The organism is Amycolatopsis sp. VC5-11 (genome assembly GCF_037034185.1).
In the GTDB taxonomy this organism is placed as follows: Bacteria; Actinomycetota; Actinomycetes; order Mycobacteriales; family Pseudonocardiaceae; genus Amycolatopsis; species Amycolatopsis nivea.
In genome coordinates this window covers 561,194-674,705 of sequence record NZ_JBAGKF010000001.1, presented here as the reverse complement: position 1 = coordinate 674,705, position 113,512 = coordinate 561,194, and the positions used below count along the sequence as shown (strand labels likewise).

The 113,512-nt window shown below is 68.8% G+C and carries 109 protein-coding genes, 1 tRNA gene and 1 pseudogene (2 of these 111 cut by a window edge); 70 read left to right on the top strand and 41 right to left on the bottom strand.

Annotated features, from left to right (window positions below):
* On the bottom strand, positions 1-873 hold the 5' portion of the coding sequence (gene pdhA, locus WA670_RS03395) for a pyruvate dehydrogenase (acetyl-transferring) E1 component subunit alpha (RefSeq protein ID WP_037808983.1). The gene continues 333 nt to the left of window position 1, outside the view; 873 of the gene's 1,206 nt are visible here — the first part of the coding sequence; its start codon is at positions 871-873; its stop codon lies beyond the left edge, outside the window.
* 360 nt (positions 874-1,233) lie between these two features.
* On the opposite strand from pdhA, the gene WA670_RS03390 reads away from it, so the two are divergent.
* The gene (locus tag WA670_RS03390) at positions 1,234-2,655 is read left to right on the top strand and encodes a M20/M25/M40 family metallo-hydrolase (RefSeq protein WP_238603755.1); all 1,422 of its coding nucleotides are present in this window, start codon (positions 1,234-1,236) and stop codon (positions 2,653-2,655) included.
* Between the two features lie 94 nt (positions 2,656-2,749).
* Here the strand turns inward: WA670_RS03390 and WA670_RS03385 are convergent, their stop codons facing one another.
* Complete coding sequence (locus tag WA670_RS03385) at positions 2,750-3,763, bottom strand: ABC transporter substrate-binding protein (protein ID WP_336156896.1); 1,014 nt, start codon at positions 3,761-3,763, stop codon at positions 2,750-2,752.
* 62 nt (positions 3,764-3,825) lie between these two features.
* On the opposite strand from WA670_RS03385, the gene WA670_RS03380 reads away from it, so the two are divergent.
* Both WA670_RS03380 and WA670_RS03375 read left to right on the top strand, forming a co-directional pair.
* Positions 3,826-4,842 carry a FecCD family ABC transporter permease gene (locus tag WA670_RS03380; protein WP_037809425.1) on the top strand — a complete coding sequence of 339 codons (1,017 nt, stop codon included), beginning with the start codon at positions 3,826-3,828 and terminating at the stop codon, positions 4,840-4,842.
* Entirely contained in the window at positions 4,839-5,819 is a 981-nt protein-coding gene (locus tag WA670_RS03375) for a FecCD family ABC transporter permease (protein WP_051728647.1), read from the top strand. The genes WA670_RS03380 and WA670_RS03375 overlap by 4 nt, the downstream gene beginning before the upstream one ends.
* On the opposite strand, the gene WA670_RS03370 is transcribed toward WA670_RS03375, so the two are convergent.
* From WA670_RS03370 to WA670_RS03360, 3 genes are read right to left on the bottom strand one after another with little or no spacing between them, the layout of a single operon-like run.
* Positions 5,820-6,662, bottom strand: coding sequence for a transglutaminase family protein (locus WA670_RS03370; RefSeq protein WP_037808975.1), 843 nt, complete (start codon positions 6,660-6,662; stop codon positions 5,820-5,822).
* Positions 6,659-7,606: an alpha-E domain-containing protein gene (locus tag WA670_RS03365; RefSeq protein WP_009085091.1), complete on the bottom strand. Its 948-nt coding sequence runs from the start codon at positions 7,604-7,606 to the stop codon at positions 6,659-6,661. Before WA670_RS03365 ends, WA670_RS03370 begins: the two co-directional genes overlap by 4 nt.
* A gap of 14 nt (positions 7,607-7,620) precedes the next feature.
* Positions 7,621-9,282: a circularly permuted type 2 ATP-grasp protein gene (locus WA670_RS03360; RefSeq protein ID WP_336156895.1), complete on the bottom strand. Its 1,662-nt coding sequence runs from the start codon at positions 9,280-9,282 to the stop codon at positions 7,621-7,623.
* Positions 9,283-9,448: 166 nt separating this feature from the next.
* Here WA670_RS03360 and WA670_RS03355 point away from each other — a divergent pair, with 166 nt between their 5' ends.
* From WA670_RS03355 to WA670_RS03345, 3 genes are read left to right on the top strand one after another with little or no spacing between them, the layout of a single operon-like run.
* On the top strand, positions 9,449-10,363 hold the full coding sequence (locus WA670_RS03355) for an ABC transporter substrate-binding protein (protein ID WP_037808971.1): 915 nt from the start codon (positions 9,449-9,451) through the stop codon (positions 10,361-10,363).
* A gap of 23 nt (positions 10,364-10,386) precedes the next feature.
* Positions 10,387-11,346 carry an amino acid ABC transporter permease gene (locus WA670_RS03350; protein WP_037808969.1) on the top strand — a complete coding sequence of 320 codons (960 nt, stop codon included), beginning with the start codon at positions 10,387-10,389 and terminating at the stop codon, positions 11,344-11,346.
* A complete protein-coding gene (locus WA670_RS03345) occupies positions 11,343-12,116 on the top strand; it encodes an amino acid ABC transporter ATP-binding protein (protein ID WP_037808968.1) in 774 nt (257 codons plus the stop codon). The genes WA670_RS03350 and WA670_RS03345 overlap by 4 nt, the downstream gene beginning before the upstream one ends.
* Before the next feature lie 124 nt (positions 12,117-12,240).
* Here the strand turns inward: WA670_RS03345 and WA670_RS03340 are convergent, their stop codons facing one another.
* The 4 genes from WA670_RS03340 to WA670_RS03325 are packed head-to-tail and all read right to left on the bottom strand — an operon-like array spanning position 12,241 to position 15,364.
* Complete coding sequence (locus tag WA670_RS03340) at positions 12,241-12,990, bottom strand: ESX secretion-associated protein EspG (protein WP_037808967.1); 750 nt, start codon at positions 12,988-12,990, stop codon at positions 12,241-12,243.
* 27 nt (positions 12,991-13,017) lie between these two features.
* On the bottom strand, positions 13,018-14,247 hold the full coding sequence (locus WA670_RS03335; protein ID WP_336156894.1) for a hypothetical protein: 1,230 nt from the start codon (positions 14,245-14,247) through the stop codon (positions 13,018-13,020).
* 1 nt (position 14,248) lies between these two features.
* Positions 14,249-14,854 carry a DUF3558 domain-containing protein gene (locus WA670_RS03330; protein ID WP_336156893.1) on the bottom strand — a complete coding sequence of 202 codons (606 nt, stop codon included), beginning with the start codon at positions 14,852-14,854 and terminating at the stop codon, positions 14,249-14,251.
* Positions 14,855-15,364: a hypothetical protein gene (locus WA670_RS03325; protein WP_336156892.1), complete on the bottom strand. Its 510-nt coding sequence runs from the start codon at positions 15,362-15,364 to the stop codon at positions 14,855-14,857.
* A gap of 268 nt (positions 15,365-15,632) precedes the next feature.
* Here WA670_RS03325 and WA670_RS03320 point away from each other — a divergent pair, with 268 nt between their 5' ends.
* A complete protein-coding gene (locus WA670_RS03320; RefSeq protein WP_336156891.1) occupies positions 15,633-17,936 on the top strand; it encodes an oxidoreductase in 2,304 nt (767 codons plus the stop codon).
* Between the two features lie 17 nt (positions 17,937-17,953).
* The gene (locus WA670_RS03315) at positions 17,954-18,409 is read left to right on the top strand and encodes an SRPBCC family protein (protein WP_336156890.1); all 456 of its coding nucleotides are present in this window, start codon (positions 17,954-17,956) and stop codon (positions 18,407-18,409) included.
* A 3-nt stretch (positions 18,410-18,412) separates the two neighbouring features.
* On the opposite strand, the gene WA670_RS03310 is transcribed toward WA670_RS03315, so the two are convergent.
* A complete protein-coding gene (locus tag WA670_RS03310) occupies positions 18,413-18,985 on the bottom strand; it encodes a hypothetical protein (protein ID WP_037809419.1) in 573 nt (190 codons plus the stop codon).
* Positions 18,986-19,154: 169 nt separating this feature from the next.
* Here WA670_RS03310 and WA670_RS03305 point away from each other — a divergent pair, with 169 nt between their 5' ends.
* From WA670_RS03305 to WA670_RS03295, 3 genes are read left to right on the top strand one after another with little or no spacing between them, the layout of a single operon-like run.
* Positions 19,155-20,984, top strand: a complete 1,830-nt coding sequence (locus tag WA670_RS03305) for a thioredoxin-like domain-containing protein (RefSeq protein WP_134727766.1) — start codon at positions 19,155-19,157, stop codon at positions 20,982-20,984.
* Between the two features lies 1 nt (position 20,985).
* A complete protein-coding gene (locus WA670_RS03300; protein ID WP_037808959.1) occupies positions 20,986-21,318 on the top strand; it encodes a GroES family chaperonin in 333 nt (110 codons plus the stop codon).
* Positions 21,319-21,342: 24 nt separating this feature from the next.
* The gene (locus WA670_RS03295; protein ID WP_336156889.1) at positions 21,343-23,181 is read left to right on the top strand and encodes a VanW family protein; all 1,839 of its coding nucleotides are present in this window, start codon (positions 21,343-21,345) and stop codon (positions 23,179-23,181) included.
* Here the strand turns inward: WA670_RS03295 and WA670_RS03290 are convergent.
* On the bottom strand, positions 23,171-23,512 hold the full coding sequence (locus tag WA670_RS03290; RefSeq protein ID WP_374204189.1) for an MmcQ/YjbR family DNA-binding protein: 342 nt from the start codon (positions 23,510-23,512) through the stop codon (positions 23,171-23,173). The two genes, WA670_RS03295 and WA670_RS03290, sit on opposite strands and share 11 nt — an antisense overlap.
* 83 nt (positions 23,513-23,595) lie before the next feature.
* Positions 23,596-25,284, bottom strand: coding sequence for a bifunctional metallophosphatase/5'-nucleotidase (locus WA670_RS03285; RefSeq protein ID WP_336156888.1), 1,689 nt, complete (start codon positions 25,282-25,284; stop codon positions 23,596-23,598).
* 104 nt (positions 25,285-25,388) lie between these two features.
* Here WA670_RS03285 and WA670_RS03280 point away from each other — a divergent pair, with 104 nt between their 5' ends.
* Positions 25,389-25,580 carry a hypothetical protein gene (locus WA670_RS03280; RefSeq protein WP_037808952.1) on the top strand — a complete coding sequence of 64 codons (192 nt, stop codon included), beginning with the start codon at positions 25,389-25,391 and terminating at the stop codon, positions 25,578-25,580.
* Between the two features lie 103 nt (positions 25,581-25,683).
* A complete protein-coding gene (locus WA670_RS03275; RefSeq protein WP_037808951.1) occupies positions 25,684-26,325 on the top strand; it encodes a VanZ family protein in 642 nt (213 codons plus the stop codon).
* A 183-nt stretch (positions 26,326-26,508) separates the two neighbouring features.
* Here WA670_RS03275 and WA670_RS03270 read toward each other — a convergent pair whose 3' ends face one another.
* Positions 26,509-27,147, bottom strand: a complete 639-nt coding sequence (locus tag WA670_RS03270) for a class I SAM-dependent methyltransferase (protein ID WP_336156887.1) — start codon at positions 27,145-27,147, stop codon at positions 26,509-26,511.
* A 29-nt stretch (positions 27,148-27,176) separates the two neighbouring features.
* Between WA670_RS03270 and mug the strand changes: the two genes are divergently transcribed.
* From mug to WA670_RS03250, 4 genes are all read left to right on the top strand, one after another.
* Positions 27,177-27,755: a G/U mismatch-specific DNA glycosylase gene (mug, locus tag WA670_RS03265; RefSeq protein ID WP_336156886.1), complete on the top strand. Its 579-nt coding sequence runs from the start codon at positions 27,177-27,179 to the stop codon at positions 27,753-27,755.
* Positions 27,756-28,001: 246 nt separating this feature from the next.
* The gene (locus WA670_RS03260) at positions 28,002-28,790 is read left to right on the top strand and encodes a response regulator transcription factor (RefSeq protein WP_051728643.1); all 789 of its coding nucleotides are present in this window, start codon (positions 28,002-28,004) and stop codon (positions 28,788-28,790) included.
* Between the two features lie 159 nt (positions 28,791-28,949).
* The gene (locus WA670_RS03255) at positions 28,950-30,794 is read left to right on the top strand and encodes an acyl-CoA dehydrogenase (protein WP_037808947.1); all 1,845 of its coding nucleotides are present in this window, start codon (positions 28,950-28,952) and stop codon (positions 30,792-30,794) included.
* A 157-nt stretch (positions 30,795-30,951) separates the two neighbouring features.
* Positions 30,952-31,227 (top strand): GlsB/YeaQ/YmgE family stress response membrane protein, encoded by a 276-nt coding sequence (locus WA670_RS03250; RefSeq protein ID WP_043831620.1) that lies wholly within the window; start codon positions 30,952-30,954, stop codon positions 31,225-31,227.
* Position 31,228: 1 nt separating this feature from the next.
* Here the strand turns inward: WA670_RS03250 and WA670_RS03245 are convergent, their stop codons facing one another.
* Entirely contained in the window at positions 31,229-31,759 is a 531-nt protein-coding gene (locus tag WA670_RS03245; protein ID WP_336156885.1) for a GNAT family N-acetyltransferase, read from the bottom strand.
* Positions 31,760-31,771: 12 nt separating this feature from the next.
* Complete coding sequence (locus WA670_RS03240) at positions 31,772-32,149, bottom strand: nitroreductase family deazaflavin-dependent oxidoreductase (protein WP_037808940.1); 378 nt, start codon at positions 32,147-32,149, stop codon at positions 31,772-31,774.
* Positions 32,150-32,263: 114 nt separating this feature from the next.
* On the opposite strand from WA670_RS03240, the gene WA670_RS03235 reads away from it, so the two are divergent.
* The 5 genes from WA670_RS03235 (at position 32,264) to WA670_RS03215 (ending at position 35,968) form a co-directional block, all read left to right on the top strand.
* Entirely contained in the window at positions 32,264-32,932 is a 669-nt protein-coding gene (locus tag WA670_RS03235; RefSeq protein WP_199817328.1) for a hypothetical protein, read from the top strand.
* Positions 32,933-32,934: 2 nt separating this feature from the next.
* Positions 32,935-33,585, top strand: coding sequence for a hypothetical protein (locus WA670_RS03230; RefSeq protein ID WP_037808938.1), 651 nt, complete (start codon positions 32,935-32,937; stop codon positions 33,583-33,585).
* Between the two features lie 128 nt (positions 33,586-33,713).
* Positions 33,714-35,096, top strand: a complete 1,383-nt coding sequence (locus WA670_RS03225; protein ID WP_336156884.1) for an amino acid permease — start codon at positions 33,714-33,716, stop codon at positions 35,094-35,096.
* A 207-nt stretch (positions 35,097-35,303) separates the two neighbouring features.
* A complete protein-coding gene (locus WA670_RS03220) occupies positions 35,304-35,558 on the top strand; it encodes a hypothetical protein (protein ID WP_078870279.1) in 255 nt (84 codons plus the stop codon).
* Positions 35,555-35,968 (top strand): type II toxin-antitoxin system VapC family toxin, encoded by a 414-nt coding sequence (locus WA670_RS03215; RefSeq protein ID WP_037808933.1) that lies wholly within the window; start codon positions 35,555-35,557, stop codon positions 35,966-35,968. Before WA670_RS03220 ends, WA670_RS03215 begins: the two co-directional genes overlap by 4 nt.
* A gap of 334 nt (positions 35,969-36,302) precedes the next feature.
* On the opposite strand, the gene WA670_RS03210 is transcribed toward WA670_RS03215, so the two are convergent.
* A tRNA-Gly gene (locus WA670_RS03210) sits at positions 36,303-36,373 on the bottom strand.
* 115 nt (positions 36,374-36,488) lie between these two features.
* On the opposite strand from WA670_RS03210, the gene WA670_RS03205 reads away from it, so the two are divergent.
* Both WA670_RS03205 and dcd read left to right on the top strand, forming a co-directional pair.
* Positions 36,489-37,697 (top strand): oxygenase MpaB family protein, encoded by a 1,209-nt coding sequence (locus WA670_RS03205; protein WP_336156883.1) that lies wholly within the window; start codon positions 36,489-36,491, stop codon positions 37,695-37,697.
* Positions 37,684-38,265 (top strand): dCTP deaminase, encoded by a 582-nt coding sequence (dcd, locus tag WA670_RS03200; RefSeq protein WP_037354328.1) that lies wholly within the window; start codon positions 37,684-37,686, stop codon positions 38,263-38,265. The genes WA670_RS03205 and dcd overlap by 14 nt, the downstream gene beginning before the upstream one ends.
* Here dcd and WA670_RS03195 read toward each other — a convergent pair.
* On the bottom strand, positions 38,262-39,458 hold the full coding sequence (locus WA670_RS03195; protein ID WP_336156882.1) for an FAD-dependent oxidoreductase: 1,197 nt from the start codon (positions 39,456-39,458) through the stop codon (positions 38,262-38,264). The two genes, dcd and WA670_RS03195, sit on opposite strands and share 4 nt — an antisense overlap.
* Before the next feature lie 71 nt (positions 39,459-39,529).
* Here WA670_RS03195 and WA670_RS03190 point away from each other — a divergent pair, with 71 nt between their 5' ends.
* The 4 genes from WA670_RS03190 (at position 39,530) to WA670_RS03175 (ending at position 47,608) form a co-directional block, all read left to right on the top strand.
* Positions 39,530-40,000 carry a MarR family winged helix-turn-helix transcriptional regulator gene (locus WA670_RS03190; protein WP_043831607.1) on the top strand — a complete coding sequence of 157 codons (471 nt, stop codon included), beginning with the start codon at positions 39,530-39,532 and terminating at the stop codon, positions 39,998-40,000.
* A 63-nt stretch (positions 40,001-40,063) separates the two neighbouring features.
* Entirely contained in the window at positions 40,064-44,050 is a 3,987-nt protein-coding gene (locus tag WA670_RS03185) for a DUF7507 domain-containing protein (protein WP_336156881.1), read from the top strand.
* Positions 44,051-44,223: 173 nt separating this feature from the next.
* A complete protein-coding gene (gene rph, locus WA670_RS03180; RefSeq protein WP_336156880.1) occupies positions 44,224-46,815 on the top strand; it encodes a rifamycin-inactivating phosphotransferase in 2,592 nt (863 codons plus the stop codon).
* Positions 46,816-46,918: 103 nt separating this feature from the next.
* On the top strand, positions 46,919-47,608 hold the full coding sequence (locus WA670_RS03175; protein WP_336156879.1) for a CAP domain-containing protein: 690 nt from the start codon (positions 46,919-46,921) through the stop codon (positions 47,606-47,608).
* Here the strand turns inward: WA670_RS03175 and WA670_RS03170 are convergent.
* Both WA670_RS03170 and WA670_RS03165 read right to left on the bottom strand, forming a co-directional pair.
* Positions 47,602-48,594 carry a cation diffusion facilitator family transporter gene (locus tag WA670_RS03170; protein ID WP_134727704.1) on the bottom strand — a complete coding sequence of 331 codons (993 nt, stop codon included), beginning with the start codon at positions 48,592-48,594 and terminating at the stop codon, positions 47,602-47,604. The genes WA670_RS03175 and WA670_RS03170 overlap by 7 nt on opposite strands.
* A gap of 208 nt (positions 48,595-48,802) precedes the next feature.
* Positions 48,803-51,094 carry a (Fe-S)-binding protein gene (locus WA670_RS03165; protein WP_336156878.1) on the bottom strand — a complete coding sequence of 764 codons (2,292 nt, stop codon included), beginning with the start codon at positions 51,092-51,094 and terminating at the stop codon, positions 48,803-48,805.
* Between the two features lie 169 nt (positions 51,095-51,263).
* Between WA670_RS03165 and WA670_RS03160 the strand changes: the two genes are divergently transcribed.
* From WA670_RS03160 to WA670_RS03150, 3 genes are read left to right on the top strand one after another with little or no spacing between them, the layout of a single operon-like run.
* Positions 51,264-51,590, top strand: coding sequence for a DMT family transporter (locus tag WA670_RS03160; RefSeq protein WP_037808919.1), 327 nt, complete (start codon positions 51,264-51,266; stop codon positions 51,588-51,590).
* Positions 51,587-52,147, top strand: a complete 561-nt coding sequence (locus tag WA670_RS03155) for a TetR/AcrR family transcriptional regulator (protein ID WP_009085017.1) — start codon at positions 51,587-51,589, stop codon at positions 52,145-52,147. The genes WA670_RS03160 and WA670_RS03155 overlap by 4 nt, the downstream gene beginning before the upstream one ends.
* Positions 52,148-52,190: 43 nt before the next feature.
* Complete coding sequence (locus WA670_RS03150; RefSeq protein WP_134664299.1) at positions 52,191-52,631, top strand: GNAT family N-acetyltransferase; 441 nt, start codon at positions 52,191-52,193, stop codon at positions 52,629-52,631.
* Here WA670_RS03150 and WA670_RS03145 read toward each other — a convergent pair.
* Both WA670_RS03145 and WA670_RS03140 read right to left on the bottom strand, forming a co-directional pair.
* Positions 52,609-53,091, bottom strand: a complete 483-nt coding sequence (locus WA670_RS03145; RefSeq protein WP_205670006.1) for an NUDIX hydrolase — start codon at positions 53,089-53,091, stop codon at positions 52,609-52,611. The genes WA670_RS03150 and WA670_RS03145 overlap by 23 nt on opposite strands.
* A gap of 23 nt (positions 53,092-53,114) precedes the next feature.
* Positions 53,115-53,654, bottom strand: a complete 540-nt coding sequence (locus WA670_RS03140) for a YbhB/YbcL family Raf kinase inhibitor-like protein (RefSeq protein ID WP_336156877.1) — start codon at positions 53,652-53,654, stop codon at positions 53,115-53,117.
* A gap of 162 nt (positions 53,655-53,816) precedes the next feature.
* On the opposite strand from WA670_RS03140, the gene WA670_RS03135 reads away from it, so the two are divergent.
* The 7 genes from WA670_RS03135 to WA670_RS03105 all read left to right on the top strand — a co-directional run bounded on the left by WA670_RS03135 (position 53,817) and on the right by WA670_RS03105 (position 60,649).
* Complete coding sequence (locus tag WA670_RS03135) at positions 53,817-54,593, top strand: DUF4097 family beta strand repeat-containing protein (protein WP_336156876.1); 777 nt, start codon at positions 53,817-53,819, stop codon at positions 54,591-54,593.
* A gap of 19 nt (positions 54,594-54,612) precedes the next feature.
* Positions 54,613-54,831, top strand: a complete 219-nt coding sequence (locus tag WA670_RS03130) for a hypothetical protein (protein ID WP_275293676.1) — start codon at positions 54,613-54,615, stop codon at positions 54,829-54,831.
* On the top strand, positions 54,828-56,234 hold the full coding sequence (locus WA670_RS03125) for an alpha/beta hydrolase (RefSeq protein ID WP_336156875.1): 1,407 nt from the start codon (positions 54,828-54,830) through the stop codon (positions 56,232-56,234). The genes WA670_RS03130 and WA670_RS03125 overlap by 4 nt, the downstream gene beginning before the upstream one ends.
* A 187-nt stretch (positions 56,235-56,421) precedes the next feature.
* Positions 56,422-58,287: a molecular chaperone DnaK gene (gene dnaK, locus WA670_RS03120; protein WP_037808908.1), complete on the top strand. Its 1,866-nt coding sequence runs from the start codon at positions 56,422-56,424 to the stop codon at positions 58,285-58,287.
* Entirely contained in the window at positions 58,284-58,991 is a 708-nt protein-coding gene (grpE, locus tag WA670_RS03115) for a nucleotide exchange factor GrpE (RefSeq protein ID WP_037808905.1), read from the top strand. Before dnaK ends, grpE begins: the two co-directional genes overlap by 4 nt.
* A gap of 33 nt (positions 58,992-59,024) precedes the next feature.
* Entirely contained in the window at positions 59,025-60,209 is a 1,185-nt protein-coding gene (dnaJ, locus tag WA670_RS03110) for a molecular chaperone DnaJ (protein ID WP_134664309.1), read from the top strand.
* A gap of 5 nt (positions 60,210-60,214) precedes the next feature.
* Complete coding sequence (locus WA670_RS03105; protein WP_037808901.1) at positions 60,215-60,649, top strand: heat shock protein transcriptional repressor HspR; 435 nt, start codon at positions 60,215-60,217, stop codon at positions 60,647-60,649.
* A 42-nt stretch (positions 60,650-60,691) separates the two neighbouring features.
* On the opposite strand, the gene WA670_RS03100 is transcribed toward WA670_RS03105, so the two are convergent.
* Complete coding sequence (locus WA670_RS03100; protein WP_134727698.1) at positions 60,692-61,264, bottom strand: TetR family transcriptional regulator; 573 nt, start codon at positions 61,262-61,264, stop codon at positions 60,692-60,694.
* Between the two features lie 100 nt (positions 61,265-61,364).
* Between WA670_RS03100 and WA670_RS03095 the strand changes: the two genes are divergently transcribed.
* Positions 61,365-62,297, top strand: coding sequence for an SDR family oxidoreductase (locus WA670_RS03095; protein ID WP_336156874.1), 933 nt, complete (start codon positions 61,365-61,367; stop codon positions 62,295-62,297).
* Here WA670_RS03095 and WA670_RS03090 read toward each other — a convergent pair.
* A complete protein-coding gene (locus tag WA670_RS03090; protein WP_037808895.1) occupies positions 62,294-62,953 on the bottom strand; it encodes a response regulator in 660 nt (219 codons plus the stop codon). The genes WA670_RS03095 and WA670_RS03090 overlap by 4 nt on opposite strands.
* Positions 62,946-63,989 (bottom strand): sensor histidine kinase, encoded by a 1,044-nt coding sequence (locus WA670_RS03085; protein WP_336156873.1) that lies wholly within the window; start codon positions 63,987-63,989, stop codon positions 62,946-62,948. Before WA670_RS03085 ends, WA670_RS03090 begins: the two co-directional genes overlap by 8 nt.
* A 251-nt stretch (positions 63,990-64,240) precedes the next feature.
* Here WA670_RS03085 and WA670_RS03080 point away from each other — a divergent pair, with 251 nt between their 5' ends.
* On the top strand, positions 64,241-64,939 hold the full coding sequence (locus WA670_RS03080; RefSeq protein ID WP_336156872.1) for a hypothetical protein: 699 nt from the start codon (positions 64,241-64,243) through the stop codon (positions 64,937-64,939).
* On the opposite strand, the gene WA670_RS03075 is transcribed toward WA670_RS03080, so the two are convergent.
* On the bottom strand, positions 64,940-65,632 hold the full coding sequence (locus WA670_RS03075) for a dienelactone hydrolase family protein (protein ID WP_336156871.1): 693 nt from the start codon (positions 65,630-65,632) through the stop codon (positions 64,940-64,942).
* Between the two features lie 4 nt (positions 65,633-65,636).
* Entirely contained in the window at positions 65,637-66,815 is a 1,179-nt protein-coding gene (locus tag WA670_RS03070; protein WP_199817392.1) for a globin domain-containing protein, read from the bottom strand.
* A 344-nt stretch (positions 66,816-67,159) separates the two neighbouring features.
* Between WA670_RS03070 and WA670_RS03065 the strand changes: the two genes are divergently transcribed.
* From WA670_RS03065 to clpB, 4 genes are all read left to right on the top strand, one after another.
* The gene (locus WA670_RS03065) at positions 67,160-67,645 is read left to right on the top strand and encodes a MarR family winged helix-turn-helix transcriptional regulator (protein WP_037808892.1); all 486 of its coding nucleotides are present in this window, start codon (positions 67,160-67,162) and stop codon (positions 67,643-67,645) included.
* Positions 67,646-67,683: 38 nt separating this feature from the next.
* Positions 67,684-69,804, top strand: a complete 2,121-nt coding sequence (locus tag WA670_RS03060) for an MFS transporter (RefSeq protein ID WP_336157180.1) — start codon at positions 67,684-67,686, stop codon at positions 69,802-69,804.
* 138 nt (positions 69,805-69,942) lie between these two features.
* Positions 69,943-71,130, top strand: a complete 1,188-nt coding sequence (locus WA670_RS03055; RefSeq protein WP_037808891.1) for an MFS transporter — start codon at positions 69,943-69,945, stop codon at positions 71,128-71,130.
* 93 nt (positions 71,131-71,223) lie between these two features.
* Complete coding sequence (gene clpB, locus WA670_RS03050; RefSeq protein WP_037808889.1) at positions 71,224-73,818, top strand: ATP-dependent chaperone ClpB; 2,595 nt, start codon at positions 71,224-71,226, stop codon at positions 73,816-73,818.
* A gap of 207 nt (positions 73,819-74,025) precedes the next feature.
* Here clpB and WA670_RS03045 read toward each other — a convergent pair whose 3' ends face one another.
* The gene (locus WA670_RS03045) at positions 74,026-74,925 is read right to left on the bottom strand and encodes a hypothetical protein (protein ID WP_336156870.1); all 900 of its coding nucleotides are present in this window, start codon (positions 74,923-74,925) and stop codon (positions 74,026-74,028) included.
* 281 nt (positions 74,926-75,206) lie between these two features.
* Here WA670_RS03045 and WA670_RS03040 point away from each other — a divergent pair, with 281 nt between their 5' ends.
* Entirely contained in the window at positions 75,207-76,355 is a 1,149-nt protein-coding gene (locus WA670_RS03040) for a glycoside hydrolase family 88/105 protein (RefSeq protein WP_336156869.1), read from the top strand.
* A gap of 54 nt (positions 76,356-76,409) precedes the next feature.
* Here the strand turns inward: WA670_RS03040 and WA670_RS03035 are convergent, their stop codons facing one another.
* Positions 76,410-79,604, bottom strand: coding sequence for an arabinosyltransferase domain-containing protein (locus WA670_RS03035; RefSeq protein WP_200864296.1), 3,195 nt, complete (start codon positions 79,602-79,604; stop codon positions 76,410-76,412).
* Positions 79,605-79,844: 240 nt separating this feature from the next.
* Positions 79,845-80,714, bottom strand: coding sequence for a hypothetical protein (locus tag WA670_RS03030; RefSeq protein ID WP_336156868.1), 870 nt, complete (start codon positions 80,712-80,714; stop codon positions 79,845-79,847).
* A 61-nt stretch (positions 80,715-80,775) separates the two neighbouring features.
* On the opposite strand from WA670_RS03030, the gene WA670_RS03025 reads away from it, so the two are divergent.
* From WA670_RS03025 to WA670_RS02970, 12 genes and pseudogenes are all read left to right on the top strand, one after another.
* On the top strand, positions 80,776-81,543 hold the full coding sequence (locus WA670_RS03025) for an SDR family NAD(P)-dependent oxidoreductase (RefSeq protein ID WP_336156867.1): 768 nt from the start codon (positions 80,776-80,778) through the stop codon (positions 81,541-81,543).
* 77 nt (positions 81,544-81,620) lie between these two features.
* Positions 81,621-82,367, top strand: coding sequence for an ABC transporter ATP-binding protein (locus WA670_RS03020; RefSeq protein ID WP_238603795.1), 747 nt, complete (start codon positions 81,621-81,623; stop codon positions 82,365-82,367).
* Positions 82,368-82,381: 14 nt separating this feature from the next.
* A complete protein-coding gene (locus WA670_RS03015) occupies positions 82,382-84,805 on the top strand; it encodes an ABC transporter permease (protein WP_442893062.1) in 2,424 nt (807 codons plus the stop codon).
* 40 nt (positions 84,806-84,845) lie between these two features.
* Complete coding sequence (gene pyrE / locus WA670_RS03010) at positions 84,846-85,409, top strand: orotate phosphoribosyltransferase (RefSeq protein WP_037808870.1); 564 nt, start codon at positions 84,846-84,848, stop codon at positions 85,407-85,409.
* Between the two features lie 92 nt (positions 85,410-85,501).
* The gene (locus WA670_RS03005) at positions 85,502-86,056 is read left to right on the top strand and encodes an RNA polymerase sigma factor (RefSeq protein ID WP_037808869.1); all 555 of its coding nucleotides are present in this window, start codon (positions 85,502-85,504) and stop codon (positions 86,054-86,056) included.
* A complete protein-coding gene (locus tag WA670_RS03000; protein WP_037808868.1) occupies positions 86,047-86,604 on the top strand; it encodes a hypothetical protein in 558 nt (185 codons plus the stop codon). The genes WA670_RS03005 and WA670_RS03000 overlap by 10 nt, the downstream gene beginning before the upstream one ends.
* Positions 86,601-86,963, top strand: coding sequence for an Asp23/Gls24 family envelope stress response protein (locus tag WA670_RS02995; protein ID WP_037808867.1), 363 nt, complete (start codon positions 86,601-86,603; stop codon positions 86,961-86,963). Before WA670_RS03000 ends, WA670_RS02995 begins: the two co-directional genes overlap by 4 nt.
* Entirely contained in the window at positions 86,960-87,262 is a 303-nt protein-coding gene (locus WA670_RS02990) for a hypothetical protein (protein WP_336156865.1), read from the top strand. Before WA670_RS02995 ends, WA670_RS02990 begins: the two co-directional genes overlap by 4 nt.
* 48 nt (positions 87,263-87,310) lie before the next feature.
* Positions 87,311-87,583 carry a hypothetical protein gene (locus WA670_RS02985; protein WP_336156864.1) on the top strand — a complete coding sequence of 91 codons (273 nt, stop codon included), beginning with the start codon at positions 87,311-87,313 and terminating at the stop codon, positions 87,581-87,583.
* Between the two features lie 265 nt (positions 87,584-87,848).
* Entirely contained in the window at positions 87,849-88,247 is a 399-nt protein-coding gene (locus tag WA670_RS02980; protein ID WP_037808862.1) for a DUF2784 domain-containing protein, read from the top strand.
* A gap of 16 nt (positions 88,248-88,263) precedes the next feature.
* Positions 88,264-88,923 (top strand): TrmH family RNA methyltransferase, encoded by a 660-nt coding sequence (locus WA670_RS02975; protein ID WP_336156863.1) that lies wholly within the window; start codon positions 88,264-88,266, stop codon positions 88,921-88,923.
* A gap of 462 nt (positions 88,924-89,385) precedes the next feature.
* Positions 89,386-90,381, top strand: a pseudogene (locus WA670_RS02970) (glycoside hydrolase family 76 protein); the annotation flags it as partial.
* Positions 90,382-90,384: 3 nt separating this feature from the next.
* Here WA670_RS02970 and WA670_RS02965 read toward each other — a convergent pair.
* Positions 90,385-91,251 carry a LacI family DNA-binding transcriptional regulator gene (locus WA670_RS02965; RefSeq protein WP_037808857.1) on the bottom strand — a complete coding sequence of 289 codons (867 nt, stop codon included), beginning with the start codon at positions 91,249-91,251 and terminating at the stop codon, positions 90,385-90,387.
* 134 nt (positions 91,252-91,385) lie between these two features.
* Positions 91,386-92,408: a LacI family DNA-binding transcriptional regulator gene (locus WA670_RS02960; RefSeq protein WP_037808855.1), complete on the bottom strand. Its 1,023-nt coding sequence runs from the start codon at positions 92,406-92,408 to the stop codon at positions 91,386-91,388.
* Positions 92,409-92,539: 131 nt separating this feature from the next.
* On the opposite strand from WA670_RS02960, the gene WA670_RS02955 reads away from it, so the two are divergent.
* The 8 genes from WA670_RS02955 to WA670_RS02920 all read left to right on the top strand — a co-directional run bounded on the left by WA670_RS02955 (position 92,540) and on the right by WA670_RS02920 (position 98,698).
* Complete coding sequence (locus WA670_RS02955) at positions 92,540-93,559, top strand: substrate-binding domain-containing protein (RefSeq protein WP_037808854.1); 1,020 nt, start codon at positions 92,540-92,542, stop codon at positions 93,557-93,559.
* A complete protein-coding gene (locus tag WA670_RS02950; RefSeq protein WP_009084957.1) occupies positions 93,556-94,545 on the top strand; it encodes an ABC transporter permease in 990 nt (329 codons plus the stop codon). Before WA670_RS02955 ends, WA670_RS02950 begins: the two co-directional genes overlap by 4 nt.
* Positions 94,542-95,366 (top strand): ATP-binding cassette domain-containing protein, encoded by an 825-nt coding sequence (locus WA670_RS02945; RefSeq protein ID WP_037808853.1) that lies wholly within the window; start codon positions 94,542-94,544, stop codon positions 95,364-95,366. Before WA670_RS02950 ends, WA670_RS02945 begins: the two co-directional genes overlap by 4 nt.
* Before the next feature lie 7 nt (positions 95,367-95,373).
* Positions 95,374-96,240 carry a PfkB family carbohydrate kinase gene (locus tag WA670_RS02940; RefSeq protein WP_134727762.1) on the top strand — a complete coding sequence of 289 codons (867 nt, stop codon included), beginning with the start codon at positions 95,374-95,376 and terminating at the stop codon, positions 96,238-96,240.
* Positions 96,237-96,872: a nucleoside/nucleotide kinase family protein gene (locus tag WA670_RS02935; protein WP_009084950.1), complete on the top strand. Its 636-nt coding sequence runs from the start codon at positions 96,237-96,239 to the stop codon at positions 96,870-96,872. The genes WA670_RS02940 and WA670_RS02935 overlap by 4 nt, the downstream gene beginning before the upstream one ends.
* An 8-nt stretch (positions 96,873-96,880) precedes the next feature.
* Positions 96,881-97,399, top strand: coding sequence for a hypothetical protein (locus WA670_RS02930; protein WP_336156862.1), 519 nt, complete (start codon positions 96,881-96,883; stop codon positions 97,397-97,399).
* Positions 97,400-97,411: 12 nt separating this feature from the next.
* Positions 97,412-98,155 carry an SDR family oxidoreductase gene (locus WA670_RS02925; protein WP_336156861.1) on the top strand — a complete coding sequence of 248 codons (744 nt, stop codon included), beginning with the start codon at positions 97,412-97,414 and terminating at the stop codon, positions 98,153-98,155.
* Positions 98,156-98,287: 132 nt separating this feature from the next.
* Positions 98,288-98,698: a VOC family protein gene (locus WA670_RS02920; protein ID WP_043834805.1), complete on the top strand. Its 411-nt coding sequence runs from the start codon at positions 98,288-98,290 to the stop codon at positions 98,696-98,698.
* A gap of 4 nt (positions 98,699-98,702) precedes the next feature.
* Here WA670_RS02920 and WA670_RS02915 read toward each other — a convergent pair whose 3' ends face one another.
* The 4 genes from WA670_RS02915 to WA670_RS02900 form a co-directional block, all read right to left on the bottom strand.
* On the bottom strand, positions 98,703-99,380 hold the full coding sequence (locus WA670_RS02915; RefSeq protein ID WP_037808846.1) for a DedA family protein: 678 nt from the start codon (positions 99,378-99,380) through the stop codon (positions 98,703-98,705).
* A 165-nt stretch (positions 99,381-99,545) separates the two neighbouring features.
* Positions 99,546-100,370, bottom strand: coding sequence for a YceI family protein (locus WA670_RS02910; protein ID WP_037808843.1), 825 nt, complete (start codon positions 100,368-100,370; stop codon positions 99,546-99,548).
* Positions 100,367-102,994, bottom strand: a complete 2,628-nt coding sequence (locus tag WA670_RS02905) for an MFS transporter (protein ID WP_336156860.1) — start codon at positions 102,992-102,994, stop codon at positions 100,367-100,369. Before WA670_RS02905 ends, WA670_RS02910 begins: the two co-directional genes overlap by 4 nt.
* Positions 102,991-103,518 carry a MarR family winged helix-turn-helix transcriptional regulator gene (locus WA670_RS02900; protein ID WP_037808841.1) on the bottom strand — a complete coding sequence of 176 codons (528 nt, stop codon included), beginning with the start codon at positions 103,516-103,518 and terminating at the stop codon, positions 102,991-102,993. The genes WA670_RS02905 and WA670_RS02900 overlap by 4 nt, the downstream gene beginning before the upstream one ends.
* 251 nt (positions 103,519-103,769) lie before the next feature.
* Between WA670_RS02900 and WA670_RS02895 the strand changes: the two genes are divergently transcribed.
* The gene (locus WA670_RS02895) at positions 103,770-104,195 is read left to right on the top strand and encodes a PPOX class F420-dependent oxidoreductase (protein WP_134727684.1); all 426 of its coding nucleotides are present in this window, start codon (positions 103,770-103,772) and stop codon (positions 104,193-104,195) included.
* An 86-nt stretch (positions 104,196-104,281) separates the two neighbouring features.
* Here WA670_RS02895 and WA670_RS02890 read toward each other — a convergent pair whose 3' ends face one another.
* The gene (locus WA670_RS02890) at positions 104,282-104,842 is read right to left on the bottom strand and encodes a TetR/AcrR family transcriptional regulator (protein WP_134727683.1); all 561 of its coding nucleotides are present in this window, start codon (positions 104,840-104,842) and stop codon (positions 104,282-104,284) included.
* 89 nt (positions 104,843-104,931) lie between these two features.
* Here WA670_RS02890 and WA670_RS02885 point away from each other — a divergent pair, with 89 nt between their 5' ends.
* Entirely contained in the window at positions 104,932-106,446 is a 1,515-nt protein-coding gene (locus WA670_RS02885) for an MFS transporter (RefSeq protein WP_336156859.1), read from the top strand.
* A gap of 638 nt (positions 106,447-107,084) precedes the next feature.
* On the opposite strand, the gene WA670_RS02880 is transcribed toward WA670_RS02885, so the two are convergent.
* Complete coding sequence (locus WA670_RS02880) at positions 107,085-107,660, bottom strand: TetR/AcrR family transcriptional regulator (RefSeq protein ID WP_336156858.1); 576 nt, start codon at positions 107,658-107,660, stop codon at positions 107,085-107,087.
* 88 nt (positions 107,661-107,748) lie between these two features.
* Here WA670_RS02880 and WA670_RS02875 point away from each other — a divergent pair, with 88 nt between their 5' ends.
* The 3 genes from WA670_RS02875 to WA670_RS02865 all read left to right on the top strand — a co-directional run bounded on the left by WA670_RS02875 (position 107,749) and on the right by WA670_RS02865 (position 110,731).
* Positions 107,749-108,630, top strand: a complete 882-nt coding sequence (locus WA670_RS02875; RefSeq protein ID WP_336156857.1) for an SDR family oxidoreductase — start codon at positions 107,749-107,751, stop codon at positions 108,628-108,630.
* Positions 108,631-108,704: 74 nt separating this feature from the next.
* Positions 108,705-109,286, top strand: a complete 582-nt coding sequence (locus tag WA670_RS02870) for a class I SAM-dependent methyltransferase (RefSeq protein WP_134727680.1) — start codon at positions 108,705-108,707, stop codon at positions 109,284-109,286.
* Positions 109,287-109,336: 50 nt separating this feature from the next.
* The gene (locus WA670_RS02865) at positions 109,337-110,731 is read left to right on the top strand and encodes an FAD-binding oxidoreductase (protein WP_134727679.1); all 1,395 of its coding nucleotides are present in this window, start codon (positions 109,337-109,339) and stop codon (positions 110,729-110,731) included.
* A gap of 63 nt (positions 110,732-110,794) precedes the next feature.
* Here the strand turns inward: WA670_RS02865 and WA670_RS02860 are convergent, their stop codons facing one another.
* The 4 genes from WA670_RS02860 to WA670_RS02845 form a co-directional block, all read right to left on the bottom strand.
* Positions 110,795-111,499, bottom strand: coding sequence for a DedA family protein (locus WA670_RS02860; RefSeq protein ID WP_037808826.1), 705 nt, complete (start codon positions 111,497-111,499; stop codon positions 110,795-110,797).
* Between the two features lie 141 nt (positions 111,500-111,640).
* Positions 111,641-112,198: a hypothetical protein gene (locus WA670_RS02855; protein ID WP_134727678.1), complete on the bottom strand. Its 558-nt coding sequence runs from the start codon at positions 112,196-112,198 to the stop codon at positions 111,641-111,643.
* Between the two features lie 32 nt (positions 112,199-112,230).
* A complete protein-coding gene (gene nagA / locus WA670_RS02850; protein WP_043834785.1) occupies positions 112,231-113,421 on the bottom strand; it encodes an N-acetylglucosamine-6-phosphate deacetylase in 1,191 nt (396 codons plus the stop codon).
* A gap of 52 nt (positions 113,422-113,473) precedes the next feature.
* Positions 113,474-113,512: the 3' portion of a SigE family RNA polymerase sigma factor gene (locus WA670_RS02845; protein ID WP_051172562.1), read on the bottom strand. It continues 537 nt past the right edge of the window; 39 of the gene's 576 nt are visible here — the last part of the coding sequence; the start codon falls outside the window, past its right edge; it ends in the stop codon at positions 113,474-113,476.

The window sequence follows — 113,512 nt, the reverse complement described above, 5'->3', positions numbered from 1 at the left end:
GAACGCCTCGATCAGCACCGGGCCGTTGCCGTGCCGGCATTCCTCCAGCGCCCACCGGGTGACGGCGAGGCAGGCGAGGACGTCGTTGCCGTCCACGCGGATGCCGGGGAAGCCGTAGCCGCGGGCGCGCTGGTACAGCGGGAGCCGCGACTGGCGTTCGGTCGGCTCGGAAATCGCCCACTGGTTGTTCTGGCAGAAGAAGACCAGCGGCGCGTCGTACACCGCGGCCCACACGAAACCTTCGTGCACGTCGCCCTGCGAAGTCGCGCCGTCACCGAAGTAGCAGATGGTGGCCTCGCCACCCTCGTCGCCGACCTTGCCCTCGAACTTCTGGCCCATCGCGTAACCGGCCGCGTTGAGCACCTGGTTGCCGATGACGATCGTGTACGGGTGGAACCGGTGGGCCTGGTAGTCCCAGCCGCTGTGGTCAGTGCACCGGAAAATGCCGATCAGGTCGCGCATGTCGACGCCGCGCGTGTACGCGACGCCGTGCTCGCGGTAGCTCGGGAACGCCATGTCCCGCGGCTGCAGCGCGCGGCCGGACCCGACCTGCGCGGCTTCCTGGCCGAGCAGCGGCACCCAGATGCCCAGCTGTCCCTGCCGCTGCATCGCGTTGGCCTCGCGGTCCGCGCGGCGCACCAGCACCATGTCGCGGTAGAGGTTCTTCAGCGTTTCGTCGTCGACGTCCTCGACGTAGCGGTCGAACCGCTCGGACGGGACCCGCTGGCCCTCGGGGGTGAGCAGCTGAGTGAGCTCAGCGCCACCTTCGCTTGTCGCTCGCAAACCGGCGATCACCTGTTCGGGGGAAGGCTGGGCCGCTACGGCGGCCGGCCCGTCTCCAGGTTCCGGGTGCGTCCACTGTTCGGACGGCATGAGCTGTTCTCCTCGGTGTCGGCGCCGCGAGCGGCCGCTTGTGGCGGCCACAGCGACTGCACCGGCGGGGACCGGCTCCTCGGGTCCGAGGCTCCCGGCCACCGTCGGCGTTGACGGTTCGTGGCCACATCCTGGCACGAGAATTGCTCCGATGGAGAGCGGCAGTTGCTGATTTGTTGCTGAGAAAACCTCGCTGAACAGGGGAAACGCTTGGAAGCCCGAGTATGGGAGAGGCGATGGTCGGGCGGCCATCCCGCGTCCTACCTGCCCTCGCGGGCGACGGCGGCTCGGCTAAGCGGACTGAGCACTCGAGACGTTCACTCGTGCCGGTGACGTCGGTCACCGTGGCAAGATGGCGCTGTGGAACAAAAATCCGTACGCGAATCCGTGGTCTCGACGTGGATCAACGACGTCACGCCGAGCCTGTCCGGTCTGGTCGCGATCCCCGCGCTGTCCCCGGCGTTCGACGCGGACTGGGCGTCGACCGGGCATCTCGCCGCCGCCGTCCAGCACGTCAAGACCTACCTCGAGGGGCGTGACCTGCCGGGCGCGCGGATCGAGGTCGTCGAGCTGGAAGGTCGTTCCCCGCTGCTGTTCGTCGACGTGCCGGCCACCCCGGGCGCGACGAACAAGGGCACCGTCCTGATGTACGGCCACCTGGACAAGCAACCCCCGGTCGGCGGCTGGTCCGAGGGCCTCGACCCGTGGACGCCGGTGATCCGCGACGGACGGCTGTACGGCCGCGGTTCGGTGGACGACGGCTACTCCGGGTACGCGGCCAGTGCCGCGCTGGAAGCGGTGCACGCGGCTGGCGGCGAACACGCGCGAATCGCGCTGCTGCTGGAAACCGGCGAGGAATCCGGCAGCCCGGACCTGCCCGCCTACCTGGAGCACCTGAGCGCGCGGCTCGGCGAAGTCAGCCTGGTCGTGTGCCTCGACGCGGGCGGCATGGACTACGAGCGGTTGTGGCTCACGACGAGCCTGCGCGGCATGGTGCACCTGACGGTCAACGTCCAGCTGCTCGCCACCGCGCAGCACTCCGGGCTGGCCAGCGGGGTCGTCGCGAGTTCGTTCCGGGTGCTGCGGCAGCTGCTGGAGCGCATCGAGAACTCGGAAACCGGCGAGATCAAGCTGTCCGAGCTGAACGTCGAGGTGCCGGCCAGCCGCCGCGCCGAGATCGAGGCGGTCGCGGAGGTGGCCCCGGACGCGCTGCGCACCGCGTTCCCGTTGGTGAGCGGCGGAAAGACGGTGTCCGAGGACGCGCTTGAGCTGCTGCTGAACAACTACTGGCGGCCGACGCTGTCGATCATCGGCGGCGAAGGGCTCCCGCTGCCCGCCGAAGCGGGGAACGTGCTGCGGCAGAGCACCACGCTCACGCTCAGCTTCCGCCTGCCGCCCACGGCGGTCGCGGACGACGCGCTGGCGGCGATCAAGCGGGTGCTCACCACGGATGTTCCGTACGGCGCGAAGGTCACCATCGCCGAGGACCAGCAGGCGGAGAACGGCTGGAACGCGCCGGAGGAAGCCGCGTGGCTCACCGACGCGCTGCGCCGGGTCGACGACGAGGTGTTCGGCCGTCCGCACCGCGCCGCGGGCATGGGCGGGTCGATCCCGTTCATGGGCCTGCTCGGCGAGAAGTACCCGGAGGCGCAGTTCCTGGTCACCGGCGCGTGCGGGGCGGACTCGAACATCCACGTGCCCGACGAGTGGCTGAACCTGGACTACGCCCAGCAGGTCACCGAAGCGGTGGCGCACCTCCTGGACGCGCACGCCCGCAGCTGACCTGGCGCGCGCCCCAATGTGGCATTGGGTGCATCTAACGCAACCAATGCCACATTGGGTGCGTCGCATGCACCCAATGCCACATTGGGGTGCTTTAGGCGAACTTGGCCAGCGCGTCGGCGACCCGGGTCTGCTCCGGCGCGAACCGCTGGTACGAGAACGGCGTCTCGTTGTTCCACGGGATCAGCTTGCCCGCCTTCACCGCGGGCAGCTGCTGCCAGGTCGGGACGCCGCCGAGGCCGTCCGGGCCGAGCGACAGCGAACCGCCGCGCGAGTCGTACATGATCACGTCGGCCGAGTACTTGCCGACGTTCTCCCAGCTCACCTGCTCGTAGTAGCCGCCCTGGCTCTCGTCGGGCTTCTCCGGCAGGACGAACTGCATCCCCTTGTCCTGGTAGTGCTTCGAGGTCGCGAACTTCGAGGGGTTGGCCACGTACACCGTGTCCTTCTGCGCGGACAGCAGCACGACCTTCAGCCCGGCCGTCTTCTTGACCGCTTCGGCGAACTTGGCGTCCGCGGCCTCGTACTTCTCCTTCGCCTGCTGGATTTCCGGCGTCGCGACGTTCGCGCCGAGCGCCTTCGCCAGCGCCTCGAACTTCGCGATCCCTTGCGGCATCGCGATGTCCTGCAGTCCGATGCCGACACTCGGCGCGGCCTTGTCCACCTTGTCCGCCAAGGTGTCCGGCACGTACCACATCTGCTGCTTCAGATACATCACGCTGACCAGCAGCTGCGGGTTCAGCGACACGAACTTGTCGAAGTTGAACTCGTTCCAGACGTTGCCCAGCGAGGTCACCGACTTCAGGTCGACGCCGCCCGCTTGCGGATCGGTCTTGCCGTCCGGCAGCTTCGACGGGCCGAAGATCCCCACCGATTTCACGCCGAAGTCCCACAGCGCGGCCGCGGCGGTCACCTGTGCGACGATCCGCTGTGGACGTTCGCCGCTCAGCTTGCGGCCGCGGTCGTCGGTGAAGGACCACGTCGCGCCGCCGCCGGCAGCGGGCTGGTCGTCTTTGTACCCGCAGGCGCTCAGCAGGCCGAGGGTGCCCGCGGCGGCGGTGCCGGCGAGAAAACCGCGGCGGGACAGCCGCGCCGGTGAGAGGGTCATCGGAACTCCGGAGGATCGGGTGAGGTACCGCCTGAGGTTAGCCTTGCCTTAGGGTGAACGCCATGGTCCTGCTTGGGGAGCGCGTCACATCCCGGCGCTGGGGCGTCCGCGCGACAGTCCTGGTCGCGGCGCTCGTCGCCCTCGTCGCGGTGGTGGTGCTGTCCATCGCCTTCGGCTCCAACCGGTTGCCGCTCGGCAGCGTCTGGCACGCCTTGTTCTCCTACAGCGGCACGTTCGAGGACGTGGTGATCCGCGACGACCGGCTGCCGCGGACGCTGCTCGGCCTGGCCGTCGGCGTCGGGCTCGGGCTGGCCGGCGCGCTGCTGCAGGCGATCACGCGCAACCCGGTCGCCGACCCCGGCCTGCTCGGCATCAACCACGGTGCGGCGGTCGCGATCGTCCTGGGCGGCGCGGTGTTCTCAGTGTCTTCGCCGCAGCAGTTGGTGTGGTTCGCCTTCTTCGGCGCGCTGGCCGGAACGGTCCTGGTCACGGTGATCGGCGGCTCGGTGAGCCCGCTGCGGCTGGTGCTCGCGGGCGTCGCGGTGCAGGCCGTGTTCGTCGGGATCAACCAGGGCATGCAGATGATCAACACGCACAGCCTCGACCAGATGCGGTACTGGCTCGTCGGCTCGCTGGTGAACCGGAACCTCGACAGTCTCGCCGGGCTGCTGCCGTTCTTCCTGGCCGCCCTGGTGGTCGCGGGAGTGCTCGCCCGGCCGCTCAACGCGGTCGCGCTCGGCGACGACAGCGCGCGCGGGCTCGGCGCGAATCCGGTGCTGACCCGCGCGGTCGGCATGATCGCGGTCGGCCTGCTTTCCGCGACCGCGACCGCGGCGTGCGGTCCCATCGCGTTCGTCGGGCTGATGATCCCGCACGTCGTGCGCGCGCTGGTCGGCCAGGACGAACGGTGGGTGCTGCCGTTGTCCGCGCTGCTCGGGCCGGTGCTGCTGCTCGGCTGCGACGTGCTCGGCCGGCTGCTCGGCGGCAACGGCGAAATCCAGGTGGGCCTGATGACGGACGTGATCGGCGGCATCGCCTTCGTGATCGTGGCGCGGCGGTTGAAGGCGGTGCGGCGATGAGGACGTGGGTGGTCGTCGGACTGCTGACGCTGGTGGCGGCAGTGCTTCTGGTGCTCGCCGTGGGCACCGGCGATTACGAGATGTCGCCGCTCGAAGTGCTGCAGACGCTCGCCGGATCCGGCACGAAGGCGCAGTACCTGGTGGTCACCGGCCGGTTGCCGCGCGCGTTGGTGGCGATCTTCGTCGGCGTCGCGCTCGCGCTGGCGGGCACCGTCTTCCAGACGGTGACCCGGAATCCGCTCGGCAGCCCGGACATCATCGGCTTCACCACCGGCTCGGCGACCGGCGGGATCATGATGATCCTGCTGTTCGGCGCGGGCCCCGGACTGGTGTCGGTCGGCGCGGTCGCGGGCGGCCTGCTCACCGCGTTGCTGGTCACCGCGCTGTGCGCGCCGCACGGTTTGCTCAGCTCACGGCTGGTGCTGCTGGGCATCGCGGTGAGCGCGGTGCTGGCCGGGGTGAACGGTTACCTGCTGGTGCAAGCGAAACTCGAAGCCGCGGCACAGGCGGTCGGCTGGCTGACCGGCGACCTCGCCGGTCGTGACTGGAACTACTTCATCCCGCTGTGCCTGGCCGTCGTGGTGCTCGCGCCGTTCATCTTCGTGCACCAGCCCGCGCTGCGAATGCTGGAAATGGGCGACGACGCCGCGGTCGCCGTAGGCGTCGCGGTGCCGCGAGTGCGTGCGGTGGTGCTGCTGGCGGCGGTCGCGTTGGCCGCTTCCGCGACCGCGGCGGCCGGGCCGATCCCGTTCGTCGCCCTTGCCGCGCCGCAACTCGCTCGCCGTCTGACCCGTCGACCGGGACCGAACCTGCTCGCCTCCGCGGCGATGGGCGCGGTGCTGGTGCTGGCGGCGGACTTCGTGGGCCAGCGTGTTTTGGACGCTTCGCTGTTGCCGGTGGGCGTGGTCGCGGCGGCGCTGGGCGGCGGGTATCTGTTGTGGCTGTTGACCGTTTCCCGGCGCCGCCAGACCGCGTGATCAAGCCATCCTGGTCAGTTCCACCGAGACATCCAAAGTGGACTGGCTGGCCCCGGTGAAGATTCCCTTCAACGGAGCCACGTCCGCGTAATCCCGGCCGGTCGCGACCCACACGTGCCGCGGCCCGACCGGGATCGCGTTCGTCGGGTCGTGCGCCCACCAACCGCCGGTCCACACGTCGACCCAGGCGTGGCTTTCGCCCTCCACCTTCTCGCCGAGCTTGGCCTCCGGCTTGGTGTGCAGGTAGCCCGAGCAGTACCGCGCCGGGATGCCGATCGCGCGCAGCATCACCAGCGAGACATGCGCGAAGTCCTGGCACACACCCTCGCGCGCCCGCCACGAATCGGTCGCCGTACTGTGCACACCAGTGGTGCCCGGCTGGTATTTCAACTGCTCGTTCACCCAGCCGCAGATCGCGAGCACCGCGTCCGCCGGGTCCAAGCCCTTGCGCAGCGCTCGGGCCTGTTTGGACAGTTCCTGGTCGTTCGGGGTGTACGGCGTCGGCGTCAAATACTCCGTGCGCTGATCGCGGACGGTCTCGCTCTGCAGTTCCTTCCACGTCGCCGAACGCACCGGTTCCGCCTCGTCCGCGGTCTCCACCACGGACGTCGCGAGCACGGTGAACTCGGTGTGCGGCGCGTGCAGGTCGAACGAGGTGACGTCGGTGCCCCAGTAATCGGTGTAGCGATAGGCCCGGGTGGCCGGGGAGGTTTCGATGCGAGTGGCCAAAGTGGTCTGCCGCCGGTCGGAGCGCGGGGTGAGCCGGGCTTCGTTGTACGACTGGGTGGCCGGGGTCGCGTACCGGTAGCCGGTCCGGTGCGTCACCCGCAGTTGCCAGCTCACAGGGACACCTCCGCACCGCTCCACGCCACCCACGGCGACGTGTGGAAGTACTGAATGGACACTGCTTCCCCGACTTCCTTGATCGCTTCCTGCAATCCGCGCAGCCGCCGGGGCAGGTCGTCCAGCAGTGCCGCGGGGTGGAGGAATTCCAGCTCGCTGCGGGCACGGCCGAGCAGCCGGACGGCCTCGGACTTTTCGTTGCCCCGGGCGTTGATTCCCGGATCGAGCTGGCGTAAACAATCCTCCGCCTGGCGCAGCGCGTGGAAGACCGAACGAGGGAACAACGTGTCCCGGAGCAGGAATTGCACCACGCGGGCCGCGTCGAGTGCGCCGCGGTTGGTGCGCAGGTACGTGTCCTGCGCGCCGGCTGAGCGAAGCACGGTCATCCACCCCGGCGACGACGCGCGGTCGGAAACGCGCGAAAGCAGCAGCCGCACCACCATGTCCGCGCGTTCGACCGATCGGCCGAGCACCAGGAACAGCCAGCCGTCGTCGCGGCTCATCGTGGAATCGGCGAGCCCGGCGAACATCGCCGCCCGTTCCTCCACAAAGGACAGAAAGGCGTGCGGTCCGGCGCGGCGGGCGTAACGCTGTCGGTCCGGCACCGCGTTCCAGGTCGCGTTCAGGCATTCCCACAGCTCGGTCGAAACGACCTCGCGCGCGCCTCGGGTGTTCTCTCGCGCGGAGTTGATCGAACCGACGATGGACGACGGATTGTCCTTCGCGTAGGCGACCAATTCGGTCAGCTTCCACACATCGAGCGCGTCGCCCGCGTCGAACGGGATGCCGAGCACGGCGAGCAGTTGCCGGCTGACGTGGTCCGGGTCGACGCTCGCGTCTTCCAGCAGCTGATGCACCGAGACGTTCAGGATGCGGGAGGTGTCGTCGGCGCGTTCGACGTAACGGCCGATCCAGTACAGCGACTCCGCGTTGCGGGCCAGCATCATGTTTCCCTCCCTCAGCTCTGTTGCTGCTGTTGTTGCTGCTGCGACGTGGACAGTTCCGGACCCTGTTCCGCGGCGACACCGTCCACAACGGACACGTCGCCGAGCGCGGGACGGTCGAGCTCCTGCTCCGACGTCGAGGACCGCGAAGCGAGCACCCAGGTGTCCTTCGAACCGCCGCCCTGCGACGAGTTCACCACCAGACTGCCCTCGGGCAGCGCGACCCGGGTGAGCCCGCCGGGCAGCACGAAGATTTCCTTGCCGTCGTTGACCGCGAACGGCCGCAGGTCCACGTGCCGCGGCGCGAGCCGGTCGTCCACCTTGGACGGAACGGTCGACAGCTGCACCACCGGCTGCGCGATCCAGCCGCGCCGGTTCGCGCGCACCTTGCGGCGCAACGCGTCCAGCTCCTTTTTGGACGCGTCCGGTCCGAAGACGATGCCGTATCCGCCGGAGCCCTCGACCGGTTTGATCACCAGCTCGTCGGCGTGCTGCATGACGTGGTCGAACTCGTCGGGCAGCCAGCAGCGGAACGTGTCCACATTGGGCAGAATGGGTTTCTCGTTCAGGTAGTAGCGCACCATTTCCGGCACGTAGGTGCAGACGAGCTTGTCGTCGCCGACGCCGTTGCCGACCGCGTTCGCCACCACCACGTTGCCCGCGCGGGCCGCGTTGAGGATGCCCGCGACGCCGAGCACCGAATCCGGCCGGTGGTGCACTGGGTCGAGGAACTCGTCGTCGATCCGCCGGTAGATCACGTCGACCTGGCGTTCGCCCTCGGTGGTGCGGAGGTAGACCACGTTGTCGCGGCAGAACATGTCGCGGCCCTCGACGAGCTCCACGCCCATCAGCCGGGCGAGCAGCGAATGCTCGAAGTAGGCCGAGTTGTAGACGCCGGGGGTGAGCACGACGACCATCGGGTCGGCGACGTTCGGCGCGGCCGCCGCTCGCAGTGCGCGAAGCAGGTGTGACGCATAGTCACCGACCGGCCGGACCCGGTGTCGCGCGAACAGGTCCGGGAACACGCGCGCCATCGTGCGCCGGTTCTCCATCACGTAGGACACGCCGGACGGGTTGCGGAGATTGTCCTCCAGGACCCGGAAAGTGCCCTCCTCGTCGCGGACGAGGTCGACGCCGGAGACGTGGATCCGCACGCCGTTGGGCGGTTTGATCCCGTAGGCCTCGCGGTGGAAGTGCTCGCACGAGGTGATCAGCCTGCGCGGCAGGACGCCGTCGCGCAGGATCTGCCGGTCGCCGTAGACGTCGGCGAGGAACGCCTCCAGCGCCCGGACACGCTGGGTCACGCCGCGTTCGAGCCGGGACCATTCGGTCGCCTGGATGACGCGGGGCACGAGGTCGAGCGGGAACGGCCGTTCCTGGCCGGACAGCGAGAACGTGATCCCCTGGTCCACCATCGCCCGGTCGAGGGCCTGCGAGCGGTTGGTGAGGTCGCTGGCGTCGAGGGCGGCGATCGAGCCGTACAGCGCTCGGTACGGCCCGCGGACCGTGCCGTCGGGCGCGAACATCTCGTCGTACGCGCCGGCGTGCGGCCGCTCCGGGGCGAGGTATCCGTCGAACTGCGCGCCGGGCCGGGCCGCGCGGCGGCCTTTCACCGTTCGCGCACGTCGTCCGGCTGGCGGCAGCCGGGGACCGGGGTTGCTGTTCATGGGAGACATCCTGACTTACCGCGCCGGACGGCCGTGACACCCGTCTTCCGGCAAGTCCTGTGCGAAACTTCCCCGTGACGCAGCAGTGCTGTGCATACCCGCTTCCGGGTGGCAATATGCCAGCTCTCAGCCCTTGAGAACTACGAGGAGTGACGAAGTGGCCCGAGGACAGCAAATGAAGGCGCTCGCCCTTCTCCCCGCTTTCGCGCTGGTCGGCATGACGATGGCGTGCGGCGCGGGCGGCAACGGAGCCGGCGGCACCGACGCCGGCGCCAGCCAGGCTCCCGGCGGCGAAGCGGCGCCGACCGCGCAGAAGGACGCGGCGCTGGCCGGGATGGTGCCCGCCGACATCAAGGCCGACGGCAAGATCGTGATCGGGCAGGACCAGACCTACCCGCCGAACGAATTCGTCGAGAACGGCAAGGCGACCGGCTTCGACGTCGACCTCGCCACCGCGGTCGGCCAGGTGCTCGGCGTGCAGACGGAGTTCCAGAACTCGGCGTTCGACGGCATCATTCCCGGTATTTCGGCGAAGAAGTACGAAATGGGCATCTCGTCGTTCACGATCAACGCCGAGCGGATGCAGACCGTCGACATGATCTCGTACTACAGCGCCGGCACCTCGCTCGCGGTGCTCAAGGGCAATCCGGACAAACTGTCGGTGGACGACCTGTGCGGTAAGAATGTGGCCGTGCAGAAGGGCACCACGCAGGTCGACGATCTCGGCAAGCGCAACACCGCGTGCACCAAGGCGGGCAAGCAGCCGATCAACATCACCCAGTTCCAGGCGCAGACCGACGTGAACCTGGCGCTGACCGCGAAGCGCGTGCAGGCCGAGCTCGCCGACTCGCCGGTGATCGACTACGCGGTGAAGCAGACCGGCGGCCAGCTCGAGTCCGCGGGCGCGCCGTACGACACCGCGCCGTACGGGATCGTGCTGCCGAAGGGCAGCGGCGAGTTCGGCAAGGCGATCCAGGGCGCCGTGCAGAAGCTGATCGACAGCGGAATCTACAAGAAGATCCTCGACAAGTGGGGCTTGTCGGGTTCCGGTGCCATCACCAAGTCGGAGATCAACCCGTCCGCTTCCTGACGAAACTGAGGACTTAGTTACTCGTGTCCACTCCCCCCGGCCCCGCCGATTCCTGGCAGGAGGTCGACACCACCCCGATCAAGGCGGTCCCGGTCCGGCATTACGGACGCTGGATCGCCGGCGTGATCATCGTGTTCGTCGCGTTCATCGTGATCCGCAGCGTCGTCACGAATTCCGCGTTGCAGTGGCCGGTCGTCGGCGAGTACCTCTTCGACGGCCGGATCATCAACGGCCTGCGGAACACGTTGCTGCTCACGGTGCTCTCGATGCTCATCGGCATTGTCGGCGGCGTACTGCTCGCGGTGATGCGACTGTCGCCGAACCTGCTGATGTCGGGCGCGGCGTCGATTTACATCTGGTTGTTCCGCGGCACGCCGTTGATCGCTCAGCTGGTGATCTGGAACTTCCTGGCGCTGGCGTACCCGAAGATCGGACTCGGCATTCCGTTCGGGCCGACCTTCATCAGCTGGGACACGAACACGCTGATCAACCAGTTCGTCGCCTCGTTGCTGGGCCTCGGCCTCAACGAGGCGGCGTACATGGCGGAAATCGTCCGCGGCGGTCTCCAGTCGGTCGACAGCGGTCAGCTGGAAGCGTCGTCCGCACTGGGCATGAGCCGGGGCAAGACCTTGCGCCGGATCATCCTGCCGCAGGCGATGCGGGTGATCATCCCGCCCACCGGCAACGAGACCATCTCGATGTTGAAGACCACGTCGCTGGTCGTCGTCATCGGATACTTCGAGCTGTTCGTGTCGGCGCAGACGATTTATTCGCAGAACTACAAGACGGTTCCGCTGCTGATCGTCGCGGCGACGTGGTATTTGTTCATGACGTCGGTGCTGACGATCGTGCAGCTTTACATCGAGCGGTATTTCGCCCGCGGCACTTCACGGGCGACCGCACAGCGGAACAAGTGGGGGTCGCGAATGCTGGGCTTCCGCTTCGGCAGCGGCGGCAGCGGAAGCGGAGGTAGCGTCCAGTGACTCCCGTCGTTTCCGCGCAAAAGGTGTGCAAGAGCTTCGGCTCCCTGGACGTGCTCAAGGGCATCGACCTGGAAGTGCACGACCGAGAGGTGCTCTGCCTGATCGGCCCGTCCGGTTCCGGCAAGTCCACCCTGCTGCGCTGTATCAATCACCTGGAGAAAATCGACGCGGGCAGACTGTATGTCGACGGAGTGCTAGTCGGCTACCGCGAACGCGGCGGCCGGTTGCACGAGCTGCGAGACAAGGAAATCGCGGCGCAGCGCAAGAACATCGGTATGGTTTTCCAGCGGTTTAATCTGTTCCCGCACATGACAGCGCTGGAAAACGTCATGGAGGCCCCAGTCCAGGTCCGCCGGGAACCGAAGGCACAGGTCCGGGAGCGGGCCTTGGAACTGCTGGACCGAGTCGGCCTGGCAGACAAGGCCCGTTCCTACCCCGGCCAGCTTTCGGGCGGCCAGCAGCAACGGGTCGCCATCGCACGCGCGCTGGCGATGCAACCGAAGCTGATGCTCTTCGACGAGCCAACGTCCGCTTTGGACCCAGAACTGGTGGGCGACGTCCTAGGCGTCATGCGCCAACTGGCGAAGGACGGCATGACGATGGTCGTGGTAACCCACGAAATGCAGTTCGCCCGCGAGGTAGCCGACAAGGTCTTCTTCATGGACGGCGGAGTTGTCGTGGAGTCCGGTTCTCCGGATGAGGTGATCGGGGATCCGAAGCATGAACGGACGAAGTCGTTCTTGGCTCGGGTGTTGAATCCGAACGCTTGAGTTTGTGGGGCCGCCCGGAGATTCTCCGGGCGGCCTTTTTTATGAGCGGTGTGCGGACTTCGGGTGGCGGATTTCCGGTGTTCAGCCGGGCAACGTAGAGAACCTGTCAGCGGTGACGGGCAGCTCACCGTCCAGAGCGCAACTCATTCTCCAACTGCTGCACCTTCTTAGCCATCTCCTGCGGCCCAGCCCCGGCCAAGCTGATCCATCCGGACTTGTCCACCCCGAACAGGATCCGCCCCTCCTCCATATCCGCCCACCCCGGCGGATTCTCGTTGCGCCGCCGCTTCCCGCGACTGTCCCGGACCGCGACGTACAGCCGCCCGAAGTACGTGTGCGGCTTATCAAGCCACTGCAATACCTGCTTGGCGTCCCGAACACTCGGACTCGTCCGCCCAGACGGCTGGCTGCCGCTCTTGACCAGGTTGAGGTCCTCGTCGGAACAGTTAAGCGAGAGAACCCGCGCAGCCGGAGCCTCCGGCAGCAGCGCGATGAACTCCCGAACCAACGTATCCGCCGAACACGGCGCGATATACAACTTCTGGTTCACCGCAACAACAGTCGCCGCGTCCCGACCGCTCGCGGCGGCGCGCACCGTCCGCTCGCCACGCTCCGATTTCACCCACGAGTAGTACTCGACACCCGGCCGCTGCAGCAGATGCATCGTCTCGACGAACTCGTCGCTGAGCCGTCCACGCTGCATCAGACCGACATTGTGCAGCTCGCGGTCAGTGTCAGCAGCCAGTTGCCGCCTTTCCTCCGGCGAGTACCACAGAGCGCCGCGGACCAGCGTCGGGTGGATGTCGCCGAGGTTCAGGCGTTCCAGCAGCACTTCGAAGGTTTGCAGGCTCAGCTCAACGGGCTTGCGCAGCACCGACTTTCCCTCCCCCTTGCCATTCCGCTAAGCCCCGATCACCGGCGGCGTAGGCCGATTGCCGTCGTAACCCCCGAAAATCGAATCCGGGTCTTCTTCGGCCAGCAGGATCTTGCGCTGGTGTTCCTCGTCCTCGGGGCCTTTGCCGCCCTTGCCGCCGCCACCCATGCCGCCCATCCCGGGCTGCCCTTTCGCTCCGGCCGCGCCAGCACCGCCCGCACCCGGCCGGGCTGCACCCGCCCCCTCGCCAAGCGCCCCCGCACCGGTACCGCCTCCTACACCGCGCGGCCCGGCGCTGCTACCCGCGCCACCGGAACCGGACCCACCGGGCCCGAAGCCACCACTGCCACTCCCGCCAGCGTTCGGCCCGAAGCCGCCACCGAACCCGCTGACCGGACCGAAACCGCCGTTCAACCCGCCAGTCCCAGGATTCCCACCGCCCGGCACCGAGGACGGCGGCTGCCAAGTGGGAGGCGTCGACGGAGGCGGCGTGGGATCCGCCCAAGCCGCCCTGGTGCTGTCATTCGGCGGCGGCGTAACGGGCGGAGTCACGACCCCGCCGTGCCCGGGCGGCGGAGGCGCCTGCATGCCAGCCGCGCCGGGAGGAGCGGAGTAGGTGCTGGGCCCGCTGCTGTAGCCGCCGCCGTAGTTGTGCGACGAACCGCCACCGGACGAATGATGACCGATCCCGGAGCCGACCCGCCCGGTCGCGGTGCCAGGCGTCGGCTGATCCGGGGTGATGCCCGTCGAGGTCACATCCGGATCGTGCGCGGCCGGATAGTCCATCGGCATGGTCTGGGTTCGGGGATCGGTGCTCTGTTGGTACTGGCCGTACGCCTCGACGTTCTTCTTGGTCTTGTCGTCGAACTCCGCGGCGGCGATCTCGTCGTCGCTCGCTCCGATCGAGACGTAGTCCGAGAGCTTCTGGTCATCCGGCCTGCTCTCCGCGACCGGCACCACAGCGTTCTTCACGTAATTGAACGCCGCCGACTGCTCCGCGATGGACTTCTGCATCGAGTCCATCTTTTCCGCCGCGATGTGCGACGTGGCGATCAACGGGGCCAGCCCGGCCTTGCCGCTCTCGGCGGCTTGCCCTTTCCAGAAGGAATTGAGCGCTGCTTGGCTTTCGGTGAGCTTGGCGGCTACCGCGTTATGGATGGATTTGAGGTCGCCGCACCCGCCGCCCATCGCGTCCAGTCCGGTCGTGTCGCCGGGGTTGTGCAACTGGTTGTAGATGTCATGACCGGTGACCGCCACCTCAACCTGCCTTCAGCCGGGTGATCTCGGCGGCAGCCAGCTTCTCCGCCATCCCGCACGGGTCGGCTACCGCGGGGCTTCCCGACCGCAGCTGAGTGTTGACGGTATAGGTGAGGTCGTCGCGCACCCCCACCGCCAACGCGCACGAGCCGGCCCCTTCGTCGCCCTTGCTGTAAACGACCGACGGGTACCCGAGGATCGGCGCGTGCGGCTTGAACGTGGTCAGCCTCCCTGCCTGGTTCTCCAGGTAGAGGCTGTTGAGACCGCGCTTGTTCCCAGAGAAGAAGCCGGCGCTGACGTTGCCGCCGCCTCCGTCGAATGTCCATTGACAGGACTTGCCCACGATCGACTGAGCGACAGAGGTGCCTTTGACCTTGCCGCCCGCCTTCTCCACCTCGGACGTCGGGAGGGCGGAGCAGGGGTCGGCCTCGTACTGGGCGGTGTTGGTCAACGGCACCGCGACCTTCGGGGCGAGCATGCCTTCCGCCGGTTGAGAACTGGCTGGCGCGGGGGTCGGTTGCCCTCCGGTCGAGCCGCCTCCGCACGCCGTCAGCAGCAGCGCACCCCCACCGGCGAGTACGAGTTGGCAGACGCTACGAATTCGCATTCAGTCGACCTTTCGGGTTCCGCGCAGCGCGTCGATCGCGGCGTGATCCTGCTTCACGTAAGCGGTTCGGATGTCTTTGAGGGTTTGGACGTAGGAATCCAGGTAATCGACCGTTCCGCGGAGAAATTCGTTGTACGCGGTGGTGGCGCGGTCCGCGGCCTTCGAGTATTCCGTCGTGACGGTGTCCGAACCCGGCTGGCCGAGCTGTGCGAACTGGATCGCGATGGTCCGGGCCCTCGAGTACTCGTTGTCGAGGCTGTCCTCGAGCTGCTGGATCACCTTGTCCATCGCCTCGGGGTTGAATTCCCAGCCGCCGTTGGACGAGGCGGCCGCGAAGTCCGCTTTGGCCTGGCCTGACCCGAGGGCGGCGAAATTCGGCGGCGGTGGCGGTGGGGGCGTGGCCGCGTTGGCTCCCGCGATGAGCCCGGATCCGGGCGGAGGAGCGGTCGGGGTCGTCGAGATGAGCTGATTCTGGACGCCCTGCAGCCCGCTGTTCGTTCCGTCTGGCATTGTCGTGCCTCCCCGCACGGGCCGCGGCTTCGTGGGGGCGGCCTACCCTCTGTTCTTGATCAGCTTCGGCAAGTGACCATAGCAGCCGTACCCAGGCCCGGAAGGCGGTTCGGGCAAGATCGCTCGGACAGTGGATCAATTCGGTAGTCATCCGCAAGCAGTCAGTGACCGCCAAGAAGGACGACCGGGCACTACTCCGCCCGGCCCCTTGCCCATCCGCCGTTGATCCGATTCCCTGAGGGCCGACGATCGTGGGGAGAAGGGGCTCGTGCCGACCGATACGACCTTGCCGCCGCTTGATCCGTTTGCCGAGGTTCCCGACAAGCGGTACGAGGTGAAGGCCGCGGACCTGCTGAAACCTGGCAGCAGCGGCATCCTTCGCTGGAGACGGCAGGCCACCAACGCGCCGATCGTGCTGGTCGAGGACGCTTACATCACCGGCACACTCGATCTTCGCGCCGCCGATCTCAATTTTCTCTTCCAATTCGAACGCTGCCGGTTCGAGCATCCGCCGGACGTGCGGGAGGCGACGCTTCTCGGGCTCGTTTTCCGGAAATGCTGGCTTCCCGGGCTACGCGCGCGCAATTTGCGCAGCCGGAATGACGTGCGGCTGATTCGCAGCACCGTGGAAATCGCGGCGGACGAATTCGAGGTGGAGACGACCACCGTTCAGCGCGGGGACGATCGCGAGCGCGGGATGCCCAATGCCGCGGTCAATCTCACCGACGCGGTGATCGACGGGTCGGTCGTGCTCACCCGGACCACGATCAGTCATCCGCACGGCAAGGCGATCCAGGGCGATCGTCTGGTGATTACCGGGGCCCTGCTGGCTTATCGCATGGTCGCTAAGGGCGAGGTGCGACTGCCGGGCATGCGGACTGGCGGTAACGTGAACTTTTCCGGGGCGACGTTCGACAATCCGGACGGCTTCGCGTTCAACGGGAACGGGCTGCACATTGGCGGCAGTCTGCTGTGCGAGGTCGACAACTACGGGCCGGCGAGTGAGCGGAAAAGGTTCTCCGCCAAGGGCGTTCTCTATTTGCCGAGCGCCACTGTGGACAGTGACATCGTCCTGCGCGAGGCGCGGCTGGAGGTCGACCAACGCGGTCCGATCGTGATGGACGCGTGGAAGTCCGGGGATCCGTACCTCGATCCGCGGCCAGCGTTGGTCGCGGATCGGCTGAAGGTCGACGGCAATCTCGAGTTGTCCGACGGGCTCCGGGCATTCGGCACCCTGCGGATGGTCAACGCGCGCATCGGCGGATCGCTCAGGCTCGCCGGCGCGGAGATCACCATGGTGCGCGGCCGTGCGACGCCGTACTACGACCGGGCGCTCCACCTCGACGGGTCCACCATCGGCGGCGACATCGAGGCGACCAATCTCCGCGTGCCGATCGGGCAGTTGCGGCTCGCGGACATCACGGTCGGCGGCAACTTCCTCGCCTGGAATTCGATGTTCCTGCACCCGGGGCGGGACGCGTTTTCCGCGCGCAGGGCCAAAATCTCCGGGAACTTCCAGCTGACGGACGCCACCGTGAAGGGCACGCTGCGGCTTCAGGGCGCGGAAGTCGGCGGCAGCGTGAACATGTTCGGCACGTTGCTCACCGAGCCAGGGCAACGGAAATCGAGCAGTTTCTCCCTCGACATCCGTACCGCGCGGATCGGGCGCGACCTGGTGCTCACCGAGGACAAAGACCGTCCGTTCCTCGCTGAGGGCGGCGTGAACCTCGACGGCGCGCAGATCGCGCGAAGGCTCGACATGAACGGCGCGAAGCTCGGATCACTTGCCCCGCACGACATCGCGCTCGACGCCAGCGACGTCACCGCCGACGAGTTCATCCTGTCTCCCGCCGAGCCGCCGACCGGTTCGGTGCGGTTGCGCAGGGCGCATTGCGGTGCGCTCGCCGACAACGAGGAGATCTGGAACGCCACCGACGGTCTCGAACTCGATGATTTCCGTTACGACGCCTTGAAGCACGGCATCGCCCTCGATGACGACAAAGCGCTGGACCACCGGATCGAGTTGCTGCGCAAGGCGATGCGCGGTTACCGACCCGGCCCCTACGACCAGCTCGCCGCGACCCTGCGCGCGGCCGGAAACGAAGAGCACGCCTCGACGGTCGCCCTGCGAAAGCAGCAGTTCCGGTACGAAGCGCTCGCCAAGGGCTTCAAGTTCTTCGGACCCGGCGTCCGCGCGTGGAGCTGGCTGCAACGGTCGATGGTCGGCTACGGTTTCCGTCCGGTGCGCGCGCTCGGCTGGCTGTTCACGCTGCTGGTGCTCGGCAGCCTCTGGTTCGGCCTCGGCAAGGACGACTGCGTCAACGACCACACCGGCCGCTACATGACCAGCGGCCCGCGCTGCCTGGTCAACCAGCAGGACTCCGGCCTGCAATGGAACCCGGTCATCTACACCGCCGACCTGCTGGTGCCGATCGTCGACTTCGGCAACAAGTCGCGCTGGTACATGCACGGCGCGGACAACTGGGTGGCGGCCGGGTTCACCGCGTCCGGCTGGATCCTCGCGACGACGGTCGCGGCGGGTGTCAGCCGGATGCTGCGGAGAGAGTCCTGATCGCATACTCTGGGTATGTGAGTCCTGATGCGACCGGTCAGATCGAGGTCAGCGCCGCTCCGGCGAAGGTGTACGCGCTGGTCAGCGACCCGGGCGCGCTCGCGGGGGCGGCCACCGAGTACTGCGGGCACCGCTGGCTCGGCGGCGCGACCGGCCCGGCCGTCGGCGCGAAATTCCGCGGCAGCAACCGCCGCGGGGTGCGCCGGTGGTCCACGACGGTCGTCATCACGGCCGCGGACGCGGGACGCCGGTTCGCCTTCGACGTCAAGCTCGGGCCGATCCCGGTCTCCCGCTGGGAGTACGTGATCGAACCCGCCGGCGACGGCTGCGTCGTCACCGAGAGCATGTGGGACCAGCGGCCCGGCTGGTTCACGCCGCTGACTGTGGTGGCCACCGGGGTCAAGGACCGTTCGGTGACCAACCGCGTCAACATCGAGGAGACGCTCGCGCGGCTCAAGAGCGCGGTCGAGTAGCGCTCACTCCACGAACCGGGACCAGAACTCCACGACCTTGACGTTCGCGGGTTCCTCCCCCAGCGGCTCCCCGCCGAACTCGTGCCGCAGGTAACTGCGCAGGTCCCAGCCGTAATAGACCACGTCGGTCTGGTACACCGAGAGCACCGGATACCCGGATTCCCCGGCCGTCGCGGGCAGATACCGATGCCCGCACACCGGCACGAGCTGCGGCACCGTCGCCAGCTGCCGTCGCGCGACCGCCAGCGCGTTGCACATCGACCGCGGCCGGGCGCCCCATTCGGGCAGCCACAGGTCGTTGTTCTCCACGTCGTACAGGACGCCGTCGACCGGCCAGTCCAGGCGTTTGCGCAGCTGGTCGGGGTCGCCGTGGCGCCAATCGGGCCAGCGGTCGCCCACTGGCACCCCGGCGGTGAGGAAAATCCGGTGGTCGTCGGAAAAGGTGAACCCGAACTGGTCCTCGACGTCGCTCAGTTCGGCGGGCGTGAGGCCAGGCCGCAAGGGCTCGCCGAGATTCTGCTGCAGGATGCGGGCCTCCTCCACGGTGAAGGCTTCGGCCGGCTGAACGTGTGTCATGCCCGAAGCGTACGTAGCGCCGGCCCGCGTCCGCGCGCCCTTTTTCGCCGGAATGAACTCCCTCGCCGGGGTGAGGTTCTTCTCTCCAGCCGTGGTTGACGGAACACTGCGTGACCGAATGTAGTTCACTCCTCCCGTGACTTCCTCACCGCAAGCCCGGCAAGCCCGCGTGCGCGCGCCCGAGCTGACCGGCGACGTCTGGCTCAACACCGGCGGCCACCGGCTGACTCTGGCGCAACTGCGCGGACGCGTGGTGCTGCTGGACTTCTGGACCAGCGGCTGCATCAACTGCCTGCACGTGCTGGACGAACTCCGTCCGCTGGAACAGGAATTCGCCGACGTCCTGGTCACCGTCGGGGTGCACTCGCCGAAGTTCAGCCGCGAGGGCGAGCGCACGTCGATCGAGGCCGCGGTGCGCCGGTACGAGGTGCACCATCCGGTGGTCAACGACCCGAAGATGGAGCTGTGGTCGCAGTACGCCGTACGGGCCTGGCCGACGCTGGTCGTCGTCGACCCCGAGGGCTACGTCGTGCACGTCGCGGCGGGCGAAGGCCACGGCGAGGCGCTACGCCGCGTGATCGCCGACCTCGTCGCCAAGCACGAGGCGAAGGGCACGCTCCGGCGCGGCGGCAGCCCGTACGTGCCGGTCGAGGAGCAGCGCACGGAACTGCGTTTCCCCAGCAAGGCCGTGGTCACCGCGGGCGGGCGGATCCTGGTCGCGGACACCGGACATCACTCCATCGTCGAGTTCGCTTCGGACGGCGAGACCGTCATCCGCCGCTTCGGCAGCGGCGTGCGCGGGACGCAGGACGGGCCGTTCGACCTGGCCCAGTTCGCCGAACCGTCCGGAATCGCCTTGCTGCCCAACGAAGTCGCCGAGCGCGCCGGGTACCACGCGATCGTCGCCGACACCGCCGGACACCGTCTGCGCGGCCTCGACCTCAACACCGGCGAGGTGAAAACCGTTGCCGGAACCGGGAAACAGTGGCGCGACGGCACCGACACCGGCAAAGCGCTGGATATCGACCTCACCAGCCCGTGGGACGTCACGTGGTGGGCCCCGGCGGGCGGCGTGGTCGTCGCGATGGCCGGCAACCACACGCTGAGCGTCTTCGACCCGGTCTCCGGCGCCATCCGCCGGTTCGCCGGCACCACCGTCGAGGGCCTGCGCGACGGCGACGTGCACGAGGCGTTCTTCGCGCAGACGTCCGGATTCGCCGTGGACGGCCAGAAACTGTGGCTCGTCGACGCGGAAACCTCGGCCCTGCGCTGGATCGAACCGGCGGGCGAGTCGTTCGCCGTGCACACCGCGGTCGGCACGGACCTGTTCACCTTCGGCCACGCCGACGGCCCGTCCGACCAGGCGCTGCTGCAGCATCCGCTCGGCCTCGCCGTGCTGCCCGACGGCCGGGTCGCGATCGCCGACACCTACAACGGCGCGATCCGCCGCTACGACCCGTTCACCCGCGACGTCACGACGCTCGCGACCGGGTTCGCCGAACCGCAAGGCCTGGTGCGCCACGACGGCGAGCTGTACGTCGTGGAGTCGGCGGGCAACCGGGTTACCCCGCTCGGGGGCAATGGCCAGGCGACCGCCGTCGCCGGCACGCGGCAAGCCGTGCGGCGGCCGCCGACCGTGCTCGCGCCCGGCGAGATCGAGTTTTCCGTCGTCTTCGCCCCGCCGCCGGGCGAGAAGCTGGACGAGCGCTACGGGCCTTCGACGCGGCTGGAGATCACCGCGTCGCCGCCGGAACTGCTCGCCGACGGGGCCGGGGTCGGAACTGATCTCGTTCGGCGGATCAAGTTCGCCGAAGGCGCGACCGAAGGTGTCTTGCAGGTAGTGGCGCAGGCCGCGAGCTGCGACGACGGCGGCGAGCACCCGGCGTGCCGGATCACCCGGCAGGACTGGGGCGTTCCGGTGCGGTTCGAGAACGGAGGGGGGAAGTCGCTGAGCCTGATGATGGCGGGCGAGCCCAAGGCTCCGGCAACCGGTCAGTAGCATGGCTGGCGTGCCGGACACGCCCAAGCTCGAGATCCAGATGCTGCACGACCGCGTCCTCGTGCGGTTGTCGCAGGAGGAAGGCGAGCGCCGCAGCAGCGGCGGCATCGTGATTCCCGCCACCGCGCAAGTCGCGCGCAGGCTGGTGTGGGGTGATGTACTGGGTGTCGGCAACAGCGTGCGGAACGTCAAGCAGGGAGACCGGGTTCTGTTCAACCCGGAGGACCAGCTCGAGGTCGAGATCCAGGGCGAAGGCCATCTGGTGATGCGCGAACGCGACATCCACGCGGTGGCCACGGAGCGGACCGAACACGGCACGGGGCTTTACCTGTAGCTCCCGTACCAGGGGAGGCAGGCGTTGCGTGAAGAAGACCGTTCGTCGGCTTTCGCCGACGACCTGCTGAGCGACGAACTGCTGAACGACCCCGCCCTGGTCAGCGAAGCCGATCTGGCCACGGAGATCTTCGCGGTCGCCGACGCGCCCCCGCCGCCGGACACGCCGTTCCGCCGGTTCCGCAAACGCGTCGGCCGCACGTTCATGATCGTCGGCTGTCTGCTCGGATTGTTCGTGCTGCTCTACACCGTCGACCTGATGACCAGCGCCGGCGACGTGCCGCGCGGCGTGCAGGTGGCCGGGATCGACGTCGGCGGCCTGTCCTATGCCGAGGCGGAAGCCAAGCTGCACACCGAACTCCAGCCCCGGCTGACCCGTCCGGTGGCGGTGCACGCCGGGGACGTCACCGGGACGCTCGTCCCCGCGGATTCCGGGCTCGGCCTCGACTGGCCAGGCACGCTCGCCCAGGCTGGGCACCAGCCGTGGAGCCCGCTCACCCGGCTGCTGTCGTTCTTCACCACCCGCGAGGTGGGCGTCGTGACGCGCAGCGACCAGCTCGAGGTGACCGACGCGGTCCAGCAGCTCGCCGGCAAGCAGCTCAACCATCCGCTGGTCGAGGGCAGCATCGGGTTCACGCCGAAGGAAAACAACGGGGTCACCGCGTATGCGGTCGAGCCGCGCCAGGGCCAGGAGCTGTCCGACGTCCCGGCCGCGGTGCAAGCCGTGGTCGCGGACTGGCTTTCGCCGCGCGGGGTCACGGTGAAGATGGCGGTGACCCCGCCCCAAACCACCTCCGCTGACGTGCACCGGTTGCTGGACACCGTGGTCGCGCCCGCGGTCGCCGCGCCGGTGGTGCTGCACGGCGAGGGCAAGGACAGCACGCTGGAGCCGTCCGCGATCGCGTCGTCGTTCCAGTTCCAGCCCAACGGGGGCGGCGGTCTCGAACTGCGGATCGACCAGGAGAAGCTGCGCGCGGCCGTCCAGCCGGACCTGGCGTCCACCGAGGCGAAGAGCAAGGACGCGCAGATCACCCTCGACTCCGGCGTCCCGGCCGTCACCCCGTCCGAGGACGGCCGAAAGATCAACTGGGACAACACTTTCAAGACCCTCACCGCGGTGCTCGCCAAGCCGGCCGGCCGCGATCTGCCGGTCGCCTACGACCAGAAACACCCGACGCTGACCACCGACGGCGCGAACGCGCTTGGCGTCAAGGAGGTCATCGGCGAGTACACGACCAGCGGGCTCAGCGGTCCGGCGGCGGACAACGTCGCTACGCTCGCCGGACGCATCAACGGCGTCCTCGTGAAGCCGGGAGAGTCGTTCAGCCTCAACGACTATCGCGGCGGCGGGTACGCCTCCGCGCCGGTCGACGAGGACGGCACCGGACCGGCGGTGACCGGCGGCGGGCTGTCGCAGCTTTCGTCCACTTTGTACAACGCGGCTTATCTAGCCGGACTCGGCGACGGCGGCCACGCGGCGCACGACCACTTCATCGACCGCTACCCAGCGGGTCGCGACGCGGCGGCTGTGGACAGTTCCGGCAATGCCGTGGACCTCAAGCTGGCCAACAACGATCCGACCGGTTTCGTGATCCAGGCCAGCGCCAGCGGCGGTTCGGTGACGGTGAAGATCTGGGGCACCAAGCACTTCCGCGTCGAAGGCCGCAGCGGCGCGCCGTCGAACCAGGTGCCGCCGCCGGTGCAGCTGGGACCTGGTCCGGACGGTCAGTGCCACGCGTCGCCGGGCGCGTCCGGGTTCACCGTCAGCGACACCCGGGTGTTCTACGACCTGGCCAGCGGCGGCGAGGTCCGCGAGGAAAGCCGCAGCACGACGTACTCGCCGCAGCCGATCGTCATTTGCTGAGCCGCGCCGGGGCTTTCGACCGCCAGGACTCGGTGAGCAGCTCGCGCAGCTGCTGTGGGTCGACGCGGTCGAGGTGCACGAGGATCGAGCCGTGCCCGTCGTAGTGCGGCGTGGTGAAGAAGGCCGGATCGCCGGACGCGAGCAGCGCGGCCTTCTCGTCGAGCCCGACGAACAGCACCAGCCCGCCTTCGGCCTCGGTGCGCAGCCGTGCGTAACCCTTGCCCGCCACCTTGAGCGCGGGCGTGCGGTACCAGGTCGCCACCTCGGTTTCCGGCAGCTCTTCCTGCGCCCACGCGGTCACGTCGTCCCAGGTCATCGTCATGCCCACCATCGTGGCCCGGCAGCGGCGAGTTGTCTTGGAGAAACGAGAGGAGCCCCCGCCCGGGTGGGCGAGGGCTCCTGGAGTGCCGCGGGTTACGGAGTCGCGGTGATCCGGTCCGCGGGCGGCGGAGCGATGCCCGGGTGCGCGCCGAGGTAGGCGATGAACGCGTCCAGGTCCACCGGCCCGCCCGCGAGGTCGGTGCCCTTGGTGAACTCGGTGAACCCGTCCCCGCCCGCGGCGAGGAAGTTGTTCACCGACACCCGGTACTTGGCCGCCGGGTCGACCGGCGTGCCGTTGACCGTGATGTTCGAGACCCGCGAGCCGACCGGAGCGGCCGCCGAATACGTGTAGTGCAGCGACTTCGAGATCTGCAGGATCTTGGTGCCGCCGGACTGGCCCCACTGCTGTTCCAGCACGTTCTTCAGGTTCGCGCCGGTGAGCGTGATCGTCTGCATGATGTTCGAGAACGGCTGCACGGTGAACGCCTCGCCGTAGGTGACGACGCCGTCGCCTTCGCCTGCCGACGACGACTTGTACGTCAGGTCGGCGCGGATGCCGCCCGGGTTCGTCATCGCGATCACGGCGTTGTTGGACTTGGTGCCTTCGAGCTGGGCGTCGGCGATCACGTCGCCGAGCGGCGATTCGCCGGACGGCCCGCCCGCCGCGGGCAGGTCCGCGGTGATGGTGCCGACCTGCTTGTTCGCGATCGGCGCGGCCTTCGTCTTGGCCTCGTCGACGAGCTTCGTCACGGCCGGGTCCGGCGTGACGTCGCGGGTGACGATCTCGTTGTGCGCCTTGGTCTGCGACCGGACCACGTCGCGCGTGCGGCGGTCGATCTTCAGGTCGACGACCGACAGCAGCCGACCGAACGACGCGCCCTGGATCACCGGACGCGGCTGGCCCGCCGGGTCGTTGATGACGCAGTTGTACTGCTGGTGGCTGTGCGCGGTGAAGATCGCGTCGACCTTCGGCGTCACGTTCTTCGCGATGGCCGAGGCGTCGCCGTCCGGCTGCACCTTGCAGTCGTTCGGGCCCGCGCCCGGCAGCGCCTCGTCACCCTGGTGCAGCAGCACGACCTGGGCTTTCACGCCGAGCCGGTCGAGGATGTTCGCGGTGCGGTTGATCGCCTCGACCTCGTCGCCGAACTTGAGGCCCTTGATGGCTTCCGGCGTCACGACCGACGGCAGGTCCTTGAGCGTCGCGCCGATGACGCCGACCGGGACGCCGCCGGAGTACTGGATGCTGAACGGCAGCAGCGCGGGCAGCCCGTTGTCGAAGTACACATTGGACCCGAGCAGCGGGAAGCGCGCGCCGTCGTAGGTCTTGCGGAACTGGCAGCCGTCGGTCTTGTTACAGCCGCCGAACTGCATGCGCAGCAGTTCCTGGTAGCCCTCGTCGAACTCGTGGTTGCCCACCACGGACGCCTTCACGCCGAGTTCGTTGAGGAAGTCCATGGTCGGTTCGTCGTGGAACAGCGCCGAGATCACCGGCGACGCGCCGATGTTGTCGCCCGAGGACAGCACCATCGAATTGCGCACCTGCGCCTCGAGCTGCTTGACGTGCGTCGAGAGGTAGGCCGCGCCGCCCGCGTCCACCTTGCTCCCGTCCGGGAGCGTGATCTTCCCGCTCGACCCGGACGGCGGTTCGAGGTTCCCGTGCAGGTCGTTGAACGCGATGATCCGGACGTCGGCGGTCTGCGCGGCCTCGGCGGGCGCGCTCGTGACGACCACGGTGGCCAGTGCGGCCGCGGCGGTGGCCGCGAGCCGGGTGAAGAGCTTCATGTTTCCTCCGGTGTTCGCGCCCGCCTGACCCCTGATGCGGACGCCCGGCGAAGCAGTCTGCCCAAATCGGACGGTCCTGACCAGGGCGGAACGGCCGGTACCGGGTGAAAGTTTCGGTAACGTTCGCCCGCGCCGCGCCGATCAGTGCGTTGGGTGCCGAGGGGGACAAAATGGAACTGCAGCTCGTCGTGCTGACGCTCGCCGTCGTGCTCTTGCTGATCGCCGGCACCGTCTTCGCGGCCTGGCGCTCGGAGCGCGTGGACCAGGACGACGAGCCGCCTTCGGGCGAGCGCTGACCGATCGGTCGGCGCGCACTCGGCCATCTGGCCGATCCGTGGTCCAGACCCTCCGGCTCTTCGACCGAAGTGCCGCGGCGGCAAGATCAATAGCGTTCTCGGTATGACGAACGCACAGGTCACCGCCCTGCAGTACGGGTTCATCGGGTTCCTCGCGGTATGGGCGACGATCCTGGTCCCGCAGCTCGTGCTCCAGTTCGCGCGCCACGGCCGCCCGCGGCTGCGCGGCTTGGCGACCACGGCGGCGGTCGTGTTCTACGCGTGCATGGCGCTGGCGGTCGTCTTCCTGCCGCTGCCCGGCCCGCACGGCAGGCGGCTGGAGCAGACGGTGCAGCTGGAGCCGTTCCAGTGGATCGCGGACATCCACACCGAGCTGGTGAAACACGGTCTGTCGGCGGCGGACTGGTTCACCACGCAGACATTCCAGCAGGCCGCGATGAACGTGCTGTTGTTCGTCCCGCTCGGTTTCTTCGCCCGGGTGCTGTGGCGCCGCGGCCTGGTCGGCGCGCTGGCGATCGGTTTCGCGGCCTCACTGGCCGTCGAGATCACCCAGCTCACCGCGAACTTCGGGACCGCGCCGTTCGTCTACCGGATTTTCGACGTCGACGACCTCATGACCAACACCTTCGGCTCCGGTCTCGGCTGGCTGGCCGGCGCGCTGCTGCTCGCGCTCCGGCCGATCTCTTCAACCCTCCGCGTGGAGCCTGCCCGGAGCGAGCGGATCGACCTCGCCGAGACGCGCTAACCGGGCTCGTCTCGCGATCGCGGCTTGGCGCGCGGCGCGGCGGTCTTCCAGGATCACGATCAACGAGGCGATGGCGATGATCAGTGCTACCAGGCCGAGCACTAGCCACAGTTGCATGTGCTCTCCTCATCGACGCCGTTGTGCGAGAGATCACACAGGCTACCGAGCCCGGCGCCGGGTTGGCTACCCCGCGTTCGAAGGTCGTGCGGAGAACCAATCCCGCTCAGCGGTGACCCAGCGCCCGAACTTCAGCCTGGCTTGTTCGAGTGCTGGTTCGAGAGGGAAGTTTTCGCAGGTGAAGGGCTGTTTCCAGGTTCGGTCGCCGAGGGAGTACGCGACGGTGGCGGAGAGCCGGTGGCCGTCGCGGCGGACGTCTTCGAGGGCGATGCGGACATCGCCCAGCTGCCCGCCCGAGCCGTCGGCGACCTGATCGAACCAGGCGGGCGGATGCCATTCGACCAGCAACTGCCCGTCCGGAGCCAGATGCCGCCGTGCTGCCGCCAGCAGCGCCTGTCGATCCGGCCCGTTGACCAGGTGGCTGCTGAGCACGACGACCGGGAACCGGCGGTCCAGCTGGAGCTCATCGATGCGGGTGCGGACGGTCTCCGCACCTGCGACGTGCGCGAGCATCTCCGCCGATTCGTCGACCGCGACCACCGGATGTCCGAGCGCGAGCAGCGGATGCGTCACGCGGCCTGTTCCGCAGCCGAGTTCAAGCACCGCGGCTCCCGCCGGGATCGCACCGTGAATCACCTCGGGCTCGCCAGCGGCGGGCAGCTCCAGATACAGGTCGACCGGGCAGCCGTCAGGCGTCACGCTCATACCGCCCAGCTTGCCGGGAAACTGGACCCATGCCCGCCAAACCCACCAAGGCCGAACAAGCCGCCGCGCAAGGGGCCACCATCCCGGACGTCCTGGCTCCGAACCTGAACGTGCTGTTCTGCGGCATCAACCCCGGCCTCTACTCCGGCGCGCTCGGCCTGCACTTCGCCCGTCCCGGCAACCGCTTCTGGCCCGCGCTGCACGCCAGCGGGTTCACCCCGCGCCTGCTGGACCCGCGCGAGCAGGACGAACTTCTCGACCTCGGCCTCGGCATCACCAACGTCGTGGCCCGCACCACCGCCCGCGCCGACGAGCTGACCGACGACGAACTCCGCGAGGGCGGCCAGATCCTGACCGAGAAGGTCGAGAAGTACCGTCCGCGCTGGCTGGCAGTGGTGGGAATCACCGCCTACCGCGTCGCGTTCGGCGATCGGCGGGCCGCGGTCGGGCCGCAGGATCGGACAATCGGGACAACTCGGGTGTGGTTGCTGCCCAATCCGAGCGGTCTGAACGCCCATTGGACCCCGAAAACGCTCGCCGAGGAGTTCGGTCGGCTGCGCGCACAGGCGGTCATCGGAGATTCACCCGAGCAGGTAAACCCTCAGTAGAGCTAACCCAGTCGGGCGGACCCGCGCTGCGCCGTTCCCCCGCATTTCCCGGCCGATTTTCTACTCAGAGTTTGCCGCGACCAGCCGTTACGGCCATGAGGGGGAAACCGCGTCACAAGCTGCTCTCGGCGGAGTCGAACCAGGGACAAGGTGTCGTTCCCGGCCGGTTCCGGCAGGGGGGACCGGCGGGCACGCCGAGGGGGCGTGCCGGTCACCGGGAGCGACCGAGATGGACGGAGGCCCGAGATGCGTGGCATCGAGCCCCACCGAACGCCCATGTCGGCCGGTCAGCCAGCCGGCGGTCGAAGCCTGGGAGTCGCGGTCGTCGACCCGATCCCGATTTTCCGCGAGGGCATCGCGGCGATGGTGCACCGCACGCTGGGCCTGCACTGGTCCGGCCAGGCGGCGAGCCACCACGCGGCGATGCAGTTGTGCGAGCAGGTCCGCCCGGACGTCGTGATCCTCGACTCCGCGCTGGACCCCAACTGCCATCTCGCGAAGCTGCTCAACGCGGGCGACCCGGCACTCGTGCTGGTCACCCTCGTGCGCGACACGAACCGCACCCAGCAGTACCTCGCCGCCGCCATCGGGGCGGGCGCGCACGCCATCGTTCCGCGTGCGGTCGATTCCCGGCGGCTCGCCGAGGCGGTCCGGCGCGCGCACCACGACCGGCGCTACATCGACCCGGCGCTGTCCGCGCTCACCGCGCGGCCCAAACGCGAGCCGTCGCCAAGAGCCGCTCCGGTCGACGGGCACCTCGTGCAGCCCAAGGGCGCCATGCCGCTGTCCCGACGCGAGTACCAGGTTTTGCAGCTCGTCGCCGAAGGGCTGGAGAACTCGGGGATCGCGAAGCTGCTCTTCCTGTCCGTGGAAACCGTGCGGACCCACGTGAAGAGCATTCTGCGCAAGCTCTCCGCCCGCGACCGGACACACGCGGTGACCATCGCGTTCCGCAGCGGCATCCTGGTCCCCCAGCTCGACGACAGCGCCGGGCCGCCGGCCGTGCAGGAGGCCGTGGCGCGCGGCACGCGGTGAGCCCGGCCCCCTGGTCGACCCGTCATTCCGAGCGAATATCCACCCCCTGGAAGGGCGGATTCGCTTGCTCTGGTTACTGGTAGGTAATATCCTGATGTTACCGGCGAGTAAGGGAGCCAGTGCCCGGCCGGAAAGCCGAACACGACACGGAGTGACGACATGGGCCACTACAAGAGCAACGTCCGAGACCTGGAGTTCAACCTCTTCGAGGTACTCGGCGTGCAGGAACGGCTCGGGAAGGGCGTGCTCGCCGAATCGGACGAGGAGACCGCCCGCGGCGTGCTGTCGGAGCTGAACAACCTCGCCACCGGCCCGCTCGCCGAGTCCTACGCCGACGCGGACCGCAACCCGCCGGTGTACGACCCCAAGACGTTCAGCGTGACGATCCCCGACTCGTTCAAGAAGAGCTACAAGGCGCTCGTCGACGGCGAATGGTGGCGGCTCGGCCTCACCAACGAGCTGGGCGGCTTCGGCCTGCCCCCGACGGTGCAGTGGGCCGCGGCCGAGCTGATCCTCGGCGCGAACGCCCCGCTGTTCATGTACCTGGCGGGTCCGAACTTCGCCATGATCGTGGACAAGAACGGCACCGAAGAGCAGAAGCACTGGGCTCAGCTGATGATCGACCGCGGCTGGGGAGCCACCATGGTGCTCACCGAGCCGGACGCCGGTTCGGACGTCGGCGCCGGCCGCACCAAGGCGGTCAAGCAGGAGGACGGCTCCTGGCACATCGACGGCGTGAAGCGGTTCATCACCTCGGCCGAGAACGACATGGTCGAGAACATCATGCACCTGGTGCTGGCCCGTCCCGAGGGTCCCGGCATCGAGACCAAGCCGGGCACCAAGGGCCTGTCGCTGTTCCTGGTCCCGAAGTTCCACTTCGACACAGAAAGCGGCGAGCTCGGTGCCCGTAATGGCGCCTTCGTCACCAACATCGAGCACAAGATGGGCATCAAGGTGTCCACCACGTGCGAGCTGACCTTCGGCCAGCACGGCACCCCGGCCAAGGGCTGGCTGCTCGGTGAGGTGCACGACGGCATCGCGCAGATGTTCCAGGTCATCGAGTACGCCCGGATGATGGTCGGCACCAAGGCGATCGCCACGCTGTCCACCGGTTACCTGAACGCGCTCGAGTACGCCAAGGAGCGCGTGCAGGGCGCTGACCTGCCGAACATGCTGAACAAGGCCGCGCCGCGGGTCACGATCACGCACCACCCCGACGTGCGCCGTTCGCTGATGCTGCAGAAGGCGTACGCCGAGGGCCTGCGCGCGATCTACCTGTACACCGCGTCGTTCCAGGACCAGCTGTGGACCGGCGAGGGTGACGAGGCCGCGCTGAAGCTCGCGCACGGCGTCAACGACCTGCTGCTGCCGATCGTCAAGGGCGTCGGCTCCGAGCGCGCCACCGAGCAGCTCGTGCAGTCGCTGCAGACCCTTGGCGGTTCCGGCTTCCTGCAGGACTACCCGATCGAGCAGTACATCCGCGACGCGAAGATCGACTCGCTGTACGAGGGCACCACGGCGATCCAGTCGCTGGACTTCTTCTTCCGCAAGATCGTCCGCGACAAGGGCCAGGCGCTCGCGTTCGTCGCGGGCGAGATCACCAAGTTCATTGAGTCCGAGGCGGGCAACGGCCGGCTCAAGAACGAGCGCGCGCTGCTCAAGCAGGCGCTCGAGGACACCCAGGGCATGCTGGGCTCGCTGATCGGCTACCTGACCTCGTCGCAGGAAGACCCGCAGAACATCAACAAGGTCGGCCAGCACACCGTGCGGCTGCTGATGTCGGTCGGCGACCTGCTGGTCGGCTGGAAGCTGCTGCAGGGTGCCGAGGTCGCGCTGGCGAAGCTCGACAACGGCGCGTCGGCCAAGGACAAGCCGTTCTACGAGGGCAAGCTGGCGGTGGCGTCGTTCTTCGCGAAGAGCGTGCTGCCGGAGCTGACCTCGCGCCGCGCCATCGTGGAGGCCGCGGACAACGCGCTCATGGAGATCGACGAAGCCGCGTTCTGATCGCACTGGCTGGAAAAATGCCCCGCTCCGCACCCGGACCGGGGCATTTTTCGTGCTTCCGGTGGCGGTGGCCCCATGCGGGCGGTAAGCCGGGTTTGAACCCACGGGTTCCGGGCTAAACCGGTCGGGCCCGGTCCTCTCGGCAAAGGAGTTCGGCATGGCGGTTTCCGGCATCATCAGCGCGGTCGTGATCGGCCTGATCCTCGGCCTGCTCGGCAAGCTGGTCGCACCTGGAAAGCAAGCGATCCCGATCTGGCTGACGATCATCGTCGGCATCGTGGCCGCGTTCGTCGGCACCGCGATCGCGCGCGGCATCGGCTACGCGGACACCAAGGGCATCGACTGGCTGGAAATCATCACCCAGGTCGTGCTCGCCGCGATCGGCGTGACGCTCGCCGCGAGCCTGTGGGGCAAGCGGCAGGTCAAGAGCTAGCTCAGTCGTTCAGCTCCGGCTCGAGCAGGCTCATCAGATACATGTCGTGGTACTGGCCGTCGGGCCCGCGATGGCATTCGCGGTGCCTGCCGTCCTCCACGAACCCGACCTTGCGGTAGACGTGCCGGGCGCGCTCGTTCTCGGCGACGACCCAGAGCGCGATCAGGTGCAGCCGCATCACGTTGAACCCGTAGCGGCACATGAGTTTCAACGCCTCGGTGCCGTACCCGCCGTCCCAGTGGTCGGTCTCGCCGATGTAGATGTCCAGCTCGGCGCGGCCGACCTCTGGGCTGGCGTCGCGCAGGTCGACGACGCCGATCAGCTTGCCCGACTCGATCGATTCGATGCCGAGCACGACGTTCTCGTACGTGTTCACCGGGCGGTCCTCGCCCCGTTTGCGCAACTGCGCGAGGGAACGCGGGTAATCGGCGGTCATGTACCGGCCGATCTCGGGGTCGTGGATCCAGCGGTAGATCGATTCGGCGTCCGAAGGTTCGATCGCCCGCAGCCGGACCAGCTTCCCCGTGAGCATCCGCGCTCCCCCTCATTCTCGTTTCAGCACAAGGAAATCCGTGACGCCGACCAGTCCGAGGAACTGCCGCACCCCGGGCGGCATCGGCCGGCGCGATTCATCATGCACGAGTTCCGGATCGCGCACGCGGTATTTACGGCCGCGCGTGATCAGCTCCGCCTCGCCCGCGGCGCGGACGTTGCGGACCCAGTCCGCGTCCGGTCCGTAGGTGAGCGCGACGACGAATCCGTCGTCGGTGCGGAAGACGTTGAGCGGGGTGCGGAATTCGCGGCCGGACTTGCGGCCGCGGTGCACGATCACCCCGAATCCGGGCAGTTTGTCGGCGAAGGGTTTCGTGACCCGGTTGGTGACCACGCGGTTGAACCGGGCGAGACGTTCGGGCAGCACCATGCCGCTGAGCTTAATCCAACGTGCGTGGAATTTCCTGCCGGAGACGCGCTGTGCACCTGAGCGGGCGGGTCTGGTGGGATGGGCGCGCACGTGGACACGAGGTGGGGAGCGGGTATGTCCGAGGACTGGCCGATGGGGCAGGAACCGCACGCGGCGGTGCTCGTCGCGCGCGGGCTGATCGAGCATCCGGAGCAGCTCGATCACGTGCTGCTCGACGACGAGGAAGGCTGGTTCGTCAGCGACGGCACGGAGTTCGGCGAGGATCCGGAGCTGGACGAGGAACAGTTCGCCACGATGTGCCTGCACGACGTCGTGGAGCTGCTGCCGCAGCTGTCGGCGCTGGGAAAGCTGCCCGCCGGGATGGGCGCGGAGTGGGACGCCGGCAACGCGTCCTGGGTGCTGATTTCGCCGCTCGTGCCGAGCGATGACGACGAGGCCCGCGCGTACCGGGAGGCGCGCGCCGCCGCTTGGCCGCACGCCGGGTCGCCGATGGACGAGGTGAACCTCAGCCTGGGGTTGATGGAGATCAGCACCGCGCCGGACGCACCCGCGCGCGGCGTGCGGTACGTCAGCCGGGAAGAAGACGGCACGTGGATGTTCGTCGGCTTCGAGGTGCCGGATCCCGACGAGCAGACCGAGGTCGAGGTTGACACCCTGGAGCTCGGGCACGTGGCGCAGCTGTACCCGGAGGTGGTCGAACTGCTGGACGCGGAACCGGGCGAGGTGTTCTTCCGCGAGGCTCCGGATGCCGAGTGGCTGCACGTAATCGACGACGGGGAGTGAGCATGTCCGAGCAATGGCCGCTGCGACAGGACCCGGAATCCCCGGTGATCATCGCGCACGACCTGGTGGATCACCCGGAGAACCTGGCCTTTGTCGTCCTGGACGATGACGATGACTGGTTCATCAGCGACGGCGCCGAGTTCGAAGAGGACATGGAGGTCAACCGCCAGCTGTTCGGCGCGACGGCCCTGCGCGCGGCGGTGACCTTGTTGCCGCACCTGGTCGCGCTGGCCGACGTGCCGCCCGGGATGGCCGCGGACTGGGACCCGGACCGCCGCACCTGGCTGCTCAGCTCGGTGTCGGACTCTGACGACGTGGACGAGGATCTCGTGCACCAGGAGGCCCGGATCGCCGCCTGGACGCACCCTGGTTCGCCGCTGGAAGAAGTCCAGCTGAGCACCGGGTTGACCGAAATCGGCACGACCGCCGACGCGCCGGCGCGGGCAGTCCGCCAGGTCGTGCGCGAGCAGGACGGCACGTGGCTGTTCGTCGGCTTCGAGGTCCCCGAAGCGGAGGATTTCGAGGTGGAGGGCCTGGAACTGGAACACGTCGTGCAGTTGTACCCGGACGTCGTGCCGGCCTTGCTCGCCGCGCCGGGCCAGGTGTTCGACCGCGCGGAGCCGGGCGCGCCGTGGGAATTGGTGGAAGGCTGACGTCCTTTGTGGACTGTCTGAAATCGCAGACGCTTTCCGGGAGTCGTTGGTTGGGCGGTCCGGGCCGGATCAGTTCTACTGTGCCGACCCGCTCGCACGCGGGCCACTGATTTCGGGAGGTTCCGTCGATGACGACGAAGTCCGGGGACGGGTTGAGCCGCCGGTTGAACGGCAGGCACATCCGGTTCATCGCCCTAGGTTCGGCGATCGGCACCGGATTGTTCTACGGCTCCTCGGACACGATCGCCAAGGCCGGACCGTCGGTGCTGCTCGCGTACCTCATTGGCGGCGCGGCGATTTTCTTCGTGCTGCGCGCTTTGGGCGAAATGGCCGTCAACGATCCCGCGCCCGGTTCTTTCGGCGAATACGCACGGAAGCATCTGGGTCCCTTGGCTGGTTTCCTGACCGGCTGGACGTACGCGTTCGAGATGGTGATCGTCTGCGTCGCCGATGTCACAGCTTTGGCTGTGTACATGGGATTCTGGTTCCCTGATGTGCCACGGTGGATCTGGGTGGTGCTGACGATCCTGGTCATCGCCGCCGCGAACCTGGTGAGCGTACGGGTTTACGGTGAACTGGAGTTTTGGTTCACGCTGGTCAAGGTAGTCGCCATCGTCGCGATGATCCTCGGCGGCGCGGCAATCCTGATCTTCGGCCTGGGTTCCAGTTCGGGCAGCGTAACCAACCTCTGGTCCCACGGCGGCTGGTTTCCCAATGGGGTAAGCGGTTTCATTGCTTCGTTCGCCTTGGTGATGTTCGCCTTCGGCGGCACGGAGATTTTGGGCCTCACCGCCGCCGAATCCGAAGACCCGCGCACCGCCATGCCGAAAGCGGTCAATACGGTCCCCGTCCGGGTTTTGCTTTTCTACGTGGCGACCCTGGCGATCATCATGATGCTGAACCCGTGGAACACGATCAGCACTTCGGGAAGCCCCTTCGTCCAAATCTTCGCCGGTCTGGGATTGCACTCCGCCGCAACGGTTTTGAACATCGTCGTGGTGACCGCGGCGTTGTCCGCGATCAACAGCGACATCTTCGGTGCCGGCCGGATGATCTATGGCCTGGCTCGACGCGGCCAAGCCCCCGCTGTGATGGCCCGGGTTACGCGTAATGGCATCCCGTGGATGACCGTCCTGGTCGTTGCTGCTGCGCTGAGTTTGGCTGTTGTCTTGAACTATCTGTTGCCGGACAGTGCTTTCCTGCTGATCGCTTCGGTGGGCACCTTTGCGACGGTGTGGGTTTGGTTCATGATCCTGCTGACGCATTACCGCTCGCGACGCCGCTCGTCTGCCGCTGATCTGGAGTTCCCGGTGCCGTTTTGGCCGGTGGGCCAGGTTTTGACGATGGTGTTCATGGTGTTCATCTTCGTGGTGATGGCGTTCGCCGAAGACACTCGACTGGCGCTGCTGGTAGGAGTGGTGTGGCTGGCGGTGCTGTGCGGGTTGTTTTGGTTCCACCGCAGGGCAACGCCGTTGGAGCCGAAGGAAGACGCGATGTCCGAGGCTGGATAACGCGAGCACCGTCAAGTCGGGCGGTGGTGTCGTAACCAACCAGTAGGGCAACGCTTACGGGGTCCTGACCGTGATCCTCGCCCTGACCTCCGACCTGGGGCCCAGCCTCTTCCGGTCGATGCGTAGAGCTGCTCAAGTGCACCCGCAGTAGCGATTGCGTACTTCGCGTTCGTCGGAATTGTGTGTGGTTGCAGCTAGGATGGTGGCATGGCGACTAGCGAAGCCCCTGATCCGGGCGCTCCTCGTGAAGAGGCTCGACGCCTCCTCGAGGCGGTTCCCGACGAACGGGTATCCGCTGCGTTGGCGGCGCTTCGGCAACTGGCGGAGGTGCCACCAGACGCTGAACCGCCACGTCGTCGGTTTCGCACCGTAGGCGTGTTCGAAGGTGAACACGACCTCGGCCGGCGCGCCAAGGAAGTGGCCCGTCGAGAACTTGGCAGCGGATCGGGCAAATCGGCGTGATCCTGGTCGACACTGGAGTCGTGGTCGCCATGGGCAACCGGCGCGATGACGACCACGAACGCTGTACCGAACTCCTGGCTTCGACTCTAGAGCCACTGATCTTGCCGGAGCCGCTGCTTGTGGAAATTGGCTACATGCTTGGCTCGCGTGCCGGCGCTTCAGCGGAAGCCGATTTTCTTCGCGACGTCGCTGACGGACTCTACACCGTCGAGTCCATGATGCTCGCCGATATCGCGCGGGCGGCCGACCTTGTGGAGAAGTACGCGGATCTCCCGTTGGGAACCGCCGATGCGTGCGTCATCGCACTGGCTGAGCGGCTCGGCATTACGCGGGTGGCAACCCTTGATACGCGTCATTTCTCGGTTGTCAAGCCAAGGCATATTTCGTCGTTCACCCTATTGCCTTCCTAGTGTCTTCGGCAGAGACAGGAAGGCCGCAGCGAAGACTGTGTCGGATAAGTCGTTCCGCCCCGTAGATCACCTCTTGAGAGGCTGCTCGTCTCAGATCGCGACTCCGACCCAGAGCAGGCTCGGCTCCGTGCAGATGCGCCACACGCCCGACTTTGATGAGGGCGAATGAGCGATACGAGTTGCGGCGCGGACGGTCTCCTCCGGATCGTTAGCGGAGGACTGCCTCGCTTGGTCGACGCTAGTCCGCGGGCTCGCACGCGAGAAGTGAAGAGCGCAGATAAAGAAAGCCCCAGGTCTAAAGTGGACAACCACTGACCTGGGGCTTCTCTATGAGAGCGGATGACGGGAATCGAACCCGCGTATTCAGCTTGGGAAGCTGATGTTCTACCATTGAACTACATCCGCAGTGCTCCGCCAGCATACACAACCACGGCACCCCCATGTCCAGCGGGGCTACGCCTTGACGCTCCCCCGCCAAAGTGACAACACTTGTTGTCGACCCACGGTGCGGAGGTGCGCGATGGACGACCCCGAGATGTCTCCTGAGATGTTCCGGCAGGGCGGGTTCCGGCTGGCCGCCCGGAGCCGGGGTGCCACCGCCGACGAAGCGCAGCTCAAGCGGCTTCGCACCTTCGCGCAGCAGGAAGACGCCCTGGCCGACGCCGTCGTCGAGTGGCTGCACCGGGAGCCCCACCAGCAAAGCCGCGTCGACCAGGCGTTGGCGGGGGAACAGGTTCACCCGGAGCTGAAAGACTTCATCGACCAGGTCGAGGCCACCCCGTACTGGGTCGACCAGCAAAGGCTCGTCCGCGGCGCGAAGGCCATCACCCGCGCCGGGCTGCTCGGGCTTTTCCCGCTTGGCGACATGTCGCTCATGGGCGGCTACCTGGCCTCACGCGCGACGAAATCCCTGGTCGGGACCGGGGAAATCGAGCATCGGGCACCGCGGCGGCTGGTGGAGACCGCGGCGTGGTGGATTGACGTCACCACGCCGGGCGCGCTCCAAAAGCACCGCACGGGGTATCAGGCCGCGCTCAAGATCCGGCTGGTGCACGCGCACGTCCGGCGCGCGATGAACAACCGGCCGGATTGGGATTACGACCGGTGGGACCGGCCGGTCAATCAGGTCCAGACCGCGGGCACGCTCCTGCTCTTCTCGCTCGTCTACGTCTTCGGCACCCAGCTGCTCGGCCTCCGCTACACCGCCCGCGAGAAGGCCGACATCCTGCATCTTTGGCGCTACGTCGGCTGGCTGATGGGCGTCGCCGACGAGCTGCTGCCCGCCGATGAAGACGACGCCTGGCGGTTGCTCTGGATGCTCGCCGCCACCGAGTTCATTCCCGACGACGACTCCGTCCGGCTCGCCCGCGCCCTCGTCGACACGCACGCGGCGATCGGCGAGGGGCGCGGGGCGGCCGGGAAGGTGCTCGCGCAGGTAAACGTCGGCGTGCATTCCGCGATCAGCCGGCTCGTGCTCGGGCGGGACAACGCCGACTTTCTCGGGCTGCCGGACAACCCGGTCGCGCAGGCCGCGGTGCTCGCCGCCGCAGGGGTGAATTACGCGGCGGAGACCGTGCGGCAGCTGGTGCCCGGTGCGACTGCGCTGCAGGAAGCGCTCGGCGCGTTCGGGCGGCGGCGGTACCTCAGGCGGATGGACGCGGTGTTCGGACGGAGGGGTGCCCCGGCCGCGCCTGCCCGCCCGATAGGCTGCATCCGTGCTGCTCAGTGACCGTGACCTCCGCAAAGAGCTCGACGCCGACCGCCTCGGCATCGACCCCTTCGACCCTGCCATGGTCCAGCCGTCCAGCATCGACGTCCGGCTCGACCGGTACTTCCGGGTCTTCGACAACAGCAAGTACACCCACATCGACCCGCAGCTGCAGCAGGACGAGCTGACCTCGCTGGTCGAAAAAGAGGGCGACGAGCCGTTCGTGCTGCACCCCGGCGAGTTCGTGCTCGGGTCCACGTTCGAGCAGGTCCGGCTCGCCGACGACCTCGCCGGACGGCTCGAGGGCAAATCCTCCCTCGGCCGCCTCGGGCTGCTCACCCACTCCACCGCGGGCTTCATCGACCCCGGCTTCTCCGGGCACATCACGCTCGAGCTGTCGAACGTCGCGAACCTGCCGATCACGCTGTGGCCCGGGATGAAAATCGGCCAGCTGTGCATTTTCCGGCTGTCCAGCTCGGCGGAATTCCCGTACGGCTCCAGCGAGGCCGGCTCCCGCTACCAGGGGCAGCGCGGGCCGACGCCGAGCCGCGCGTACAAGAACTTCCACCGCGTCGACACCTGGCGCTAAGCCGCCTTCACCGGGGCGGCCCAGTCGATCCGGTGCTCCCACATGAACCGGTTCGGGTCGTCGGTGGCCGGTTTGCGCATCGCGCGCGTGATGAAGAAGTCCCGGAGCACCCGGCCGATCGGGCCCGGGGCTTTGGCGTCGCCGTTGCGTTTGCCTTGGGCCACAACGGCTTCCACCCGCTCGCGGCGCAGCGTTTCGAAGGTGGTCAACGCGGCCGCCGGGTCGGCGACGTCGCGCAGGCACATCGCGAGCGTCACCGCGTCCTCGATCGCCATCGCCGCACCCTGCCCGGCCGCCGGTGACGTCGCGTGCGCGGCGTCGCCGATGAGGCCGATCCGGCCGCGATGCCACACCGGGACCGTCGGGAAGTCGTACGTCGCCCACGGTTCGTAGATGTTTTCGCTCGCCTCGATGATCGCCGCGGCCGGAGTGCGGTCCGCGCGGACCAGGTCGAGCAGTCGCTTCCGCCAGCCGGGGCCGCGCATCCCGGCGAGGTCGGATTCGGTCGGTTCGCTGGCGTGCGGCACGTTCGCGAACCACCAGACCGCGCCGTCCGGGGCGAGTACGTGCGCGAAGAACGCCTTGCGGCCGAACACCATGTGCATGATGCCGGGCTCGTCGTCGAGGTCGAGGCCGCGGGCGAAACCGCCGGTGTTGAGCAGCGGCACGTACCGCGGCGACGGGGCGGAGGGATCCAGGATCCGGCGGACTGTCGACCGCAGCCCGTCCGCGCCGATCAGCAGGTCGCCGTGGGTTTTCGTGCCGTCGGCGAAGACCGCGGCGACGCCGTCCGCCGACTGTTCGGCGTCGGTGAGCCGCTTGCCGAACTCCGTGCGCACGCCGCGTCTGACCGCTTCGTCGCGCAGCGCCACGTAGAGATCGGAGCGCAGGACGGTCTGGCTCACCGTGCCGTCCGGCAGCGGCCCGCCGAGCGGGAACTCGCTGAGCCGGCGGCCGTTGCCGAGCCCGAGGGTCATCCGCGGCGTGTCGAAACCCAGGTCTTTGACCAGCGGTTTCAGCCCTAATGGCGTCAGCGCGTCGAGGCCGTTCACGGCGAGCGTCAGGAACGCGCCGACCCCTTCCGCGCTGCGGTCATACGCCTCGTACAGGACCGGTTCGTGCCCCACCTCGTGCAGCGCGATCGCGGTGATCGCCCCCGCGATGCCCCCGCCCGCGATCAAGATCCGTGCCATGATTCGCCCCTTCGAATATCTTGGAAAGTAATTCGTTCTATCGAACTAAAGAGTCCGCTAGACTCCGGGACATGTCAAGCGAACGCGAGGATCTGGTCGCTGAGCTGCTGCTTCGTGCCCGGGTGCTGTCGACCGAGACGGTCATGTTCCACACCGCGCTCGCCGAGCAGAACGGCCTTTCGCCGGTCGAGAGCAAGGTGACCGACTACCTCGCCCGGCTCGGTCCGCTCACGCCGAAGGAGCTGGCCGAGTACGCCGGACTCGCGCCCGCGTCGGTCACCGCGCTGGTCGACCGGCTCGAGCGCAAGGGCGTCGTCAACCGGATGCCGCATCCGGACGACCGGCGGAAAGTCCTCGTCCGGGTCGACCCGGCGAACGTCGAGCGCGTCGCGCCGCTGTGGGACTACATCGTCGCCGCGACGAAGTCGGTCGCGGCCGGCTACTCCGACGAGCAACTCCAAACGGTGATCGGTTTCCTCGATCAGGCGGCGGCGATCACCCACGAGTCAACCGTGCGTCTCACTCATCGCTCAGCGGAGTGAGGTAATCCCACTGCCGGGTAAGAAATCGCCGCGGCGTCACCGGATGGTGGAAAACTTGCCCGCATGGTTTCGGCCGGGAAACGTCTGCTCTTAGTCCTCGGCCTGGTGGCCACTCTGCTGACCCCCGCGGCGTATGCGGCGCCCCGGCCGGCGCAGGAATTGCAGGTCACGGCGGTCGCCGAACCGCATCGGGTACACGCGGGCGACCAGGTGACGTTCACGGTCAGCGTGACGAACCCGGCGTCCGTCCCGGTGTCCGATGTGGACGTCGTGGACGAGCGGAACCCGCAGTGCGGCAAGAAGATCGGCACCCTCGCGCCGGGGGCCAGCGCGCGTTATCAATGCACGTTCGCCGCGCCGGAGAAGGGGTTTGTCGCCACGGTCAAGGTGACTGGGGTGGGCTCCGGCGGGGAGCAGGTGTCGGCTTCGGCGGGCAGCAACGTCGATGTCCTCCGCCCGGCCCTGAAGTTGAGTCAACAGGTCGACAAACCGGCTTACCGCGCCGGCGATCAGGCGACCTTCACGCTCAAGACCATCAACACCGGCGACGTTCCGCTGCACGACGTGACCATCGCCGACCCAGCGGTCCCCTCGTGCGCACGCGCCATCGGAGCCCTTGCGCCGGGCCAATCGGCGGTGGGCACCTGCGCGGCAACCGTGCCGCTGCCGAACGGAGCTCGCGCGGCCGTGAAGGGCATCGACCCGCTCGGCAAGGTCGTCAGCTCGACCGCGGATGCGAAAGTCCCCCTCATCACGCCCGCGATCTCCGTTTCCAAGGAAGCCGTCCCGCCGGTGGTGCACGGCGGGGACCAGGTCGCCTGGAAGATCACCGTGCGCAACACCGGTGACAGCCCGCTCAACCCGGTCGACGTCACCGATGATCTGACTCCGGAGTGCTCGCGGTCCTTCGGCGTACTGACGCCGGGCACCCAGCAGACCTACTCCTGCACCGCGAAACCCGCGCTCACCACCACAAACAACGTTACCGCCACGGGTACGGACGCCACCGGCCGACCGGTCACGGCCAAGTCCTCGGCCACTGTCACGGTGATCCATCCGGCCCTCGCGGTCACCGCTGCCGCCTCCCCCGCGCAGGTGCGCGAAGGGGACCGCGTCACTTTCGCTGTCACCGTGCGCAACGCCGGGGACGTGCCGCTCGACGACGTCGCGGTGGCCGACGACAGCGTGCCCGGTTGTGTCCGCAAGTTCGGCACGTTGGCGCCCAATGCGGTCGAGACGTATAAGTGCGAACAGTTAGCTCCGGCGGACGACGTGACGAATACCGTTGTCGCGACTGGCAAAGACCAGCTCGGAACGACACAGCGCGCGACCGCGGAGGCGCGGATCGATGTGGTTCACCCGACGTTGGAAGCTTCCGTCGCCGCCGCGCCCGCGCAGGTGCGCGAGGGGGACCGTGTCACCTTTACTGTCACGGTAAGCAACGCTGGCGACGCCGAGTTCCACGACGTCACCGTGGCAGACGACCGGGTCGCCGAATGCGCGCGAACCCTCGGAACTGTTGCCGCACAAGGAAAGCAGACTTTCACCTGCACCACGGTCGCCGGAACGCAGGGCTTCACGAACGACCTGACCGTCACCGGCACCGATCCAACCGGCCGTCCGGTCACCGCAAAGGCGAGCGCGTCGTTCACCGTGCAGCATCCGGCAGTCACCTTGACCGCGACTGTCCAAGGTGGACCGTTCCGCGAAAACGACTCCATCGCAATTCATGTCGTCGTGGCGAACACCGGCGACGTGCCGCTCACCGGACTGGCCGTCACGACAATGGCCCGTGCCGATGGCTGCGCACAACAGCACGACACCCTCGCCCCCGGAGCTAACTGGGCGTTCGACTGCACCACTACCGCACCGGGTGCCGACGTGACAGAAGCACTGCAGGTCACCGCGAAACCGCCGGTCGGAACGCCGGTGACGGCGGCGACGGAGGCAGCAATCGACGTGATCCACCCGCTCGTCACGCTCGCGCAGAGCGTGACGCCGACCGTCGTGCGCCCGGGTGGGCCCGCGACGTTCACCCTGACCGTCACAAACGCCGGCGACACCGAACTCCGCGACACCCAGGTCGCTGACCCGAGTGTCCCGGAATGCGCGAAGCGGCTGGGAACCCTTGCCCCGCAGGCAAAGCAGACCTACACCTGCACCCGGCCCGCGACTGACGATCTCACCAGCGACGCGACGGTCACCGGCACCGACCCGTCCGGCCGCCCCGTCACCGCGAACGCGAGCGCACACGTCGACGTCATCCACCCCGCCGTCCAGTTCACCCAAACTGTCGCGCCGACGCAGGTGCGCGAGGGGGACGAAGTCACCTTCACCATCACCGTGCGCAACAGCGGAGACGTGCCACTGGCCAAGGTGTCCATTGTGGACGAAAAGACCCCCGGCTGCACCCGCGACTTCCCCACCCTGGCCGCTGGCGAAGAACAGCACTACACCTGCACCACGAAAGCCGGGCATGACGGTTACTCGAACACCGCGAAGGTGACCGCCGCAGACCCGATCGGCGGCACGGTAACCGCCACCGCTGACGCTGCGTTCACCGTCGTGCACCCGGGATTGTCGTTGACGAAGACCGTCCACGGCGGCCCCTTCCGCGCCGGTGACCCGGTCACCTTCACCATCACCGCGACCAACACCGGCGACGCCCCGCTGACCGCCGTCAAGGTCACCGACCAGGGCCCGTGCGCGAAAGCCCTCGACACCCTCGCCCCGAAAGCGAACAAAACCTACGACTGCACCATCCCCGCCCCCGCTGACGACGCGGTCAGCACCGCGCACATCACCGGCACCCCGCCGGTCGGCCCGCCGCTCACCGCGTCCGCCGACGCGCACATCGACGTGATCCATCCCGCGCTCACCGTGCTGACCTCGGCGAACCCGACCGTCGCGCGGGTCGGCGACGCTCTCACCGTGACGGTCGCCGTCACCAACACCGGCGACGTCCCGCTCACCGCGGTGACCAGCACTGATCCCGCGTGTCCGAAGAAGTTCGACCGCCTCGAACCCGGTGCCGCGCAGAGCTACCAGTGCACGGTGAAGGCCAAACCGGACGACTTCGCCGTCCTCGCCACCCTCTCCGGAACCGACCCCACGAACCGCCCGGTCACCGCGTCCGGCTCGGCGAAGATCGACGTCATCCACCCGGAACTCGCGATCATGAAGGACGCCCAGCCGTACGAGGTGCGCCAGGGCGACAAGGTCACGTTCTCGCTGCTGGTCCGCAACGTCGGCGACGTTCCGCTGACCGCGGTGTCCGTTGTGGACGATCGCACCCCGGCCTGCGCGCACCAGATCCCGAGCCTGGCCCCGGACGCGCAGATCGAGTACCAGTGCTCGATCACCGCGGGCGCGGCCGGGTTCACGAACACCGCGAAGGTGACCGGCACCGACCCGACGCAGCGAACGGTCAACGCTTCCGCCCAGGCGTCGTTCAAGGTGAAGAAGCCCGCGCTGTCCGTCGCCCAACACGCCCCGGGCAGCGCGTATCGAGCCGACGACGCGGTGCCGTTCGAGGTCGTGGTGACCAACACCGGCGACCAGCCGCTGCACGACGTCCGGGTGGCCGGCGACCCTGCTTGTGCGCACGCCTTCGCCGAACTGGCGGTCGGCGGAACCCAGCGCTACCAGTGCGTGGCACCGGCAAGCGCCGCCCCGCTCACCGCGACCGCGGCCGCCCCGTGGGGCCCGCCGGTGACCGCGACCGGGAAAGCCGACTTCGCGGTGCTTCACCCGGCGTTGGACCTGCGCCGCGATCACCTGGACCAGCCGATCCGGCCGGGTGACCCGGTGACCTACGTGAGCACCCTCCGCAATACCGGCGACGCGCTTTTGCACGACGTGACCGTTCGCGCCGCGGACCCGGCCTGCTCGTTCACTGTCACCCAGCTGGCCCCTGGCGAACAGGTCACCCGCGCCTGCACGCTTTCGGCTCGCGCGGACGTCACCACGACGACCACCGCGACCGCGACCGATCAGACCGGACGCCCGGTGACCAAGGAAGCCACCACGACGACGAAGGTGAGCCCTTGAAGCGGGCAAAAGAAAAGGCAGCGAAGAATATCTCTCCCTGCCGTATTTAACTTATAACGCATCGGGGGGCTTGCCGCAAGACCCGGGTGGTACCGCAGAATCTCCAGCCGACCCGGCTTCCGCTCGACAGGCAGCGACAGCCGGGAACGACCACAGACGGGGGAAACGAACGAATGGGTAGCTACGTGCTCGGTCTCGGGCAGATCGACCGGGAGCAGGTCGCGATCGTCGGGGGCAAGGGCGCGCATCTGGGCGAACTCGCGCGGATCGACGGGGTCCGCGTGCCGCCCGGTTTTTGCGTGACGACCGAAGCGTTCGAGCGGATCATCGAGAACGCGCCGGAACTGGCCGGGCCGCTGGACCGGTTGGCGAACCTGAACCCGGACGACCGGGACGCGATCAGCGAGGGCAGCGCGGAGATCCGACAAGCGCTGGAAGCGATCGCGATCCCGGACGATCTGGCGAAGGAGATCACCGACGCGCTGGTGGACGGACGCGCCTACGCGGTCCGGTCGAGCGCGACCGCGGAGGACCTTCCGGGCGCGTCCTTCGCCGGGCAGCAGGACACCTACCTCAATGTCCTTGGCGCGGAGGCGGTCCTGCGGCACATCAGCCGGTGCTGGGCGTCGCTGTTCACCGAACGCGCGGTGACCTACCGGCTGCGCAACGGCTTTGACCACCGGAAAGTCCACATGGCCGTGGTCGTGCAGCAGATGGTGTTCCCGCAGGCGGCCGGGGTGCTCTTCACCGCCGACCCGGTGACGTCCAATCGGAAGACCGCCGTCGTGGAGGCCAGCTTCGGGCTCGGCGAGGCGCTGGTTTCCGGTCTGGTCAACGCCGACAACTACCAGGTGCGCGACGGCGCGATCGTCGACAAGGCGATCTCCGCCAAGCAACGCGCCATCCTGGCCGTCGAGGGCGGCGGCACCGAAGAGCAGGTGATCGACGCGGACCAGCAGGAACAGGCCGCGCTGACCGACGACCAGGTCCTGCGACTGGTGGAACTCGGCCGCACGATCGAGGCGCATTTCGGCCGCCCGCAGGACATCGAATGGTGCCTGGCCGACGACGAGTTCCAGATCGTGCAGAGCCGCCCGATCACCACGCTGTTCCCGCTCCCGGCGGCCGCCGACGAGGGAAACCACGTCTACCTTTCCGTCGGCCACCAGCAGATGATGACCGACGCGATGAAGCCGCTGGGCCTGTCGGTCTGGCAGTTGACGACCCCGCGTCCGATGGCCGAGGCGGGCGGGCGGCTGTTCGCGGACGCCACCGCGTTGCTGTCGGTGCCCAAGAGCCGCGCCAGTTTCCTCGCGGTGGTAGGGAAATCCGATCCGCTGATGGCGGACGCGCTGGAGACCGTCCTTTCCCGCGAGGGCTTCCTCCCGCTGTCCGACGACGACGGACCCGGCGAGCAGATCCCCGGCGCCGCACCGGCCACCATCGAAACCGATCCGGCCGTCGTCACCGAGCTGATCCAGCACAGCGAGGCCTCCATCGCCAAGCTGCAGCGAGAAATCGCTGCGAAGTCCGGCAGCGAACTGCTCGACTTCATTTTCGAGGACGTCGAGGAAATGCGCCGGATCCTCTTCGACCGGCGCAGCCACCAGGTGTTCACCGCGGCGATGCAGGCGACCTGGTGGCTGAATGACCACCTCCAAGAGTGGCTTGGCGAAAAGAATGTCGCCGACACGCTCACCCAGTCCGTCCCGCACAACGTCACCGCGGAGATGGGGCTGGCGCTCCTCGATGTCGCCGACGTGCTCCGCGCCCATCCCGAGGTCGTCGCGTTCCTTCAGGACGTCGAGGACAACGGCTTCCTGGACGAACTGCCGAAGCTGGCCGGCGGGGAGGAATCGCGCGCCGCGATCCAGGGGTACCTCGACAAGTACGGGATGCGCTGCGTCGGCGAGATCGACATTACCCGGCCGCGGTGGAGCGAACAGCCGGTCGCGCTGGTGCCGATGTTGTTGTCCAACATCAAAAACTTCGAGCCGGGGGCCGGGCAGCGCCGCTTCGAACAGGGCCGTCAGGAAGCGCTGGACAAGGCGCAGGAGGTCCTGGAACGGTTGCGTGCCTTGCCGGACGGCGCGGCGAAGGCCGAGGAAACCGAGCGGATGATCGAGCGCGTCCGCACGTTCACCGGGTACCGCGAGTATCCGAAGTACGGCATGATCAGCCGCTATTTCGTGTACAAGGAAGCTCTGCTGGGCGAGGCCGAGCGGCTGGTGCGGGCTGGTGTGCTCGACGAGCAGGAGGACCTCTTTTTCTTGCGCCTGCAGGAATTCCAGGAGGTCGTGCGGACGAGCGAGGTCGACCGCGAGCTGATCCAGCAGCGCAAGGAAGCGTTCCGGTCCTACGAATCGATGACGCCGCCCCGCGTGCTCACCTCGGATGGCGAGGCCGTTTCCGGCAGCTACCGCCGCGACGACTTGCCCGAAGGCGCGTTGGGCGGGCTGCCGGTGTCCGCCGGGACGATCGAGGGCCGCGCCCGCGTCATCCTGGATCTCGGCGACGCCGATCTCGAACCGGGCGACATCCTCGTCACGGCGTACACGGATCCGAGCTGGTCACCGCTGTTCGTGGCGATCACCGGCCTGGTGACCGAGGTCGGCGGCCAGATGACGCACGGCGCGGTGATCGCGCGGGAGTACGGCCTGCCCGCGGTCGTCGGCGTGCAGAACGCCACGAAGCTGATCAAGGACGGACAACGGATCCGCGTCAACGGGACGGACGGGTACGTCGAGGTTCTCGACGCTGGGTAGTGGGTCTCCCGCCGCTGCGCCATTTGGAGGTAACCATCGTAATCAGTTCGTGATAGTTTCCGCGGCTGTGTCCTCCATTAGTGTGCGCGTCCGGGTCGTAAGTGTGACTCTCAGTGTTCTCTTCGGGGGCCTCGGAGCAGCTGGCGGGACGTTCGCGCTGCGCTCCGGGCACCTCGACACACTGAGCGTCGCTGTCCCGGAAACGCGCGACGGCGGGTTGTCCTCGGGCGCGCTGAGACCGTTCGCGGTGTCGCCGGCGTCCTCCACGTCGGCGACCCCGAGCAGCACTGCGCCCGCGACTACGGCACCGCCGTCGACCTCGGCCACTCCCGCGCCGCCCCCGCCGCCGCCGTCGACTGAAGAGTCCAAAGAGGACACTCCGACGAGCAGCAGCGCGAAGCCGGCACCCAAGCCGCGCAGCGCGCCGACGCTGGCGGGCCAGGTCCTCGCACTGGTCAACGACGAGCGGGACAAGGCGGGCTGCGATCCGGTGGCCGAGGAATCCCATCTCGACCAGGCGGCGCAGGGACACAGCGACGACATGTCGCAGCGCGACTACTTCTCCCACGACACCCCGGAAGGCGAGAGCTTCGCCGACCGCATCACCGCCGCGGGATATCCCAAACCGGGGGCGGAGAACATCGCGAAGGGTGCGACCAGCGCGGACCAGGTGATGCGGATGTGGATGAACTCCAGCGGACACCGCAAGAACATCCTCAACTGCTCGCTGAAGAAGCTGGGCGTCGGCGTCACGACCGACGGCTGGTACTGGACGCAGGACTTCGGCTACTGATTCGGTCGCGGCGGCACGCCGTACCGGGCCAGCACCGTCGCGCGCAGCTTCGGATCAGTCCGCGGCACGGGTTCGATGAACACCTCGGCGACGTCCGGGAACCGCTCGCTCAGCTCGTCGGCCATCCGCACGCACGCGCGTTCCAGGTCGGCGGCGCCGAGAGCGTCGTCGAAGTCCACGCGGGCGCAGACCAGGACGTGGTCGGTGCCCATCAGCATGGTCTGCAGATCCACCAGCGCGTCGATTTCCGGCGCAGCTCCGAGGTGATCCCGGATGCCGCGGACCAGGCGCGGATCCGCCTGCCTGCCGACCAGCAGACCGCGGTTCGTGCTGCCGAGCAGGTACGCGACGCACGCGAGCAGCACGCCGATGAGGATCGACGCGATGCCGTCCCACACGTCCGAGCCGGTCAGTTGGTGCAACCCGATCCCGGCGAACGCGAGCAGCAGACCGACCAGCGCCGCCGAGTCCTCGAAGAGCACGGTCTTGGGTGCCGGGTCGTCGATCATCCGCAGGTAGGCGAAGAACGGCCGCTGCTCGGCTTTCGCGTCGCGTCGGACCTGGCGGACGGCCTGTGCCCACGACACCGATTCGAGCGCGAAAGCCAGCGCCAGCACGATGTAGCCGACGATCGGTTTCGTCTGCTCCGCGCCTTCTCCGAAAACGGTGGTGAATCCTTCGTACAGCGCGAAAACCGCACCGGAAGCGAAGATCGACACCGCGGCCAGCAGCGACCAGAAATACCGCTCCTTGCCGTACCCGAACGGATGGCGGCGATCAGCCGGTCGCTCGGACCGTTTCAACGCGGTGAGCAGCAGCACCTCGGTGATGGTGTCGGCGACCGAATGCGCGGCCTCGGACAGCATCGCGCCCGATCCGGTGATGATGCCCGCGACGAGCTTCAGCACCGCGATCGCCAGGTTCACCCCACCGGCCAGCACCACGGTAAGAGTGCTTTCGCCGCCGCCCTCCGATTCGTCGCTCACGCCGGAAAGACTAACGGCACCGCGGGGTACGCCGCCTGCTGCAAGCAGCCACGACGAGGGCGAGCGCGCCCACGACCAGTACCGACTGGTCGACCGTCGCGGCGAAGCCCGCTTTGACGGCGGGCAGCAACCCGACTCAGCAGTACGTCCCGGCAACGAAACGGCCCCTGACATCCGCGGATGCCAGGGGCCGTTTTCAGCGAGAACCTCAGTCGTCGCCCTCGGGCAACGGTGTTCCGGTCGGCTTCTCGTCGGTCGGGACGTCCGGCTTGGCGGACAGTTCCGCGTCCGATTCGTCCAGCGACGGCGCGCCCGAGGCGACCAGCGCCGGCTCCGGCTTGCGCTTCACCGCGGTGAGCAGCAGCTGCGCGACGTCCACGACCTCGACCTTTTCGCTCGCCATGCCGTCGCTCTGGCGCGAGGTGACGCCGTCGGTGAGCATCACGCGGCAGAACGGGCAGCCGGTGGCGATCTTCGACGGAGCGGTGCCGAGCGCCTCGTCCACGCGCTCGACGTTGATCCGCTTGCCGATCTTCTCTTCCATCCACATCCGCGCGCCGCCCGCGCCGCAGCACATCGAGCGGTCGCCGTGCCGCGGCATTTCGCGCAGCTGCGCACCGGACGCGCCGACGAGCTCGCGGGGAGCGTCGTAGACCTTGTTGTGCCGGCCCAGGTAGCAGGGGTCGTGGTAGGTGACGTCCTCGGCGACCGGCGCGACCGGCGTCAGGTGCTTCTCCCGCACCAGGCGGTTCAGCAACTGCGTGTGGTGCACGACGTCGAACTGGCCGCCCAGCTCCGGGTACTCGTTGGCGAGGGTGTTGAAGCAGTGCGCACAGGTGACGACCACCTTGCGCGCCTTGCGTTCCCGGCCTTCGAACACCGAGTTCAGCACCTCGACGTTCTGCTGCGCCAGCATCTGGAACAGGAACTCGTTGCCCGCGCGGCGAGCCGGGTCACCGGTGCAGGACTCCTCCGAGCCGAGCACGGTGTACTTGACGCCCGCGATGTGCAGCAGTTCCGCGACGGCCCGCGTGGTCTTCTTCGCGCGGTCCTCGAACGCACCGGCGCAGCCGACCCAGAACAGGTACTCCGCGTCGCCGAGGTCGCCGTCGAAGACCGGGACCTCGAAGTCGAGGTCTTCCGTCCACTGCAGGCGGTCCTTGGCGTTCTGGCCCCACGGGTTGCCCTTGTTCTCCAGGTTCTTGAACATGCCGTTCAGCTCCGTGGGGAACGACGACTCGATCATCACCTGGTAGCGGCGCATGTCCACGATGTGGTCGACGTGCTCGATGTCGACCGGGCACTGCTCGACGCAGGCACCGCAGGAAGTGCAGGACCACAGGACGTCCGGGTCGATGACGCCGCCGTCATCGCCGACGAGCGCCTTCTGCGACTCAGCGATCGCGAGGACGTCGATGCCCGCGTACATGTTGTCGCCGGACAGGCCGACCTCGTCGCCCGCCATGTCGCGCTTGCCGCCCGCGAGCAGGTACGGCGCCTTCGCGTAGGCGTGGTCGCGAAGCTGCGTGATGAGCAGCTTCGGCGACAGCGGCTTGCCGGTGTTCCACGCCGGGCACTGCGACTGGCAACGGCCGCATTCGGTGCAGGTGGAGAAGTCCAGCCAGCCCTTCCAGCTGAAGTCCTCGATCGCGCCGACGCCGAAGGTGTCCTCGTCCGGGTCCGCCTCTTCGAGGTCGAGCACCTTGCCCTTGCTCATCATCGGCTTGACCTTGCCGAGCGCGACGCCGCCGTCCGCCTCGCGCTTGAAGTAGATGTTGAAGAACGCGCTGAACCGGTGCCAGGCGATGCCCATGGTCATCGTGCGGGCCACGACGATCAGCCAGACCGTGGCGCTCATCAGCTTGATGAAGGCGAACACCGACACCAGCGCCGCGCTCGAGGGCAGCAGCTCGCTGAGCGGGTTCGAGACGAAGGCGGCCCAGGTCGGCGTCTCGTGGACGTGCATCGCGGCCTTGCCGGCGCGCACGCCGATGATGCCGATGCCCTCGACGATCACCACGGCCTCGACGAAGTAGGCCCACTTGAAGTTCGAGCCGGCGAAGCGCGACAGCCGGTCGGCCCGGCGCGGGTGGTTCAGCTGCCGGATGATCGCGAGCGCGACGCCGCCGACGACCGTGCCGACGCCGAGCAGCTCCATCAGGAGGCTCCACAGCGACCAGTCCTCGAGGATCGGCCAGCCCCAGGTCGGGACGAACACCTCGCCGTAGGCCTCGAAGAGCGCGAGCGACCCGATCAGGAAGCCCCACATGACCAGCCAGTGCCACGGGGCGACCTGGCGGAACTTCGCCATGCGGGTGTGCGCCGCGAACTCCTTGACCAGGGTCATCAAGCGCGCCATGAACGGGCCGTTGCGGGTGGCGTCCGGCTGGCCGAGCTTGATCACCCGCACGAAGCGGGCAATGGTCGCGATGAACATTCCCCAGGCGACGATGCCCAGGAGGACGGAAATCCCCCCGAGCGTCAGCTGTACAGCGCCCATCGTCGGGTGCCTTTCGTCCGGTGTGGTGGTGCCGCCGCGCGAGCGCGCCGGTGCCGAGCAGGGTAACGCTTCTTACTGATGGGTAACCGGTCCGACGGTCCCAAGTCCCACCGATGTGGTGCACGCCTCGCTAGCAAGTGGGACGATCGTTCAGGTACTTTATTGTGCTATGGGTGCTTACTTGTACCTCGCTTTGGCCATCGCCGCAGAAGTGACCGCCACGATTTCGCTCAAACTCTCCGAGGGCTTTTCCAAGGTGACGCCGTCGATCCTGGTGGTCGTCGGGTACGGGCTGGCGTTCTTCGCGCTGTCGCGGGTGCTGAAGCTCGGGCTGCCGATCGGGGTGGCCTACGCGATCTGGGCCGCGGCGGGCGTGGCGCTGGTCGCGCTGGTCGGCGTGCTGTTTTTGAAGGAGCCGATCAACCTCGCGGTGATCTCCGGGCTGGTGCTCGTGGTCGGCGGGGTGGTGCTCATCGAGGTCGGGAGCCAATCGTGAAAATCCAGACCGACGGCCGCAAGGCGCGCGGCGAGAAGCGCCGGACGGAGATCATCGAGGCGACCCTGCGAGTGATCGAACGCGACGGCGTCGCCGGGGTCACGCACCGCACGGTCGCCGCTGAAGCGGGCGTGCCGACGACGTCCACGACCTATCACTTCTCCTCGCTGGACGACCTGCTCGTAGCGACGCTCATCTCGTGCGCGCGCGACATGGCGACCGAGGTGTACTGGATGATCGACCGCGCCCGGTCGCGCGGCAGCCGCGGTGCCGAAGAGGTGGCTGGCCTGCTCGCCGAGGCGCTCGGGCCGCGGCGGGGTCGCACGATGGCGGAGTACGAGCTGTACCTGCTGGCTGCGCGCAAACCCGAGCTGCGCCCGGCGGCGCGGCGGTGGCTGGATGTGTTGACGTCGATGGTCCGGCATGACGACGAGGTCGCGTTCCGGGTCTTTCTCGCGGGTATCGACGGGCTGCTGATCCAGGGGCTGATCGACGACGAGCCGCCGTCCGCGGAGGAGCTGCGTCCGGTGGTGGATTACCTGCTCAAACCCGCTTGAATTCGGTGGAATTTCCGGGACGCGGTCGGCTAGCTTGCCGGGCATGAGGGTCGTGGGTGAATACGAGGTCGACGACCGGCGGGAGCGGCTCGACCTCGACGTGCTGTGGGAATTCCTTTCCACCGAGGCCTATTGGGGCCGATGGCGGACGCGAGAACAGGTGGAAGCGGCGATCGCCGGATCGTGGCGGGTCGTCGGGGCCTACTCGCGCGCGGACGGACGGCAGGTCGGCTTCGCGCGAGCCTTCTCCGACGGAGTGACCTCGGCGTATCTCGGCGACGTGTTCGTGGTCGAGTCCGCCCGCGGAAGCGGATTGGGCAAGGAACTCGTGCGCGAGATGATCGACCACGGGCCGGGAGCAGGCTTCCGCTGGATGCTGCACACCGCGGACGCGCACGGGTTGTACCGGCAGTTCGGGTTCGAGGAGCACACGAAGGGCCGGTTCCTCGAACGCGAGGGGGTCAACCGGGAGTCGCTCCGGTAGGTCCATTGTGGACGGAGAGGGCGGCGGCCACGACGTCCCGGATCAAGGTGTCGCCGGGTGCGCAGTTCACCAGCAGCCGGTCCAGGTCTTCCTTGCCGAACCACGCGCTGTGCGGGTGCTTGTCCCATTCCAGGACCGGGCGGGCCAGGTCGCCCTCGACTTCTATCAGGTAGAAATCGCCGACCTCTTCGCCGTCGTCGAGCGGCCAGCGGTGGCGGCCGAGGTTCCCGACCACGCGGCGCAGCCGCCAGCCGGTTTCCTCGAAGACCTCGCGGGCGAGCGCTCCCAGCGTCGTCTCGCCCGGTTCGAGGTGGCCGCTCACGACGTCCCACGTGCTCGGATACCGCGGCCGGTCCGGGCTCCGGAACTGCACGAACGCGCGTCCGTCGGCGCCGAGGACCACTCCGCCCGCGGTGTCGGGCAGAGGTTGCGGAAAGACCACGCCGTCCGCAACCTCCACCGTCGGCTCTTCCACGGACGAACTCAGCCCTTGTTCTCGTAAACCGGCACCAACGTGGCCCGCCCGAGCGTGTGCCCGAACATGTTGAACCCCAGGAACGCGGGCGTAGCGTCCTCCGGCACCTCCAACGTCTCCACGTCCAGCGCGTGCACCACGAAGAAGTACCGGTGCGGCCCGTGTCCGGGAGGCGGTGCGGCGCCCAGGTACTGCCGAACCCCGCCGTCACCCTTAAGCGTGACCGCCGAGGAGGGCAGCCCCGACCCTGCGGAGTCGCCCGCGCCAGCCTCCAGCGAGGTCACCGAAGCCGGGAGGTTGAACACGGCCCAGTGCCAGAACCCGCTGGCAGTCGGGGCGTCCGGGTCGTACACCGTCACCGCGAAGCTGCGGGTGCCTTCCGGGAAGCCTTCCCACGCCAGCTGCGGCGAGCGGTCCTCGCCGCCGGCGCCGAAGATGCCCGAGAGGTGCGGCTGGGCCAGGGTCTCGCCGTCGGCGATGTCCGTGCTGCGCAGCGTGAACGAGGGAACCGACGGCAGGTAGTCGTACGGATTGGGCGGCTGGGGCATGGGTTCCTCCTGATCAACGGGGCTCTCCGGCCGCCAGGTTAGGACCCTGGCCCTCCGGTCGCCGCCTCAGGGATGTTTCGGGGGGTTTACCGGATGTCCCCGGGGCCCCGCACCTTCTAACGTCTCTCCAGACAGCCGAGAGTGGTACTGAGGGGAACTGACATGGCACGCCCGCTTCTGGCAGTGGCCGGCATCGCGGTGATCGGCGTTGGGGTGGCGATCGGATTCGGCGGGTGGGGGTTCGGTTCCACGGTTTCGCGGGACGCGACGCTGACGCAGGAGATCCGCGGGGTGAAACTGGAGAACGGCTCCGGCGACGTGCGCATCCGCACGGCTCCCGGCGCGGCTCGCGTGCACCAGACCCTTCGCTACCACTTCAGCGGCGCGCCCGGCGACGCCTACCGCGTCGAGGGAGACCAGCTCGTCATCGTCGACTGCGGCCGCAACTGCACCGCCGACATGGAGCTGATCGTCCCGCCCGGCATTCCGGTCACGGGCAACTCCGATTCCGGCACGCTGGACTTCGCGGGCGTCGGCAGCGTCGACGTCACCGCCGATTCCGGGCAGGCGCGGATGCAGGACGTTCCGGGGCTGGTCAAGCTCCAGCTGGACAGCGGTTCGACGGAACTGCACAACGTCGGCGAGGTGCGGGTGCACAGCCAGTCCGGCCGGATCGAGGGCGACGGCCTGCGCGGGCCGGTCGACGTCTCGGCGGGCAGCGGGCGGATCGAGCTCACGCTGACCCAGCCCAACAACGTCAAGGCGCAGGCCGACTCCGGCCGCGTCGAGGTGTCCGTGCCGCGCACCGGGTCCTACCAGGTCACCGGCAACAGCGAGAGCGGCCACCGCAGCATCGACATTCCGCAGAACTCAGGTCCGGACGCGAAGACGCTCGAGCTGAACACGGACAGCGGCAGCGTCACCGTCAAGGCCGTCTGAAGGGGAGAACAGACACATCATGCGCAAACTCGAAACGCGGCTGCTCGCCGCGGTGCTGGCGGGCGCGGTGGGGGCGTTCGCGATCACCGCGGCGGTCGGCCACTCGCCTGAACCGCAGGCCACCACGCCGGTCGCGGTGGTGGAAATCCCGGTGCAGCAAGGGGTCGTCCGGAACGCGGAGGCAGTCGTGCTCCGTACCGCGGCCGACGACGGGACGGCGCGGGTGCGCCGGGCATGAACCTGGCCGCCGCCGTGCTGACCCTGCTTCCGCTGGTCAGCGCACCGACCCCGGCGTTGACCTGGACGCCGTGCGGGACCGAGCAGGAACCGACCGCGCAATGCAGCCAGGTCGAAGTGCCCATCGACCGCGCCCATCCGGAAACCGGCACGGCGCACCTCCCGCTCACCCGACTGCCCGCGGCGGACCAGCAGCACCGGATCGGATCGCTGCTGGTCAACCCTGGCGGGCCGGGCGGGTCCGGGGTCGGCTTCGTGCGCTTCGGCGGACTCGACCCCAAGGTCATCGGCTCGGCGCGGAAACCGTTGCGGGACCGCTTCGACATCATCGGCTTCGACCCGCGCGGCGTGTGGTTCAGCGATCCGAAGATCAGCTGTGACCCGGCGAAGCTGCACGACCCGAAGATCGGTCTCTTCCCGGCCACCGAGCAGCAGTACGACGCCTTCGTCGCGCACAACCGCGCGGCCGGCGAGGACTGTCTCGCCAAGACCGGCCCGATGCTCGGGCACGTCGACACCCAAAGCGCCGCGGAGGACATCGACGCGATCCGCGGCGCGCTCGGCGAGGAGAAGATCTCCTGGCTCGGCGTCTCGTACGGCACCGAACTGGGCGCGGTCTACGCGTCGAAGCATCCGGACCGGGTGCGCACGATGGTGCTCGACGGCGCGATCGACCATGCCCGGCCGATGCGGCAGGCGATGGTCGAGGAGGCCGTTGCCACCGAGGACGCCTTGCGGCGGTTCGCCGGGTGGTGCGACCGTTCGACGGACTGCGCGCTGCACGGAAAGAACGCGCTCGCCCGCTACGACGACCTCGTCACCCACGGCGCGTACGCGAAAGCGTTGGGCCGCAAGGCAACCGGCGAGGAACTGGCCTCCGGCGCGTACGGCTACCTCTATCTCCCCGCCGAGTGGCCCGAGCTGAGCCGCGCTCTGGCGGACCCGGACGCGAGCGCGCTCGCCCAGCACGCGTCGTTCGCGAGCGAGACCTACGGCGCGTACCGCTCGATCGGCTGCCAGGACTTCCCGTCGCCGTTCACCGGATTGGCGGACCTGCGCGCGACAGCCGGGGTGATCCGCGCGGTCGCCCCGCACAGCTGGCGCTACAGCGAGTACTGGGACCTCTCCGCGGGCTGCACCGGCTGGCCGCTTCCCGCGCTGAACCCGCCGCAGCCGCATCCGGTGCGCGGAGCCCCGCCGATCCTCGTCGTGGGCGGTGCGCACGACCCGGCGACGCCGTTGCCGTGGGCCCGCGGACTCGCCGCGAGCATCGACGGATCGGCGCTGCTCACGTACCTCGGCGACGGCCACACCGGGCTGCTCAACTCCGAGTGCGTGCGGCGGGCCGAGGCCAGGTACCTGGTGAGTGGCGTCACACCGCCGCGGGGCGAATTCTGCGGGTGAACCCGGGAACAAGACCGGAGGGTCCGCCGTTATCCTGATAGCAAGGTTGAGCGCGGTCGGCTCAAGTCTGGAAAACCGAGCCGTGCGCGAGACCTCGAGAACCTGCTAAGAAGGTACTCAAGAGTGCCTCGAAACCGCAGGTCACGAACATAGCAGCAACCCAGTCCAGAACACGAGAGGAAGCACCATGGCGCGAGCGGTCGGCATCGACCTCGGCACGACCAACTCGGTCGTCGCCGTCCTTGAGGGCGGCGAGCCGACGGTCATCGCCAACTCGGAAGGCTCCCGTACCACCCCGTCCATCGTCGCCTTCGCCAAGAACGGCGAAGTGCTCACCGGCCAGCCGGCGAAGAACCAGGCCGTCACGAACGTCGACCGCACGATCCGGTCCGTGAAGCGGCACATCGGCACCGACTGGAAGACCGAGATCGACGGCAAGGCCTACACGCCGCAGGAGATCAGCGCGCGCGTGCTGATGAAGCTCAAGCGCGACGCGGAGGCGTACCTGGGCGAGGAGATCACCGACGCGGTGATCACCGTCCCGGCGTACTTCGAGGACGCGCAGCGGCAGGCCACCAAGGAGGCCGGCCAGATCGCGGGCCTGAACGTGCTCCGGATCGTGAACGAGCCGACCGCGGCCGCGCTGGCCTACGGTCTGGACAAGGGCGAGAAGGAACAGACCATCCTGGTCTTCGACCTCGGCGGCGGCACGTTCGACGTGTCCCTGCTGGAGATCGGCGAGGGCGTCGTCGAGGTCCGCGCGACCTCCGGTGACAACCACCTCGGCGGCGACGACTGGGACGAGCGCATCGTCACCTGGCTGGTCGACAAGTTCAAGGCCGCCAACGGCATTGACCTGACCAAGGACAAGATGGCGCTGCAGCGCATCCGCGAGGCGGCCGAGAAGGCGAAGATCGAGCTGTCCAGCTCCAACTCCGCCAGCATCAACCTGCCCTACATCACGGTGGACGCGGACAAGAACCCGCTGTTCCTCGACGAGACGCTGTCGCGCGCCGAGTTCCAGAAGATCACCTCGGACCTGCTGGAGCGCACCCGGCAGCCGTTCAACAACGTCATCCGGGACGCGGGCATCGCGGTCGGCGACATCGACCACGTGGTCCTCGTCGGCGGTTCCACCCGCATGCCGGCGGTGTCCGAGCTGGTCAAGGAGCTGACCGGCGGCCGCGAGCCGAACAAGGGCGTGAACCCGGACGAGGTCGTCGCCGTGGGCGCCGCGCTGCAGGCGGGCGTGCTCAAGGGCGAGGTCAAGGACGTCCTGCTGCTCGACGTGACCCCGTTGTCGCTGGGCATCGAGACCAAGGGCGGCGTCTTCACCAAGCTGATCGAGCGCAACACCACGATCCCGACCAAGCGGTCCGAGATCTTCTCGACGGCGGACGACAACCAGCCGTCGGTGCAGATCCAGGTGTTCCAGGGCGAGCGCGAAATCGCCGCGGCGAACAAGAAGCTCGGCATGTTCGAGCTGACCGGTCTCCCGCCGGCCCCGCGCGGCGTGCCGCAGATCGAGGTCACCTTCGACATCGACGCCAACGGCATCGTGCACGTGACCGCGAAGGACCTCGGCACGAACAAGGAGCAGTCGATGACGATCACCGGCGGCTCCGCGCTGCCGAAGGACGACATCGAGCGCATGGTCAAGGACGCCGAGGCGCACGCCGAGGAAGACAAGAAGCGCCGCGAGGAAGCGGAGACCCGCAACCAGGCGGAGACGCTGGTCTACCAGACCGAGAAGTTTGTCAAGGACAACGACGACAAGCTGCCCGAGGACCTCAAGGGCAAGGTCAAGACCGCGATCGACGAGGCGAACGAGGCGCTCAAGGGCACCGACTCGGCCAAGATCCGCGAGTCCATCGAGAAGCTGAACACCGCTTCGCAGGAGATGGGCAGCGCGCTGTACGCGAACGCGGGCGCGGCCGGCGCCGAGGGCGCTCCGGGTGCTGAGGGCGCGGCCGGTGCCGCGGGCGACGCTCCGAAGTCGAAGGCGGACGACGTGGTCGACGCCGAGATCGTGGAAGAGGACGAGAAGAAGTGACCCCCCGCCACTCCGAGACCGAGGGCACTGGCCCCGAGGAACCGGTAGTCGTGCGGGATCGGCGACGGGTGGACCCGCAGACCGGCGAGGTCCGCCCGCCCGCCGCGGAGGAGACTCCGGCCGGTGAGGAGCCCGCGCAGCACGCGGGCCCCTCGCTGGGCGATTCCGTGGACGAAGCGGTTTCGGCCACCTCGGATGTCGAAAAGCAACTGTCCGAGCGCACTGCCGACCTGCAGCGTTTGCAGGCGGAGTACGCGAACTACCGCAAGCGGGTCGACCGCGACCGCGAGGCCGTGGTGCAGAGCGCCAAAGCGTCCGTGGTCGGCGATCTGCTGCCGCTGCTGGACGACCTCCAGCGTGCGGAGCAGCACGGCGACCTCACCGGCGCGTTCAAGGCGGTGGCCGACAAGCTGGTCTCCAGCCTGGAGCGGTCCGGCCTGGAAGCGTTCGGGGCCGAGGGCGAAGAGTTCGACCCGAGCATCCACGAGGCCGTGCAGCACACGACGTCCCCGGACGTGAAGGGCCCGACGGTCACCCTGGTGATGCGTCGCGGCTACCGCTTCGGCGAGCGGGTGCTGCGCGCGGCGCTGGTCGGCGTGACCGACCACGAGCCCGGCGAAGCCCCGGCGGGGCAGCCGGTCGATCCGCCGGTCGGCGGCGAACTGCCGCTCGACGGTTCGGTCGATGAGTCCGGCCAGCAGTAACAATCGGTTTGCAGCGAAAGGAGGAGACACCCGATGAGTGCTCGGGAGTGGATCGGCAAGGACTTCTACAAAGAGCTGGGTGTCTCCTCCGACGCGACCGCGGACGAGATCAAGAAGGCCTACCGCAAGCTGGCCAAGGAAAACCACCCGGACGCCAACGCGGGCAACACCGCGGCCGAGAACAAGTTCAAGGCCGTGTCCGAGGCGTACGGCGTGCTGTCCGACCCGGCCAAGCGCAAGGAGTATGACGAGGCGCGCACGCTCTTCGGATCCGGCGGCGCGGGCGGATTCGGCGGCTTCCCCGGTGGCGGCGGCGCCGGCGGGTTCGACATGAGCGACCTGTTCAACCAGGCGGGCGCGCAGGGTCAGCAGGGCGGTTTCGGCGGGCTCGGCGACATCCTGGGCGGCATTTTCGGCCGCGGCCGGGGCGGGGCCGCCGGTGCCACGGCGAACCGGCCGCAGCGCGGCGCGGACGTCGAGACCGACGTGCGGATCGATTTCCTCGAGTCGGTCAAGGGCGCGACGCTGCCGTTGCGGCTGTCGAGCCCGGCCACCTGTTCCACCTGCGGCGGCAACGGCGCGAAGCCGGGCACTTCGCCGCGGATCTGCCCGACCTGCAGCGGGTCCGGGCTGGTCAGCCGGAGCCAGGGCGCGTTCGCGTTCTCCGAGCCGTGCCAGGACTGCCGCGGCCGGGGCAAGATCATCGACGACCCGTGCCCGGAGTGCGGCGGCGAGGGCGTCAGCACCCGCACCCGCACGCTCACCGTGCGCATCCCGCCGGGCGTGAAGGACGACCAGCGGATCCGGCTGGCGGGCCAGGGCGAACCCGGCCGGGGCGGCGCGCAGGCGGGCGATCTGTACGTGCGCGTGCACGTGGCCCCGCACAAGCTGTTCGGGCGCAAGGACCTCAACCTCACGCTCACTGTGCCGGTGGACTTCACCGAACTCGCGCTGGGCACCACGGTCACGGTGCCGACGCTCGAAGGCAAGGTGTCGCTCAAGGTGCCCGCGGGTACCGCGAGCGGACGAGTGTTGCGAGTGCGCGGAAAGGGCATTCAGAAGCGGGACGGCGCGCAGGGCGACCTGCTGGTCACCCTGGAGGCGGCGGTCCCGGCGAAGCTCGACGACGCGGCGCGGTCGGCACTTGAGGCCTACGCCGAGGCGATGAAGGGCCACGATCCGCGGCCTGAGATCACCGAGTTGCTCGAAGGCAGGTGAGGGTGATGTTCGGCGGTAATCCGGGACTCCCGCACGGCGCGGACGAGGACACCCCGGTGTTCGTGATTTCGGTGGCGGCCCAGCTTTCCGGGCTGCACGCGCAGACGCTGCGCTCCTACGACCGGCACGGCCTGGTCTCGCCGGGCCGAACTGCGGGCGGCGGACGGCGTTACTCGCTGCGCGACATCGCCCTGCTGCGCGAGGTCCAGCGCCTCTCGCAGGAGGACGGGGTCAACCTGTCCGGGATCAAGCGCATCATCGAACTGGAGAACCAGGTCGACGCGCTGCAGTCCCGGGTGCACGAGCTGACCGAAGAACTCGCCGCCGCGTACGCGGCCGCCGAACAAGCCGCCGCCGCGGTGCACGCGTCCTATCGCAAGGATTTGGTGCCGCTGCGGCAAACCACCTCGCTGGTGGTCTGGAAACCCAAGCGCCGCTGAGCATTTCTTCACGGCCCTCCCGCCTGGTGCGGGAGGGCCGTTTTACTGTCCTGAGTGGACTTCCGCGAGCGTGTGCAGGTCAGCGAACGCCTCCGCCAGATAGTCGTCGAGACTCCGTGAGGGATCGCTGATCCACGCCTGCGTGGCGTGATGGAACGTCGCCCATCCGGCATGTGCCGCCAGCCGCGCCAGCCGGTCTTCGACTCCGCGCTGCCGCAAGGCTTCCGCGAGTGCTTCTGCGATGGTCGCCGCCTTGGCGAGATTGCGTTCGCGCAGCGTCGGCGTCGCGGCGATCAAATCGCGGCGCGGTTCGGCGAACGGCAGGTTGCGCTCCATGATCTGCCCGGCCTTCGTGAAGGCGCGCAGCAGGATTTCCAGCGGCGCAAGGCCTTCTGGGGCATTGGCGACCGACTGGGTGAGGTCCTCGCGCAGGTCGGCTTCGCCGTCGAAGAGGACCTCGCGTTTGTCTGGGAAGTGCCGGAAGAACGTGCGCTCGGTGACGCCTGCCCGGGCGGCGATCTCCGCGGTGGTCGTCTTGTCGAACCCGTTTTCCCGGTACAGCTCCAGCGCCGCCTGTTTGAGGCGGCTGCGCGCTTCTGCTCCGCTCCGTGGCACGCCCCGAGCCTACCCGGCTTTTACGGCAGTGACTGACGCCACATTGCGTCAGTCACTGTCGCTACGCGTAGAGTCAGTGACTGACACTAAGGAGTCTTTCATGCATGTCTTCGTTACGGGCGGCTCGGGCCAGACCGGTCCCGCCGTCGTCGCCGAGCTGGTCCGGGCCGGACACTCGGTCACCGGGCTGGCTCGTTCGGACGCCTCCGCCGCGCGGCTGGAATCGCTCGGCGCGACACCGCACCGGGGGTCGCTCGACGACCTCGACAGCCTGCGCCGCGGTGCCGAAGCCGCCGACGGCGTGCTGCACATGGCCCAGGGCGGCAGCTACGCCGATCCCGACGACCTCATCCGCCGCGACTGCGAGGCGATCGACGCGCTGGGCCAGGCCCTGGTCGGCACCGGCAAACCGTTCGTCAGCACGTCGGGCACGCTGGTGCTGAAGGCCGACCAGATCAGCACCGAACTCGACCCGGCCGATCCGAACTCGGTCGCCTACTTCCGCATCCCCGGCGAGCAAACGTGTCTCGGATTCGCCGACCGTGGCGTCCGGGCCAGCGTGGTGCGGCTCGCGCCGACCGTGCACGGACCGCGCGACCACGGCTTCATCCCAGCACTCATCGCGGGCGCGCGTCGAGCAGGCGTTTCGGCGTATATCGGCGATGGCACGAACCGCTGGCCCGCCGTCCATCGCGAGGACGCGGCGGTGCTTTTCCGGCTGGCACTGGAGAAAGCACCTGCCGGGAGCATGTTGCACGGGGTCGGGGAAACCGTCGAGATCAAGAGCGTCGCGGAGAAGATCGCGCAGTTGCTGGACATCCCGCCGACGTCCTTGACTCTCGAAGAAGCCGCCGAACACCTCGGCAACCCGTTCCTGGCAAGGTTCTTCTCGCTCGACGTGCCCGCCTCCAGCGCGCACACCCAGGAGTTGCTGGGCTGGACGCCGAACCACGCGACGTTGCTGGAAGACCTGGAGACCGGCGACTACTTCACCCCGGAGGCCAGCGACCGCGCCGAGGCGGTGTGGCGCTAGTTCCGGGCACGCACCAATCCGGATTCGTACGCCACGATCACCAGTTGCGCGCGGTCCCGGGCGTCGAGTTTCGCCAGCAGCCGTCCGACGTAGGTCTTCACCGTCGCCATCGACAGCTGCATCCGCTCGGTAATCTCCACATTGGACAGTCCGCTCGCCACCAGCGTGAGCACCTCGCGTTCCCGCGGGGCCAAGGCAGCGACGTCCGCGCGCGGCGGGGCGTCCGGGATCCGCGCGAACTGCGCCACCAGCCGCCGGGTGATGGACGGGCCGAGCAACGCGTCCCCGGCGGCCACCACGCGCACCGCTGCGCACAAGTCGGCCGGACGGGTGTCCTTGAGCAGGAAGCCGGTCGCTCCGGCGCGCAGTGCGGCGAAGACGTGCTCGTCCAGGTCGAACATGGTCAACACCAGCACCCGCACGTCCGGCGCGCGCTCGCCGATCAGCCGGGTCGCTTCGATGCCGTCCATCACCGGCATCCGGACGTCCATCAGCACCACGTCCGGCTCTTCCGTCACCGCCAGCTCGACGGCCTCGGCCCCGGTCGCGGCTTCGCCGATCACGGTGAAGTCCGGCTCGCTGTCGAGCAGCAGCCGGAAACTTCCGCGCAGCAAGGCTTGGTCGTCCGCGACGACGACCCGGATTTGGTCACTCATCGGCGCACCGCAGCGTGGCGGCGACGCGGAACCCGCCGTCCGGGCCGGGGCCGGCGACCAGTTCGCCGCCGTAGAGGGTGACGCGTTCGCGCATGCCGGTCAGTCCGTGCCCGAGCCGCAGCTCGCCGATCGGGGCCGTGCCGTCGTCGGTGACCTGGATCCGGATCTCTTCCGCGGCGACCGCCACGACCACCCGGCACCGGGCCGGCGCGGCATGTTTCACGACGTTCGTCACCGCTTCCTGCACGATCCGGTACGCGGCCAGCGCGATCGGTTCCGGCACCTGCGCGGTACCGAGCACGGACAACTCGACGTCGACCCCGGCTTGCCGCGCGCGTTCGGCGAGCTGCGGCAACGCGGCGAGCGGATCGGCCGGGGTTTCGTCGGTCTCGTCGCGCAGCACCTGCAGCAACCGCCGCATCTCGCCGAGCGCCGCGCGGCTGGTCTCCTCGATCACTCGCAACGCGTCGCGCGCTTCTTCCGGGCGGCTGTCCGCGACGTGGTTGGCGACCCCGGCCTTCACCGCGATCAAGCCCATCCCGTGGGTGACGACGTCGTGCAGTTCGCGTGCGATCCGGACGCGTTCGTCGACCAGGATCCGGTGTTCGCGTTGCCGTTCCTGCCGCGCCGTTTGCGCGCGCCGGGACCGCACCGCTTCGGCGAGCCCCCAGGTGAGCAACGCCAGCGGGACCCCGAACGCGTACCACCACTGCCCCACGACCGCGGTAGCCGCCGACATCGCCGCGACCCCGCCTGCGGCTGGCAAAGCCCGCGGCGGACGCACGAGGTACAGCACGGCGGCCGCACCGACGAACGGATCCCACAGCAGCTCGAAAGCCCCGGCAGCCGCGGAAACGACCACGGCGACGATCAACAGCGGAACCGGTGCCCGCCGCCGCAAGAGGACCGCGGCCGCGATGAGCGTCGCGATCACCGCGGATACGGGCAGCCGCCAGGGCTCCTCGCCGATCAGCAGGTTTCCGGCAAGCCCCACGTCCACGACGAGCAGGCCGGCCGCCAGCGCGACGTCGCTCACTCGCAGAGGGGACATAGTGTGCCGATCGTTGCTGATCCGGCCGCCGCCACGGCCGAATGACTTGGCTGCAAAGGTTACGTGCCGCTTCAGGGTTGGCCTGCTTTCGGTCGGATGGGCAACCCCACGTTAGCCAGTGCGGCGGGCGCGCACATCGTGCTGTGGTGGGTCATCCCCTGGGCTGGTTCCGCGGCGGGGAACTGCCCGCCCCGGACCGATGTGCGCGGGGCGCCCGGCCGGGCACGGTGAGCGGCATGTCGACCTTTCCCGGCCCTCGCCTCGGCGGAGCGGCGCTCGTCCTCGGCCCGGTGCTCGTGCTCGCCGGCGTGCTGCTGCGCCTGCCGTATCCCTTCTTCTTCCCGCACCAGCTGGCCGCTTCGGTGCAGCATCCGGCCCAGATGACCGCGGCTGCAACCTGTTTCGTGGCCGGTCAGGTGGTTCTGCTCTTCGCAGTGTCCACAGTGGTCCGTCAGATCGCGATGCAGAAGCCGCGCTGGGCGGCGTGGTCCGGCGCTCTGGTGCTGGTCGGCCTGGCGGAGCGGGTCTTCCATGCCGGATTCGACCAGGCCGCAACGGATCTCGCGCGGCATCGCGGAGCGGACTACGCGACCGCGTTCGTCGCGGACGCCTACGGCGACCTGCACCTGTTCAGCTTCTTGTCGTTCACGATCATGTTCGGCTGGCCGCTGCTGGCTTTCGCCGCCTATCGCGCCGGAGTGCTCGGACGGGTGCGCGCAGCAGCACTCGCCGCGGCGATGCTCATGCCGCTCGGTGTTCTCAAAGGAACGACACCGTGGTCGATCGTCGCCGCGGCCGGACTGTGCGTGGCGCTGGTGCCTTCCGGCGTCCAGTTGCTGAAACAAGCCGAACGCCCGGACCGACGCACGTTCGGTCTCGCCTGCCTCGGCGCGGTCGCGGTCGGCGCGCTCGGCTACGTGAGCACGCTCGGCTGACTACTTCAGGTGCTCGCCGAAGAACGCCATCACGCGTCGCCAGGCGTCGGAATCCGAGGGCTCGTGGTAGCCCATCCCGGCGATCCGGGCGACCGCGGCCAGCGGCGCGGGCCGGTAGTGGTTCGCGAAACCGTGCCCGGCGTCGGGATATTCCTTGACGTCGTGCGGGATCCCGCGTTCGGTGAGCGCGGCGTCGAGCTTGGCCGCGGCACCGCGCAGCGAGAGGTCCTTGCCGCCGAAGCTGCCGACGATCGGACAGGCTCCGTCCAAAATGGACAGATCCTTCGGCAGTGCCCCATAGTACGGGGCGGAAGCGTTGAAATCCCGCGAGGCAGCCACCAACGCGAACCCGCCGCCCATGCAGAACCCGACGACGCCGACCTTGCCGGTCGCGTCGTCCCGTCCGGCGACGAGCACCCGCGCCGCCTCGATGTCCGCGAACGCCCGGCCCTCGCGGGCGAGCATCTCCTGGAAAGTCCGCTTGACGCACCGGATCATGCCGCCGCGCGAGTACAGATCGGGGCTCAGCGCGAGATATCCCGCGGCGGCGTACCGGTCGGTGATCTCGCGCGCGTCCTGGTTGAGCCCGAAAATATCGTGGATCAGCACGACCGCCGGGAACGGGCCGTCGCCGGACGGCACCGCCAGATAGCCGTCGATTTCCCCGTCCGCCACCGGAATCCGGATGTCCATCGCCTCAGTCCGCCGTGAACGGGTCGTATTGGATCTGGTCCAGCGCGCTGCCCGCGACCAGCATCCGCGACACCGTCGCGCGGATCATCGCCGGCGAACCGGACACCAGGATGTCGTGGTCCGGCCACGCGCCGTACCGCGTGACCGCCTCGGCAAGCGTGCCGTGTTCGCATCCGGGCAGATGGTCGCCGCGTTCGACGACCGGGGTGATGGTGAGCCACGGGTTGGTCGCGGCGAGCGCGCGCAGTTCTTCCAGGTCGTAGAGGTCTTCGCGGGTCGGGCCGCCGTAGAACAGCCGGGTTTTCGGGTTCTCGCCCCACAGCGCGAGATGGTCGAGGATCGCGCGCAGCGGCGCGACGCCGGTGCCGCCCGCGACCATCAGCACCCCGCGCGACTGTTCGCGGTTGACGGTCATCCGGCCCAACGGTGGACCGAGCCGCCAGACGTCGCCCGCCTGCGTGTGGCTCACAATCGCCCGTGACACCCAGCCGCCGTCGACCGCGCGCACGTGGAATTCGATGCCGCCGTCCTCGCGCGGCGCGTTCGCGGGCGACAGATACCGCCACAACCGCGGCCGCTGCGGCACCTCGACGCTCATGTACTGGCCGGGCGAATACGGCACCGGCTGGTCCGGGATCACCCGCACCAGCGCGAGATCCCAGGTGAGCCGCCGGTGCTCGACCACGGTCGCCGACCACGACGCCGGGTTCTCGTCCGCCGCCGCGGCCTCCTGCATCGCGCGCGCGACGATGGTGAACGCCTCCGCCCACGCGCGCTCGACCTCCGGCGTCCAGTCCGGGCCGAGGTGGTTTTTCAACGCGGCCAGCAGCGCGGTCCCGACGGCCTCGTAATGCTTGGGCGCGACGCCGAACTTGCGGTGGTCGCGGCCGAGCTGGCGCAGGAACGGCAGCAGGTCGTCCGGCCGGTCCACCATCTGCACGACGCGGGCCAGCGCGCGGATGATGCGCCCGCCCTGCACTTCCATGTTGATCGGGAAGAAATCGCGCGTGGCGGGCGCGAGGGTGAACAGCATCCCGTAGAAGAACTGCGAGATCTCCGGCGCGTACGGCTCCGATTTGGCCCAGGTGTCGCGGATGAGCTGCACCATCGCGACGACGGCGGCGGGCGCCTGCCGGGGCGCGGCTGAGGTCCGCGGGAGCGGGCTGATCGAATCGGCTGTCATCGGGCTGTCGTCGTTCATGGGTCGGGACCGGAGGCCGGGGGGTTGGGAGGGAAGGGTCACGAGAGCAGGGCGGCCGAGGTTGTCGGATTCGGCTCGCGCCGCCGCGCGGGGGAATTCGCCACTCCTGCTCCTCGTTGTCCACGACGTGCTCGCCGCGTCGGCATCGCGGGGCGTCTGGTCCGCAGAGTAGCCGCACTGAGGCGGAAAGCCCGCATCGTTGCTCCGGTCGGGTTACCGGCCAGTCAGGACGTGGGGCAGCTCACCGATTAGATAGTTGTCCTACGCAACCTTCGGCAGCTAAACTTGTAGAATACAAGCAAGTGGGCACAGGCCCGGGAGGAACGATGAGCCCAGCTGACGACGTGCGGCTCGAACTGCTGCGGGAACTGAAGGCGTCCGCCCAGCTCCAGCACCTGTGGATCATGCAGGCGTGGCAGAACGAGCCAGGGCTGCACCCGGCCTCGGCGATGCTGCTGTCCGACCTCGCCAAGCACGGCGAGGCCCGTCCGTCCGAGGTCGCGAAGCGCAGGCTCGTCGACCTGTCGGTGATCAGCAGGCAGATCGCCCAGTTGCAGGCCGCCGGTCTGATCGAGCGCCGCCCCGCCCCCGAGGACGGGCGCGCGTCGCTGATCAGCGTGTCCGAGGCCGGCCTCGCCCGGCTCGAACTCTGGCGCAAGCAGTACCTCGAGTTCTTCGAGACGGCACTGGGCGGCTGGGACGAGGACCGGATCTCCGGCCTCACGTCGCAGCTCGCCGAATTGAACGAAGGTCTGCGCGCGACGCTCGGCCCGTCCGGGTACTGCGCCGGCGCGCCGCAGTCGGGAAAGTGAAGTAGCGAAAAGTGGAAACCACCGCATCCGGGCAGCCGATGACGCACCGGGAAATCCTCAAGGCCTTCACCGGCCTTTTGCTGGCCCTGCTCGTGGCGTTGCTGTCGTCGACCATCGTGTCCAACGCGCTGCCGACGATCCTCGCCGACCTGCACGGTTCGCAGAGCGAGTACACCTGGGTCGTCACCGCGACGCTGTTGACGTCGACCGCGACCACCCCGATCTGGGGCAAACTCTCCGACCTGTTCAGCAAGAAACTGCTGTACCAAATCGCGATCGTCGTTTTCACCGTCGGATCGGCACTGGGCGGCATCGCGCAGTCGATGCCCGAACTCATCGCCTACCGCGCGCTGCAGGGCATCGGGCTCGGCGGGCTGCAGGCGCTGATCCAGGTCGTCATCGCGGCGATGATCGCGCCGCGCGACCGCGGCCGCTACACCGGTTACACCGGCGCGGTGTTCGCCGTCGCGACCGTGTCCGGCCCGTTGATCGGCGGGCTGATCGTGGACTCGCCGCTCGGCTGGCGCTGGTGCTTCTGGGTGTGCGTGCCGCTGGCCGTCGTCGCGTTCATCGTGCTCGGCCGGACGCTGAAGCTGCCGGTGCTCAAGCGCAAGGTGCGGATCGACTGGCTGGGCGCGACCCTGCTGGTCGGCGGCGTCGCGCTGCTGCTGATCTGGGTTTCGCTGGCGGGCGGCAGCTTCGGCTGGGTTTCGTGGTCGAGCGCCGCGTACGTCGGCGGTGCGATCGTCGCGCTGGCGCTGGCGGTTCTCGTCGAATCCCGGGTCGCGGAGCCGGTGGTTCCGCTGCGGCTCTTCCGCAACCGCACCTTCACGCTGTCCGTGCTCGCCTCGCTGGCGGTCGGCACCGCGATGTTCGGCGGTTCGGTGTTCCTCGGCCAGTACTACCAAATCGCGCGCGGCTTCTCGCCGACGCACGCCGGTCTGATGACGCTGCCGATGGTGCTGGGGCTTGCCGTCGCCTCCACCGGTGCGGGGCAGGTCATTTCCCGCACCGGGCGCACCAAGCCGTTCATGGTCGCGGGCGGGGTTTCGCTGCTGGCCGGGCTGTTCCTGCTCTCGACGGTGGACCACGCGACGAACCTGACGCTGATGGGCGTCTACCTCGCGCTGGTCGGCCTCGGACTGGGCTTCCTGATGCAGAACCTGGTTTTGGTAGTCCAAAACACGGTCGCGATGAAGGACATCGGGTCGTCGTCCTCGGTCGTCACGTTCTTCCGGTCGCTCGGCGGCGCGGCGGGCGTGTCCGCGCTCGGTGCGGTGCTCGCCGCCCGGGTGGCCACGAACATCGCGAACTCCCTGTCGCAGATGGGTATTCACTCGGGCGGAGCAGTTTCCGGCGGTGGCGGCACGTTCGCCATCTCGTCGCTCCCGCCGGCGCTGCAGCCGGTGGTGCGCGGGGCCTTCGGCGACGCGACCGGCACGGTGTTCTTCGTCGCGGGCTGCATCGCCGTGGTCACCTTCCTCGCGGTGCTGTTCATCAAGGAGGTGCCGCTGCGCCGGACGCTCGACGCGGACGCGCCAGCACCGGCTCCGGCGGCGGTTTCGGTCGAGGCCGTCTCGGTGGTCGAAGCTCCGGTCGAGATGACCTCCGTGCTGCGCGGCCGGGTTCTCGACGCGGGCGGTCGTCCGGTATCGGGTGTCGTGCTCACGCTCACCGACATGACTGGGCGTCAGGTCGACGTCGGGCGTACGGGACGTACGGGCGCGTACGAGTTGTCGGCGGACACTGTGGGCGAGCACGTCCTTCTGGCGACAGCTGGTTCGACGCGGCCCGCGGTGTCGACCGTGCGGCTTAACGGCAACGCGCGTTGGCACGACTTGCTGTTGGACAGCCAGGGCGCCATCTCAGGTCGTGTACGCGCGGCCGGTCGCCACGCCGCGGTCGCAGGCGCGGTCCTGACTCTTACGGACCGGCTGGGCATTGTCACCGCAACGCACATCGCGGGCGGCGACGGCGCGTACCGCTTCACGGGAATCGAACCGGGCGCCTACACGCTCACTGTGTCCGCACACGGATACACGCCGCACGCCGAGACGATGACGGTCGGCGACGGTGCGGCGGCACAGCACGATGTCGAACTGAGCGAGGCTGTTGAACGAGAGTTCGTTAGGCACCAGGGAACACTCAGCGTCGACTAAAGGGGCTCGTGAGTGTTTGTCGCGGTTCTCGCCGCGGTAGACACTCACGAGCTTTCTACTGGGAGTGGCATTTGCCCCCAAGCGATGCGCCCTCCCGGCCCTGCCTCGTCCCCCTCTCCCGGAGGTAGCGTCGAATATGTGACGCGAAGCAGGGTCGCGATGTTGCTGGCAATGGGGATCGACAACTTCGGTTCCGGACTTTTCCTTCCGCTCGCACTGCTTTACGTGACGCGGGTGATCGGAATCCCGCTCGTCGAAGCGGGCACCGCGGTCACTTTGGGCACCACGGCGGGGCTTCTCATGCCGCCGCTGGCCGGGCGGCTGGTGGATCGCGCTGGGCCGAGAGCCGGAGTTCTTGCCTCGCAACTGTTGCAGGCCGCCGGAATCAGCGCGTATTTGTTCGCGCACGACATCGGCGGAGTTGTGGTCGCCGCCATCCTTCTTGGTGCCGGGCAACAATTGTTCTTCAGCTGCTTGTTCGCGCTCGTCGCCGCGGTCGCCGGGGACGTGCCGAAGGACCGGCCGTTCGCCGAGGTCGGAATGGTGCGCGCGGGCGGGTTCGGGCTCGGCGGGCTGATGTCGTCGGCGCTGCTCACCTGGTTCGGCGACAGCGGTTACCCCATCGCGCTCTTCGTGGACGTGCTGACTTTCCTCGCGGCGGCGGGCCTCGTCGCGGTGTTCATCCCGCCCGGCCGCCGGTTCGCGCCCGCGGCGCGCGTGCGCAGCGGGGTGTGGCGCAACCGCCCGTACCTGACTCTGATCCTGCTGAGCGGGCTGTTCGGGCTGTCGCTCGATTTCTTCCTCATCGGCACCCCGGTGTTCGTGCTCGACCGATTGCACGCGCCCACCTGGCTGCCCGGCGCGATCCTCTTCCTGCTGACCGTGCTGACCAGCGCCGGCGGCACGGTCGCGCTGCGGCTCACCCGGGGCCTCAGCCGGATCAGCGCGATGCGCGCCGGGTCCGCGCTGTTCGCCGCGTGGTGCCTGACGAGCGTCGGCGTGCTGCTGGTTCCGCGAAGCTGGCAGGTGCCGTACCTGCTGGCCGCCACGCTCGTGTTCGCCGCCGGCGACCTGGTGTTCGGGCCGCGCTCCGGCGCGCTCGCCGAGGCCGCCGCACCACCCGAAGCGAAGGGCCGTTACCTCGCCGCGTTCCAATACGCGTTCACTGTGGCTCAGGTGCTCGCTCCAGCGATCGTGTCGTTGTTTTCCGTGGCGGCTTGGTTACCCTGGGTGCTGGTCGGGGGTTGCGCTTGCCTTGCCGCGCTCGGGCTCGGCAGGCTGGGACCGAGGCTGCCCGCGGCCGCGGTGGCACCAATTCAGAGTTGAGCGGAACAGACTCAACTTTGCTGACGTTATACCTGTCGACGGGCCTTGGTCGGGCCTGTCACCAGGTATTTCCACAAACGCATGAGGTGAGGGATGGACGCTTTCAACCCGACCACGAAGACCCAGCAGGCGATCTCGTCCGCGGCGCAGGCGGCCACCGTGGCCGGCAACCCGCACGTGTCGGCCGCCCATTTGCTGGGCGCCCTGCTGGCGCAGGGTGACGGGACCACCGCACCGCTGCTGACCGCGGTCGGGGCGGACCCGGAGACGGTGCACAAGGAGCTCGAGCCGATCATCAACGGACTGCCGTCGGCGACCGGCGCGACCGTGTCGACGCCGCAGTTCGACGCGCCCGCGGTCAAGTCGCTCTCGCAGGCGCAGAAGCTCGCCACCGAACTCGGTGACGAGTACGTGTCGACCGAGCACCTGCTCGTCGGCCTCGCCACCGAAGGAGCCCAGGTCGCGGACCTGCTCAAGCGGCACGGCGCCACGCCGGACGCGCTGCGCGAGGCGTTCGCGAAGGTGCGCGGGTCGGCCCGGATCACCAGCGCGGATCCCGAAAGCACGTTCAAGGCGCTGGAGAAGTACGGCGTCGACCTGACCGAGCGGGCCCGTTCCGGTGAACTCGACCCGGTCATCGGCCGCGACACCGAGATCCGCCGTGTCGTGCAGGTGCTTTCCCGGCGCACCAAGAACAACCCGGTGCTGATCGGCGAACCGGGCGTCGGCAAGACGGCGATCGTCGAGGGCCTCGCCCAGCGGATCGTCGCGGGCGACGTGCCGGAATCGTTGCGCGGCAAGCGAGTCGTCGCACTCGACCTCGGGTCGATGGTGGCCGGAGCCAAGTTCCGCGGCGAGTTCGAGGAGCGGTTGAAGGCTGTCCTCAAGGAGATCACCGACTCCGCGGGCGAGGTCATCACGTTCATCGACGAGCTGCACACCATCGTCGGTGCGGGTGCGACCGGCGAGGGTGCGATGGACGCGGGCAACATGATCAAGCCGATGCTCGCCCGCGGCGAGCTGCGGATGGTCGGCGCGACCACGCTCGACGAGTACCGCCAGCACATCGAGAAGGACCCGGCGCTGGAGCGCCGTTTCCAGCAGGTGCTGGTCGGCGAGCCGTCGCCGGAGGACACCATCGCGATCCTGCGCGGGCTGAAGGAGCGTTACGAGGTGCACCACGGGGTCCGGATCACGGACGCCGCGCTGGTCGCCGCCGCGACGCTGTCGGACCGCTACATCACCGCGCGGTTCCTGCCGGACAAGGCGATCGACCTGGTCGACGAGGCCGCCTCGAAGATCCGCATGGAGATCGACTCGCGTCCGGTGGAGATCGACGAGGTCGAACGGGCCGTGCGGCGCATGGAGATCGAAGAGATGGCACTGTCCAAAGAGGACGACGCCGCCTCTCTCGAACGGCTCACCGCGCTGCGCGCCGAACTGGCCGAGAAGCGCGAGGAACTCACCGCGCTGACCGCCCGTTGGCAGAACGAGAAGGGCTCGATCGAGACCGTCCGTGAGCTGAAGGAGCAACTGGAGCAACTGCGCGGCGAATCGGAACGCGCCGAACGCGACGGCGACCTCGGCAAGGCCGCCGAGCTGCGGTACGGCCGGATTCCGGTGCTGGAGAAGGAGTTCGAGGCCGCGATGGCCGCGAACGAGGCCAGCAAGCAGAACGTCATGCTGAAGGAAGAGGTGGGCGCGGACGACGTCGCGGACGTGGTCAGCGCGTGGACCGGCATCCCCGCCGGACGGCTGCTGGAAGGCGAGACGGGCAAGCTGCTCCGGATGGAGGAGGAGCTGAATCGCCGCGTCATCGGCCAGGACCAGGCGGTCCAGGTCGTCGCGGACGCCGTGCGGCGCGCACGGGCCGGCGTTGCCGACCCGGACCGGCCGACCGGCTCGTTCCTGTTCCTCGGCCCGACCGGCGTCGGCAAGACCGAGCTGGCGAAGGCGCTGGCGGAGTTCCTGTTCGACGACGAGCGCGCGATGCAGCGCATCGACATGAGCGAGTACTCCGAGAAGCACTCGGTGGCCCGCCTGGTCGGTGCTCCCCCGGGTTACGTCGGCTACGACCAGGGCGGCCAGCTGACCGAAGCCGTCCGGCGCCGCCCGTACACGGTGGTGCTGCTGGACGAGGTCGAAAAGGCGCACCCGGACGTGTTCGACGTGCTCCTGCAGGTCCTCGACGACGGCAGGCTGACCGACGGCCAAGGCCGGACAGTGGACTTCCGGAACACCATCCTGATCCTGACGTCGAACCTCGGCTCGCAAGCGATCGCGGACCCGGCACTCGACGAACGCCAGCGCCGCGACGCGGTGATGGAGGTCGTGCAACGGCAGTTCAAGCCGGAATTCCTGAACCGGCTGGACGACATCGTGGTGTTCCACGCGCTCGGCACCGAGCAACTGACGTCCATTGTGGACATCCAGGTCGCCCGACTCGCCAAGCGGCTCGCCCAACGCCGCCTGCACCTCGAGGTGACCGACGGCGCCCGGGAATGGCTGGCGTTGAACGGCTTCGACCCGATCTACGGCGCCCGCCCGCTGCGCCGCCTGGTGCAGTCGGCGATCGGAGACCAGCTGGCCAAGCAACTGCTCGCCGGCGAAGTCCGGGACGGGGACACCGTGCGAGTGGACCTGCCGGAACTGGAAACCGGTGACACGCTGACGGTGTCGCGGGTCTGACGGTTGGTCCGTGAAGGGCTCCTTGAGGGACTTAGATTCCCTCAAGGAGCCCTTCACTGCGTTTGGGGGTAAGCGCGACGCGGGCCGCCGCTTGAAGGCTCCCCTCACGAACCCTTTGTCGCAGGCCTCGGGCACAAGTTGCCAGCCCCCAGAATGCGAAACCGCCCGGCCGCAGTAGCGCGGCCGGGCGGTTCCAAAACCTAGCCCTCAGGCGTCCTCGCCGTGCCCAGGTTCCACCGGACGCGCGGGAGCCGTCGGAGTCGCGCCCCCACCCGGCGGTGGAGTGCGCGGCGCGGGCGGAGACGGCTGCCGCTCCGTCATCCGGGTGTCCGCCGGCGACGGCGCCGACGTCTCCACTGCGCGAGTATCGACCGGCCGCGTCGCCTGCGTGTCCGCCGGAGAAGGAGCGCTCGTCGGAGGTACAGCCGGAGTCCCCGCAGACGGCGTCCACGTGCGGTTCGAGTCGTAGTCCTCGTCGAACGGGTCCACGATGTCCGCGATCTCGCCCAGATCCCGCAGCAGCCGCTCAAGCCGCGACGGCCCAGCCCCGGGCACGACGCTCGCCAGCACCCACTCGTTCTCCAGCCACGCCACGCCGACGTCGCCGCCCAGCTGGTCGGCCGCGTCCACCAGGTCCTGGGTGATGACCTGGCGCGCTCCCTCGGAGTCGTCCGCGAAGGCGTAGCGCTGGCCGATCGGGCCGAGCATCTCCGGCATGTTCTCGCGCTGGAACGGCACGCTCGACAGCCACATCTCGACTGGCACCCGGTGCGTCTTGTTGCAGCGCACGGCCACGACTACCGCGGGCACCTGGCCTTGCGACTCGATGTCGAAGATGAACACCGGACGGCGGCCGTCGGAGGTGAAGGTGGAGCCCGCGACGACGTTCACCGCCGCGTCGGCTCCGAAGTAGCCGATCGCGCCTCCCGACCACTGCCGGGGCAGCCGTTCGTCCTCTTCCACGAACTGCCAGCCGCGCAACTGGGCCCAGCGCTGCCGCTCACGGTTGCGCGAGCCCTCCCTGGCCCGGTCCGCGAAGAGCAGGCCAAGCCCCGCCACCAGCGCGACGGCGGCGATGACGAACCAGATCCACGCCGAGATACCCACGCCGGTCAGGGTATCGCTGCCGAGCCCTCCTACCGGGACGGCCGCACCGTGTCGGCGCGCCCCGTTTGGCCGGAACCCGCCAGGTCGCGTCGACAAATCGGCTAATCGCCCGGCTCGGGTGTCCATTGCGGACGGGTTCCCGCTGACCGGACGCCCCGCTGGGCCTATCCAGCGATCGCGCCGGACATCCCGGACAGGAACCTTGCCGGACCGCTCCCGCGCCGGGTAGAGGTCGTTCGACAGCCTTTCCCGCCGCCGCCGACAGCAGGAAGGACACCCGCATGTCCCTCTCGAGAAGATCGGTACTGACCGGGACCGCGGCGGCGCTCGGCTCGCTCGCCCTGCCCGGGGTCGCGGCGGCCGCGGGCGCGCGCGACTGGTCCCGCGCCGTCATCGACTCCACCATGAAGCGCTACACCCCGGCGTCCATCGGCGGCTGGAGCTATCCGCTCGGCCTCTACTTCTACGGCCAGTACCTCTTCTACCGGCGCACCAAGGAGCGCAAGTACCTCGACTACCTCGTCGCCTGGTACGACCGGTTCATCACCGACGACGGCATCTCCAACAGCTTCAGCAGCCTCGACTCGATGCGCGCCTGCCAGATGCTTCCGTTGCTGTACAACGAAACCGGCAACGCCAAGTACCGCAAGGCCGCCGATCAGCTGCGCAAACGCTTCGAGACCTATCCGCGCACGAGCGACGGCGGGATGTGGCACGCGGTCAGCCGTCAGCACCAGCTGTGGGGCGACGGGGTGTACATGGCGCAACCGTTCCTCGCCTTGTACGGCAAGGTTTTCCACGACCCGACGTACTGCTACGAGGAGTCCGCCAAGAACCTGTCCGTCTACTTCGGACACCTCAAGGAACCCGCGAAGGGCCTGATCTACCACGCCTACGACGAAAGCGGCGCCCAGCCGTGGGCGACCGGGCCCGGCAAGCACTCCAGCTTCCACTGGGCCCGCGCGATCGGCTGGTTCGGGATGGCCGCGATCGACATCCTCGAGGTGCTGCCCGCCGACCATCCCCGCAGGCCGGAGCTGGTCGGGATCGTCCAGTTCCTCGCCGAGGGATACCGCCGGTTCCAGGATCCGCGGACCGGCCGGTGGTACCAGGTCGTCGACCACGGCGGGGACGACGGGAACTGGCTGGAGACGTCTGCGTCCTCGATGTACGCGTTCACCGTCTCCCGGGGCATCGAGCGCGGATATCTGCCCGCGTCCTACGCCTCGGTCGCCCAGCGCGGCTATGCGGGAGTGCTGCAGAAGGTGTCGATCGGGGCGGACGGACTGACGAACATCGCCGACATCTGCGAGGGGACGAACGTCGGGGACCTGAAGTTCTACTTCGCCCGGAAGCGGCTGACGAACGACTTCCACGGGCTCGGCGCGTTTCTGATCATGAACGAGCAGTTCACCCGGTATCGCTGCTGAAAAGCGCGAAGGGCCCCTTGAGCGACTCAAGGGGCCCTTCGCGACACAGCCGGTTTACGTCTCGCCGGTCGGGTTGGCGGGTTTGGCCAGCGGTCCAGGCGACCACAGCCCGGAGTGCGTCACCGACTGCTGATGCAGCGCCGCCGAAGCGGGGAGCGCGTTCGCGACGTCGGGCGTCACCTCGTACAACGTCCCCCAGTCACGGTCGACGTCGCCTTCCAGATACGTCGGCAGCGCCTCCATCTGGACGCTCGCGTTCATCCACACGAACGGTCCGCCACCCGCGGGCGAAGACCAATACCGGCCGACCGTGCGCAGGTCGTCGCCCGCGCTGATCCGGTACTTCGGCATCTCGGCGATCCCGTTGTGGATCGAGGACGGGCGCAGGCACGGGTGCTGCGCGGCGGCGGCCCACTCCAGGAACACCGGGTCCTTCCCGACCACGTCGGTCATCTTCGCGATCTTCGGCGCCCGCGGCGCGCTGAACGCGACCCAGCCCTCGCTGCCGAGCCCGCGGCCCTTCGCCACGATCCGCACCTGGTCGGCGCCTTCGGGCACGCTGACCCGCGCGTCCCGCCAGTCGGTGTCCTTCTTCTTCGCGTCGAGCTTCTCGCGGCTGAGCACCTCGAACCCGGCGGGGGTGTTCTTGCCGAATTCGGCGGTCAGCCCGTTCGGGTCCTCGGTCTTGCCGGCGAGCGCGACCACGATCGGCACCGAGCCGTCGCGCGCGCGTTCCGGGATCGAGTACCACTGGGTGCGCAGGTCGCCCGCGCCGTCGCCGGACTCGTGGTAGCTGCCCCAGATCGGCGCGGCGTCCTTGCCGAAGCCGTGCGGCGGCTTCCACTTGTCGTCCGTGGGCAGCCCGCCGTTGGTGACGAAGCCCTTCTGCGTGCTGGTCAGCCATTCCTGCGGCGTGGTCCCGCGGTCGGCGCCGGCGGGCACCTGCCAGCCGGGCGCGGCGTTCTGCGGCTGCTGCGGCGCGGCTTCGAGAATGCCGGCCTTCGGATCGCGCTCGACCTTGATGTAGTCGGACAGCCCGCAGCTCTTCCCGGCCAGCTGGCGGATGTTGTCGGCACCCATGTTGTAGGTGTCCCAGCGCTTCTGGATGCCCTTGGCGATGCTGCCGACCTCGAACAGCACGAGAATCGCGCACACCGTCGACAGCGGCGCGAGCCCGAGCCGCAGCGCCCGGCCGCGGTTTTCCAGGTCGGACCGCGGCACCGGCGCGGGCGGTACGAACGGTTCGTGCTCGTTGTGCTTCATGTGCTCGATCGCCGCGATCGCCAGCGCGACCGCGGCCGCCACGAGCGCCATCGTGCTCAGCTTGATGCCGAACACCTGCGGCGGGAGGTCGAACCACGGCACGCCCCACGCGGAGACGTACCACCAGGCGTTCGGCCCGGTCGAAGCCAGCGCGACGATCACCATCAGCCCGGCGAAGAACGCGGCGCGGTTGCGGCGCGACAGCAGCACGGTCGTGCTCGTCGACAACGCGGTGAGCGCGGCGAGCGGACCGCCGACCGCGACCAGCATGCCGAAGTGGTGCGAGTGCTTGGTCGGGGCGAGCGCGAGGACCACAAAGGACAGTGCGCTGATGCCGAGCAGTCGGCGGCTCGGGCCGAGCGCGGCGCCGCGGATGTTGCCGCGCCGCAGCAGCACGACCGCGCAGGTCGCCAGGCAGAGGAAGATCAACAGCACCGGGAACCGGCGCGTCATCGAACCGTCCGGGCCGTTGCTGAACAGCATCGTGTAGCGGTCCAGCTCGTTGTACCAGGCCCCGGTCGGCCCGAGCGACGAGCGCAGCCGCACCGATTCGAGCGCACCGCTCAGCGTCTGGTCGCAGAAGATGAGCGCGAGGATCACCAGTCCGGCCGCGGCGACCGGCGCGAGCACCGGCACCCAGCCGAACTGGCGGGCGTGCCGGAGCACGATCTTCGCCAGCGGTTTCAGCCCGACCACGAACGGCAGCACGGCCATCAGCCCGTGCGGGTTCACCGAGACGCACAGCGCCGCGACGGTCAGCCCGACCGCCGCCGGGCCGAGCCGCCGGGTCGCCACCGCGCGTTCGACGGCGCAGATGGTGATCAGCGACAGCAGCGCGACCAGGTTTTCCGGGCGCAGGCCGTTGTCGTAGGGCAGCCAGAACGCGAGGAAGACCGCGCCCGCCGCCCAGCCGGCCGCGCTGCTGATCCGCACCTGCCTGCCGAGCCGGGGCAGCACGCCCCGGCTGATCAGCATCCAGCAGGCGACGCCCATCAACAGCGACGGCAGCCGCATCCACGGCGTCAGCGAACTGACCTTGGTCATGGCCGCGTAGATGTCGACGAACCACGCCATCGGCGCGTCCGGCGCGGCGAACCACCGGTAGTACTCGCCGATGTACCCGGCGTCGCCGCGGACGCGCGCCATGGTCGTGAAGTAGCCGTCGTCGGCGGTCATCGCGCCGATCAGCCACCAGACGCCGAGCGTGCCGAGGACGGCTATGTCGAGGAATTTCAGCTTCCACCAGCCGCGCTTGGCCAGCCGGGGCGCGCGCCGGCCGGAGAGCCGGTCGAGGCGGTACAGCGCGAGCACCGCGCCAATGAAGCAGAGCACCGACAGCACGATGGCGGCTAGTTTGATGCCGGTCGCGGTGCTGGCCCAGCGGTTGTCGACCTGCGCGGAAACCGAGAGGCCGTGCGTGTCGTCCTGGTTGTTGAGGTCGGAGAAGAAGCCGGTGAGCTGCGGCCGGTGGTCGTCGCTGACGTCCGCCAGGTGGGTGCCGCCGACGGACGCGGTCGTGTGCTTCGGGTCGGAATGCACCGTGATCGTGCAGTCGCCCTCGCCGATCGGGGCCGCGCCGAGCTGCTGCCCCTGTGAGGAAAGCGTGAGCTGACCGTCGCCGACCTGCAGGGCCATCCCGGTGACGGTGCCGATGCTGGAGTTCGGCGGGTTGGTGCTGAACAGCACGGCGTTGCCGTCGGTGCGCGCGTCGAGCGCCCGCGCGGTCGCGCACGAGACCTTCGCGTCGAGCGAGATCGGCGCCTGCGCGGTCAGCGGGGCGGACACCGCCCTGGTGCCGCCCTGAGCGGTCGGCCAGTCGAGGGTGGTTTGCTCGAGCGTGACGGGCAGGAACGGGATCGCGATCGCGAGAATCGCGCCGGCGATTCCGAAAACCGCAGCGAGCAGCCGCGCCCGACGCCCGGCTTTGCTCTTGCCGGCAGCTGTCGGAGACGCCGATTCGGCGGCAGCGGATTCGAGGTCGACCACGCCCAGCAGGCTATCCAAGCGGATGCGGGCCTCCCGCTGGGGACTCTCCCGGTGGCGGCGCCACCTGGTCGAGCCCGGATTCGCGCGCCGAACCGCCACGGTGGGTAAAGGAAACGCGCCCTTCGTTACGGCGAACGGGTGACGTCCCGCAGCTCACGACGGCTTCGGCCGAGGACCGTTTCACGATCCGGAAACGGTCCGGACTCGGTTGCCGAAAGCGGACCCGGCCCGGCGGTGAACTCAGCCGGGCGAGAAAGTGAACGGCGGCCCGGAAACTGTCCATCCGTTGTCGATGACCGGATTTCCGAGCACCTCGGCGCCCACGTGCTGGCTCCGGGTAACCGGGACACCCACGGTAGAAGCGGTGCTCGCCCGCGCCGCCGCGATGTCCGCGGCCGACAGTTCGCCGTGGAACCGCTCGGTGCGCTCGGCGGTCGACTGGCTCGTCGCGGCCAGCGTGTGCACCGGGCCGAGGTCGCCGGACACGCTGTGCCGCTCGGTGGACTCCAGCCGCGCGACGTCGAGCTTGCCGGTGAACTGGCCGAGGACGCTTTCGTCGGAGTTCGCGACCACCGAGCCCGCCGGGCCGAGGTCGACGGCGTCCGCGCAGGTGCGTTCGACGCGGCTGCCGCTCATCAGGTCGCCGGAGAACCGGCCGGCCAGACCGGATTCGGCGCCGGTCTTGCTGCTGGAGAGCGCTTCGACGCCTTGCGGCAGCCGGACGCCGTGTCGCATGGACTGGTCCAGACCGGCTACGTGCGCACCGTCGAACGGCTGTGTGTGGTGCGCGCCGAGGTCGTTGCCGGTGAACGCGCGGCCTGCCTCGCCGAGACGCAGGTCGTGCGTCTGGGACTGGCCGGCGGCGTCCGGAGCGAGCGCCTGGTGCAGGTTCGACGCGGCGGACGCGGGCAGATCGCGCGTCGTGACCGTCTCGTCGCGGGTGAACTGGAGGTCGGAGGAGGAACCGTGCTGGTGCAGGTCGAGCGGCAGTTCCCCGCGCGGGGTGTCCGCCAGCGCCGCAGCCGGGCCGGCGAGCAACAGAGCGAGGGGCGCCGCACCGGCGGCCATCCGGGGCAGATATCCGGGCGTCCGCTTGGAGTGCTTGCCCATGCGCCGGACCATACTGCGCCACCAGCGCAAACGCAGCTGAAAAACGGGTAGCTTCACCCACATGACCACCAGTTCTGTGATCACGGGAGCCACCGCGGGCATCGGCGCGGAATTCGCGCGCCGGCTGGCCGCCGAGAAGCACGACCTCGTCCTCGTCGCCAGGGACGAGGAGCGGCTGACCGCGCTGGCCGAGAAGCTGCGCGCGGAGCACGGCGTCGAGGTGACCGTGCTCTCCGCCGATCTGTCCGAAGTGGACGGTCGCGGCCGGGTCGCTGAGCTGCTCGGAACCCAGCCGGTCGACCTGCTGGTCAACAACGCGGGGTTCGGGCTGAGCGGCGAGTTCTGGGAGATCCCGGCCGAGGACCTGCAGCGTCAGCTCGACGTCAACGTGACCGCCGTACTGCAGCTGACCCGGGCGGCGCTGCCGGGCATGGTCGAGCGCGGCCGCGGCGACATCATCAACGTCAGCAGTGTCGCGGGCTTCTTCTCCGGCCGCGGTTCGACGTATACCGCCAGCAAGAACTGGGTCACGTCGTTCACCGAGGGCGTCGCGATGTCGCTGCCGAAGGGCGTGCGGATGATGGCGCTGTGCCCCGGTTTCACCCACACCGAGTTCCACGAGCGCGCCGGGCTGAAGCGGGAGGGGCCGAAGGCGTTCTGGCTCGACGTGGCCCAGGTCGTCGACGAAGCCCTCGCTGACCTGCGCCGCGGCAAGGTGATCTCGGTGCCGAGCCTGCAGTACAAGGCCCTGGTCGGGATCGGCGGACTGCTGCCGCGTCCGGTGCTGCGCAAGCTCGCCGGCGGGTTCGGCAACCGCCGCCGCACCTAGCGGTAGGGACAGCCCTACCCCGTCCCGGCGTGTGCGCCCCAGGGTGTTTTCCCCCGGCAGGCCATAGCGTTTTCCCCATGGCGACTGGGGAAGCGGTGCGGCTCGAATCCGTCCGCAAGGAATACGGCCGGGTCACGGCACTGGACGGGGTGAGCCTGTCCTTCCCGCGCGGCGGGTTCACCGCGGTGATGGGTCCGTCGGGCTCGGGCAAGAGCACGTTCCTGCACTGCGCGGCCGGACTCGACCGGCCGACGAGCGGTTCGGTCCTGCTCGACGACCAGGAACTGGGCAAGCTCTCCGAAACGCGGCTCACGAAGCTGCGCCGGGACAAGGTCGGGTTCGTCTTCCAGGCGTTCAACCTGCTGCCCGCGCTGACCGTCGAGCAGAACGTCGTGCTGCCGCTGCGGCTGGCCGGTCGCCGTCCGGACCGCCGCCGCGTCGCCGAGATGCTCGGGCACGTCGGGCTGGGCGACCGGCGCAAGCACCTGCCGGGTCAGTTGTCCGGTGGTCAACAGCAGCGGGTGGCGATCGCCCGCGCGCTGGTCAGCCGCCCGGCCGTGCTGTTCGCCGACGAGCCGACGGGCGCGCTGGACACCCGTACCGCGAGTGAAATCCTCGGCCTGCTCTCGGAATCGGTGCGCGGCGGGCTGACCGTCGTGATGGTGACGCACGACCCGGTCGCGGCCTCCTACGCGGATCGCGTCGTATTCCTCGCGGACGGCCGCGTCGCCGGCGAGCTGCACCGGCCGACCGCGACGGCGGTCGCCGAACGCATGACGCACCTCGGCGCCTGGGCCGACCGGACGCCGGTGGGCGGCTTCTGATGTTCAGTCTTGCCTTGCGCACCTTGCGTTTCCGCACCGGCGGGTTCATCGCCGCGTTCGTGGCCGCCTTCCTCGGCGCGGTGATCGTGTCCGCCTGCGCCGGTCTGATGGAGACCGGGATCCGGTCCGCCACGCCGCCGCACCGGCTGGCTTGGGCGACGGCAGTTGTTACCGGACAACAGGATTTCGAGCTGCAGAAGCACTCCGACAAGCCCAAGACGCAGTCGGTCGCGCTCTCCGAGCGGGTTCGGCTGGACCGATCGCTGGCGGAGACGATCCGCGCGACGCCTGGTGTGTCCACTGTGGTCGGTGAGGTGAATTTCCCGGTATCGCTGGGTAAACAGCCTCTCGTCGCGCACGGCTGGGAGTCCGCTCGGCTGCCCGGACCCGCGCCGCGAGACGGCGAAGTGGTGCTGCCCGCCGCCAGCGGTGCGTCGGCTGGCGCGACGGTCGACCTTGCGGTGCAAGGGAAGATCAATCACTACCGCGTCGCTCGGACGGTTGAGGGTTCCGACGTGTTCTTCGCCGACGATGTGGCCGATCAGCTCTCCGGCCACCCCGGCAAGGTCGACTACTTCGGCGTCGTCACTGACAATCCGGCCGCGTTGCATCTCGGGTCGGGGGTGTCCGTGCTGACTGGGGATGAGCGCGGCCTCGCTGAATTCCCGGAGGCGCAAACGAGCGGCGCACGGCTGATTCCGTTGGCCGGTGTCGCGGGCGGACTGTCGATTTCGGTCGCGGTGTTCGTCATCGCCAGCACGTTGATGCTGTCGGTGCGCCAGCGGCAGCGGGAATTGGCTCTGCTGCGCGCGATCGGCACGACGCCGCGGCAGTTGCGGCGCATGGTTCTCGGCGAAGCGCTGGTCATCGGCGTGCTCGCGACCGGAGTCGCGGCCGCGCTGGGTCCGGTGTTCGGCCGATGGCTGTTCGAACAGTTCACTTCGGGTGGGTTCATCCCGCCCGAGGTGCAGTTCCACCAGGGCTGGATCCCGATGATCATCGCGGCGGGCGCGACGATGCTCGCCGTCGGGATTTCCGCGCTGGTCGCCGGATTCCGGGTCGGTCGCATCCGGCCGACCGAGGCGCTCGCCGAGGCCTCCGTGCCGCGGAGCTGGCTGACTCCGGTGCGGCTGATCGTCGCGCTGCTGTGCTTCGGCGGCGGGACCGCGCTGGGCATCGTCACGCTCGCGGTGATGACGGGACCCATCGCGGCGAGCACGGCGGGTCCGGCGGTGATGCTGTGGGCGATCGGCGTCGCGATGATCAGCCCGGGCGTCACGAAGCTGACCGCGATCCTGTTGCAGGGCCCGATGCGGTTGATCAGCGGCGTCACCGGCTGGCTGGCGATCACCAACACGCGCAACGCGGCCACCCGGGTGGCCGGCGCGGTCACGCCGATCATGCTCGCGGTCGGCATCGCGACCGCCAACATCTACCTGCAGACCACGACCACCGCCGCTTCCGCGCAGGCCTTCGCCGAAGACCTCCGCGCCGACGCGGTCGTCGCGGGCCCCACTGGAATTTCTCCGGAGGCTCTCGACCGTGTCCGGCACGCGGACGGCGTCGCGGCGGTCTCGTCGTACGTCAGCAGCCGCGCGTTCATCACCGCGCCGTTCGACGAGAACCAGACCAAGAAGGGCTACCCGGCGCTCGGCCTCACCGACGCGACGATCAACGCGGCCACGGTCGTGCAAGGCAATCTCGCCGACCTCAAAGGCGACACGATCGCGTTGCCCGACGCCGCCGAAGTCTCCCGATCCGTCGGCGATTCCGTCACGCTCCGTCTCGGCGACGGGACCGACCGGACCCTTCGCATCGTCGCGATCGTGCAGCAGCGAGACGGCGCCGAACAGCTTCTCCTGCCCGCCGACCTGCTCGCCGCGCACACTGCCGCGGGTCTCCCCCGGCAGGTGCTCGTCCGCGCCGAGCCCGGCGTCGACCAGGCCCGGCTGACGCGCAGCCTGACCGCCGCGACCGCCGGTCTCCCGGTGTCCGTCGGTGACCGGAGCACGCTGGCCGCCGCGAACGCCAAGAACGACGAGACCGGCGCGTGGGTGAACTACCTGCTGGTCGGCATGATCGTCGGCTACACGGTGATCTCCGTGGTGAACACCCTGGTCATGGCGACTTCACGACGGCGGCGGGAGTTCGGGCTGCAGCGCCTCGGCGGTTTCACCCGCGGCCAGGTGCTGCGGATGGCCGCCAGCGAAGGCGGCCTGATCGCCGCGATCGGCATCCTGCTGGGCACCGTCGTCTCGGCGGGCGCGATCGTGCCGTTCTGCCTCGTCGCGACCGGACGGGTGCTGCCGGACGGGCCGATCTCCATCTACCTGGTGATCATCGCGACCGCGATCGTGCTCGCCTTGGTCGCCGCGGTCCTGCCCGCTTGGGTGGCGACGCGGACGCGTCCGGTGACGGCCGTCGCGACCGGGGAGTGACGCGCGGAAGTTGTCGGTGCCGTGTGTAAGACTCTCGGCCGTGGCGTACCCCGGGTTGGATCAAACTGCGAAGCTCGAACTGGCCAGGCTGGTCAGCGAACTGGCCGTCGTGCACGGCAAGGTCACCTTGGCCTCGGGCAAGGAAGCCGATTACTACGTCGACCTCCGGCGGGCGACGCTGCAGCACGCGGCCGCCCCGCTCATCGGCAAGCTGCTGCGGCAGCTCACCGCTGACTGGGACTACGTCGCGACCGGCGGGCTCACCCTCGGCGCGGACCCGGTGGCGCTGGCGATGCTGCACTCCGCCGCCGCCGAGGGCGTGGTGCTCGACGCGTTCGTCGTCCGCAAGGCGATCAAGGAACACGGGATGCAGCGCCGGATCGAGGGCGTGGAGGTGCGCGGGCAGCGGGTGCTGGCCGTCGAGGACACCTCCACCACCGGCGGCAGCGTGCTCACCGCGGTCGAGGCGCTGCGCGAAGGCGGGGCCACTGTGGTCGGCGTCGCGACGGTCGTCGACCGCGACACCGGCGCGCGGGAAGCCATCGAGAAGGCCGGGCTCGAGTACCGGTACTTGCTGAGCAAGGACGACCTCGGGCTCAGCTGAGGAGTCAACCGAGCGGAAGTGAGCACAGTCACCCACAATGCGTGCGTGACGAATGCCCGCCACGCGGTGTCCCCCTGACGGAAGGGGGTGCCGTGACCACGACCAGTGTCCCGCTCGACGACGCCACCCTCGTCGGCCGTGCGCGAGACGGCGACGTGCGCGCGTACGAACAGCTCGTGCAGCGTTATCAGGGCCCGATGTTCCGGCTTGCCCTGAAAATGCTGCATCACCGCGGCGACGCCGAGGACGTAGTGCAGGAAGCGTTCCTCGGCGCGTGGCGGAAGCTGGCGCAGCTGAACGACGACAACGCGTTCGTCGGCTGGCTGTACCGCGGAACGACCAACCGCTGTCTCAACGTGATCCGGGCGCGCCGCCCGCAAGCTGACGTCGATCTCGACCTGGCCGAATCGCCGCGCCGCGACACGCAGCCGGAGCACGCGGTGCAGGTCAGCGGCCAGCTCGCGGCGCTCGACGAGGCGCTTCAGACGCTCACCCCGCAGCAACGGGCGTGCTGGCTGTTGCGTGAAGTGCACGGCCGGTCGTACGACGAGATCAGCGAGATCGTCGGCGCGAACCCCACCGCGGTCCGGGGGCGCATCGCCCGGGCCCGTGCGCAGCTGGCGGAGGTGATGAAGCCGTGGAGGTGAACCAGGACTACGAACTGCCGTGCGGCCGGGAACTGGAAACGCTCTGGGAGAGCCTGGACGAGTCCGACGACCACCAGGCGGAGTGCGTCCACTGCCGTACCGCGCGGGAAAGCCTGCTGGCCCTGCGCTCGGCGACGCAGGAACTGATCGACGAGCCCGACCCGACCCCGCCGGACCTGTTCGGCCGGATCATGTCGGCCGTCCGTGCTGAGGTGCGCCGCGGTCAGATGCTGGATCTCGCCGCCGCCGAACCGGGTTCGGTCGAAGTGAGCGAACAAGCCGTCGCGGTCGTGCTCCGCTATGCGGCCGATTCTGCCGGCGACGTCCGCGCCCGCCGGGTGCGAGTGCGAAAGGTCGGCGTCGATTCGTCGGGCGCGGCCCAGGTCGAGGTCGAACTCACCCTCGCGGCGCGACTGGGGAACACCAGCGGCGCTGACACGTTGGCCCGCGTACGAGAACTGGTGTCCGCTGCCGCGACCTCGCGGGTGGGTATTTCGTTGGTCAGCCTGGATCTGCTGGTGGAAGACGTGTACGAGGACGGGGAATGACCGCCGAATACGTGATCGCCGCCCCGGTGATCGCGAGCGTTGCCGCCCGCGCGGCCGCCGAAACCGCCGGAGTCGTGCGCCTGGAACCCGGCCTGCGCGGGTTGGCGACCGCGTGGGCCCGCGAAGCCAGGCAACGCTGGAAGGGCCTGGAACCGGCTCCCGCGGACGGCGTCCGGGTCCGTGCCCACGAGGACAGCCTGACGGTCGAGGTCGACGTGGTCATCTCGGGTGCGGACCAGGCCGCCGCCGTGGGCCGCGCGGTGCAGCGCGCGGTGTTCCGGGAAGTCCTCGCGCAGACCGGCCGCTCCGTGGACGCCGTTCGAGTGTCCATTTTGGACATCGAAGTGGGGCGGAAGTGACCGATCCGCGTTCGCTGACCGGAAGACTCGCCGACGCCCTGTCGGCCGTCGACGGCCTCCGCCCCGCGACGAGCGTGGCCGCGGAAATCAGCTGGCTGCCGACCGATCCCGCTGGTGGGTCAGTGGATCTGACCGCGGAATCGGTGGAGATCCGGGTGGTCGCGCTGCGGTTGCCGCTGCCGCCCTTGCTGTCGGCCGCCGAAGCCCAGGTGCGCAAGGTACTCGACGGGACCGAGTGGGCGGACGCAACCATCCGCCTCGTCGTGACGGACATCGACGGAGCAGCGTTCGCTGGCTGAACGCCCTTTTCCGCGTATCGTCGGCCTCGACCCACGGGAGGGGCGCGGATGATCCGGATCCAGGTGACCAACAACGACGACAAGCCCCGGACCTGGAACGTCGAACCCTATGGCGACGAAGTCGTGCTCAGCGTCGACGACGTGCTCTCGATCGAGTACGCGCACCCCGCTGACGTGGGCTTCGTGGTGACTCTTTACCCCGACTCCGAGGTCGTCTGGGCGACGGCGGACGGGCACCGCGATGGCCAGCTGCCCGACGACCTCAAGCTCAATGGGGACACCCTATGGCCGGGTTTCGGCGGCACCGGCTCGCCGGCCTGAGGTCCTTCTTCCGCGTTCGTCACCCGCTTTTCCCTCGTTTTCTCCGTCGATTCGCGTGCACGGAACGAAGTCATTTACGGCGCGTCGGGTCCCTTCGTGCGGGGTGTTCCGCCCCGTCTCCTACCCGGAGTGATCCCTCCGTTACCTGCCGGGTGAACTCGTTGCTCCGGTGGGTCGAACATCACATCAGGTCCCCCTATTTCCCGCTCCCTGGACGGGTAATCGGAGTAACGTCGCTGGTAGGTGCACTGGGAAGGGGGCGAAGGTGGACACGACGGTCGCGCATGTTCTGGCCGATGTCACCGTGGCGGTGCACATCCTCGCCCTGCTCTTCATCGGCTTCGGCGGCTTCCTCGCGTGGCGGTGGCCGAAGGTCGTTTTCGTGCACATTTTCTTCGCGGTGTGGGGCGTGCTGGTCAATGTCACGCCGATTCCGTGCCCGCTCACCGCGCTGGAGGATTTCTTCCGGCATCAGCAGGGTCTCGGCGACCTGCCGGGCGGGTTCAACGCGTATTACCTCTACGGCACGGTGATCCCGCGCTCGCTGCTGCCGGTGGTGGTCGTGGTGGCCCTGGCGGTGCTGGTGATCTCGTACCTGGGCGCCTACCTGAGGTGGCGCCACCGCCACGACGACAGTCCGGCGCACGGCGTCAGCCTCGGCTGAGCGAGAATCGTCCTTCGTGACGACGGAACAACCCGAAGCGGGCCCCACCGAGTGGGTGAACCGCGAGGAGGTAGGCGTAGGCCCCTGGCCAGGCACCTGGCCGGACGACCCGCGCTACGACCCCGAACTCCTGGCCAACGGCGACCGCCGCAACGTGGTCGACGCCTACCGCTACTGGCGCCGCGAAGCAATCGTGTCCGATGTGGACACCCGACGACACCCGTTCCACGTCGCGATCGAGAACTTCCAGCACGACCACAACATCGGCACGGTCGTCCGCACCGCGAACGCCTTCGCCGCCGCGGAAGTGCACATAGTGGGCCGCCGCCGCTGGAACCGCCGAGGCGCGATGGTGACGGACCGCTACCAGCACCTCCGCCACCACGAGAACGTCGCGACGCTGCTGGAATTCGCCACCGCAGAGGGCTTGACGGTGGTAGCGGTGGACAACACGCCCGGCGCAGAGCCGGTGGAAACCGCCGAACTGCCCCGGAAGTGCCTGCTGCTGTTCGGCCAGGAAGGCCCTGGTCTGTCCGAAGCCGCACAGACGGACTCGGCGAAAGTGGTCTCCATCGCCCAGTTCGGCACCACAAGGTCTATCAATGCGGGAGTTGCGGCCGGAATCGTGATGCACGCGTGGGTCCGACAGCATGCGGACCTCTCCAAGGCTTGGTGACTTCGCCGCTTTGCCACCGATGGGGTGCTTCGTGAGCGGCTGCGCCGGTTAGAACCGGGGCCGCTCACGAGAACCCAGGCCTAGCGCCGATCGCGCGGCTCAGACGGGAGTGTGCGTAGAGAGGCAAGTTCTCCGCAGCGCAGGCAGAATCAGGTCATGACCGCCGATCCAGCCGAGCCCGCCGATTCTGCTGCGCGTGGCGATGCGCCCGGCCCTGCCGCATCGCCCTCGGACGACTCTGCCGGTCGCACGCCGAATGCGGCTGCGGGCGCGGCGAATCCCGCTGAGCGTGCGGCACCGGCCGAGCGCACAGTCGACCAAGCCAATGACGCAATCGACCCGGCCGAGCGCACCGCGGCGGCGGTGGCTGAGGGTGCACCGGCCGAGCGTGCCGCAGCGAGCGAGCAACCCGCGGCAGCCGAGAGCCACGCCTCAGCCGAGCGTGCCGCAGCACTCGAACGCGCCGCCTCAGCCGAACAGGCGGTCTGCGCCCGACACCTCCGCCGCCTATGGGCTCTCCCGGGCACCGTCCTAGGTCGGAGTGGGTGGCCGCCCACCATTAGTCAGCGGTTGCACTGGCACTGGAACTACTGGTGGCAGGCCCATCTCCTCGACAGTCTCGTCGACGCGCAGCTCCGTCAGCCCACCGACGAACGCGCGCGGCTGATCGACCGCTTCATCGCGACGGTGCACCGGCGCAATTTCGGTTCCTGGGTAAACGACTACTACGACGACATAGCCTGGCTAGGGCTCGCGCTGCAGCGAGTGCGTCAACTCCAACTATCCACAGTGGACGAACCGATCGAGGCGATCAGCAAACGGCTGCACGAAGGCTGGACAGAAGACCTTGGCGGGGGAATTTGGTGGCGGCGCGGCGACTCCTTCAAGAATACCCCCGCGAACGGGCCTGCCGCTATCTTTCACGCTCGGACGGGTGATCAAGAACGCGCCGGTGCCATGACGCAATGGCTCACCGACACCCTCGTAGACCCGGAGACCGGCTTGGTCTGGGACGGGATCCGGGCGGACACCGGCGAAGTGGTCAAGCATATTTTCTCGTACTGCCAAGGGGTTTACCTCGGCGCATGCCTGGAGCAGTCCCGCTGGGAAGACGCGGCACGCACGATCCGTGCGGTGGAGAAACACCTGGCACCACAAGGGATTCTCCCGGGATCAGACGGAGGCGACGGCGGGCTCTTCTCGGCGATCGCCGCCCGTTACCTCGCGCTCGCGGCCAACAAGGCCAACAAACTGCCCAGGCCGGAAGCCGAAGCAGCGAAAAGGCTGGTCCAAAAATCAGCGGAAGCATGCTGGAACGGTGCGGCACAAGAGAAAACCGGACCGTTGTTCAGCGCGTACTGGGACAAGCCAGCGCCGAATCCGCCGGGCAAGGCGGAGCGGGATCTGTCTGTCCAAATTGGAGGGTGGATGCTGCTGGAGGCCGCGGCAACCCTGTGAAACTCAGCAGCCGCACGAAGCGCGGTGCAGGAACCGTGGCGCGAGGCGGACGGACTCCGGTCGGCGCTCCGGCTCGCGGCAGCGCGCCAGCAGCAACTGCACTGCCCGGCGGCCGATTTCCGAGATGGGTTGTGCCATCGTCGTCACGCCAGGGGAAACCGTGCGTGCCCAGTCCATGTCGCCGTATCCGACGACCGCCAGTTCCGATCCGATCCGGATGCCGCGGCGGTGTGCTTCCCACTGCACGCCGATCAGCATCGCTTCACCAGCGACCACCAAGGCAGTCGGCGAGGGCCAGCCGTCCAGGAGTTTGGCGGCAGCTCGGGCCGCGCCGCCTGCGGTGGATTGGCCGGACGCCACCAGTTCCGGGTTGTAGCGCAGCCCGGCGCGGCCTAGGCCGAGGCGGTAACCGAGGGCGCGTTCTTCGCTGACGGTGGTGCCTTCGGTGCCGGTGATCAAAGCGATCCGCCGGTGCCGTCGCGCGGCCAGGTGCTCGACCAGCGCGGACATGGCCTGGAAGTTCTCCGAACCGACCTGGTCGACGTCGTTGCGGCCGGCGATCCGGTCGACCAGAACCGTCGGCACACCCGTCCGCACGAGACCGTTCACGACCGCCTCGTCACCGGGCGCGGGCACCAGAAGGACGCCATCGATCCGGTCCGCCTGCAGTGCGCGCAGCACTTCGGCTTCCGCGCGCGGACAGTCGCTGGTGTCGGCCAGCAGCAGGTCGCAACCCGCCCGCGCGGCAGCGCCGCGGATGGCACGCAGCAGCTGGTCGTGGTACGGGCTGGCGTGCCTCCCCAATGCCACCCCGAACCGATGGGTGACCGGCAGGTCCCAGTGGGGGACCTCCGGCGCCAGAACGGTCATTTTTCATGGCCCTCGTCGTCGATACCTACCCAACAGTAGCCACTGTCGGGCCGCACCAGAGAGGGTCCGAGACGATCGGGTCCCGAGAATCACTGAGGTGAGTGAACGGCCGCGTGCCTGGTTACGCGGGGCAGTCACGACGCGCACCCGCACGAAGCCCGGTGCCGCAAGGTCGGCGGCAACCGCACAGTCTCGGCCGGTCGGCCGGGATCCGCCAGTCGAGCGAGCAGCAACTGCACCGCCCGCCGGCCGATTTCGTCGATCGGCTGGGCCATCGTCGTCAGCGGCGGGTCCACGAGATCGGCCCACTCGACGTCGTCGTACACCACCACCGGCAGGTCCTGGCCGATGCGCAAACCCCGTCGCCGCGCCTCGTGCAGGACGCCGACCATCATGCTGTCGTTGGCCACCACCAGCGCGGTCGGCGGATCCGGCAGCGCCAGCAGCGTGCTCAACGCCAAGCCGCCGCCGTCGCGGGAGGACTGTCCGCACGCCACCAGGTCAGGCGACCAGCTCAAGCCCGACCGGCCGAGGCCGAGCCGGTAGCCCAGCACGCGTTCGTCGCTCGTCGTCAGCCCGGGCGCGCCGGAGATCATCCCGATCCGGCGGTGGCCCAGCGACGCCAGATGCGCGGTCAGTGCCGACGTCGCCTGGATGTTCTCCGCGCCGACCTGGTCGATGTCGGTCCGGGTGGTGAGCCGGTCCATCAGCACGGTCGGCACGTCCAGCGACACCAGCTCGCCCAGCACCGACCCGTCGCCGGGCGCGGGCGTGATCAGCAGTCCGTCGACCCGGCGCGACCGCAGCGCGCGCACCACGTCCCGTTCGGTGCCCGCGGTGTCGTGTGTGTCCGCCAGCAGCACGGTGTATCCGTTTGCCGACGCCTCCCGCTCGATCGCGTGCATCAGCGCCGCGAAGTACGGGTTCGCGACCAGCGAGATCGCCATCCCGATCGACCGCGTACCCCCGGTGACCAGCGAGCGCGCGATCGCGTCGCCGGTGTACCCGGTGGTCTCGATCGCGCGCAGCACCGCGGCTTTCGTCTCCTCGGCCACCGCCCGCGTGCCGTTGACGACGTGCGAGACCGTCGTGATCGACACGCCCGCCATTTCGGCGATGTCGCGCTGGGTCGGGCGGGCGGAGCGGGGTCGCGGCATGTCTGTCCTTTATCGAGAGAGCGAAACCAGGAGCGTTGGCAAGCGTTTGCGCAAACGCTTGCGTCATGGCATGAGTCTGTCTACCTTCCCGTCCATCGGCAAGCTCGCACCTCGATTCGGAGGGCATCTCCATGAGACACCGGAGTCTCACCGCACTCGCCTTGGCGGCCGCTGTCGCGGTCTCCACCGCCGGGTGCACCGTCGAACGCCACTGGGGCGGCAGCTCCAAAACCGGCGGCAGCGGCAAGGCCAAGGTCGGCCTCGTCACGAAGACCGACACCAACCCGTACTTCGTCGAACTGCGCAGCGCCGCGGCCGCCGCGGCCAAGGCCAACGGCGCTGACTTCAGCGCGCTCGCCGGGCAGTTCGACGGCGACAACGACGGTCAGGTGCGCGCCATCGAGAACCTGATGCAGCAGGGCGTGAACACCATCCTGATCACGCCGAGCTCGTCCACCGGCGTGCTCAAGGCCATCAAGGACGCCCGCGACGCCGGCATCCTGGTGATCGCCCTCGACACCGCCACCGAACCGCCGGACGCGGTCGACGCCACCTTCGCCACCGACAACTTCGCGGCGGGCGAGCAGCAGGGCGCGTACGTCAAGGCGGCGCTGAAGGGCGCGGACCCGAAGCTCCTGATGGTCGACGGCACCGCGGGCAGTTCGGTCGACACCCAGCGGCACGGCGGGTTCCTTAAGGGCATCGGGCTCAAGGACGGCGCGCCGGAGATCAAGGGCCACACCAACGCCAACGGCGACCAGAGCCTCGCCCAGCAGGGCATGGAGAACCTCCTCCAGCGCACCACCGACCTCAACGCGGTGTACACGATGAACGAGCCGATGGGCCGCGGCGCGTACGCGGCTCTCAAAGCGCGCGGCCTCACCAACCAGCTCACCGTCGGTTCCATCGACGGCGGCTGCGAGGGCGTGCAGAACGTCAAGAACGGCCAGTTCGCCGTCACCGTGATGCAGTTCCCGCGGAAGATGGCCGAACAGGGCGTGCTCGCGGCGGTCGAGTACGCGAAGACCGGCAAGAAGCCGAGCGGGTTCGTCAACACCGGCTCGACCGCGATCACCGACCACCCGATGCCGGGGGTGCCGAGCAAGGACACCGCCTGGGGTCTGCAGAACTGCTGGGGAGGCGGGAAATGACGACCGCGACGGTCAACAACCGCGAGCGCGAAACGCTCGGCGAGTTCTTCCTGCGAGCCCCCGCGGTCGGTCCCGCGCTGGCGCTGGTCGTGGCGGTCCTGGTGTTTTCCTTCGCCACGGACACCTTTTTCGACCTGGACAATCTGTCCACAGTGGTCCAGCAGTCGCTGGTGGTCGGCACGCTCGCGCTCGGCCAGACGCTGATCATCCTGATCGCGGGCATCGACCTATCCAACGCGTCGTCGATGGTCGTGGCGACGCTGGTGATGGCGAAACTGGCCGCGGTCACGAACGTTTTCTTCGCTCTGCTTGCCGGAGTCGCGCTGACCGTCGTGGTCGGCCTGTTCATCGGCACCCTGGCGACGCGGATCAAGCTGCCCGCCTTCATCATCACGCTCGGCACGTTCACCGGCCTGACCGCGGTCGCGAAGCTGATCGCGGGCGGCCAGGCGGTTCCGGTGTCCGACGGACTGCTCACCTGGCTCGGCACGAAGCGGTACCTCTTCGGCGGCATCCCGATCACCTACGGCATGACGCTCGCGCTGCTCATGTTCCTCGCCGTCTGGTACGCGCTCACGAAAACCGCGTGGGGCAAGCACGTTTACGCCGTCGGCAACGCGCCGGAATCCGCGCGGCTGTCCGGGATCAAGGTCAACCGCACCGTGCTGTCGGTCTACCTCGTCGCCGGGCTGTGCTTCGGCATCGCCGCGTGGCAGGCGCTCGGCCGCACGCCGAACGCCGACCCGAACCAGTTCCAGCTCGGCAACCTCGACTCGATCACCGCGGTGGTGCTGGGCGGCACGAGCCTGTTCGGCGGACGCGGTTCGGTGCTGGGCACGCTGTTCGGCGCGCTGGTCGTCGCCGTGCTGCGTTCGGGGCTGACGCAGATGGGCGTGGACGGCAACTACCAGGACCTGGCGACCGGCGCGTTGCTGATCGCCGCGGTGGTCGTGGACCGGATCGCACGGAGGCAGCAGCAGTCATGACTTCCTCGAACGAGCAGCAGCCGACCCTTTCCGCGCGCGGCCTGGTGAAACGCTACGGCCGGGTCACCGCCATCGACGGCGCCGATTTCGACCTCTACCCCGGCGAAGTGCTCGCCGTCGTCGGCGACAACGGGGCCGGGAAATCCAGTCTCATCAAGGCATTGTCCGGTGCGGTGGTGCCGGACGCCGGCGAGATCAAAGTGGACGGCAAGACGGTCCACTTCAAGTCCCCATTGGACGCGAGGCACTACGGAATCGAGACGGTGTACCAAGATCTGGCGGTCGCGCCGGCGCTGGACATCGCGTCGAACATGTTCCTCGGCCGGGAAAAGCGGCTGAAGGGACCGTTCGGCATCGGGTTGCGCAAGCTCGACAGCGCGACCATGCGCACCGAGGCGCAGCGGATCCTGGACGACCTCGGCATCAAGGTCAAATCCATTACCCAGCTGGTGGAAACGCTGTCCGGCGGGCAGCGGCAAGGCGTCGCGGTGGCGCGCGCGGCGGCGTTCGGCACCAAAGCGGTGATCATGGACGAGCCGACGGCCGCGCTGGGCGTCGCGGAATCCGCGAAGGTGCTGGAACTGATCGGCCGGATCCGCGACCGCGGCCTGCCGGTGGTGCTGATCAGCCACAACATGCCGCACGTCTTCGAAATCGCCGACCGCATCCACGTGCACCGGCTCGGCAAGCGCGTCGCCGTGGTGACGCCGAAGACGCACAGCATGAACCAGGTGGTCGGCCTGCTCACCGGTGCGTTGAAGCTCGACGACAACGGCGAGGTCGTCGAGGTCGCGTCCACCACGCACGCCGGGTTGACCTGACGTGCGAGTGCTGCTGGCGGGGTTGTGCACCGTCGATGTCGTACAGCGGGTCGCGGAATTCCCGGAGCCGAGCGAGAAAGTGCAGTCGCTGCAGGTGGATGTCGCGGCCGGTGGGCCGGCGACGAACGCCGCGGTGACCGTCGCGGCGCTCGGGGCCGAAGCGACTCTTGTGACGGCTCTCGGTGCGCACCCGCTGGCCGCGCTCGCCCGGGCTGACCTCGAAGCCTGCGGCGTCGATCTGGTCGACCTCGCTCCGGAACGTGCGCAGGCGCCGCCGGTCAGCGCGGTCGTGGTGCGGGACGGCGACGGCGAACGCACCGTCGTCTCCCGCAACGCCGCCTCCGACGAGCCACTGGAACTGCCTGACCTCACCCAGATTTTCGAGCGCGTGGACGCGGTCCTCGTTGATGGGCATCATCCCGAGCTAGCGCTTGCTGTCGCCGAGGAAGCCCGCGCCCGCGAAGTGCCGGTCGTCCTCGACGCGGGCAGCTGGAAACCGGTACTGGACCAGTTGCTGCCATTGGTTCACGTGGCAGCCTGTTCCGCGCGGTTCCGTGCTCCCGCACCGAGTTTGGCCGAACGCGGAGTGTCAGTGACGATCACGACGGCGGGCCCGGAGCCGGTCGCCTGGAGCACTACGGAAGACTCTGGGCAGGTCCCCGTGCCGCTCGTCGAAGCGCGGGACACCCTGGGGGCCGGAGACGTGTGGCACGGTGCGCTCGCGTACGCGGTCGCGACGCGGGAAGGCGCGGTCGCCGACTGGATCGGATACGCGAACGCGGTGGCAGCGGAACGGGTCCGGCATGTCGGTCCGCGTTCGTGGACGGGGCCGGTCGGGGAACTGGCGAAGAGCAGAGAAGAGGGAGTGCGATGACGGCGTTCGAGGATCTGCTGGCGCGGGCCGAGAAGCTGGCCAAACCGCGGGAACGGCACGTGCTCGGCATCATCGGCGCGCCCGCCTCCGGAAAAACCACGCTGGCCTGGGCGATCGCCAACGCGCTCGGCTCGCGGGCCGCGGTCGTCGGGATGGACGGCTTCCACCTGGCCCAGGTCGAACTGCAGCGGCTCGGCCGCACCGACCGCAAGGGCGCGCCGGACACCTTCGACGCGGCCGGCTACGTGCACCTGATCCGCCGGCTCGCCGAGGGCCGCGAGACGGTGTACGCGCCGGAGTTCCGCCGCGAGATCGAGGAGCCGATCGCCGGCGCCGTCCCGGTCGCGCCCGAGGTGCAGCTGGTCATCACCGAGGGCAACTACCTGCTGCTTCCGGACGACCCGTGGAGCGGCGTGCGGCAGTACCTCACCGAGGCGTGGTTCCTCGCGCCGGACGAGCCGGAGCGGATCGAGCGGCTGGTGTCCCGGCACCGGCGCTACGGCCGTTCGCTGGTCGAGGCCCGGCAGCGCGCGCTCGGCTCCGACCAGCGCAACGCGGACCTGATCGCGAACACCCGCGACCGCGCCGACCTGGTGCTCGAGAACCTGCCGCTGACGAATTTCGCCCTCTGAGCAGGGTGATGTTCGACGATCCGGCGACGACGGATCCCTACGCCGGCGCGGTCACCTGGGACCGGGCAGGCGAAGCCCGGATCGCCGTGCTGTACCCGCCGTATGTCCCGCTCGTGCGCACGCACCTGAACGGGCTGCGGACGCTGGTCGACCGCCGACTGTCCGAACCCGCTGGTCAGGGGCCGGATCCGAGGCTGGCGCTGCTGGTCGAGCGGATGCGCGAGACCACCAGCGAACCGCAGCTCGAACCGGAGGTGCTCAGCGAGGTCCGGACCCGGCTGGACTGGGCGTTGTCAGTGCTGCCGGAGCACGGCGGTGTCCTCGAGCTGCACACTCCGATGCACCAGTGGTGGTGGGGACGCGCGCTGCTCGACGTGTGCACGGCCATCACCGCGCTGCTGGGAGCATGGCTGCGGGGCGAAGCGGTCGACGGGCAGCACTGTCCGGACGACGCGACGTGGTGGATGTGGATGGCGCAGATGCGGTGGCTCGACGCCCAGTTCGTGGAGCCGCTCAAGCCAGGCTGACAAGGAGTGCTCGTGGGGGTTTTGGTCGTCACCGGCGGCAGCCGGGGCATCGGCGCGGCGATCTGCGAACTGGCCGCGACCCGCGGTTACGACGTCGTGGTGAACTTCTCCGGCGACCCGGCCCCGGCCGAGGAGGTCGCCGAACGGGTGCGGTCCCACGGTGCGCAAGCGCTTGCGCACCGCGCTGATGTGTCCGACGAACAGCAGGTCAGCGACCTTTTTTCGGCGGCGGCCGAGCTGGGCCCGCTCGTCGGCTTGGCGAACAACGCGGGCGTCACCGGCAACACGCCCGGCAGGCTGGACGAGCAGAGCGTCGAGACCGTCCGCCGGGTGCTGGACATCAACGTCACCGGGGTTTTCCTGTGCTGCCGCGAGGCGGTGCGACGGCTGTCGACGCGCTACGGCGGGTCCGGCGGAGCGATCGTGAACGTCTCGTCCACGGCGTCGCGGAACGGGTCGGCGGGCGAATGGGTGCACTACGCGGCGTCCAAAGCGGCGGTCAACACGCTCAGCCTCGGCCTGGCACGAGAGGTCGCCGACGAGGGAATCCGGGTCAACGTCGTGTCCCCCGGCCTGGTCGACACCGGATTGCACGCCGCCGCGGGAATGCCGGACCGGGTCGAACGGCTCAGTTCGGTCATCCCGCTCGGGCGCGCCGGCCAGCCGGAAGAGATCGCCGCGGCCGTGCTGTGGCTGCTGTCCCCGGAGGCGTCCTTCACCGTCGGCGCGGTGCTCGAGGTCGGCGGCGGCCGCTGATCCATCTCGGACAGTGAGACGCCCGGCGACGGGCAGATCACGATTGACCCCGGAACTCGGTGAACTCGCCCGTAGCGGTTGTCCCGGTGTGCGAGTCTGGAACGAGGGGTTGAAAGGACGGCCGCGAAAGTCATGCCCAAGCTCACGTCTGTGCACCATCTGGCGCTCACCGTGACCGATGTGGACCGAAGTGTTCCCTGGTACGTCCGGGTGCTCGACCTCGAGGAAAGCCATCGGCGCGAAGACCCGGAAACCGGGGTGCGCAAAGTAGTTCTGCGTTCGGCAGGAGACGGGTTCTCTGTAGTGCTGGTCCAGCATCCGGACACCGAACGGCCCGCGTTCGACGAAAGACGCACTGGTCTGGACCACGTCGCGTTCTCGGTGTCGTCCCGGGCCGAAGTCGCCGAATGGGAGGACCGCCTGCGCGAATACGGCGTTTCCTACCTGCCCGCGACGGAATCGCAGACCTTCGCGGGTTCCGCGGTGATCGTGTTCCGCGATCCGGACGGCATCCAGCTGGAAGTCTGGTCCGACCCGGCCTGAAAACTCAGGCGTGCGCGTCGTCGGGTTCGTCGACCGGACGCCGCATTTCCTGGCGGTAGCGCAGCACGCCGTACGCGGTGCCGAACACGAAGAACGCGATGCTCACCCACAGCGCCGCGGTCTTGACCCACGGGATGGCGTCGAGCAGACCCGCGCCGTAGTAGCCGAGCAGCACCAGCGTCGGCACCCACAGCAGGCCGCCGACGGTGGTGGCGAGCAGGAACCGCCGCGAATCCATCCGCGCGGCGCCCGCGATGAGCGGGGCCAATGTGCGGATCCACGGGATCCACCGTGCCGCGACGATCGCGAAGAAACCCTTGCGGTCCAGGAAAGCTTGCGCGCGCTCGAGGTTGTGCCGGTTGAGCATCCGCCCGCCGCGCCGGGCGATCAGCGTCGTGCCCGCGCCGCGGCCGATGTAGTAGCCGATCTGGTTGCCGACCACGGCGGTGAGCAACGCGGCCGCGGACAGCAGCCACGCGTTGAGGTCCGAGCCGTGCTGGGCGAGCACCACGCCCGCGCCGAACAGCAGCGAATCGCCGGGCAGGAACAGCCCGATGATGAGCGCGCATTCGATGAGCACGAACGACAGCACGATGACCCAGACGAGCACCGGGCCGGCGGTGTCCAGCCAGCTCAGGCCGATTCCCGCGGCGTGCGCGGGCTGGGCGGCGTCGAGGTTCACGCGAAGAGCCTACGTGGCTGGGACCGGCTGCAGTACGCAACCATCGAATCCTCCGCATTCGGTGACTTTGGGTATTCCTGGGGTAACCAGACTGTTCACCCTTTTCGCCCAGGACAACGAACAGGCCGCCCGGGACAGTTCCCGGGCGGCCTGTCGCGGTTTTCTCTAGAACTGCGGCAGGGACTCGCCCTGCACCGCCTCGATGTCCAGCTCCACCTTGACGGTCGTGCCGATCGCGGCCACGCCCGCCCGCACCATCGCGCTGTAGTTGATCGCGAAATCGTTGCGGTGCAATTGCGTTTCGGCGTGGAACGCGGCACGCACGCCACCCCACGGGTCCGGGCCGTGCCCGGTGTAGCGCAGGTCGAGCGTGACGTCGCGGCGTTCGCCGTGCAGCGTCAGCACGCCGCGCAGCGCCCAGTTGTCCGTGCCGAGCTGGGAAAGCCCGGTGCTTTCGAACGTGATGAGCGGATACGCGTCGACGTCGAGGAATTCGGCTGAACGCAGGTGGTCGTCGCGCATCTTGATGCCGCTTTCGATGCTGCCCGCCTTGATCTCGGCGCGCACGCTCGAGCGCTCGACCGGCCGGGCGACCTCGATCCGCCCCGCCACGTCCGGGAACCGCACCTTGATGCTCGCGATGCCCATGTGCCGCGCGGTGGCGACCACCGACGAGTGCATCGGGTCGATCGTCCACGGACCCTCCGGCGGCAGCTCGACCGCGCCGGAAACCGGCACGAGCGCGATGTCGCCGAGCAGTCCGGCCCCGTCGGAGCCGATCTGCACGGTACGGGCCAGCGGCGTGTACCCCGGCGCGGTGATCACGGCGGTGTAGACGCCAGGGGGCAGCGGGTCGGTGACCACCGCCCCCTTCGCGTCCGTGACCTGCCGCGCGACCTGTCGCCCGTTCAAGTCGGTGACCGTGAGCACCGCGTTCTCGACCGGCCATCCGCCGTTCGAGCGCAGCTGTGCGCGCAGGCCCCCGCTCATGACCGGTCGGCCAGCTCGTCGAGCGCCTGGTCGTAGCTCAGCCGCACGTCGTGCTGGGCCTCGCCGTCGTTCAGCGTCACCTGGCTGGTGGCGGGCGGGTATCCGCTCGCCACGACGGTGTAGGACCCGATCGGCAGGTCGCTGACCACGTAGCGGCCCTCGCTGTCGGTGCGGGCCACCGCCGCGACGTTGCCGTTCGCGTCGAGCACGGTGATCCGCGCGTCCGGCACGATCCGGTCGCCCTCGGTGCGCGCGACGCCCTGGAGCAGCACCGCGCCGGCGAGTTCGACGTCGTGGCGCAGCACGCCGCTGTCCGGCACCGTCAGCGTGACCGCGACCGGGCGGTAGTGCGGGCCGCTCGCGACCAGCGTGTACTGCCCGGCGCCGACGCCGCTGAAGGTGTAGACGCCGTCCTCGGCGGTGATGAACGCGCCGTTGACCTCGCCGCGCGAGTCGGTCAGCGTGACCGTCGCGTTCGCCAGCGGGGTCGCGGTGCCGATCGAACGGACCACGCCGGTCAGCTCGCCGGAACCGGTGAGCGTGACGTCCAGGTTCGCCGGGTGCCCGCCGACCACCACGCTGGAGGCCTGCGGCTGGTGCCCGGGAGCGGACACGATCAGCACGTACGTTCCCGGACCCTGGGTCGGGATCGAGTAGCTGCCGTCGCCGTTGCCGGTCGCCCGCGCCACCTGACGGCCCTGCTGGTCGATCAGGGTCAGCGCGGCCGCGCTCACGTGGCTGCCGTCCTGGCGGCGCACGTGGCCGGTGACCGGGACACCGCCCGAGCCGGTGGCCGTGCCGAATTCCGCGTCGGCCACCGAGTTGGTGATCGGCATCGGACGGGCGTCAGCCACCGCCTGCGCGTCGCCGTGGCCGTTGGTCAGGGCGTGCCTGCCGCCGGCTCCGACGAGCACCGGCTCCTTCGGGGCCTCCTCGAACAGCGAACCCGCCGTCTTCAGCTCAGCGGTTTCTTCCTGGGCCGGGACCGGTTCGTCGAGGTCTTCCAGCAGCGCTTCGCCGCCTTCGACCGCGGCCGCCGCCGGGTTCATGCCCGCCAGCGGGATCTCCTTCATGAACAGCAGCACCAGCGTGGCCAGCAGCGCGACGCCGCCGGCGACCCAGAACACCGTGGTGATGGACTCGGTGAAGCCGATCAGGATGGGCGTGCGCACCGCTTCCGGCAGCGTCTGGATGACGCTCGTGTTGCTCGACAGGTCGCCGAGGTTGGCGCCCCCGCCCGGAGGCAGGTGGCCGCCGAACGCCTTGGTGATGTTGCCCGGCAGCACGTTGAACAGAATCGTCAGGAACACCGCGACCCCCGCGGTACCGCCGATCTGCCGGAAGAACGTCGCCGACGCGGTCGACACGCCCATGTCCTTGCGCGGGCCCGCGTTCTGCACCGCGATGATCAGCGTCTGCATGCACTGGCCGAGGCCGAGGCCGATGATCAGCGCGGCGACCAGCGGGTGCCAGATCGGGGTGTCGTACTTGACCATGGCGAAGAAGAACGCGCCCGCCGCGATCAGGATCGTGCCGACGACCGGGAAGATCTTGTAGCGCCCGGTCTTCGAGGTGATCTTGCCCGAGATGATCGAGCTGGACATGATGCCGACCATCAGCGGCAGCATCAGCAGACCCGATTCGGTCGGCGTGTAGCCCTGCACGACCTGCAGGTACTGCGGGATCATCGTGATCGCGCCGAACATCGCCACGCCGACGATCACGCCGCCGATGATGGCCACGGTGAAGGTCGAGTTCTTGAACAGCCGCAACGGGATCAGCGCGGCGTCCTTCATCAGCTTCTCGACGACGATGAACAACACGATGCCGACGCCGCCGATGATGTACATCCAGATCGACTTCTGGTCGCCCCAGCCCCACTTCTGGCCCTGTTCGGCGACGATCAGGAACGGCACCACGGCGATGACCATGGTCAGCGCGCCCCACCAGTCGATCTTGTGGTCGTGGCGGTTGTGCGGGACGTTCAGCACCTTCGCGACGACGAACAGCGCGACGACGCCGATCGGCACGTTGATCAGGAAGACCCAGCGCCAGCCGTGCAGGCCGCCGAGGGTGTCGAAGCCGGCGAAGAAGCCGCCGAGCACCGGGCCGAGCACGGTGGAAGTGCCGAACACGGCGAGGAAGTAGCCCTGGTAGCGAGCGCGTTCCCGCGGCGGGACCACGTCGCCGATGATCGTCATGGCCAGCGACATCAGACCGCCGGCGCCGAGACCCTGCACCGCGCGGAACGCGGCCAGTTCGTACATCGACGTCGAAGCCGACGCCGCCGCCGAACCGACGACGAAGATCGCGATCGCGGCGAGGTAGAACGGCTTGCGGCCGTAGATGTCGGAAAGCTTGCCGTAGATCGGCGTCGCGATCGTCGACGTGATCAGGTACGCCGTGGTCGCCCACGCCTGCAGGTCGAAGCCGTGCAGGTCGTTGGCGATCCGGACGATCGAGGTGCCCACGATCGTCTGGTCGAGCGCGGCGAGGAACATGCCGCACATCAGGCCGCTGATGATCGTGACGATTTGGCGGTGAGTCAGCCGCGGACCGCCCTCGCTGTCTTCAGCGGGCGCTCCCCCTCGCGACTGAGGTTGTTTTTCAACAGTGGACGTCATGCGTTCGAGGCCCCCTTGGCCTGTGCCGTCGCCGCGGTGTCGGACAGCGACGGATTGTTCTTTTCGATACCTGTGTTGAGCCGCGCGAGAAGCTCGTTGAGCGTCTCGCGCTCCTCCTGGCTCCAGTCGCCGAGTACGTCGGCGAGCCACCGGGCGCGGTGCTTGCGGTTTTCGTCGAAGACGCGAAGGCCTTCGGCGGTCGGGGCGAGCAAGCAGGCGCGGCCGTCCTCGGGGTCGGCCTGCCGTTCGACGAGTCCGTGCTGCACGAGCGAGCTGGACTGCCTGCTGATCGTGGAGATCTCGGAGTGCAGGAACTCGGCCAGCTTGCTGGTGCGTTGCGGGCCTTCGTGGACGAGGCAGAAGAGGATCGCGTACGCGGCCCTCTCGATCCCGTCCGGCCCGTGTTTGGCGACCTGGGACTTCGCCTTGGTGATCAAGCGCATGAACCGGACCAGCTCGTGCCCGAGCTGGTCGGCAAGGTCGAGGTCGGCCTCTGGCCTGACGGCGGAGTTCTGAGGTGCCATGTGGGTCTTCCTTGGGGTGGAGCAAACCATTGGTTGGCGACTGCAACTAGTTGCCTTAAGCAAGAGTGTGCCCGTACGGCGTATTTCGCAAGCGGCCGGCCCATGGTTGTGTCACAAGACACTTTAGTTGCCGCATGCAAGCAGATTTCAACCGGAGGGGTATCGTCCGGTTTCTCCCGGTATGCGGACGCCGCTGGTCACTAGGGGTTTCGGGCGGGAACAGATCCTTCTCGCCGGAGTTTCATAGAGGTATGACTGACGACACAGCGCTCTACGACCTCATCGCAGCGGGCAAGCAAGGCGTCCTGGCGACCCTGAAACGAGACGGCCGTCCGCAGCTGTCGACGGTGTCGCATTACTTCGACCGCGACGCCCGCCAGTTGCAGGTGTCGATCACGGACACGCGCGCGAAGACGAAGAACATGCGCCGGGATCCGCGGGTGAGCTACCACGTGGCGTCGTCGAACGGCTGGTCATACGCGGTGGCGGAGGGGCGGGCGGTGCTGTCCGCGGTCGCGTCGGCTCCGGACGACGAGGCGGTGGAGGCGTTGATCGCGCTGTACCGCAAGGTGGCGGGCGAGCATCCGGACTGGGATGAGTACCGAGCGGCGATGGTGGCGGACCGGCGGCTGGTGCTGACGGTGGAGATCGAGCGGGTTTACGGGCTGGCTCGCTGAGGTGGTCGTCCGTGAGTGACGCCTGAGGGAGTTCTCCTCGCGGACTTGAAGTCAGGGGGCGTCGGGTGCCTGGCGATCCCCGCGGCTCAGCCCTTCCGCCGTCCCGCCTGGACCGGCGCCCCGGCCTCGATCCGGTCCGCGATGTCCTCGATCTGCTCCAGCAGGCTGTCGGTCACCTCTTCGCCCAGCGCCGCGCGCATGTAGAGGCCCTCGCCGACCAGCATCACCAGCTCCGCCGTCACCGGGTCCTCGACGTGCTCCAGCATCAGCTCGCGGGTGCGCTCGGTGCAGCGCCGCGACACCTCCGCCGCGATCGGGTCGTTGAGGACCAGGCGGAGCGCGGCCATCGTCGTGCGGTGCAGCGCCAGGTCGCGCGTGACGTCGGTGATCGACGAGCGCAGGTAGTGCCGCACCACGCCTTCCGGGGCGCTCCGTGCGCGTTCGAGGTCCTCGTCGGTGAGCCGCTCGAGGCGTTCGAGCAGGCCGTCGCGCAGGGCGTCCTTCGAACCGAAGTGGTAGAGCAGCCCGCCCTTGGACACCCCGGCGTGCGCCGCGACGGCGTCGAGCGTGATCTCGGCCGGGCCGCGGTCGGCGAGGATGACCTCGTACGAACCGAGGATGCGTTCTCGTGCTGAAGGTTTAGCCATCACCTTGACTATACCGTCCAGACGGTTTACCTTCTACCTCAGGAACGAAACTGTACCGTCTGGACGGTACAAGGAAGGAAGAGTGCGCCATGGTGCGGCGCGGAGGCCAGTGGTGGGCTTTGGCGGTTCTGGTGCTGCCGGTCCTGTTGATCAGCGTGGACACGACAGTCCTGGGGTTCGCCCTGCCCTATCTCAGCGAGGATCTCGCGCCCACGGGTGCGGAGCAGCTGTGGATCGTCGACGTCTACTCGTTCGTCCTGGCCGGACTGCTGGTTTTCATGGGCACGCTGGGCGACCGGATCGGCAGGCGGCGGCTGCTGCTCATCGGCGGTGCGGCGTTCGGTGCGGCCTCGGTGCTGGCGGCGTTCGCCACGTCGCCGCTGATGCTGATCGTCGCGCGGGCGCTGCTGGGCGTCGGCGGCGCGACGCTGATGCCGTCCACGCTGTCGCTGATCCGCAGCATCTTCACCGAGGACCGCACGCGGCGCACCGCGGTCGCGATCTGGAGCGCGGCGTTCTCCGGCGGGATGGCGGTCGGCCCGGTCGTCGGCGGCTGGCTGCTCGAGCACTTCTGGTGGGGTTCGGTCTTCCTGATCAACGTGCCGGTGATGGTGCTGCTGCTCGTCGCGGGCCCGTTGCTGCTGCCGGAGTTCCGCGATCCGAACCCGGGCCGCTTCGACCCGTGGTCGGCGCTGCTGTCGCTCGGCACGATGCTGCCGGTCGTCTACGGCGTGAAGATCGCCGCGACGGAAGGGGTCAGCTGGTCGGCCGGTGCCGCGATGGTGCTCGGACTCGCGCTGGGCGCGGCGTTCGTGCGCCGGCAGCGACAGCTTGACCAGCCGATGCTGGACCTCGGCCTGTTCGCCAACCGCAAGTTCGCCGGATCGGTGATCACGAACCTGCTGGGCGTGTTCGCCCTGGTCGGGCTGCTGTTCCTGCTGCCGCAGTACCTGCAGCTGGTGCTCGGCCTGAAGCCACTGACCGCGGCACTGTGGATGCTGCCCGCCACGGTCGCCGGCGTCGTCGGCGCCCTGGCAGCCGCCTGGCTCGCCCGCCGAGTCCGGGTGCCGGTCCTGGTCAGCCTGGGCCTGCTCCTCGGCGCGGCCGGCTTCCTGGTCCTGACCACCATCGGAGCCGACGCCGGACTGGCCGCGGTCGTAGTGGCATTCGTCCTGGTCGGCGGCGGGGTGGCCCTGTCGGAAACTCTGACGAACGACCTCGTGATCTCCGCCGCCCCGGTCAACCGCGCCGGTGCCGCGTCGGCGATCTCGGAAACAGGCTACGAACTGGGCGGCGCCCTCGGCACCGCCCTGCTGGGCAGCCTCGCCACGGCGGTCTACCAGTCCGGCCTGCCCGCCACCGCCCCCGCAGCAGCCCACGACACCCTCGGCGGCGCGGTAGCCACCGCACACTCCCTGCCCGCCACCGAGGGAGCGGAGCTGCTGACCACCGCCCGCGAGTCCTTCGTGACGGCACTGCACACGAGTGCGTGGGTGGGTGCCGCGATCCTCGTGTACACGGCACTGCAGGCGTACTTCCTGTTGGGCCGTCGGCGAAACCGCCCGCAGGACGCCAAGCGGGAGGAGCCCGCGATGTGCGCATGATTCGGTGCCCGTTGGGCAGGCGAACCCAACCCGCCTGCCTGACGGGCAGCGCAGTTTCGGTTGCCGGATAAGGGAAATACTTCAGGCCGGACGGCTGTCCCCCAACAGGGCACCGCCCCGGCCGAAGAGGCGCTAGGGCCTCCGGAGCGGGCGGACGCCTGGCACTACTCGGATCCCGCCGGTTCAGCTCGGTGAAGCGCTTGCCGTGCAGGGCTCTTGCAGATACTCCGCTGGGTCGGCGTTCGTCTCCGCGGTCGCTTTCCGAGTCCTCGGGATGGCCGCGTTCGGCGTTCCCGTTGGTGAGGGCGGCAGTCGTTTGTCCGGCGCGGACCCGTTCTGTGCCAAGGCGTGCGGAAGCCGTCCGTTCGGGCTAGTGAAGTGCTTGCTGTGCAAGGTTTTTCCGGATGCTCCGCTGGGTCGGCGTCCGTCCCTGCGGTCGCTCTCCGAGTCCTCGGGATGGCCGCGTTCGACGTCGCCTCTCCGGCGCGGACCCGTCCGGCGCTAATGCGCGCGGGAGTGGGCAGGCACCGTCCGTGTAGCCCAGCGAAGCACTCGTCGAAGCTTCTTCCAGCGCTGCCCCCGAAACTCCACCGATTCGGCGTCCGGGCTCCCAGGCAAGAGCCGCCGGAAGCGTGCCGTCACCCCAGCGAAGCGCTCGCCGCCCGAAGTTCCTCCAACGCCGCCACCAAAAACTCCGCCGGATCAGCATCCCCGCGATCGCTCTCCGACCACGCGAAATACCCCCGCTTAAAAGCCAACACCCCCAACTCGCTAGCCAGCGCGGCAGTCGCCTCGGGTAGGCCTCGGGCGGTCAGAGCGGCAGTCATCGCCGCGGCTAGGCCGACGCTCTTCAGTGCGTCCCGTTCCTGGAGTTCCGTGCTGGCCGCGACCGCGGCCTTCAACCGAGGGGCGAGTTCCCGGTTCATCGGGCCCATAGCCGTCGCGGCGCGGCGCAGCCCTTCCGCTACTGCTTCCAGGGGGCTGGCGTCGGCGGGGGCGTCGGCGATTCCCTCCGCGAGCAGCTTGCTCAGCGTTTCCTGCCCGGCCACCAGCAACTCCCGCTTGTCCGGGAAATGCCGGAAGAACGTGCTCTTCGTGACGCCGGCGCGCTCAGCGATCTGCGCGACCGTCGTGGCGTCGTAGCCCTGTTCGGCGAACAGGTCGACGGCCGCTACGACCAGCCGTTCGCGTGCTCCGGGTTCCCATCGGGCCATGAAGCTATCCTATGTGACGAGACCATTGTCCCGTCACTCTGGTAGCGTCTGACGGGACAAGAGTCCCATCACTCTGAGGGAGAAATCCATGCGCGTGTTCGTCACCGGAGCGACCGGGTTGGTCGGCTCCGCGGTCGTTGCCGAGCTGCTGAGCAGCGGGCATTCCGTCGTCGCGCTCGCTCGGTCCGACGACTCTGCTGCGGCGGCCGAGAAGGCAGGTGCTGAGCCGGTGCGGGGTGCGCTGGCTGATCTGGACGTAATCCGCGAGGCTGCGGCCAAAGCGGACGGGGTGATTCACCTCGCCTTCGCCAATGCGTTCAACAGCGCCGAAGCCCTCGCGCACGCGGTGGCCGAGGAAACGGGGGCGCTCAAGGCACAGGCTGAGGTGCTCGTCGGAAGCGATCGGCCGTTGGTCACGGTTTCCGGGACGCCGTATGTGCCGGGGCGCGCGTCGACCGAGTCCGATCCGCTGTCGACTGACGGGCCCGTCGGCGGGAGGGGGCGCACGGTCACCGAGGTGCTGGGGTTCGCGGATCGTGGGGTCCGGACGTCCGCGATCCGGCTGCCGCGCACCGTGCACAACGACGGGAAGGGCGGGTTCGCCGGTCTGTTGACCACCATCGCCCGGCAAACGGGAGTCTCCGGTTATCCGGGCGACGGCACGCAGCGGTGGCCGGCGGTGCACGCGCTCGACGCGGCGGTTCTTTTCCGGCTCGCGTTGGAGAAGGCTGAACCGGGAACGGCCTGGCACGCGGTCGCCGACGAAGGGGTTGCGGTCGCTGGCATCGCGGAAGTGATCGGACGGCGGCTGGGGCTTCCGGTCGAATCGGTGCCGGAGGAAACTTACGGCACGCTCGGTCCGCTGTTCGCGATCGATCAGCCAGCGTCCAGCACGCACACGCAGCAAGCACTTGGCTGGGTTCCGACGCATCCCAGTCTGCTGGCGGACCTGGAGAACATCCGGAGCTGATTTGCGGTTCCGGCAAAGAACCTTGTCGTTCAGCGCGGTCAGCGGAATCGTGAACGGCGGAGGTGGCAACGAAAATGGTTCCGTCCGGGGAGACCGCGCAGTTCTGGGAAGACCTCTACCGCAGCCGTGAGCAGGTGTTCAGCGGCGAGCCCAACGGGGTGCTCGTCACCGAGGTCGAGGGGTTGCCGCCGGGGCAGGCGTTGGATGTCGGGTGCGGCGAGGGGGCTGATGCGCGGTGGCTGGCCGCGCGCGGATGGCAGGTGACGGCGCTCGACATCTCGCGCACCGCGTTGCAACGGGCGGCCGCGGCTAACGCCGGGATCGCTTGGGTGTGTTCGGATCTGGCCGCGAGTCCGGTTCCGGCGAGGGCGTTCGACCTGGTCAGCGTCCAGTATTTCCCGCTTCGCCAGGACGACGGGGTGCTGCGGAAGCTGCTCGACGCCGTCGCGCCCGGCGGGACTTTTCTCTTCGCCAGTCACGATCCGCGCGACCTGTCGCCGGAGCACGCCGGGTACCGCCAGCCGGACGACATCGCGCGGGCTCTCGGGGACGAGTGGACCGTCCTCGTCGACGAGAGCCGGCCGCGGGTGAAGCCCGCTCCGCCGGGCACCGCGCACACCCGTGACACCGTGCTGCGCGCGCAGCGGACCAGCTAATACTGGAATTAATATTCCGCACTGCGGAGATCCCGGTTTACCATGCGGAGATGAGCAACGACGCCCTCCTCCAGCGGCTTCGGGACGACCTCGGCCCGGCCGCGGTGCTCACCGACGCTGACGTCACCGACGCCTACGCGCGCGACATGATGCCGCTCGCTCCCTCGGGAAAACCGTTGGCGGTAGTGCTTCCGGCGGATACCGCGGGAGTGCAGGCGACGGTCCGTGCCTGTGCCGAAGCGAGAGTCCCCATCGTGCCGCGCGGGGCGGGCAGCGGGCTTTCCGGCGCGGCCAACGCGATCGACGGCTGTGTCGTGCTTTCGCTGATGAAACTGAACGAGATCGTCGAGGTCGACGCGGGCAACCGGCTCGCCGTCGTGCAGCCGGGCGTCGTCAACCTCGACTTCCGGTCCGCCGTCGAGAAGCACGGCCTGTTCTATCCGCCCGACCCGTCCAGCTACGACTGGTGCACCATCGGCGGCAACCTCTCCACCAACGCCGGCGGCCTCTGCTGCGTGAAATACGGCGTGACCACCGATTCGGTGCTCGGCCTCGAGGTGGTGCTCGCGGACGGATCGCTGCTGAAAACCGGCCGCCGCACGGTCAAGGGCGTCGCGGGCTACGACCTCACCAAGCTGTTCATCGGCAGCGAAGGCACGCTCGGCGTCATCACCCAGGCGACCGTTTCGCTGCGGCCGCTTCCGCAGGCCCCGGCCACTTTTGTCGCCGGGTTCAACACCACCGAGGCGGCCGGCGAAGCGGTCGCGCGGGCGGTGCGCGAGGGGCTGGTGCCGTCGCTGCTGGAGATCATGGACGCGGCGTCGATCAAGGCGTCCGAGACCTACCTCAACACCGACCTCGGCGCGGGCTCGGACTGTCAGGCCCTGCTGCTCGGCCAGTCCGACGCGGGCGGCGAGGCGGCTCGCCGCGAACTGGCGCTACTCGAGCAGATCTGCACCGACTGCGGCGCGGACCTGGTCTACGCCACGGACGACCTCGAAGAGGGCAAGATGCTGCTGCAGGCCCGCCGCGTCGTGCTGACCGCGCTGGAGACCTACGGCGTCTGGCTCACCGACGACGTCAGCGTGCCCCGCACCCGGATCGCCGAGCTGATCCGCGGCTGCGAACGGATCAGCGAGAAGGTCGGGCTCAAGATCGCCGTCGTCGGCCACGCCGGGGACGGGAACATGCACCCGACCATCGTGTACGCGCCCGATTCCGCGGACGAGTTCGCGCGCGCCCAGCAGGCGTTCGACGAGATCCTCGAAGTCGGCCTGTCGCTCGGCGGCACGGTGACCGGCGAACACGGCGTCGGCAAGATCAAGCGCGAATGGCTCGCCCGCGAAATCGGCCCGGTCGGGATCCGCGTGCACCGGCAGATCAAACAGGCCCTCGACCCGGAGAACCTCTTCAACCCGGGCTCGATGTTCTCGATGACCGACTGAACCCCGAAACAGCGAAGCGGCGTCCGGGAAAGTCCGGACGCCGCTTCGTCGTAGAACCAGGAATCAGTCGCGCACGCGCGGGATCTGCTGCGTGACGTCGGCCGAACCGTCGGCCGGGCGGGCCTTCTTCTCGCGGCGGCTCTTCAGGTACTCGATGGCGATCGGCACCACCGACACCAGCACGATGAGGACGAAGATCGCGTCGACGTTGTCCCGGATGAAGCCGATGTTGCCCAGCAGCGACCCCAGCACGGTGATGCCTGCGGCCCACAGGATGCCGCCGATGACCGTGTACGTGAAGTAGCGCTTCGGGTCCATCCGGCCGATGCCGGCGATCCAGGTGATGAACGTCCGCACGAACGGCACGAACCGGGCCAGCACGACGGCCTTCGGACCGTGTTTTTCCAGGAACGTGTGCGTCTTGTCGACGTACTCCTGCTTGAAGAACTTCGAGTCCGGCCTGCTGAACAGCTTCGGCCCGACGAAGTAGCCGAGGTAGTACCCGACGACGTTGCCCAGCAGCGCGGCGACCGTGACCAGCACGCACACCAGCCACAGCGGAGCCTTCAGCGTGCCGTTCGCGATGAACAGGCCCGCGGTGAAGAGCAGCGAGTCGCCGGGAAGGACCGGGAAGATGCTGCTCTCGATGAAGATGATCAAGCACAGCACGGCGATCACGGGGGCCGTCAGCCCGTTCAGCAGATGCTGCGGGTCCAGCCACGACGGCAGCAGGGACATGGTGGTCACTGTGTTCTGGGCGAGAATCACACCGAAAACGGTACAGGGTGACTCAGGGTGGCCTCATCGGGCAAGGAATCGCAGGTCATCGGTGTGGGATCGGGGTTAAGAACTCGGCCCGGGAGTGCCCCGCGGCAGTGGCCGTCCGGGCAACCGAGGGCGCGGCAGGGCTCAGATCAGCGTCAGCAGGCCGATGACGGACCCGGCGGCGAGACCGAGCAGCACCGCCAGCAGCAGGACCCAGTGCGCGGGCAGCGGGCCGTTCTGCGCTGCCTGGGCGGGGCGCCGGACAGTCGCGTCGGCGGACCCGACCGGCGGGATCGAGCCGGTGGTGCCGGGCGAGGTGTCGGCCGCGTCGAGGGCGGCGCGTTCGCGGGCGAGCGAGTCGGCGCCCGCGCCGGACAGCAGGCCGTAGTTGGGCGGCAGTTCGGTGGTCGGGCCGGTCTGCGACGGCGCGCCGGTCTGGGCCGAGGCGCCGAACGAACCGGTGCCGGATGCCGGAGCGGCACCGAACGAACCGGTTCCGGCGGTACCGGGGCCGGAGATGCCGGGACCGCCTGCCGCGCTGAACGAGCCCGTGCCGGACGCGCCGGGCTGGACCGAGCCGGTGCCCGAAGCTTCCGAAGCAGCCTGGTCTTCCGCTGGATTCGGCAGGACGTGCGGAGCGAAGACGGCTTGTGCACGCAGCGCGTCGGCCAGTAACCGTTCCGGGTCTTTCGGCTCGCTCATCCGCTCCGTCCGCCTGTCGAAGTGCTAGCTCGTCACGTACTCAAGGTAGCCCGGCCCGCCTCGGCCACCCATTCGCCCCGGTGCAGTACCCGGGACGGGCGCAGGTCGTCGTCCAGGATCACGGCGTCCGCGGCGAGGCCGGGGCGCAGTGCGCCGGTGCGGTCGGCGATGCCGAGCAGTTCGGCCGGTCGCGCCGACGTCGCCCGGACGGCGTCCAGTACGTCGAGTTTCGCACCCTTCACCAGGTTGCGGAAGGCGTTGTCCATGGTCAGCGTGCTTCCGGCGAGCGAACCGTTGTCCAGGGTGGCGACGCCGTCGTGGACGTCGACCTCCAGCCTGCCCAGCGTGTAGCGGCCGTCGGCGGCGTCGGTGGCCGACATGGCGTCGGTGATCAGCACCGTCCGGCCGCGGCCCGCGTGCTGCGCGGCCAGCCGCACGACCGTCGGGTGCAGGTGGACCAGGTCGCAGATCAGCTCGACCGTCACGCGCTCGTCGTCGAGCAGCACGCCGACCGGACCCGGCTCGCGGTGGTGCAGCGGGCGCATGCCGTTGAACAGGTGGGTGGCGACCGTCGCGCCGGCGTCGATGGCCGGAACCAGCTGGTCGGCGACCCCGTCGGTGTGGCCGATCGCGGCGATCACGCCGGATTCGGCGAGCTGCCGGACCGCCTTGACGCCGCCGTGCAGCTCGGGCGCGAGCGTGACCATCCGGATGGCGCCGTGCCCGGCGCGCAGCAGCTTCTCGACGGTCCCGGTGTCCGGTTCACGCAGAGTGTCCGGATCGTGGGCACCGCAGCGCGCGCGCGAGATGAACGGGCCCTCCAGGTGGATGCCCGCGAGGTCGCCCTCCTGCACGAGTTCGCGCAGCGCGGCGATCTGTTCGGTGAGCAGGTCGATCGGGTCGGAGACCAGGCTCGCGAGCATGGTGGTGGTGCCGTGCCGCCGGTGCGCGCGGACCGCGGTGCGGATCTCGTCCGGGTCGAGCGTCGAGAACGACGCGCCGCCGCCGCCGTGGCAGTGGGTGTCCACGAAACCGGGCACGACCAGCGCCCCGGCGACGTCGACCGTGGCGGCGTCCGGGCTGCTCGGGGGCGTTCCGGTGCCTACCGCGGCGATCTGTCCGCCGGACACGGCGAGCCAGCCGTCGTCGAGTACGCGGTCCGGGGCCACGACGCGGCCGCCCGTGATGACGAAGTCTCCGGGGTGCTTCACGCGGTCCAGCATATATTGGTCTGGACCAAGGAGGGTCGACCAGCGCGAGATTGGTCCGCCCAGGTCACTGAGGCGGCTGCATTGCCTTCTGCAACGCTTCCAG

Coding starts and splice junctions, on each gene's coding strand:
- WA670_RS03385 (WP_336156896.1), bottom strand. CDS start 3,763: ATGACCCTCTCACCGGCGCGGCTGTCCCGCCGCGGTTTTCTCGCCGGC.
- WA670_RS03380 (WP_037809425.1), top strand. CDS start 3,826: ATGGTCCTGCTTGGGGAGCGCGTCACATCCCGGCGCTGGGGCGTCCGC.
- WA670_RS03375 (WP_051728647.1), top strand. CDS start 4,839: ATGAGGACGTGGGTGGTCGTCGGACTGCTGACGCTGGTGGCGGCAGTG.
- WA670_RS03365 (WP_009085091.1), bottom strand. CDS start 7,606: ATGCTGGCCCGCAACGCGGAGTCGCTGTACTGGATCGGCCGTTACGTC.
- WA670_RS03360 (WP_336156895.1), bottom strand. CDS start 9,282: ATGTCTCCCATGAACAGCAACCCCGGTCCCCGGCTGCCGCCAGCCGGA.
- WA670_RS03355 (WP_037808971.1), top strand. CDS start 9,449: ATGAAGGCGCTCGCCCTTCTCCCCGCTTTCGCGCTGGTCGGCATGACG.
- WA670_RS03330 (WP_336156893.1), bottom strand. CDS start 14,854: ATGCGAATTCGTAGCGTCTGCCAACTCGTACTCGCCGGTGGGGGTGCG.
- WA670_RS03325 (WP_336156892.1), bottom strand. CDS start 15,364: ATGCCAGACGGAACGAACAGCGGGCTGCAGGGCGTCCAGAATCAGCTC.
- WA670_RS03310 (WP_037809419.1), bottom strand. CDS start 18,985: ATGACACACGTTCAGCCGGCCGAAGCCTTCACCGTGGAGGAGGCCCGC.
- WA670_RS03300 (WP_037808959.1), top strand. CDS start 20,986: ATGGCTGGCGTGCCGGACACGCCCAAGCTCGAGATCCAGATGCTGCAC.
- WA670_RS03290 (WP_374204189.1), bottom strand. CDS start 23,512: ATGGTGGGCATGACGATGACCTGGGACGACGTGACCGCGTGGGCGCAG.
- WA670_RS03285 (WP_336156888.1), bottom strand. CDS start 25,284: ATGAAGCTCTTCACCCGGCTCGCGGCCACCGCCGCGGCCGCACTGGCC.
- WA670_RS03275 (WP_037808951.1), top strand. CDS start 25,684: ATGACGAACGCACAGGTCACCGCCCTGCAGTACGGGTTCATCGGGTTC.
- WA670_RS03270 (WP_336156887.1), bottom strand. CDS start 27,147: ATGAGCGTGACGCCTGACGGCTGCCCGGTCGACCTGTATCTGGAGCTG.
- mug (WP_336156886.1), top strand. CDS start 27,177: ATGCCCGCCAAACCCACCAAGGCCGAACAAGCCGCCGCGCAAGGGGCC.
- WA670_RS03260 (WP_051728643.1), top strand. CDS start 28,002: ATGCGTGGCATCGAGCCCCACCGAACGCCCATGTCGGCCGGTCAGCCA.
- WA670_RS03255 (WP_037808947.1), top strand. CDS start 28,950: ATGGGCCACTACAAGAGCAACGTCCGAGACCTGGAGTTCAACCTCTTC.
- WA670_RS03250 (WP_043831620.1), top strand. CDS start 30,952: ATGGCGGTTTCCGGCATCATCAGCGCGGTCGTGATCGGCCTGATCCTC.
- WA670_RS03245 (WP_336156885.1), bottom strand. CDS start 31,759: ATGCTCACGGGGAAGCTGGTCCGGCTGCGGGCGATCGAACCTTCGGAC.
- WA670_RS03240 (WP_037808940.1), bottom strand. CDS start 32,149: ATGGTGCTGCCCGAACGTCTCGCCCGGTTCAACCGCGTGGTCACCAAC.
- WA670_RS03235 (WP_199817328.1), top strand. CDS start 32,264: ATGTCCGAGGACTGGCCGATGGGGCAGGAACCGCACGCGGCGGTGCTC.
- WA670_RS03230 (WP_037808938.1), top strand. CDS start 32,935: ATGTCCGAGCAATGGCCGCTGCGACAGGACCCGGAATCCCCGGTGATC.
- WA670_RS03225 (WP_336156884.1), top strand. CDS start 33,714: ATGACGACGAAGTCCGGGGACGGGTTGAGCCGCCGGTTGAACGGCAGG.
- WA670_RS03220 (WP_078870279.1), top strand. CDS start 35,304: ATGGCGACTAGCGAAGCCCCTGATCCGGGCGCTCCTCGTGAAGAGGCT.
- WA670_RS03205 (WP_336156883.1), top strand. CDS start 36,489: ATGGACGACCCCGAGATGTCTCCTGAGATGTTCCGGCAGGGCGGGTTC.
- WA670_RS03195 (WP_336156882.1), bottom strand. CDS start 39,458: ATGGCACGGATCTTGATCGCGGGCGGGGGCATCGCGGGGGCGATCACC.
- WA670_RS03190 (WP_043831607.1), top strand. CDS start 39,530: ATGTCAAGCGAACGCGAGGATCTGGTCGCTGAGCTGCTGCTTCGTGCC.
- WA670_RS03185 (WP_336156881.1), top strand. CDS start 40,064: ATGGTTTCGGCCGGGAAACGTCTGCTCTTAGTCCTCGGCCTGGTGGCC.
- rph (WP_336156880.1), top strand. CDS start 44,224: ATGGGTAGCTACGTGCTCGGTCTCGGGCAGATCGACCGGGAGCAGGTC.
- WA670_RS03165 (WP_336156878.1), bottom strand. CDS start 51,094: ATGGGCGCTGTACAGCTGACGCTCGGGGGGATTTCCGTCCTCCTGGGC.
- WA670_RS03160 (WP_037808919.1), top strand. CDS start 51,264: ATGGGTGCTTACTTGTACCTCGCTTTGGCCATCGCCGCAGAAGTGACC.
- WA670_RS03150 (WP_134664299.1), top strand. CDS start 52,191: ATGAGGGTCGTGGGTGAATACGAGGTCGACGACCGGCGGGAGCGGCTC.
- WA670_RS03140 (WP_336156877.1), bottom strand. CDS start 53,654: ATGCCCCAGCCGCCCAATCCGTACGACTACCTGCCGTCGGTTCCCTCG.
- WA670_RS03135 (WP_336156876.1), top strand. CDS start 53,817: ATGGCACGCCCGCTTCTGGCAGTGGCCGGCATCGCGGTGATCGGCGTT.
- WA670_RS03130 (WP_275293676.1), top strand. CDS start 54,613: ATGCGCAAACTCGAAACGCGGCTGCTCGCCGCGGTGCTGGCGGGCGCG.
- WA670_RS03125 (WP_336156875.1), top strand. CDS start 54,828: ATGAACCTGGCCGCCGCCGTGCTGACCCTGCTTCCGCTGGTCAGCGCA.
- dnaK (WP_037808908.1), top strand. CDS start 56,422: ATGGCGCGAGCGGTCGGCATCGACCTCGGCACGACCAACTCGGTCGTC.
- dnaJ (WP_134664309.1), top strand. CDS start 59,025: ATGAGTGCTCGGGAGTGGATCGGCAAGGACTTCTACAAAGAGCTGGGT.
- WA670_RS03105 (WP_037808901.1), top strand. CDS start 60,215: ATGTTCGGCGGTAATCCGGGACTCCCGCACGGCGCGGACGAGGACACC.
- WA670_RS03095 (WP_336156874.1), top strand. CDS start 61,365: ATGCATGTCTTCGTTACGGGCGGCTCGGGCCAGACCGGTCCCGCCGTC.
- WA670_RS03090 (WP_037808895.1), bottom strand. CDS start 62,953: ATGAGTGACCAAATCCGGGTCGTCGTCGCGGACGACCAAGCCTTGCTG.
- WA670_RS03080 (WP_336156872.1), top strand. CDS start 64,241: ATGTCGACCTTTCCCGGCCCTCGCCTCGGCGGAGCGGCGCTCGTCCTC.
- WA670_RS03075 (WP_336156871.1), bottom strand. CDS start 65,632: ATGGACATCCGGATTCCGGTGGCGGACGGGGAAATCGACGGCTATCTG.
- WA670_RS03070 (WP_199817392.1), bottom strand. CDS start 66,815: ATGACAGCCGATTCGATCAGCCCGCTCCCGCGGACCTCAGCCGCGCCC.
- WA670_RS03065 (WP_037808892.1), top strand. CDS start 67,160: ATGAGCCCAGCTGACGACGTGCGGCTCGAACTGCTGCGGGAACTGAAG.
- WA670_RS03060 (WP_336157180.1), top strand. CDS start 67,684: ATGACGCACCGGGAAATCCTCAAGGCCTTCACCGGCCTTTTGCTGGCC.
- clpB (WP_037808889.1), top strand. CDS start 71,224: ATGGACGCTTTCAACCCGACCACGAAGACCCAGCAGGCGATCTCGTCC.
- WA670_RS03040 (WP_336156869.1), top strand. CDS start 75,207: ATGTCCCTCTCGAGAAGATCGGTACTGACCGGGACCGCGGCGGCGCTC.
- WA670_RS03030 (WP_336156868.1), bottom strand. CDS start 80,714: ATGGGCAAGCACTCCAAGCGGACGCCCGGATATCTGCCCCGGATGGCC.
- WA670_RS03025 (WP_336156867.1), top strand. CDS start 80,776: ATGACCACCAGTTCTGTGATCACGGGAGCCACCGCGGGCATCGGCGCG.
- WA670_RS03020 (WP_238603795.1), top strand. CDS start 81,621: ATGGCGACTGGGGAAGCGGTGCGGCTCGAATCCGTCCGCAAGGAATAC.
- WA670_RS02995 (WP_037808867.1), top strand. CDS start 86,601: ATGACCGCCGAATACGTGATCGCCGCCCCGGTGATCGCGAGCGTTGCC.
- WA670_RS02985 (WP_336156864.1), top strand. CDS start 87,311: ATGATCCGGATCCAGGTGACCAACAACGACGACAAGCCCCGGACCTGG.
- WA670_RS02965 (WP_037808857.1), bottom strand. CDS start 91,251: ATGACCGTTCTGGCGCCGGAGGTCCCCCACTGGGACCTGCCGGTCACC.
- WA670_RS02960 (WP_037808855.1), bottom strand. CDS start 92,408: ATGCCGCGACCCCGCTCCGCCCGCCCGACCCAGCGCGACATCGCCGAA.
- WA670_RS02955 (WP_037808854.1), top strand. CDS start 92,540: ATGAGACACCGGAGTCTCACCGCACTCGCCTTGGCGGCCGCTGTCGCG.
- WA670_RS02950 (WP_009084957.1), top strand. CDS start 93,556: ATGACGACCGCGACGGTCAACAACCGCGAGCGCGAAACGCTCGGCGAG.
- WA670_RS02945 (WP_037808853.1), top strand. CDS start 94,542: ATGACTTCCTCGAACGAGCAGCAGCCGACCCTTTCCGCGCGCGGCCTG.
- WA670_RS02935 (WP_009084950.1), top strand. CDS start 96,237: ATGACGGCGTTCGAGGATCTGCTGGCGCGGGCCGAGAAGCTGGCCAAA.
- WA670_RS02930 (WP_336156862.1), top strand. CDS start 96,881: ATGTTCGACGATCCGGCGACGACGGATCCCTACGCCGGCGCGGTCACC.
- WA670_RS02920 (WP_043834805.1), top strand. CDS start 98,288: ATGCCCAAGCTCACGTCTGTGCACCATCTGGCGCTCACCGTGACCGAT.
- WA670_RS02910 (WP_037808843.1), bottom strand. CDS start 100,370: ATGAGCGGGGGCCTGCGCGCACAGCTGCGCTCGAACGGCGGATGGCCG.
- WA670_RS02905 (WP_336156860.1), bottom strand. CDS start 102,994: ATGACGTCCACTGTTGAAAAACAACCTCAGTCGCGAGGGGGAGCGCCC.
- WA670_RS02900 (WP_037808841.1), bottom strand. CDS start 103,518: ATGGCACCTCAGAACTCCGCCGTCAGGCCAGAGGCCGACCTCGACCTT.
- WA670_RS02895 (WP_134727684.1), top strand. CDS start 103,770: ATGACTGACGACACAGCGCTCTACGACCTCATCGCAGCGGGCAAGCAA.
- WA670_RS02890 (WP_134727683.1), bottom strand. CDS start 104,842: ATGGCTAAACCTTCAGCACGAGAACGCATCCTCGGTTCGTACGAGGTC.
- WA670_RS02885 (WP_336156859.1), top strand. CDS start 104,932: ATGGTGCGGCGCGGAGGCCAGTGGTGGGCTTTGGCGGTTCTGGTGCTG.
- WA670_RS02880 (WP_336156858.1), bottom strand. CDS start 107,660: ATGGCCCGATGGGAACCCGGAGCACGCGAACGGCTGGTCGTAGCGGCC.
- WA670_RS02875 (WP_336156857.1), top strand. CDS start 107,749: ATGCGCGTGTTCGTCACCGGAGCGACCGGGTTGGTCGGCTCCGCGGTC.
- WA670_RS02870 (WP_134727680.1), top strand. CDS start 108,705: ATGGTTCCGTCCGGGGAGACCGCGCAGTTCTGGGAAGACCTCTACCGC.
- WA670_RS02865 (WP_134727679.1), top strand. CDS start 109,337: ATGAGCAACGACGCCCTCCTCCAGCGGCTTCGGGACGACCTCGGCCCG.
- WA670_RS02855 (WP_134727678.1), bottom strand. CDS start 112,198: ATGAGCGAGCCGAAAGACCCGGAACGGTTACTGGCCGACGCGCTGCGT.
- nagA (WP_043834785.1), bottom strand. CDS start 113,421: ATGCTGGACCGCGTGAAGCACCCCGGAGACTTCGTCATCACGGGCGGC.